Genomic DNA, 102,128 nt, shown 5'->3' on the forward strand with positions numbered 1-102,128 from the left:
CCCCCGACTTGCTGCGGGGCGGGGCGCGCGGGCGACCAGCGCCGCGCGCCGCACCGCGGCGCCCGGCGGGGGCCCGGCCGGGGCGGCGGGGGGACGCACCGCGGCCGCGGCGCCGCCGGCCCGGACCACTGCCGTCTCGAGGGCGTCGGCGCTCCACCCCGCCACCGCGACCGCGACCGCCTCGCGCTCGGCGGGCGCGTCGAGCACGCCCAGCGCGGCGGCGCGGTGCCGCGGCGCGTTCGTGTGCAGCCGGATCCAGCCGTCGCGGGCCCGGTAGTCGCCCGCGACCGCGTCCCACGGCGACGGGACGCTCCAGCCGACCGGTGTCACCGCCTGCCGGAACCAGGCGGTGACCGCCGCCGCGTCGACCTCGGCCGCGGTGCCGGTCAGCGCGGCGACCGAATCGACGAACGCGGCGACCGCGCCGACCGCGAGCGACTCCACGTCCCAGGCCCCGCCGAAGCGCGCGGACCCGTGCGCCCGCGCGGCGGGCGCCTGCCCGAGCAGCCGGGCGGCCTCGACCTGGACCCCGGGCGGCGTCACAGGTCGATCCTCGCTTCGGCGAGCCTCCCGCACCAGGGGCGGTCGGTGCTCGTGCTGCTCTCAGGCGCTGGGAGCAGCACGAGCACCGACCAAGGGGGTCAGGCGGCGCCGTTGAACATGCTGGTGACGCTGCCGTCCTCGAAGACCTCGTGGATCGCCCGCGCGATCACCGGCGCCATCGACAGCACCTCGAGCGAGTCGAACCGCTTGTCGGGCGTGATCGGCAGCGTGTCCGTCACGATGACGCGGTCGATGGCGGGCGAGGTCAGCCGCTCCACGGCCGGGTCGCTGAAGATCGCGTGCGTCGCCGCGACGATCACGCCGGTCGCACCGTTCGCCTTCAGCGCCTCCGCGCCCTTCACGATCGTGCCGCCGGTGTCGATCATGTCGTCCACGAGCAGGCACATCTTGCCCCGCACGTCGCCGACGATCTCGTGCACCGTCACCTGGTTCGGCACCGCGGGGTCGCGGCGCTTGTGGATGATCGCGAGGGGGACGTCCAGCCGGTCGCTCCAGACGTCGGCGACGCGGACGCGCCCCATGTCCGGCGAGACGACCATCAGGTTCGACTTGTCGACCGTGCGCTCGATGTGGTCGACCAGGACCGGCATCGCGAACAGCTGGTCCAGCGGGCCGTCGAAGAAGCCCTGGATCTGCGCGGCGTGCAGGTCGACGGAGATGATCCGCTCCGCGCCCGCGGTCTTGAACAGGTCCGCGATCAGGCGCGCGCTGATCGGGTCGCGCCCGCGGCTCTTCTTGTCCTGCCGGCTGTACGGGTAGTACGGCACGACGGCAGTGATGCGCTTGGCCGAGGCCCGCTTCAGCGTGTCGATCATGATCAGCTGCTCGATCAGCCACTCGTTGACCGGGCCGCCGTACGACTGGATGACGAAGGCGTCGCAGCCGCGCACGCTCTCCTCCATCCGCGTGTAGATCTCACCGGAGGCGAAGGTGCGCGTCTCGACCGGCAGCAGCGCGGTGTCCAGCTCGGCCGCCACCGCCTCGGCGAGCTCGGGGTGGGACCGCCCCGCGATGACGACGAGGCGCTTCTCGCCCTTGGTCCTGATGCCCGTCATGCCCCGGCGTCCTCCTCCTGCGCCCGCGCTGCAGCGCGGGCGGCCTCCGTGTCCGGCCGGTGCTGCTCCACCCAGCCGGCGATGTTCCGCTGCGGCGCCACGTTCACGGCGAGCGACCCGGGCGGCACGTCCTTGCGGACCACCGTCCCCGCACCCGTGTAGACGCCGTCCCCGATCGTCACCGGCGCGACGAAGACGTTGTGCGACCCGGTGCGCACCGCGTCGCCGACGGTCGTGCGGTGCTTGTGCACGCCGTCGTAGTTCGCGGTGATGGTGTTGGCGCCGATGTTGGAGCCCTCCCCCACCGTCGTGTCGCCGATGTAGGAGAGGTGCGGCACCTTCGAGCCGGTGCCGATCTCCGCGTTCTTCGTCTCGACGAACGTGCCGATCTTCCCGTGCGCGTGCAGCACGGTGCCCGGGCGCAGGTACGCGAACGGGCCGACCTCCGCCTCCGCGCCGATCACCGCGAGGGTGCCGTCGACCCGGTTCACGCGGGCGCCCTCGCCGACCTCGCAGTCGACGAGCGTCGTGTCGGGGCCGATCACGGCACCCCGGCCCGCGATCGTCGCGCGGCGCAGCTGCGTGTTCGGGAGCACCTCGACGTCCTCCGCGAGCACGACCTCCGCGTCGATCCAGGTCGTCAGCGGGTCCAGCACCGTCACGCCGGCGAGCTGGTGCCCCCGCACGATGGCGTCGTTCATCCGCCTCGCGACCGCGGCGAGCTGCACGCGGTCGTTCACGCCCGCGACCTCGTCGACGTGCGCCTCGACGGCGCCGACCGACTCGCCCGCGGCACGGGCCGCGGCGACGAGGTCGGTGACGTACCGCTCGCCCTGCGCGTTGCCGCTGCCGAGGGCGCCGAGGCGCTCGGCCAGGCCGGCGCTGCGGAACACGTAGACGCCCGCGTTGATCTCGTCGACCGCCCGCTCCGCCTCGGTGGCGTCGCGGTGCTCGACGATGCGCTCCACCAGCCCGGACGGGTCGCGCAGCACGCGGCCGTACCCGGTCGGGTCGGCGGGGCGGGCGGTGACGAGCGAGACGCCCAGGCCGCCGCCGCGGTGCAGGGAGAGCAGCGGTGCGAGGGTCGCGGCGCCGATGGCGGGCACGTCGCCCGACAGCACGAGCACGTCGCCCTCGAAGCCGTCGAGCGCGGCGACCGCGACCTCGAGCGCGCGCCCCGTCCCGGGCACCTCGTCCTGGTCGACCACGAGGGCCTCGGGCGCGTGCTCCGCGACGGCGGCGGCGACCAGCTCGCGCTCGTGCCGCACGACGACGGCGAGGCGGGCGGGCGCGAGGTCCTGCGCGGCCCGCAGCACGTGGGCGAGCATCGGCAGGCCCGCCAGCTCGTGCAGCACCTTCGGCCGGGTCGAGCGCATGCGGGTGCCCTGGCCTGCGGCGAGGACGACGACCGCGAGCGGGGAGGTGGTCACGCGACTCCTTCACGTCGGACGCGGTCGGCGGCTGGCACAGCCTACGGGGGCGCCGGTGAGGGCTCCGCCCCCAGGATTCGAACCTGGTCCTCACAGCTCCAAAGGCTGTCGTGCTGCCGTTACACCAGGGCGGATCGGCCGCGTCCAGTCTGCCGCAGCGCGCGCGGCCCGCCCCGCGCTCCCCGCCTGCTCCTTCGGCGACGGGTGACGGATCCGCCCCTGCCGGCGTGCAGACATGTCACCGCGGGGCGAATCCGCGGCGGCCCGACGGTCAGCCGATGTCGGAGAGGTCCCCGCTGGCGGCGCGGAGCCGACGGTTCGCGAGCACGGTCACGACCCAGAGCGCGACGCCGATGACGAGCAGCACGGCGGCGATGGAGTACTGCTGCGGGTCGCGGCCGGAGGTCCAGGGCAGCACCAGGTAGACGCAGGCCACCGCGCCGACGATCGGCAGCGCCGTCGGGGTGCGGAAGTGCGCGTGGTCCACGGGCTGCCGCCGCAGCACGAGCACCGCCACGTTGACGACCGCGAACACGCTGAGCAGCAGCAGCGACGTCGTGCCGCCGAGCAGGCCGACGACCGGGTTGTCGGTGCCGAGCGACAGGAAGGTGATCAGCCCCATCGCGAGCGCGGTGGTGAAGACGATCGCGGTCCACGGGGTGCGGCGGCGCGGCAGCACCCGGCCGAGGAGCGGCGGCAGGACGGCCTGCCGGCTCATCCCGTAGATGAGACGGCTCGCCATCAGCATGTTGATCAGCGCGCTGTTCGCCACGGCGAACATCGAGATGAAGGGCAGCAGCGCGGCGATCGGGAAGCCCGGCACCGCGGTCTGGACGACCGTCGTGAGCGGCGTCTCGGACGCGGCCAGCTCGCCGACCGGTACCACCGCGACGGCGACGACCGACACGAGCACGTAGAGCACGGCGGCGAGCGACAGCCCGGTCAGCAGCATCCGCGGGAACGTCCTCGAGGGGTCCTTCGTCTCCTCCGCCATGTTCACGCTGTCCTCGAAGCCGACCATCGCGAAGAAGGCGAGGCTGGTCGCGGTGGACAGCGCGAGCCAGACGGAGCGCCCCTCCTCCGTCTCGAAGAGCACGACGCGGGAGAAGTCCGCCTGGCCGCCGAAGATCGCGAAGGAGCCGAGCAGCAGCACGAGCAGCAGGCCGGACAGCTCGATCAGGGTGAAGACCACGTTCAGCCCGACGCCCTCCGCGACGCCGCGGAGGTTGACGGCGAGGATCAGCAGCATGAACACGAGCGCGACGGCGAGCGCTCCGCCCGCCCCGGCGTCGATGCCGAACGCCGCCTCGAAGTTCGCCGCGAAGGCGACCGAGGCCGCGGACGCGGACGTGATGCCGGAGGACATCACCACGAACATCACGACGAACGTCACGAAGTGGATGCCGAACGCCTTGTGCACGTAGAGCGCGGCACCGGCGGCCTGCGGGTACTTCGTGACCAGCTCGAGGTAGGAGAAGGCGGTCAGCGTCGCCACCGCGAAGGCGATGAGGAAGGGCGCCCATGCGGCACCGCCGACCTCGCCCGCCACCTGGCCGGTCAGCGCGTAGACCCCGGTGCCGAGGATGTCGCCGATGATGAACAGCAGGAGCAGCCTCGGGCCGATCGCCCGCTTCAGCTCCGGCTGGTGCTGCGCCTGCGCGGGTGCGCTCGTCGTCGCGGACATCCCCGGGCCTCCCTCGGTCGTCGTGCCGCTCAGGGTGGCGGTGCCGGGCCGCTCTCGGGAGGTCTCCCAGGCGACTCCTAGCCCGTACCCGGGCTCGCAGCAGCGGTCGGAAACCGGCCCGTGATCCGGCGCCGGACGCAGCCCCGCCGGACCGCATCCGCCACGGAGGGGCGCCGAGACCGGGAGGGACGGCATGGGCGGCGTGGTGGAGGCAGGCTGATGTCTCGCATGCAGGACGGATCGGCGCCGCACGTCCTGCACCTGCCGCATCGGCCTGCATCAGCCGTGCCTCGCCGTCGGATGCGGTGCCCTCACGCCGGATCCGGTGCAGAGATCGCCCAAGCCGGGGCTCCGCATCCGACGCGCGTGCACCGGACCCGACGCCGGACGGCGCCGAGGGCGAGCGGGCCCGCGCCTCCCGGCTCCGGACGACGGAGCCGCGCACGGGCGAGTCCCGACAGCACGGGCGCGAACAGGCGCCCGTCCTGTCGGAACCCGCCCGGGAACGCGCGGGGTCAGGCGGACTCGAGGCGCTCCGCGGTGTCGAGCCACTCGAGCTCGAGGTCGTCGCGCTCGGCCTCGCGCTGCCGGATTCGGGCCGCGATCGACTCGAGGCCCACGTAGTCCGCCTGGTCGTGCGCCGCCAGCGCGTCGTGGTCTGCCCGCACCTCGTCCGTCAGCCGCGCCATGCGGCGGTCGAGCGACGACAGCTGCTTCTCCAGCGCGCGGCGCTCGGCACCCGAGACGCCCGCGGCCGGGGCGTCCTCCACGACCGCGGCCTCGACGTCGCCCATGCGCAGGTACTCGTCGACCCCGCCGGGCAGGTGCCGGAGGCGGCCGCCCACCACCGCGTACTGCTGGTCGGTGACCCGCTCGATGAGGTAGCGGTCGTGGCTGACGACGACGAGCGTGCCCGGCCAGGTGTCGAGCACGTCCTCCATCGCCGTCAGCATGTCGGTGTCGAGGTCGTTCGTCGGCTCGTCGAGGATCAGCAGGTTCGGGCCGTCGAGCAGCACGAGCAGCAGCTGCAGCCGCCGCTTCCACCCGCCGGACAGCTCGCCGACCCGGGTCGAGAGCTGCGAGGACGGGAAGCCGAGCCGCTCGAGCAGCTGCCCGGGCGCGAGCTCCGCATCGCCCACCGCGTACGTGGTCCGGAGGCGCCCGATCACGTCGAGCACCCGGTCGCCGGCGACCTCGTCCAGCTCCGAGAGCTGCTGCGTCAGCCGCCGCACCCGCACCGTCTTCCCCTGCTTCACGCGTCCGGAGGACGGCGGGATCGTGCCGTCGACGAGCCCGAGCAGGGTCGACTTGCCGGCGCCGTTGCGGCCGAGGATCCCGGTCCGCTCCCCCGGCGCGATGCGCCACTCCACGTGCTCCACCACCGGCCGGCCGTCGTAGGACGCGGCTGCGTCGACGAGGTCGACCACGTCCTTGCCGAGCCGCGCGACCGCCATCGAGTGCAGGCGCACGGCGTCCCGCGGCGGCGGCACGTCCTCGATCAGCTCGTTCGCCGCCTCGATCCGGAACTTCGGCTTCGACGTGCGCGCGGGCGCGCCGCGGCGCAGCCACGCGAGCTCCTTGCGCAGCAGGTTCTGCCGGCGGTCCTCCGTCGCCCGGGCCTGGCGGTCCCGCTCGACCCGCTGCAGCACGTACGCGGCGTACCCGCCCTCGAAGGCGTCGACCTCCCGGTCGTGCACCTCCCACATCCGCGTGCAGACCGCGTCGAGGAACCAGCGGTCGTGGCTGACGGTCACGAGCGCGCCCTGGCCGGACGACCACCGCGCGTTCAGGTGCGCCGCGAGCCAGCGGACGCCCTCGATGTCGAGGTGGTTCGTCGGCTCGTCGAGGAACAGCACGTCCGCGTCCCCGATCAGCAGCGCCGCGAGCGCGGTGCGGCGCCGCTGCCCGCCCGAGAGCGCGGCGACGTCCGTCTCGGCGTCGATGCCGTGCAGCAGCCCGCTCAGCACGTCGCGGACGCGGCGGCCGCCCGCCCACTCGTGCTCCGGCCGGTCCCCGACGATCGCGTGCAGCACGGTGCCGTCGGGCAGGGAGTCGCCCTGGTCGAGCACGCCGACGGTGATGCCGCCGCGTCGCGTGACGCGGCCGCCGTCGGGCTCGAGCACGCCGGCGAGGATGCGCATCAGCGTCGACTTGCCCTCGCCGTTGCGGCCGACGACACCGATCCGGTCGCCCGTCTCGAGGCCCAGCGACAGGTCGTCGAGCACGACCTTGGTCGGCACCTCGAAGCGGATGCGCTCGGCGCCGATGAGATGTGCCACGGGGTCCGAGCCTAGGCAGCGCACGGGCCGCCACGGGGTCGAGCAGCCGGGCGCGAGCCTCCCGTGCGGTCCGCAGGTGCAGTTGCGGCGGCACGTGCCGCCGCAACTGCACCTGGCGACCGCACGACGGCGCCGGCCGCATCGGTCGCGCGAGATCCTCAGCCGTCGAGGGAGTCGCCCTGCCAGACTGCGCGGATGCAGGCGCTGCTCGTCACCGGCGGCGCCGGGTTCATCGGAGCCGCCGTCGTGCGCCGCGCGCTGGAGCGCGGGGTCGAGGTGCGGGTGCTCGACTCGCTGCGCGGCGACGTGCACGGGCCCGGCTCGGCCGCACCCGACGGCGTGCGGTTCCTGCGCGGGGACGTGACCGACCCGGACGCGGTCGCCGCGGCGCTCGAGGGCGTCGACGCCGTCTGCCACCAGGCCGCCAAGGTGGGGCTCGGCGTCGACTTCGCCGACGCCCCCGACTACGTGCGCAGCAACGACCTCGGCACCGCCGTGCTGCTGGCCGGGATGGCGGCCGCCGGGGTCCGCCGACTCGTGCTGGCGTCCTCCATGGTCGTCTACGGCGAGGGCGCCTACCGGTCGTCCCGCGGGCCGGTCCCCGTGCCGCCCCGTCGCGAGGAGGACCTGGTGGCGGGCCGGTTCGAGCCCGTCGACCCGGAGACGGGCGAGGACCTGGAGCCCGGGCTCGTCGCCGAGGACGCGCGGATCGACCCGCGGAACGTCTACGCCGCGACGAAGGCGCAGCAGGAGGCCCTCGCCGCCGCCTGGGCGCGCGAGACCGGCGGCCGGGTGGCCGCGCTGCGGTACCACAACGTCTACGGCCCGGGCATGCCGCGGGACACGCCCTACGCGGGCGTCGCGGCGCTCTTCCGCTCGCAGCTGGAGCGCGGCGAGGCGCCGACCGTGCTCGAGGACGGGCGGCAGCGCCGCGACTTCGTGCACGTCGACGACGTCGCGGCGGCGAACCTCGCGGCGCTGGACTGGACGGCGCGGCAGCCGGCCGGCGCGGTGCGCGCCTTCAACGTCGGCAGCGGCGTCGTGCACACGATCGGCGACCTCGCCGCCGCGCTGTCGGCGGCACGCGGCGGCCCGGACCCGGTCGTCACCGGCGGCTTCCGCCTCGGCGACGTGCGGCACATCACGGCCGACTCGTCGCGCCTCCGCGCCGAGCTCGATGTGCCGCCGCCGGTCCCGTTCGAGACCGGGGTGGCCGAGTTCGCGACGGCGCCGCTGCGGTCGGCGCCGTGACCGCGGCGGTCGACGTGGTTCTGCCCTGCCTCGACGAGGCCGCGGCGCTGCCCGGGGTGCTCGCGCGACTGCCCGAGGGGTACCGCGCCATCGTCGTCGACGACGGGTCGCCGGACGGCTCCGCGGAGGTCGCGGTGGCGCACGGGGCGACGGTCGTGCGCAAGCCGCGGCGCGGCTTCGGGGCCGCAGTGCACGCCGGGATCGAGGCCGCCGACGCGCCGCTCGTCGCCGTGCTCGACGCCGACGGCTCGCTCGACCCCGCCGACCTGCCACCGCTCGTCGCGCCGGTGCTCGCGGGCGACGCGGACCTGGTGCTCGGCCGGCGCCGCCCCTCCGCCCGGAGCGCCTGGCCGCTGCACGCCCGGCTCGCGAACCGGGCGCTCTCGCGGGCGATCCGGCGCGCGACGGGCGTCGCGGTGCACGACCTCGGGCCGATGCGCGTCGCGCGCCGCGAGCCGCTGCTCGCGCTCGGGCTGCGCGACCGGCGCAGCGGCTACCCGCTGGAGATGCTGCTCGCGGCCTCCGCCGCCGGCTGGCGGATCCGCGAGCTGGACGTGCCGTACGCCCCGCGCGTCGGGCGCTCGAAGGTCACCGGGACCGTCCGCGGCACGGCGACGGCGATCGCCGACATGCGGCGCATGCTCCAGGAGCACCGCGAGCGCCCATCGCCCGCGGCCACCGCACCGAACGGATCATGATGACCACGTTGATCGTGCTGGCGAAGGAGTGTCTGCCGGGCCGGGTGAAGACCCGCCTGCACCCGCCGTTCAGCCTGGAGGAGGCCGCCCGGCTCGCCGCGGCGAGCCTCGACGACACGCTCGCGATCGCGCAGGCGGTCCGCTGCGACCGCCGCCTGCTCTGGTTCGACGGCCGTCCGCCCGCCGCCGCGGGGTTCGAGCCGCGGCCGCAGCCCGCCGGCGGTCTCGACGAGCGCATCGCCGCAGCGTTCGACGCCTGCCGCGGCCGCACGGTGCTGATCGGCATGGACACCCCGCAGGCCGACCCGGCCGTGCTGCAGGCGGTGCTCGACGACGACAGCGGCGCGCAGGCCTGGTTCGGCCCGGCGACCGACGGCGGGTTCTGGGCGCTCGGCCTGGACCGCCCGGACGGCGCGCTGGTCCGCGGCGTCCCCATGTCGACCGCGCAGACCGGCGCCGCGCAGCGCGCCCGGCTGGTCGAGGCGGGGCTGTCGGTGCGCGACCTGCCGCCGCTCACCGACGTGGACACCGTCGAGTCCGCACGCGAGGTCGCCGCGGCAGCGCCCGGCAGCGCGTTCGCCTCGGCGCTCGCCGCCGTGCGGGACGGAGCGGTCGCGTGACCGTCCTGCCCGGTGCGGAGCCCGCCGAGGCCGCCGACGCCTCCGGATCGTTCGGCGCCGGGGGCGCTGAGCCCTGGGCGCGCTCGCTCCGCGACGGCGGCGCCCTCGCGCTGGTGCCGGAGGGCGGGGTCGCGCAGGATCTCGACGTCTCGCGGTGGAGCGGGGTCGCGGACGACGCGGACCGCTCCGCGATCGAGGGCCTCCGCGGCCCCGTGCTCGACGTCGGCTGCGGCCCGGGGCGGATGATCCGCGCCGCGCTGGACGCGGGCCTCGCCGCGACGGGCATCGACGTCGCCGAGGAGGCGGTCCGGCACTGCCGCGACCTGCTGCTGCCCGTGCTGCACCGGTCCGTCTTCGACCCGCTGCCGCGCGAGGGTGCGTGGGGGTCGGTGCTGCTGATCGACGGCAACGTCGGGATCGGCGGCGACCCCGCGACGCTCCTCGCCCGCTGCGCCGCCCTGCTGGCTCCCGGCGGCGCGGTCGTCGCGGAGGCGCACCCGGACCCCCGGCGCGACGTCGTGTTCACCGGCCGGGTCGTGCGCGACGGACGCAGCAGCGCGCCGTTCCGCTGGGCGGAGGCCGGCGAGCACGCGCTCGTCGACGCCGCGGGGCCGCTGGCGCTCGAGGCCGCCTGGACCGCGGCCGACCGCCGCTTCCTCCGCTTCCGCGCCGTCTGACCGCCGCCGCGACGCCCGGCGGCGGGTCGGGCGGGTCAGTCCGCGCGCGACCTCCTGATCGCTCCCAGCACGATCGCCGCCGCGACCACGACGCCGACGACCGCCCAGGCCGCCGCGAGATGGGCGGCGTAGTCGAAGACGAGCACGGTCGGGTTGCGCGCGCCGAGCTGCTGCGCCCGGATCGCCGGGATCGCGAGCAGGGTGACGCAGAAGCCGACCGCGACCGCGGCCTGCACCGCCGCGAGCGCGCCCCACGGCAGCCGGGCGCTGCCGCGGCGCAGCAGGCGGGCCCCGACGACGAGCAGCGGCGCGAGCAGCCCGTCGTGCAGCACCAGCGCGACGGCCAGCCAGACGCCGATCGCGGGCCACTGCCCGGTCGGCACCCCGGAGACCAGCGCGCCGCCGGCGACGGCGAGGAGGAGCACCCCGAGGCCGATCAGGACGCCCCGCGCCGTCTGCAGACCGCGGCCAGGAGGCGGGGCGGGTCGGAGCTCCGGCGCGGCTCCCTCCGTGTCCGGCTCCGGCGTCACACGCGCCCGGCCGATCGCTCGCGGCAGCGTCGCGAGCGCGACCAGCACCCGGGCCGCGGCGCTCACCGCGCCTCCAGCGCCGCGAGCCACTTGGTCTGCAGCACCCCCGGCCGCGCGGGCGCGATCAGCCGCGCCGGGTAGCCGTGGTCGAGGTGGAGGGTCTCGCCGTTCAGCTCGAGCGCGACGAGGGTGAGCGGGTCGCGCGCGAACTCCGGGCCGAGCAGCACCGTGCTGTAGGCGCCGGCGGCGAAGCTGCGCACGACCACCTCGCGGCCCGCGCTGCCGACGAGCTCGAGCAGGTCCGCGACCCGCACGCCGCGCCAGCTCGCCTGCGTGCTCCATCCCTCGACGCACGCGATGGGCAGCGACGAGGAGTGCTGGGGCAGCGCGAGCAGGTCGGCCCGCGAGAAGACGCGCTCGCCGTCCGCGCCCGCGACGCGGAGGGTCCAGGACGGATCCTGCGCGCTCTCCCGCACCCGCGCCTCGGCCGCGGTCCGGTTCACCGGCAGCCCCTGCGGGCCGTAGCGCAGCCGCCGCGGCGCGAAGGCGTTCAGCGGGGCGAGCGCGGGCGTCGTCTGCCCCGCGGTGGTCGCCACGAGCACCGCCGAGGCCGCGCCGGTCGCACCGAGCACGGCGCGTCGGCTGACCGTCGAGGGCGGCGTGGGCCCCCCGTCGAGCCGGCGCTGGATCGCGCCCGTCAGCCCGCGCGCGGTCGGCCGCGGCCGGCCGAGCTCGCCCTCGCCCTCGCGCGGCACCAGCAGCGCGCCGTCGGCGTCCAGGCTGTCCCGCCTCCGCCACCACCGCACGATCACCGGCAGCTTCACGCCGATGTGGATCGCGAGCGCCCCGATGATCGCCCACGCGAGCGCGAAGTGCGTCTGCCGGAAGCGGAACGTCCACGGGTACCACTGGAACGTGTTCATCAGGCCGATCGCCAGCTCGACGAGCGCGGCGGCGACGAGCAGGGCGATCAAGGCGCGCTCGAGGAAGCCCCGCACGCCCTTGACCGGCGGCCACTGGAACAGCAGCGGCTGCACCGTCCACAGCTTCGCGAGCAGCAGGGGGATCAGGGCGGTGCCGACCGCGTTGTGCATCCCCTGCGTCACGCGGTAGAGCCAGGACGGACGGGTCGGGAACGTCATCCAGGGCAGCGGGTCCTGCAGCAAGTGGCTGTAGAGCCCGGTCCCGAAGCAGACGAGGAAGCCGATCCCGAGCAGGCGTCCGAGCACCACGGCGACCCGCGGGTGCCGGGCCGGTGACGCGGCGGCGCGGCGCACGAGGTCGAAGGCGGTCCTCACCGCTCGATCCTGCCCGCCTCGTGCCGCACATCGGTTCATTCGGAGCGGCCCGGGAGAATGACGGGGTGCGCGCCGCCCTCCCCCGCGTCCTTCCCGTCGCGCTCCTGCTGGTGGCGATCACGGTCCTGACGGTCTGGATCATGGCCGACGTCGGGATCGTCACCCCGCAGCGGCGCCCGTCCTACACGGCGCTCCACGGCGCGTGCTGGATCCTCTTCGGCGCCGCCTGCCTGCTGGTCAAGCGGGTGCCGGACCGGCTCGTCCCGGCGATCGTGACGATCGGCGCGGTGGTGATCGGGCTCGCGGCGCTGACCGGGCAGCCCAACACGAGCACCGACTCCGCCCGGTACAACTGGGACGGCATCGTGCAGAACGCCGGCATCTCGCCGTACCGGTACGTGCCGACCGACACCGCGCTCCAACCGCTCCGACCGCAGTGGCTCTTCCCGGACGGCACCCCGACGGACTCGGGCGGGCTCCGGTGCCCGGGGCTGCGCGCCCGGCCGGCGGAGCAGGTCGGCGCGCCGGGCCTCGTCTGCACGGCGATCAACCGTCCGACGGTGCCGACGATCTACCCGCCGGTCGCGGAGGCGCTCTTCGCCGTCGCCCGGTTCTTCGTGCCGCGCGCCGTCGCCTACTCGCCGACGCAGGTGCTCGGGCTCGTCGCGGTCGTCGCGACCACCCTGCTGCTGCTGCGGACCCTCCGCTCGCTCGACCGCGATCCGCGCTGGGCCGCGGCCTTCGCCTGGTGCCCCTTCGTGACGATGGAGGCGATCGGCAACGCCCACATCGACGGCTCCGCGGCGTTCTTCGCCCTCGCCGGCACCGTGCTGGCCGTGCGCGGGCGGGCGCTCGGCGCCGGCGCGCTCATCGGGCTCGGGATCGCGACGAAGTTCCTGCCCGTCCTCGTCGTCCCGCCGCTGCTGAAGCGGCATCCCGTGCGGCTGGCGGGCGCCGCCGTCGCGGTCGTCGTCGCCGTCTACGTCCCCCACCTGATCGCGGCCGGCGACGCCGTGATCGGCTACCTGCCCGGCTACCTGGACGAGGAGGGGTACGACGGCGGCAGCCGCTCGGCGCTCCTGTCGGCGGTGCTGCCCGACACCGCGGCGACGGTCGGGGCTGCCGTGCTGCTCCTCGCGCTGGCCGTCGTCGTGCTGCTGCGCGCCGACCCGGCGGATCCGTGGGCGGCGCAGGTCCTCGTGATCGGCGGCGCGCTCGTGCTCGCGAGCCCCCGGTACGCGTGGTACGCGCTGCTGCTCGTCCCGTTCATGGCGATGAGCGGGCGCTGGGAGTGGTTCGCGGCCGTGATCCTGTTCTCGATCCCGGTGATCGCGGGGCAGCCGGTGCCGTTCCGCGTCGGCCTCCTGCTCGTCGTGGTCGTCGTGGTGACGGCGGGGGTGCTGCGCCGCCGTCGAAGTCTGAGAACCGACTGACAGCACCGATCCGATCCGGGGAGGCCACCGAACCTCCGTCACGACCTGCACCACAGGCGGGGAGTCACCGAGAACGGACCGTCCACGCACCGGATGTCCACTGAGAGGAAACGCATCATGCGCACCACCCGCAAGAGCCTTGTCGCCTTCGCCGCCAGCGGCCTGCTGATCGCCGGCCTCGCCGGCTGCGCGCAGCAGGGCAACGGCAACCAGACCAACCCGGGCGCCGGTACCGGCGCGACCGCGTCCGAGTCCGCCTCGGCCACGCCGAGCGCCAGCCCGACCCCCGCGCTCGAGACCGCGATCGGCGGCAAGACGACGCAGATCACGCTCGACCCGGGCTTCGTCGAGGCGCTGAACACCCTCAAGCTGAAGCCGGGCGTCGTCGGCGACGCGACGCTGAAGGACGGCGTCCTCACCTTCCCGATCACCGGCGGCAACGTGACCTACTACGACCCGTCGACCGGCGTCCGCCCCTACGTCCAGGGCGAGATCGACCACCAGGGCTCCGGCCTGTCGCTCTCCGCGGGGGGCAAGAAGGTCGAGCTGACGAACTTCGTCATCGACCCGGGCAACGACAGCCACGTGAACGGCGACGTGTCGCTGAACGGCAAGTCGGTCGCGAAGGACGTCAACCTGTTCCGTCTGGACGGCAGCACCCTGAACCCGGTCACCCAGGACGGCGACGCGTACGTGCTCGAGGGCACGACGGTCTACGTGTCGGACGACGCGGCGAAGCTGCTGAACGACACCTACGGCACCGACGCGGTGACCGGCGACCTGAAGGTCGGCATCGCGAAGCTCACGGTCACCGCCGCGAGCTGATCCCCTCCACCGCAGCACGACGAGGGCCCGTCCACCGCAGGTGGACGGGCCCTCGTCGCGTCCGCCCCTCCCGCCCCCGTCGCGCGCTCCCCCGCGCCGCCGCGGAGACCTGCAGCAGGAACGACGCGCTTCCGCAGGAAGAAGCAGGCGATCGGTTCCTGCCGACGCTCCCTGTTCCTGCTCAAGGACTCGCACCGCGCGCGTCCGGGCGGGGGGACCGGGCGGAGCGGAGCGGTCAGCCGACGAGGCGGGCGCCCGCGGCGGGCGCGGTCGCCCGCAGCGCCGTGTAGCGCGCGGCCGAGAGCGCGATCTGCAGCGACAGCGCCCCGTCGAGGTCCGCGGCGAGGAAGGCGACGGTCGGCCCCGAGCCGGAGACCAGCCCGCCGAGCGCGCCGTTGCGGAGGCCGAGCGCCAGCAGGTCCGCGAGCGCCGGCCGCAGGTGCAGCGCCGCGGTCTGCAGGTCGTTGTGCAGCGCCGCCGCCAGCTGCACGGGATCGCCGCCGCGGAGCGCCTGCAGCACCCCGGCGTCCACCTCCGGAGCCGCGTCGGGGACCTCGCCCGCCGCCGCACGCAGCTGGTCGAGCTCCCGGTACACGGCGGGCGTGCTGAGGCCCTCGTCCGCGACGGCCAGGACCCAGTGGAAGGCGCCGGAGGTCAGGACGGGCGCCAGCACCTCGCCGCGCCCCGTGCCGACCGCGGTGCCGCCGAGCAGCGCGAAGGGGACGTCGGCGCCGAGCTCCGCGCCGAGCTCGAGCAGCCGGTCGCGCCCGAGCCCCAGCCCCCACAGCGCGTCGAGCGCCACGAGCGCCGCCGCGGCGTCCGCTGAGCCGCCGCCCATGCCGCCGGCGATCGGCACGCGCTTCACGACGCGCATCCTCGCGCCGCCGGTGGCCCCGGTCGCCTCGCGCAGCAGCTCCGCGGCCCGGATCACGAGGTTGGTGCCGTCGACCGGCAGCGCCGCGGTCGCGGCGGGCCCCTCGAACGCCACGGACAGCCCGCCGTCGGGCTCGGCCGTCAGCTCCTCGGCCAGCGAGACCGCCTGGTACACGGTCGCGACGTCGTGGTAGCCGTCGGGCTTCGGCGACCCGACGCGCATCGACAGGTTCAGCTTGCCCGGCGCTCGCACCATCACACGACGAGCCACCCGGCGAGACTATCCCGACCGGGGCGGCGCCCGCCCGGGCATCGGAATCCTCGCCCTGAGCAGGGACGATGTCCTACGCTCGCGTCGCACCCGACCCGCGCCGAGACCCCTCGTGAGGCACCGCATGCTCGCTCCCGACACCGACCCCGCCGACCTCGCCGGCCTGGAGATCGTCGACCGCGACGGGGAGCGCATCGGCCGCGTGCGGCAGGTCTACCCCGACGGCGGCGCGCTCGGCTGGGCGGGGGTGCGGGGCAACCTCATCGGCACGACCGAGGCGCTGGTCCCCCTCGACGAGGCGGACCTCGAGGACGACGTGATCTCCCTGCCGATCACCCGGTCCCGCTTCCTGTCCGCCCCTCGCCGCACCCCGGACGCGCCGATGGACGACGAGGAGCGGGAGCGGCTGCGCGACTTCTACCGGCGCGAGCCGGAGCCCGAGCCCGAGCCCGAGCCCGAGCCCGAGCCCGAGCCCGAGCCGGAGCCCGCTGCTGCGGCCGCGGCGAGCAGCCCCGAGCGGACGGGCGACGAGCCCCAGCGGCGCCCTCTCGCGGTGCGCCGCACGGAGGCCTCCGCCGAAGCGGCGACCCCGCCGACGGGCACCATCGCCCGCTCCGAGCAGCGGATGTCGGCGTCGACCGAGCCGGTGCCGCGCAGCCGCGTGGTGCTGCGCAAGGTGGTCGTGACCGAGCAGCGCACCATCACCGTCCCGGTGCGCCGGGAGGAGCTGCGGGTCGTCCGCGAGCCGATCGAGGACGCCGAGGCGGTGCCGGGGGTGGTCTTCGAGGACGCGGAGGAGCACGTCGTGCTGCACGAGGAGCGCGTCGTCGTGACGACGGAGGTCGTGCCCGTCGAGCGCATCCGGCTCGTCCGCGAGGTCGTCACCGAGCAGCGCGACGTCGAGGGCGAGGTCTGGCGCGAGGTGATCGAGGCCGCCGAGGAGCCCTGAGGACGCGGGGTCAGCGGCGGCGGTCGAGGACGAGCGGCGCGAGCAGCAGGGCGAGCGCGGCGACCGCGCACGGCACCGCCACCCACAGCAGCGCGAGGTCGCGGGCGAAGGCCAGCACGCCGGCGAGCGCCGCGAGCAACGCGAACAGCATGAACGCGGCCCGCCGCGCCTCGTCACCGGGGGTGGGCGTGCGGCCGCTGCCGTCCGGGGGCGTCCAGCCGATCACGAGCGGCCCAGGGCGACCCAGTCGTCGATCCCGAGCGACTCCCCGCGGCGCGACGGGTCGATGCCGGCGCCCTCGAGCAGCCGCTCCGCCTCGCCGGGGCCGCCGACGGCGGGGGCGAGCGCCTGGCGCAGCGTCTTGCGGCGCTGCGCGAACGCGGCGTCGACCAGCCGGAACACCTTCAGGCGCAGCGCCTCGTCCCCGCGCGGCTCGCCGCGCTCGAAGCGCACGAGCACGCTGTCGACGTTCGGCACGGGCCAGAACACCCCGCGCGGCACGGTGCCGGCCAGCGCGAACCGCCCGTACCAGGCGCCCTTGACGCTCGGCACGCCGTAGACCTTCGAGCCGGGGTCGGCGGCGAGCCGCTCCCCCACCTCCGCCTGCACCATGACGACCCCGGCCGCGAGCGAGGGCAGGTCCGCGAGGAGCCGCAGCAGGATGGGCACCGCGACGTTGTAGGGCAGGTTCGCGACCAGTCGGGCGGGGACGCCGGGCACGTCGACGCGGATCGCGTCGCCGGTCACCACGTCGAGGCGCCCCGCGGCCTCCGGCAGCCGTTCGGCGGCGGTCGCGGCGAGCCCGGCGGCGAGCCGGGGGTCGATCTCGACGGCCGTCACCGCCGCCCCCGCCTCGAGCAGCCCGAGCGTCAACGACCCGAGCCCCGGCCCGACCTCGAGCACGCGCTCCCCCGGCCGGACGCCGGCGACGCGGACGATGCGCCGCACCGTGTTCGCGTCGTGCACGAAGTTCTGGCCGAGCGTCTTCGTCGGCGCGACGCCGAGCGCGGCGGCGAGCCGCCGGACGTCCCCCGCACCGAGCAGTCCCTCTCCGCCGTCCATCGGGGCCGAGGCTAACGGGCGGCCGCCCCGCGGACCGGGGGAAGGCCCCGGTCCGCGCCGTGGCTATGGTGTCGCCGTGCAGGAGGGTCGACGGAAGACCGGCAACCAGGCTTCACTTCGTGAAGCCAACCGGGCACGCATCGTCGCCGCGGTGAAGCAGCACGGCGGCCTCAGCCAGGTCGAGCTCGCCGGCAGCACCGGGCTCTCCCCGGCGACCGTGTCCAACATCGTCAAGGAGCTGGTCGCGTCGGGCGTCCTGCACACCGCGCCGACCACGCAGAGCGGGCGACGGGCGATCCGGGTCACCCTCGCGCACGGCCTCGGCCTCGTGGCGGGCGTGCACGTCACGGAGCGCCACCTGCGCGTGGTGCTGTCGGACCTCAGCGCCACGGTCGTCTCCGAGCACCACATGCCGCTCGGGCGCCACCACCGCCCCGACCAGGGGCTCGACACCGCGTCGATGCTCGTCGCCGACATGCTCGAATCGGTCGACGCGCAGCTCGACGAGCTGGTCGGCGTCGGCCTCGCCGTGGCCGCGCCGGTCGACGCCGCGGCGGGCCGGATCGCGTCGACGGCCGCGCTGCGCGGCTGGTCGGGGGTCGACGCGGCGGAGGGGCTCGGCAGGCGCCTCGCCCGCCCCGTGCACCTGGACAACTCCGCGAACCTGATCGCCCTCGCGGAGTGGCGGCTGGGGGCGGGGCGCGGCAAGGACGACCTGATCGTGATCGAGGCGGGCGACGGCATCGGCGCGGTCGTCGTCGTCGCCGGGCGGCTGCTCCGCGGCCACCGCGGCGTCGCGGGCGAGCTCGGTCACGTCGTGGTCGATCCGCACGGGCCGTCGTGCCGCTGCGGCGCGCGCGGCTGCCTCGAGGCGCTCGCCGCGGCCCCCGCGGTGGTCGACGGCCTGGACGACCCGCGCATCACCAAGCTCACCGACGTGCTCATCCGCGCGGTCGCGGGCGAGCAGGAGTCCATCCGCGCCATCGGCGACGCGGGCCGCGCCTTCGGGCTGGCCGCGGTCACCGCCTGCAACCTGCTCGACCCCGAGCGCATCGTCGTCTCGGGCGAGCTCGCCCGCGCCGGCGAGCTGCTGATCGGGCCGCTGCGGCACGCGCTCGAGGCGGGGCTGCTCGTTGCGCCGCACGGCGCGCCGGACGTGGTGACCGGCCAGCTGGGCGAGGGCGCGGCGGCGCTCGGGGCGGCGCTGCTCGCGATCGAGCGGGCCGAGCTGCCGGTCGGAGGTCACGAACCGGTCACGATCGAGCGGGACGGCCCGTTGCTTGCGTTCACAACTTGACGCCAATCAAGGGCGCTGGCAGAGTCGCGCAGTCGCCGAAGGGGGCGACGTCTCGACCGGAGGACTCTCGATGAAGACAGCCACCAAGCGGGTCGCGATGGCCGGAGCCGCAGTGCTCCTCGCCATCGGGTCCCTCACCGCATGCTCGAACGGCGCCAGCAGCTCTGGCGCCTCCGCCGGCACGTCCGGCGGCGGAGCGTCCTCGGGCACGCAGAGCGGCAAGATCGGCCTGCTGCTGCCCGACAACGTCACCTACCGCTACGCCGCGCAGGACAAGCCCCTGTTCGAGGCGAAGGTCAAGGAGCTGTGCCCCGACTGCACGGTGCTGTACCAGAACGCCGCCGCGAGCGCGTCGACGCAGCAGCAGCAGGCGCAGTCGATGCTGACGCAGGGCGTCAAGGTGCTCGTGCTCGACGCGCAGGACGGCAAGGCCGCGGCGCAGATCGTCACGCTCGCCAAGCAGCGCAACGTGCCCGTCATCTCCTACGACCGCCTGGTCGACAGCCCCGACCTCGCCGCGTACATCTCGTTCAACAACGAGAAGGTGGGCGAGCTGCAGGCGACCAGCCTGGTCGACCGGATGAAGGAGCTGAACGACCCGGCCGGCTCCGGCCTGATCATGGTCAACGGCTCGCCGACGGACAACAACGCGACCTACTTCAAGAAGGGCGCGCACTCCGTCATCGACAAGAGCGACTACAAGGTCCTCGCCGAGTACGACACCCCGGACTGGCTGCCCGCGAAGGCCCAGGCCTGGGCGACGAGCGAGGCCTCCAAGCTCGGCACCGACAAGATCAAGGGCGTCTACGCCGCCAACGACGACACCGCCGCCGGCGTCATCACCGCCCTGCAGACCGCGGGCGTGAAGAAGCTGCCCCCGGTGACCGGTCAGGACGCCACCCTCGCGGGCATCCAGCGCATCCTGCTGGGCACGCAGTACATGACCGTCTACAAGGCGCCGAAGCCCGAGGCCGAGACCGCCGCCGAGTACGCGGTGGACCTGCTGCAGGGCAAGAAGCTCGACCTCACCGACACCGCGACCAGCGCGTCCGGCTACAAGGTGCCGGCGAAGCTCTTCGACCCGGTGGCCGTGACGGTGGACAAGATCCAGTCGACCGTGATCGCCGACGGCACCTACAAGGTGTCGCAGGTCTGCACCTCCGCGGCCCTCAAGGCCGCGTGCAGCAAGAACGGCATCAACTAGTCGAGCAGTCGAGTCGCACCGCGGCGGCTGCCCTCCCGGGGAGGAACCCGGGACGGCAGCCGCCGCGCGTGCGACGCGTCCGATCCGAGGAGGCATCGTGACCATCACCGACGAGAGCACCACCAGGACCGCGGGCAAGGGCGACCCGGTGATGTCGCTCCGCGGCATCAGCAAGCGGTTCGGCGCCGTGCAGGCGCTGACCGACGTCGAGCTGGACGTCTACCCCGGTGAGGTCGTCGCCCTCGTGGGCGACAACGGCGCCGGCAAGTCCACCTTCGTCAAGATCCTCGCCGGCGTGTACACGCCGGACGAGGGCGTCGTCACGTTCGACGGGCGCAACGTCACGATCCCGTCGCCGTCCGCGGCGCGGAACCTCGGCATCTCCTCGGTCTTCCAGGACCTGGCGCTCGCCGACAACCTCGACGTCGTCGCGAACCTGTTCCTCGGCCGCGAGGTCGTGCACGGCGTGATGGACGAGGAGGAGATGGAGCGGCGCTCGTGGGAGCTGCTGCGCCAGCTCTCGGCACGCATCCCCTCGGTGCGCATCCCGATCGCCTCCCTCTCGGGCGGCCAGCGGCAGACGGTCGCGATCGCCCGCAGCCTGATCGGCGAGCCCAAGGTCGTGATCCTCGACGAGCCGACCGCGGCGCTCGGCGTCGCGCAGACGGCCGAGGTGCTGAACCTCGTCGAGCGGCTGCGCGAGCGCGGGCTCGGCGTCATCCTCATCAGCCACAACCTGGCCGACGTGCAGGCCGTCGCCGACCGGGTGGCGGTGCTGCGGCTCGGCCGCAACAACGGCACGTTCCGCATGAAGGACGTGACCTACGAGCAGATCATCGCCGCGATCACCGGGGCGACCGACAACGCGGTGACGCGCCGCGCGAGCGCGCGGACCCCGAAGGAGCCGACGGAATGACGTACGAGCGCACCGCTGCGCCGACCCCGGAGACCGGGCCCGCCTTCGCGGACCTCGAGGACGAGCGCCTGCGCCGCAGCGAGGGCCTGAAGGGCGCCGCCACCGGCTTCATCGACCGCGTCCGGGCGGGCGACCTCGGCTCGCTGCCGGTCGTCGTCGGCCTGATCGTCATCTGGGTGATCTTCGAGATCCTGTCCCAGGGCGTCTTCCTGTCGGCGAACAACCTCGTGTTCCTGCTGGTGCAGATCGCCGCGGTCGGGCCGATCGCGATCGGCATCGTCCTCGTGCTGCTGCTCGGGGAGATCGACCTCTCCGTCGGCTCGGTCAGCGGTCTCGCCGCGGCCGTGCTCGCCGTGATGGCGGTGAACTCGAACGTGCCGATCGGCCTCGCGATCGTGGCGTCGCTCGCCGTCGGCATCCTGATCGGCCTGCTGTACGGCTTCCTCTACAACCGGTTCGGCGTCCCGAGCTTCGTCATCACCCTGGCCGGCCTGCTCGCCTTCCTCGGCGCGCAGGTGATCGTGCTCGGGCCGGACGGCACCATCAACCTGCCGCAGAGCTCGTCGCTGGTGCAGTTCGCCGCGTACAGCTTCCTGCCGCCGTGGCTCGCCTACGCCCTCGCGATCGTCGCGGGCGCGAGCATCCTCGTCGGTGACCTGCTGCGGAACCGGCGCCGCCGGAAGGCGGGCCTGTCCACGATGGCCCTGTCCATCACGCTGGTGAAGTCGATCGCGCTCGCGGTCGTGCTGCTGGCGGTCACGGCGTACCTCGCGACCGACCGCGGCACCAGCCTGATGTTCGTCGTGTTCGTGCTGCTGGTCGTCGCGATGAACTACCTGCTGCAGCGCACGCGCTGGGGCCGGGCGGTCTACGCGATCGGCGGCAACGTGGAGGCGGCCCGGCGCGCGGGCCTCAAGGTGCGCGCCGTGTACTTCTCGGTGTTCATCCTCTGCTCCACCTTCGCGGTCGTGGGCGGCCTGTTCTCGGCGGGCTACGGCGCGACGGCGAGCGCCCAGTCGGGCACCGGCGACGTCAACCTGAACGCGATCGCCGCGGCGGTCATCGGCGGCACGAGCCTGTTCGGCGGCCGCGGCAGCGCCTGGTCGGCGCTGCTCGGCGTGATCGTGATCCAGTCGATCGCGAGCGGCCTGAACCTCATCTCGATCGACACCAACACGCGGTTCATCGTGACCGGTGCGGTGCTGCTGCTCGCGGTGATCGTCGACTCGCTGTCGCGCCGCTCGCGGGTGCGTTCAGGAGCCTGACGCGGCAGTCGTGCGAGAAGGGGGTCGGGCGCACGCCCGGCCCCCTTCCGTCATCTCCGGGACGACCGGTCAGGAGCGCGGCGGGGCGGTGGAGGCGCGCACGACCAGCTCCGGACCGGTGGCGGAGGTCCCCGGCTCGCCGTCCTCGGGGCCGAGCAGCAGCGCGACGCACCGGCGTCCCAGCCCGGCGAAGTCCTGCCGCACCGTGGTGAGCGGCGGCCAGAGGTGCGCCGCCTCGGGCACGTCGTCGTAGCCGACGACGCTGACGTCGCCGGGCACGTCGACGCCGAGGTCGCGGGCCGCGTGCATCAGCCCGAGGGCGGTGTGGTCGTTGGCGCAGAAGTAGGCGGTGACGTCGCCCCACTGCAGCAGCTGCAGCCCGGCGCGGTAGCCGAAGTCGGCGGACCAGTCGCCGAGGACGGGCACCGTCACCGGCAGGTCGTGGGCCGACAGCTCGTGCAGGAAGCCCTGCATCCGCGCGTCCGCCTCGAGCCAGTCGCGGGGGCCGGCGAGGTGGCGGATCGAGGTGTGCCCCAGCTCGATGAGGTGCCGGGTCGCGGCGCGCGCGCCCGCGATCTCGTCGGCGCTCGGCGCGGTGCCGTCGGTGACGTCGGGCCGCAGCGTGACCACGGGCACGGCGGGGCCCGCCTCCGCGATGACCTCGAACACCCGCTGCTGCTGCGCCACGATGACGAGCCCCTCGATGTCCTGCGCCAGCAGGGTGCCGAGCGCCTCCCGCACCGCCCGGTCGTCGGCGGCGCCGGTCGACGCGGTCGTCACGTAGAGGCCGCGGCGGCGCGCCGCCGCCTCGATCGCCTCGATGCTGCGGGCGGGCCCGTAGTGGCCCCGAGCGGAGGTGAGGACCCCGATGGTGCGCGAGCGGCTGCTGCTGAGCGCCCGCGCGGCCGCGTTGGGCCGGTAGTGCAGGTCGGCCATCGCGGCCATCACGCGGCTGCGGGTCTCGTCCCGGATGGAGGGGTGATCGTTCAGGACGCGGGAGACCGTCTGGTGCGAGACCCCCGCGGCGCGCGCGACGTCACGGATCGACGGGGCGCGGCCCGGCCTCGACTCCGTCGACATCGTGCCTCCTCCCGCTGACGGTACGCGCGACGACGACGCCGTCCGCCGAGTGGCCTCGGGCGGACGGCGTCGTCATCGGTGGTTCAGCGGCCGCCGCGCCGCTTGTTGTAGAAGTCGAACGCCACGGCGCCGAGCAGGACCAGGCCCTTGATCAGCTGCTGGTACTCGATGCCGATGCCGAGGATCGACATGCCGTTGTTCAGCACGCCGATGATCAGACCGCCGACGATCGCGCCCGGGATCGTGCCGATGCCGCCGGTGACCGCCGCGCCGCCGATGAAGACCGCGGAGATCGCGTCCAGCTCGAAGCCGTTGCCCGCGCTCGGCGAGGCGAGGTTCAGGCCGGCGGTGAACACCATGCCGGCGAGCGCGGCGAGCACGCCCATGTTCACGAAGATCAGGAACGTGACGCGCTTCGTCTTGACGCCGGAGAGCGTCGCCGCCGCCAGGTTGCCGCCGATCGCGTAGATGTGGCGGCCGAAGACGGTCCTCGACATGACCGCGGTGTAGATCACGACGAGCAGGCCCAGGATGATCAGCACGACCGGGGTGCCGTTGTAGCTCGCGAGCAGCAGCGTGACGAGCAGCACGAGGCCGGCGGTGAAGACCAGCTTCAGCACGAACCACCAGATCGGCTCCTCCTCGAGGCCGTACTTGGCCCGGGTGAGCCGGCCGCGGACGCCGGCCGCGACGAGCGCCGCGATCGTGAGCAGGCCGAGCACCATGGTGAGCGGCTCGTAGCCCGTGTCGCCGAAGGCGGGGAGGAAGCCGGAGCCGATCGCGCGGAAGCCGACCGGGAAGGGCGAGATCTGCTGGTTGCCGAGCGCGATGAACGCGGCGCCGCGGAAGATCAGCAGCCCGGCCAGGGTGACGATGAAGGCGGGGATGCCGAAGTAGGCGACCCAGAAGCCCTGCCAGGCGCCGATCAGGGCGCCGAGCACGAGGCAGAGCACGATCGCCAGCCCGAAGGGCAGGTCCCAGCGGGTGATCATCACGCCGGCCATCGCGCCCACGAAGGCGACGACGGAGCCGACCGACAGGTCGATGTGCCCGGCGATGATCACCATCACCATCCCGACCGCGAGGATCAGGATGTAGCTGTTCTGGATGATGATGTTCGACACGTTGTCGGGCTGCAGCGTGATGCCGCCCGTCGTGATCTGGAAGAACGCGACGATGACGATCAGCGCGAGGAACAGGCCGATCTGCCGGAACTGGCCGGTGAGGTAGGCGATCGCGCCGCCGACCGGGCTGCTCGGCCGCTCGTGCGGGTCGATCGCCTGGGGCTTCACGCCCTCCGGCGACTTGGTGGTGGTCATGCGTCCGTCGTCTCCCGGAAGGTGGTCATGTACTGCATGAGGTGCTCCGGCGTGGCCTGCTCGCGCGGCACGTCGGCGGTGATGTGGCCCTCGCTGAGGGTGTAGATGCGGTCGCAGATGCCGAGCAGCTCGGGCAGCTCCGAGGAGATGACGATCACGCCCTTCCCCTGGTCCGCGAGCTTGTTGATGATCGTGTAGATCTCGTACTTCGCGCCGACGTCGATGCCGCGGGTCGGCTCGTCGAGGATCAGCACGTCGGGGTCGGCGTACATCCACTTGGACAGCACGACCTTCTGCTGGTTGCCGCCGGAGAGCTTCCCGGTGATCGCGGCGACGGTCGGCGCCTTGATGTTCATGCTCTTGCGGTAGCCGTTCGCGACCTGCGTCTCCTCGAGCGCGTTCACGAAGCCCAGGCCGTTCGCGAGCTTCCCGAGGGCCGAGCCGGAGACGTTCCGCTTGATGTCGTCGATGAGGTTGAGGCCGTAGCGCTTGCGGTCCTCGGTCGCGTAGGCGATGCCCGCGGCGACGGCCTGCGCCACCGAGGTCACCTTGATCTCGCGACCGCGCTTGTACAGCCGGCCCGAGATGTTCGTGCCGTAGCTGTGCCCGAAGACGCTCATCGCGAGCTCGGTGCGGCCGGCGCCCATCAGGCCCGCGATGCCGACGATCTCGCCGGCGTGCACCTTGAGGTTCGCGCCGTCGACGACCCGGCGGCTGCGGTCGATCGGGTGGTGCACGGTCCAGTCCTCGATCCGCAGCAGCTCCTCCCCCACGTGCGACGTGTGGTCGGGATACCGGCTCTCGAGGTCCCGGCCCACCATCCCGCGGATGATGCGGTCCTCCTTGACCTCGCCGGCGTGCATGTCGAGGGTCTCGATCGTGCGGCCGTCGCGGATGATCGTCACCGCGTCGGCGATCGCCTCGATCTCGTTCAGCTTGTGGCTGATGATGATGCAGGTGATGCCCTGCTCGCGCAGCTGCTTGATCAGGCCGATCAGGTGCGCGGAGTCGTCGTCGTTCAGCGCCGCGGTGGGCTCGTCGAGGATCAGCAGCTTCACGCGCTTCGACAGCGCCTTCGCGATCTCGACGAGCTGCTGCTTGCCGACGCCGATGTCCATGACCCGGGTCTGCGGGTTGTCCTTGAGCCCGACCCGCTGCAGCAGCTTGCGCGCCTCGAGGTTCGTCCGGTGCCAGTCGATGATCCCGGCCTTGGCCTGCTCGTTGCCGAGGTAGATGTTCTCGGCGATCGACAGGTACGGGCTGAGCGCGAGCTCCTGGTGGATGATGACGACCCCGGCGTGCTCGGAGTCGTTGATCGACCGGAACTCGACCGGCGAGCCCTCGAAGAGGATCTCGCCGTCGAAGCTGCCGTGCGGGTAGACCCCGGACAGCACCTTCATGAGGGTCGACTTGCCGGCGCCGTTCTCGCCGCAGATGGCGTGCACGGTGCCGCGCTCGACCTTGATGGAGACGTCCGACAGCGCCTTGACGCCGGGGAACGTCTTCGTGATGTCGCGCATCTCGAGGATCGTGGCCAACGAGGACTCCTTCGTCTGGTCCGCGCCGCGCGGCGGGCCGGGAGCGTCCCGACCCGCCGCGCCGCACTGCTGCTACTTGAGGTCGGACTCGCTGATGTAGCCGCTGTCCACGAGCTCCTTCTGGTAGTTGTCCTTCGTGATCACGGTGGACTGGAACAGGTAGGACGGGACGACCTTGACCTTGTTGTTGTACGACTTGGTGTCGTTCACCTCGGGGGTCTTGCCGGTCAGGATGTCGTCCGCCATCGAGGCGGCCTCGACGGCCAGCTTGCGGGTGTCCTTGTAGATCGTCGAGTACTGCGCGTCGGCGATGATCGACTTCACGCTCGGCACCTCGGCGTCCTGGCCCGTGATGATCGGCAGCGGCTTGCTGCCGGACCGCTTCGAGTCGTAGCCCGCGCCGGTGAGGGCGGAGATGATGCCGATCGAGAGGCCGTCGTAGGGCGAGAGCACGGCGTCGACCTTCTTGCCGCCCGAGTAGGACTTGGCGATCAGGTTCTGCATGCGGGCCTTGGCCGTGGCCGGGTCCCAGCGCAGCGTCGCGACCTGGTTGAAGGCGGTCTGGCCGGAGCCGACCACGAGGGTCTTGTCGTCCAGGTACGGCTTCAGGGTGTCCATCGCGCCGTTGAAGAAGAACGTCGCGTTGTTGTCGTCGGGGCTGCCGGCGAAGAGCTCGATGTTGAACGGGCCCTTCTCGTCCGTCTTGTTCCCGCTCTCGTCGACCAGGCCGAGGCCCGTCAGCAGGCTCGTCGCCTGCTGCACGCCGACCTTGTAGTTGTCGAACGTCGTGTAGTAGTCGACGTTCGGCGAGCCGTTGATCAGGCGGTCGTAGGCGATGACCTTGACGCCCTTGTTCGCCGCGGTCTCGAGCTGGTCGGTCAGGGCGGTGCCGTCGACCGAGGCGATGATCAGGACCTTCGCGCCCTTGGTGATCATGTTGCCGACCTGCTGGACCTGCGTCGGGATGGAGTCGTTGGCGTACTCGAGGTCGACCTTGTAGCCGGCCTTCTCGAGGTCCTTCTTCACCTCGTTGCCGTCGGAGATCCAGCGGCTCGAGGTCTTCGTCGGCATGGCGACGCCGACGAGCGCGCCCTTGTTGGCGCCCTCCGCGGCCGCCGAGCCCGTGGCGGGGGCGCCGCCGCCGCGACCGCCGGAGCAGGCCGCGAGGGAGAACGCGAGGCCGAGGGCGACAGCGCCGGTGGCCACCTTCTTGAACTTCACTGTGGTTCCTTTTCTGTCCTGGGCGGACGTCGTCGTATCGCTCGTGTCCGAGGAACGCGCCCCGGTCGGCGTCAGCCGCGCGGGACCATGTGGTGCGTGGAGGGGCCGCCGGGGACGATGTCGCGGGCGGCGCGCAAGGAGACCGGCCCTGTCGCCGATCGACGCCTTCTTCGCCGTCCGTGTGCACCGTCTGATCGGTCACATCCGGAGGAGATGGTGCCCGTCCCGGCTGCCGAGGTCAAGCGGGTCGCACTGCGCGTCGCACATCGTGACGCGTCCGTTATGAGCGCTCACTCGACCGTGACGGCGGTCGGGCGCCCCGGAGCGGCGGTGCGGACGCGGGGCGCGTGCGGGCCGGGCCGGTGCGCGGGTGCGCCGCGTAGGGTCGCCCCGACGGCGCACCGGGCGCCCGGACGGGAGGAGCGGCGCATGAGCGATCCGCTGGCGGAGGAGGGCGACGGCGCCCTCACGGGGATGACGACGAACGGCGCCTTCTCGGGCGACCGGGAGGAGCCCTCGACGGGCGAGGGCGACGACGCCCCGACCTCGGGCATCGAGATCGAGGGCGAGCCGGACCCCGGCCCCGAGGAGATCGAGCCCGGCCAGGGCTGACCCCCTCGGTCCGGGGCGGGGCGCGGGTCAGACGGCCGCGATCGTCCAGCCCGCGGTGTGCGCCGCGCCGGGCTCGAGCACGACGAGGTCCGTGCCGCTGTTGAACGCGTCGGGCGGGCAGGTCATCGGCTCGACCGCGAGGCCGGCCCGGTTCCAGTCCGGCTCCGGTCGGTCCCCCGTGTGCACCTGCACCCAGGGCGCGACGGCCGGGTCCCAGGTCATCCGCACGCCGCGGCCGTCGGCGGCCGTCAGCGTCACGACGCCGTCGAGCCCCGTGAAGGCGTGGTCGACGAAGCGGTCGCCGATCGTCCGCGGCTCGGCGAAGTCGAACGGGCCGCCGGCGACGTCCGCGAGGCCCTGCGGGATCAGCCGCTCGGGGTCGACCTCGAGCACCCGGCCGGCGCGGAGGCCGAGGGTCCAGTCGTCGACGCGCCCCGGCCCGGCGACCAGGTACGGGTGCGCGCTCGTGCCGTACGGCGCGGCGCTCGGCCCCGTGTTCGTCGCGGTGATGCGCGTGGCGAGGCCGTCGTCGTCGAGGACGTACTCGACCTGGATCCGCAGCCGGTGCGGGTAGCCGGCCTGCGCCGGCACCTCCGCCTCGAGCAGCACGCGGTCGTGGTGCCGGTCGACGACGCGGTAGTCGGTCCAGCAGCCGAGGCCGTGCAGGGCGTGACCGCGCTCCGGCTCCGTCAGCGCGAGCTGCTGCTGCTCGCCGTCGAAGGCGTAGCGCCCGTCGACGACGCGGTTCGGCCACGGCACGAGCACGACGCCGCGGTACAGCGGCCGCACCTCGTCCTCCGCGAAGGGGACGACGAGGTCGCGGCCGCCGGACGCGAGCCGCCGCAGGGAGGCGCCGACCGTCGCGACGTCGGCGGCGTAGTCGCCGTGGCGCAGCGCGACCTGCGCGCCGCTGAGGGGCAGCCCGCTCACGCCGAGGCCCCGAGCAGGGCGGCGGTGTGCGGCCCGACGAACTTCCGGTCCGGGTCGACCCGCGCGACGAGCTCGCGGAAGTCGCCGAATCGCGGGTACTGCGCGACGACCTGCTCGGGCGGCACCGTGTGCACCTTGCCCCAGTGGGGCCGCGGCGCGAAGGGCCCCAGCGCCGCCTCGATCCGCGGCGTGAGTGCGACGACCGCCTCCGGCTCGTTCTTGAACGTGAAGTGGATCGCCATCGACTCCCGGCGCGCCGCGGGGCTGAGCCACAGGTCGTCGGCCGCGATGGTCCGCAGCTCGGTGATGAGCAGGTGCGGCGTGATGTCGGAGGCGAGCTCGCGGACGGCCGACAGCGCGGCGGCCGCATCGGCCCGGTCGATGAAGTACTCCGTCTGGATCTCGTCGCCGCTGCTCGGGGTCGAGTCGATCCGGAAGTGGGGCAGGCTCGCCGACCAGGCGCCGGCGACGCCCTGCTGCGTCGTGTTGTCGTCCGGACCCTCGATGATCATGAGCGTGCCCGACGGGTTCCGGGGCGCGCCCGCGAGCTCGTCCGGCACCTGCTCGTCCGCGGTCGCGACCTTCCGCTTCACCCAGACCTGGCCGATCGTGTCGCCGGACCAGTCGGTGAAGACGCTGACGCTGTACCCGGCGCCCGTGACGGCCGGCACGTCGGCGAGCAGCGCGTCCCAGCGCATGCCGGTGTAGACGTCCTGCCGCACGAGGAAGGTCGGCTGGATCGCGAGCTCGACGCGCGCGACGACCCCGAGCAGGCCGAGCGCGACGACGGAGCCCGGGAAGTCGGCGTCGCCGTGCCGCACCCAGCGCAGCGCGCCGTCCGGCCCGACGATCTGCAGCCCGCGCACCGCGGTGGACAGGTTCCCGTTCAGGTCGCCCGAGCCGTGGGTGCCGGTCGCGATCGCCCCGCCGACGGAGATGTGCGGCAGCGAGCCCATGTTGTGCAGCGCCCAGCCCTCGTCCTCGAGGAATGTCGCGACGGCCGCGTACCGCGTGCCCGCGCCCAGGGCCACGACGCCGCGATCGGCGTCGATCGCGAAGCCGGGGTCGATGCCCGTCGCGGTGACGAGCGCCCCGTCGGTGTCCGCGAGGTCGTTGAAGGAGTGCCGGGTGCCGAGCGCCCGGATCCGCCGGTGCGACGCCACGACCTCCTGCAGCTCCTCCACGGTGGCCGGCGAGATCACCTCGCCCGCCCGGTACTCGTAGGTGCCTGACCAGTTGCGCATCTCGGTCCTCCTCGTCCGCCCGCCCCATCCTGCCGTCTCGAGGGGGTGCGGCAGGACGCGGCCGGTCGCGCCGCGACTCAGGAGCGGTAGGCGGCGGGGTCGTCGAGCAGGGGCGCGAAGGCGAGCTCGGCGGCCCCGATCACGAGGATGCCCGAGCCGAGCTCGCCCCGCCGCAGCTCCACGCGGTCGCCGACGCCCGGCAGCGCCGTGCCCGCGACGAGCTGCTCGATCCGGTGCCCGGCCACCGCCGCGAGGGCCGACAGCGAGCCGCCCAGCACGACCCGCGCGGGGTTCAGCACGACGACCGTGTTCGCGATCGCGACGGCCAGCGCGGCCGCCTGCCGCTCGACCTCCGCGGCCACCGCCGGCTCCTCGGCGGCGGCGAGGAGCGCCGCCTCGAGCTCGTCCGGCCCCGCGTCGTCGAGCCCCAGCACGTCGAGGAGCGCCGAGCGGCGCACCAGCGCCTCCAGCGTGCCGGGCACGCCGAGCGTGTCCCGCTCGCCGGCGCCGCCGATGACCGCGTGCCCGAACTCGCCCGCGTGCCCGCTCGATCCGGTGAGCGGACGGCCGCCCGCGACGATGCCCCCGCCGATGCCGCTCGCGCCGCCGTTCAGGTAGACGAGGTCCTCGACGCCGCGGCCCGCGCCGAAGAGCCACTCCGCGCGGACGCCGAGCGCGGCGTCGTTCGCGATCGCGACCGGCACGTCGAGCGCGTGCTCGAGCAGCGCGGCGAGCGGCACGTCCCGCCACCCGAGGTGCGGGGCGAGCCGGACGACGCCGTCGGCCGTGGCGACCACCCCCGGCACCGCCACCCCCGCCCCGAGCGGGTCGCGGTCGGGATGCGCCGCGAGCAGCCGAGCCGCGGAGTCGCCGGCCGCGCGGACCGCGTCGTCGACCCCCGGCGGGCTCGTGAACGGCGTGCGCTCGACCGCGAGGACGCGGCCGCCGAGGCGCACGAGCGCTGTGGTGACGGCGTCGACCTCCGGGTTCACGGCGATCGCGACCGGCCGCTCCCCCGTCCGCACGAGCGGGCTCGGCCGTCCGACCTGGCCGAGCGGCGCCGCCTCGTCCTCCACGACGAGGCCGCGCTCGGCGAGCTCGGCCACCAGGGCGCCGACGGTCGAGCGGTTGAGGCCGCTGGTGCGGGTCAGCTCGCTGCGGGTGGCGGGCGCCGCGTGCACGCGGCGCAGCAGCAGCGCGAGGTTGCGGCGACGCCCCGAGGCGCCCAGCGCGAGCGGGGCGTCGAGGCGGGTCACGGCGTCAGTGTAGGAAAGCCGCTCCCCGCGGCCGCTCCCCCGTCACGCCCGGTGGAAGTAGCTCCGCGCGTCCGGCGGTCGGATGTCGGCGACCGCGTCGTCGAAGATCCGCATCGGGTGCGGGACGTAGGGGTGCTCCGCGATGGCCTCGAGGTCGAGCTCGACGCCGAGCCCCGGGCCCTCCGGGATCATCACGTCGCCCTCGGCCGTCAGCACGAGGTGCTCGTCGGAGATGTCGGCGCGCCACGGCACGTCGACCGCCATGATCTCGAGGTACCGGAAGTCCGCCGCCGCCGCCCCGAGCTGCAGGGTCGCCGCGGTGCTGAGCGGGCCGCTCGGGTTGTGCGGCGCGAACGGCACGGAGTGCGCCGAGGCGAGCGTCGCGATGAACGCGAGCTCCGACAGGCCGCCGGCATGGGTCACGTCGGGCTGCACGTAGTCGACCGCGCCGCGGGCGAGCAGCGGCACGAAGGCGTCGCGGCCGAACAGCCGCTCCCCCGCGGCGATCGCGATCGGCGACCGCGACCGCACCTCGGCGAGCGCGTCGAGGCCGAGCGGCGGCGTCGGCTCCTCGAGGAAGACGATGCCGTGGGGCTCGAGCGCGCGGGCGACGCGGATCGCGGTGGGCACGTCGAACCGGCCGTGCGCGTCGATGAACAGCTCGACGTCGTCGCCGACCGCCTCGCGGACGGCCGCGACCGGCTCGAGCATGCGGGCGAGGTCCCGCGGCGCGAGCGTCTGGTCCGCCGCCTCGAACGGGTCCCACTTGAGGCCCCGGAAGCCCTGGTCGACGGTGCGGAGGGCGGCGGCCGCGAAGTCCTCGGGCGTCCTCGCCCCCGAGAACCAGCCGTTCGCATAGGCGCGCACCCGGTCCCTGCCCCGGCCGCCGAGCAGGCGGTGCACGGGCACGCCGAGGGCCCGGGCGGACACGTCCCACATCGCGGTCTCGAGCGCGGAGAGCGCCGTCATCGTCACGGGCCCGCCGCGCCAGTAGGCGTCCCGGCCCAGCTCGTAGACCGTGCGCGTGATCCGCGTCGGGTCGAGCCCGACGACCTTCTCGGCGAGCAGGCGCAGGGCGCCGAGGACCGCGTGCTCCTGGCCCTCGAGGGTCGCCTCGGCGACGCCGGTCACGCCCTCGTCGGTGCGGAGCACGACGAGCACGAGGTTCGTCCGGTAGAAGTCGACGACGATCGTCTCGAGGGCGCTGATCCGCACGGGGGTCCTTCCTCAGCGGGCCGGCCGGACGGCCGGTCCCGCCCTCATCCTCACCCCTCGCCGGACGGCCGGGGTGGAACGGGGGTCTTGTCGAGCCCCGAAAGTTTCGACAGGATGCCCGAACGATCCGACGGCGGATCGGGGCCGAGGGGCGGAGCACACCGGATGAGCGACGACGACGGGGGGCGCGGCTCCAGGACGACCCTCGCGATGGTCGCGGGCGAGGCGGGGGTCTCGCTCTCCACGATCTCGAAGGTGCTGAACGGGCACGCGGACGTCGCGGCCGGCACCCGGCAGCGCGTCGAGCTGCTGCTCGACGCCCACGACTACCGGCGCCGCGGCACGGTCGCCAAGGGCTCGACCCTGCTCGAGCTCGTGTTCTCGGACCTCGCCAACCCGTGGGGCGCCGAGATCCTCACCGGAGTGCAGGGCGTCGCCCACCCGGAGGGGATGAGCGTCGTGCTGTCGCCGAGCGGCGAGCACCACGCGCCGACCCCGGACTGGCTCTCGGGCGTGCTGCGGCGGCGCCCGGCGGGCGTGCTGCTCGTGTCGACCGACCCGTCCGGGCAGATGCGGGAGCGCCTGACGTCGCGGAGCATCCCCTACGCGGTCATCGACCCCGCCGGCGAGCTGCCGCCCGGCGTGGCCTCCGTCGGCTCGACGAACTGGGCGGGCGGCTTCGCCGCCACACGGCACCTGATCGAGCTGGGCCACACCCGGATCGCCGCGATCAGCGGCCATGCGCACATGCTCTGCTCGTGGGCGCGCCTCGACGGCTTCCGCTCCGCGATGGGCTCCGCGGGCCTCCGGGTGCGCGACGACGAGGTGCACATGGGCGACTTCCTCGTCAGCGGCGGACGCGTCGCGGCAGCGAGGCTGCTCGGCACCGACGACCGGCCGACCGCGATCTTCGCGGGCAACGACCTGCAGGCGCTCGGCGTGATCGAGGTCGCGGCGGAGCTCGGGCTGCGCGTCCCCGAGGACCTCTCGGTCGTCGGCTACGACGACACGAACGTCGCGGTCTGGGCCAGGCCGCGCCTCACGACGGTGCACCAGCCGATCCGCCTGATGGCGGCCGAGGCGGCGCGCATCGTGCTCCGCCTGGCCGCGGGCGAGTCGACCGAGCGCCCCCGCCTCGAGCTCGCCACCCACCTCGTCGTCCGGGACAGCACGGCACCGCCGCACGGCGCGCACGACGGGGCCGTGATGCGATCGAGATGAAGACGCGCGGAAGTTTTCGTTGACATCGTGGCGACCCGCAACAAAACTGACCCCCGCCGACGGCGCATCCGTGCTCCGGCGGCGCTACCAAGCACAGCAAGTTCAACGAGGAACGACGACGCCATCACTGGGCACGAGCCCGGCGTCGGAGAGGACATCGACGATGACGACTCTTCCTTCCGGTTCCGGCTTCACCCGCCGGACCCTGCTCGGCGCCGGCGTCAGCGCCGCCGCGGTCGGCCTGCTGGCCGCCTGCAGCGGAGGCTCCGGCGGCAACAGCGGCAGCGGTGGCGGCGACGCCTCCAAGCCGCTGAAGTTCTGGAACATGCCGTGGGGCGCCCCGGCGTTCCTCACCGAGGACAAGCGGATCACCGCGGCCTACCAGCCGAAGGACGGCTTCGGGAAGGCCCAGTACCAGCAGATCCAGTGGGCCAACTTCATCCAGTCGTTCTCGACCGCGGTCGCGGCGAACAACGGCCCCGCCGTCAGCTCCGGCGGCGGCACCCAGGCGTTCCTCTTCGCGAGCCAGGACAAGATCGCGTACGCGGACAACCTGCTCGACTCGTGGAAGAGCAACGGGATCTACGACGACTTCCTGCCGGGCGTCGTCGACACCCTGAAGACGGACAAGGGCTACGCGGCCGTCCCCTACAACCTCGACATGCGCCTCGTCTGGTACAACCAGGCGCTGCTCGACCAGGCCGGCGCCGACGTGCCGACCGACTGGGACTCCTACGAGGAGATGTGCCGCAAGCTGAAGAAGATCGGCGTCTACGGCTACGGCACCCGCTCGGGCGCCGGCGCCTTCACCGGCTTCCACCAGATGGTCGCGCACATGATCAACAACGGCGGCGGTCTCTTCAACTCCGACCAGGAGCCGGACGTCGTCACCGAGCCGAACATCCAGGCGATCGAGTGGGTGCTCGGGATGGTGAAGAACGGGTACTCCGACCCGCGCGCCGCCACCTACACGAGCGACAACTTCTACTCGCAGGTCAGCGCGAAGAAGTTCGGCGGCGCGTGGGACGGCGCCGGCCTCAAGCCGAACGTGGACGCGGCCGTCGCCAAGGACATGATCGTGGGCGACCCGCTGACGGGCCCGAGCGGCGACAAGGGCGCGCTCTACTTCCCGAACAACATCATGATGTACAAGAACACCCCGAGCCAGGAGGCCTCGGAGGCGTTCCTCACGTACTACTACAAGAACATGGCGCCGCTCTGGACCAAGAACACCGGCATCGGCCTGCCCGTGCTCAAGTCCATCGCGAACGCCGCGTACAAGGACGACCCCGACGCGACGAAGATCCTGAACGTCTGGCAGCCGATCTCGAAGACGTGGGGCGCCCCCGGGCAGAACACCGTCTTCCTGAACGTCACGAAGGTCGACGGCACGCAGCCGACGATCAACTTCGCGCAGTCGGTGCTGGGCGGCAACGTCACGGCGAAGGGTGCGCTCGAGACCCTGCAGAAGGCGCTCGAGTCCGCCTGATCCGTTGAACCGTCCCAACTCGATCCGGGTGGCGGGGGCCGCGCACGCGGCCCCCGCCATCCGGCGTGTCCGTTGAAGGAGAGTCCTCGATGACGACCGACACCCTTCCCGAGCGACTCGAACGGGCCAGACGGGGCGTGGCCCCCGGCGGCCGCGGCACCGCTCCCCGCCAGAAGCGCTCGGGCTCCCCGCTCGCCCGAGCGGGGCTGACGCTGACGCTCTTCGCGCTGCCGTCACTGATCCTGCTCGTCCTGCTCAACATCTTCCCGGTCGTCTACTCGTTCCTGCAGTCGCTGCAGCAGGGCACGCCGTCGACGCTGCCGTGGGAGACGCCGTTCGTCGGCTTCCAGAACTACATCGACGTCCTCACGTCGACGCAGTTCCGCGACTCGGCGATCTTCACCCTGATCTTCACAGTGACCGGCGTCTTCGGCTCATGGATCATCGGGCTCGGGCTGGCGCTGCTGCTGCGCACGAAGATCCCCGGCGGCGCCGTCTTCAAGGTGCTGCTGCTGCTGCCCTGGATCGTGCCGGTCGTGGTCTCGTCCACGAGCTGGAACTGGCTGGTCGCGACGCCGCAGTCGCCCATCCCGGTCATCCTCGGCAACTTCGGGCTCGGGGATGTGAACTTCCTCGGCGACCCGGTGCTGGCGCAGGTCGTGGTCTGCACCTTCAAGGTCTGGATCAGCTTCCCCTTCATGATGATGATGATGTCCAGCGCCCTCGCGAGCGTCGACGTCAACGTCTACGAGGCGGCGAAGATGGACGGGGCGACCCCGTGGCAGGCCTTCACCGGCGTCACGCTGCCGATCATCTCGAGGACCACCTACATCTCGTGGGTGCTCATGACGATCTTCTGCGTCAACGACTTCCCGACGATCTTCCTGCTCACGCAGGGCGGTCCCGTGGGCGCGACCTCGTCCCTGATCGTCCGCGCGTACCAGTACGCGTTCCAGAACCTGCAGACCGGGCCCGCGACCGCCATCGCGTTCATGATGACCGCCGTCCTCGTGATCGTCTCGACGGTGCTCTACCGGCAGATCCAGAAGGCGAACATCGAATGACTCAGGCAATCGCAACCGGCGGCGCCACCCGGGCGACGCTCGGCCAGGTCAGACGCCGCAGCATGAAGGAGCGGGACGCGAAGGGCCAGTGGTGGCGCTTCGCCCTGATCCTGGTGGTGACCGCGATCGTGATCATCCCGATCGTCGCGGTCGCGTGGCTGTCGATCCAGCCCGGGCAGGGCAGCACCCAGACCGGGCTGACGCTGGAGAACTTCCAGCGGATCTTCACCGGCAGCGACGTGCTGCTCTGGCTCGGCAACAGCCTGATCGTCGCGCTGGTGACCGTCGTCGTGGCGGTCGCGATCGCGGCGCCCGCCGGCTACGTGCTGTCGCGCCTCAGGAACCGGCTCGTGTCGGGGTACTCCCTGATCCTGTTCGTCGTGCAGGCGCTGCCGGTGGTGACCGCGGTCATCCCGCTGTTCATCACCTTCTCGGTGCTGGGCCTGATCAACACGCTGCAGGGCGTCGCGATCATCTACATCGGCTCGAGCATGTCGGTGGCGATCTGGATGATGGCGGCCTACTTCGACTCCATCCCGATCTCCCTCGAGGAGGCCGCGTGGATGGACGGCGCGAGCGTCTTCGGCGGGTTCCGCCGGATCGTGCTGCGCAACTCGCTGCCGGGCATCCTGTCGACCGCGATCTTCACGTTCCTGCTCGCCTGGAACGACTACCTGATCGCACTGCTGTTCCTGCAGGACTCCTCGAAGTACACCCTGCCGATCGGTGTGAACACCTTCTTCCAGCAGTTCTCGACGGACTGGGGCTCGGTCATGGCCGTCGCCATGGTCATGATGCTGCCGCCGGTGATCGTGTTCGCCTTCCTGAACCGGTACTTCAGCGTCGGCGGCATCGGCGGTTCGCTGGCCGGCCGCTGACCGCCCGCGGGTCCGCACCTCGTGCGGACCCGCTCCAGGCCGACACGTCGCGGGATCGGCTCGATCCCGCGACGTGTCGGCCTGTTTCCCTTGATCGGCCCTCGTCAGGAGCACCCGTGCACGTCCCGAGCTCGATCCGCGCGGCGGTGGACCGCGTCGTCCCCGCCGACGACCGCCCCGGCGGCTGGGACGGCGGAGTCGCCGCCTACCTCGCCGACTCCCCCGACCTCGGCTGGGCCGAACCCGCGCTGGCCCGGCTCGCCGAGCGGCTGGACGCCCTCGCGGGCGAGCGGCCCTTCGCCGACCTCGAGCCGGGCCGGCAGGACGAGCTGCTGCGCGGCCTCGAGCACGACGACGACTTCGCGGCGCTGCGCCGCGTCGTCTTCGAGGGCTACTACGCCGCCCGGCAGGACGCGACCCCCGCCGGCCTCGAGCTCGCGGGCTTCCGCGCGGTGCCGGAGGGCGTCACGCCGGTGGAGCCCGACCTCGTGCCGGACGTCGGCTCGCGCGGGGTCCGGCGCTCCTACGACGCGATCGTCATCGGCAGCGGCCCGGGCGGCGGCGTCGCCGCCCAGCTGCTGACGGAGGCGGGCCGCAGCGTCCTCGTCGTCGAGCGCGCCGCCCGGGTGCCGAGCGCGGCGCTGCGCGGCGACCACCTGCGCGGCAAGCGCAACGCCGTCTACCGCCCCACCGCCGGCCCGGGCGCCGGCCACCCGCGCGTCGCGATCCTCCCCGAGGGCGACCGGGTGCTGGACGGCACCGACGACGCCTGGCTGTACGGCCTGAACGCCGACGCGATGGGCGGCGGCACCCGGCTCTGGCAGGGCATGGCCTGGCGGTTCATGCCCGACGACTTCCGCATGCGCTCCGTGTACGGCAACCCGGACGGGGCGAGCCTCGCCGACTGGCCGGTCTCGTACGAGGACATGGAGCCCTACTACTCCCGCGCGGAGCAGGAGCTCGGCGTCGCCGGCGAGGAGGGGGCGCTGACCGCCCGGACGCCGCGCTCTGCCGGCTATCCGATGCCGCCCTTCGGCACGGAGCCCGCGCGCGAGCTGCTGGCGGGTGCCGCGGACCGCCTCGGCTGGGGCTGGGGCCCGATCCCGCTCGCGCTGAACAGCGTGCCGCACGACGGCCGGCCGGCCTGCGTCCGCTGCCCGCAGTGCGTGGGCCACGCCTGCCCCGTGAATGCGAAGAACGGCAGCCACAACACGTTCCTCCCCCGCGCGGCCGCGACCGGGAACCTCGACGTGCTCTACGACGCCGAGGTGGTCGAGGTGCGGGACGGCGCCGACCGGGCCGCGGTCACCGTGATGGCCGACGCCTCCGGGCAGCCGGTCGAGCTCGAGGTCGACGCGGAGGTGGTCGTCGTGGCGGCGGGCGCCGTGGAGACCGCGCGCCTGCTGCTCGCGAGCGGCATCGGCAACGACCACATGGGCCGGCACCTGCACGACCACCGCTTCGTGTCGATGCTCGGGAACGCCGACCACGTGGTGAAGCCCTACGTCGGCCCCGGCCACTCGGTCGCGACGCTCGACCACGTCCACGCGGGCACGATCCCGTGGGGCGGAGGCGTGCTCGTCGACCTGCTGAGCCTGTTCCCGCTGACCTGGGCCGCGAACCCGATGCCGGGCGTGCCGCGCTGGGGCGCCGGGCACAAGGCGTGGATGGCGGGCCCGCGCGCGAACGCCTTCGGCGTCTTCGGCATGGGCCAGGAGATCCCGATGCCGACCTCGCGCGTCACCCTCGCCGATGTCCGCGACCGCTGGGGCCGCCCCGGCGCGGGCCTGCGCAAGCTCGTGCACGCCACCTCGGTCGAGGTGGAGGACGGCATGGCGGCCCGGGGCGAGGAGTGGCTGCTCGAGGCCGGGGTCCGCGACGTGTTCCGGCAGCGGGGCACGGCCACCGCGTCCGCGGCGGGCGAGCACTCGTGCGGCACCGCGAGGATGGGGACGGACCCCGCCGAGAGCGCGACCGACCCGTTCGGCCGCCCGTGGGGGTCGCGCCGCGTCGTCGTGTGCGACTCGTCGCTGCACCCGACCAACGGCAGCGTCAACCCGACGCTGACCATCGTGGCGAACGCGTTCCGCGTCGCCGAGCACCTGGTGGCGACCTGGCCGGCCGCCGCCGCAGGAAGGACCGCATGAGCACCCGCAACGCCCTGATCGTCCGCGGCGGCTGGGACGGGCACATGCCCGTCGAGACGACCGACTCGTTCGTCGGCTTCCTCGAGGACAACGGCTTCGCCGTGACCATCGAGGAGTCGAACGAGGTCTACGCCGACGCGGAGCGCATGGCGGACGTCGACCTCATCGTGCAGGTCGTCACGATGTCCGAGATCTCCAAGGAGGCGCTCGCGGGCCTGATCGCCGCCGTCCGGGCGGGTACGGGCATGGTCGGCTGGCACGGCGGCATCGCGGACTCGTACCGCAACAGCGCCGACTACCTGCAGCTGATCGGCGGCCAGTTCGCGCACCACGCGAACATCGCTCCGCCCGAGCAGCTGAGCGGCGAGCAGTCCGACAACTACCAGGAGTACTCGACCGAGATCACCGAGCTCGGCCGCAGCCACCCCGTCACCGCGGGCGTCGACGACTTCACCCTCACGTCGGAGCAGTACTGGGTGCTGTCCGACGAGTACAACGAGGTGCTGGCGACCACGACGCAGAAGAAGCGCGACTGGGACGCCTGGGACCGCCCCGTCACCTTCCCCGCGGTCTGGACCCGCCACTGGGGCGACGGGCACATCGTCGTGTCGACCGCTGGGCACCGGCTCGAGATCGTGCAGGACCCGTCGGTCCGCAGGATCATCGAGCAGGGCATGCTCTGGGCCGCCCGACCGGCCCAGGACTGAACGACCGCGAGAAAGAGGAGGAGATCGCGATGACGCGACCCGTCACCCTGTTCACCGGCCAGTGGGCCGATCTGCCGTTCGAGGAGGTGGCGCGGATGGCGGGCGAGTGGGGCTACGACGGCCTCGAGATCGCCAGTTGGGGCGACCACCTCGACGTCGTGCGCGCGAGCTCGGATCCCGAGTACGTCGCCGACCGGAAGGCGATCCTCGAGAAGAACGGCCTGCAGACCTGGACCATCTCGAACCACCTGCTCGGGCAGGCGGTCTGCGACTCCCCCATCGACGAGCGGCACCGCGACATCCTGTCCGACCGCGTGTGGGGCGACGGCGACCCCGAGGGCGTGCGGCAGCGCGCGGCCGCCGAGATGATCACGACCGCGAAGGCGGCCAAGGCGATGGGCGTGAAGACGGTCACCGGCTTCACCGGCTCGTCGATCTGGCACGCGGTGGCGATGTTCCCGCCGGCCTCCGACGCGTTCGTGCAGAAGGGGTTCGACGACTTCGTGACGCGCTGGACGCCGATCCTCGATGCGTTCCAGGAGCAGGGCGTGCGGTTCGCGCTCGAGATCCACCCGACCGAGATCGCCTACGACTACTGGACGGCGAAGCGGGCGATGGAGGCGATCGACCACCCGGCGTTCGGCTTCAACTTCGACCCCAGCCACTTCGTCTGGCAGCAGCTGGACCCGTCGATGTTCCTGCAGGACTTCGCGGACAAGATCTTCCACGTCCACTGCAAGGAGTCGGTGACGCACCTCGACGGCCGCAACGGCCGTCTCGGCAGCCACCTGCCCTGGGCCGACCCGCGCCGCGGCTGGGACTTCGTGTCCGTCGGCCACGGCGAGGTGCCGTGGGAGCGCATCTTCCGCACGCTGAACGCGATCGGCTACGACGGCCCGACCTCGGTCGAGTGGGAGGACGCCGGCATGGAGCGCACCGTCGGTGCGCCCGAGGCGCTCGAGATCGTCCGGAAGCTGAACACCATCCAGCCGCCCGCCGCCGCCTTCGACGCGGCCTTCTCCACGAAGGCGTGACCGTGACCGAGACGCTGAACGTCGCCGTCGCCGGCTACGCCTTCATGGGCCGCATCCACACGGCCGGGTGGGCGCAGGCCGCGAAGTTCTTCGGCACCCCCGCCCGCGTCACCCACGTGATCGGGCGCAACGAGGCGAACACGCGGGCCTTCGCGGACGCGTTCGGCATCCCGAACGTGCTCACCGACTGGCGCGACGCGGTCGCCGACCCGGACGTCCACGTCGTGGACGTGTGCACGCCGGGCGACAGCCACGTCGACATCGCGATCGGCGCCCTCGAGGCCGGCAAGCACGTGCTCTGCGAGAAGCCGCTCGCGAACTCGGTCGAAGGCGCGGAGCGCATGGTCGAGGCCGCGGAGGCCGCGAAGCAGCGCGGCGTCCGCTCGATGGTCGGCTTCTCCTACCGCCGCACGCCGGCGCTCGCGTACGCGAAGCGGCTCGTGGACGAGGGACGGATCGGCGACATCCGCCATATCCGCGCCGTCTACCTGCAGGACTGGATCGCGGACCCGGACTTCCCGCTCGTGTGGCGGCTCGACAAGGACGCGGCGGGCTCCGGCGCGCTCGGCGACATCGGCGCGCACATCATCGACCTCGCGACCTTCCTGACCGGCCAGCGCCTCACCGGGCTGACCGGCATCACGGAGACGTTCGTGAAGACCCGGCCGAAGCTCGCGGAGCAGACCGGCGGCCTCACCGCGAAGGGCTCCGAGGAGCGCGGCGAGGTCACGGTCGACGACGCTGCCGTGTGGGTCGGCCGCACCGACGGCGGCGCGCTCGCGACGTTCGAGGCGACCCGGTTCGCGTCCGGCCGGAAGAACGGCATGCGGATCGAGCTGAACGGCTCGAAGGGCTCGCTCGCGTTCGACTTCGAGCGCATGAACGAGCTGGAGTTCCTCGACTTCACCGAGCCGGCGGTGGAGAGCGGCTTCCGCCGCATCCTCGTCACCGAGCCGGAGCATCCCTACACCGGCGCCTGGTGGCCCCCCGGACACGGCCTCGGCTACGAGCACACGTTCACGCACGAGGTGAAGGACTTCACGGACGCGATCGTGGAGGGCCGCGACCCGGAGCCGTCGTTCGCCGACGGCCTCGCGGTGCAGCGGATCCTCACGGCGATCGAGTCGTCGAAGGGCGACTGGGTCTCCCTCTAGGTCCCGCGGATCCGACCCCGCTGGTCGAGGTGGTCTCGAGGCTCGCTGCGCTCGCACCTCGACCAGCGGCGGCCGCTCGCCCGGTCGAGGTGGTCTCGAGGCTCGCTTCGCTCGCACCTCGACCAGCGGAGGCCGCTCCCCGCCCGTCAGGCGGTGGCCGTTCCCCGTCGGTCGAGGTGCGGAGCGCAGCGGAGCCTCGAGACCACCCCCGCGAACCGGGGAGGTCTCGAGGCTCCGTTGCGGCGGCTACCAGGTGTCGGGGGTCGCGCCCTCCGGGACCGCCTCGGGGCGGTCCACCGTCGTCGTGAGCGTGATGACCGCGTGCTCGCTGGAGCTGCGCGGGATCGCGTCCATGATCTCGAGCACGTGCTGCGCGAGCGCTCCGGAGGCGCGGTGCGGCCGACCGGTCGCGATCGCGTGCCCCATGTCGGCGAGGCCGTAGCCGCGGCCCGCGCCCTCGTAGCCCGCGTTCGGCTCGACGGTCCGCCACTCCTGGTCGGACGTCGTCCAGACCTCGACCGGGTCGGCGAACCGGTTCGGGTCGGGCACCGCGATGCTGCCCTCGGTGCCGTGCACCTCGAACAGCGGCATCCGGGTCGCCCAGGTGTCGAACGACATCGAGATGCGGGAGACCGCGCCGGAGGCGTGCTCGAGGATCCCGCTGACCCCGGTGTCGACCGCGACCGGCACGGCCTCGCCGGCGCGCGGGCCGGTGCCGACGGTGCGCTCGCGCGGCGAGCGGATGCTGACGCCGGAGACGCGGACGACCGGGCCGAGCATCGTGACGAGCGCCGTCAGGTAGTACGGCCCCATGTCGAGCAGCGGGCCGCCGCCCGCCTGGTAGTAGAAGAACGGGTTCGGGTGCCAGCGCTCGTGCCCCGGGGCGCTCCAGTGGGCGTCCGCGGTGAGCACCTGACCGATCGCGCCGTCGTCGACGAGCCGCCGGGCGGTCTGGATGCCGGTGCCGAGGACGGTGTCGGGCGCGCTGCCGACGCGGAGCCCGCGCTGCTCCGCGAGCTCGAGCATCGGCGCCGCCTCGTCCGGGCTGAGCGCGAGCGGCTTCTCCGCGTAGACGTGCTTGCCCGACTCGAGGATCCGGGTCCCGACCTCGACGTGCACCGCCGGGATCGTGAGGTTCAGCACCGCGTCGACGTCGTCGGAGGCGAGCAGCTCGTCGACCGTCCGCGCCTCGACCCCCTGCTCCTCGGCCACCTGGGCGGCCCTCGCCATGTCGAGGTCCGCGACCGCGACGAGGCGCAGCCCCGGCAGCGAGGGGAAGGCGTCGAAGTACTGGGCGCTGATCACGCCCACGCCAATCACGCCGATGCGCAGCGGCTCCGTCATGCGAGCGTCCTCTCGGTGGGGTTCCAGTCCGCCGGCAGCGGCGCGGGCGCCGCGACGCGGCTCGACACCTCGACCGCGCGGTGGCTCTCGGACGCTTCCGCCGCGGCGAGCATCACGTCGAGCACGTGCGCGGCGAGCGCCCCGGAGGCGCGCTCCGGCACCCCGTCGCGGATGGCCCGGGCGAGCTCGAGCACGCCGAGTCCGCGCGACTGGGTCGCGCCCTCGGCGGGGATGCGCTCCGGGTCCGGCTTGTTCTGACCCGTGATCCCCTTCCACGACTCGAGCGTCCAGAGCTCGCTGTCGCCCTCGAACATGTTCGGGTCGGGCAGCACGATCGCGCCGGTCGTGCCGGTGATCTCGAAGAAGCCGGCTCGCGGCAGCGCGGACTGGAAGGAGAAGGTGGCCTGCGCCGACCCGCCGCCCTCGAACTCGAGCAGCAGCGCCGAGTGCGTCGGCACGGTCACCTCGAACGTCGTGCCGGCGCGCGGGCCCGACTCGACGACCCGCTCGGGGCGGGCGATGGAGCCGATGGCGGAGACGCGCACGACCGAGCCGAAGACGGTGACGAGCGTCGACAGGTAGTACGGCCCGAGGTCGAGCAGGGGGCCGCCGCCCGCCTGGAACAGGAACTCCGGCGCCGGGTGCCAGCGGTCCGGGCCCGGGTTCAGCACCATCGTCGTGGCGGTCGTCGGCTGGCCGATCCGGCCGTCCGCGATCGCGCGGAAGGCCGTCTGCAGGCCGGCGCCGAGCAGCGTGTCCGGAGCGACGGCGACGCGGAGCCCGGCCTCCTCGGCCGCGTCGAGCACGCGGCGCGCGTCCTCCGCGTTCGTGGCGATCGGCTTCTCGCTCCACACGTGCTTGCCCGCGGCGAGGATCGCGAGGTCCACCTCCGCGTGCACGGACGGCAGCGTGAGGTTCACGACGATGTCGATGCCGTCGTCCGCGAGCAGCTCCTCGACCGAGCCGGAGGCGGGCACGCCGAACTCGTCGGCCCGCGCCTTCGCGCGCTCGAGGTCGATGTCGGCGACGAAGCGCACCTCGAGGTCCGGGAACGTCGTCAGGTTGCCGAGGTACTGGGCGCTGATCACACCGGCGCCGATGACGCCCACGCCGACGCGGCCGGTCGACGCCGCCATCAGTCGGCGCTCCCGGCCTGCTCGGCGCGCTCGTCCGTGGCGAGCACGTAGGCCATGGACTCGGCCAGGCCCTCGAAGACGTCGCCCCGGTACGCGTCGAACTCGAGCACGCGGACCGCGCCCGGCGCGGCGTTCAGCACCGCGGGGATGTCCATCGACCCCTGCCCCGCGGGCAGCTGCGCCTCGGTCTCGCGGGTCCGCGGCCCGTCCTTCACGTGGATGAAGCGGACCCGCTCGCCGAGGTGGGCGAGCACGTCGACGGCGGACGCGCCGCCGACCTCGACCCAGTACGTGTCGACCTCGAGGATCACGGCCGGGTCGAGCTGCGCGGCGAACGCCTCGAGCGCCGGCACGGGGCCCACCGCGTTCTCGAGCTCCCACCAGTGGTTGTGGTAGCCGAAGGTCAGCCCGGCCTCCGCGGCGAGCGCCGCGGTCTCGTTCACCTGCTGCGCGAGCTCGGAGACGCCCGAGGCGCTCGTCCAGCGCTGCGGGTCGGTGGAGGGGTCGATCAGGAAGTCGACGCCGATCTCCTTCGCGGCGTCGAACGCCCGGCGCGGGTCGTCCATCTTCAGCACCGGCGCGTGCGCCGACGGCGCGACGAGACCGGCGGCGTCGAGCGCGGCGCGGTAGTCGGTCGCCCGTTCGACGAAGCCGTAGGGCTCGACGCCCTCGAGGCCGATCTCCCGGATCCGCGCGAGCGAGCCGGGGAGGTCCTCGGCGATCGCGTCTCGGATCGAGTACAGCTGGACGGACAGCGGGCCACGGGGCACGGGGCGCTCCTTCGCGCGAGGGGGACGGGGCTCCCCGCCGCGCGGTGGAGCAGTCCGTCCATCCTGCCACGGCCTATGTTGCGCGCCGCAACAGACCCGGGGGCGGCGCCGTGGTCGCCCGCTCCACGAGCCGGGTGCCGAGCACCTGGTGGCGCTCCTGCGGATCGCGGCCGTCGAGCAGGTCGAGCAGCATCGCGGCGGCCGCCGCACCCATGCGCTGCATCGACTGCTGCACGGTCGTCAGCGGCGGGTCGCTCCTGGCCGCCTCGGGCACGTCGTCGAACCCGATCACCGACAGCGAGTCGGGCACGTCCACGCCCCGCAGCCGCGCGACCTGCAGCGTCGCGAGCGCGGAGAGGTCGTTGGCCGCGAAGATCGCCGTCGGCGGCTCCGGCAGATCGAGCAGGGCGCCCGCGGCCTCGCGGCTCGCCCGCTGCTCGTAGGCGCCGACCCGCACGAGCGCGGGGTCGAACGGGATGCCCGCGTCGTCCAGCGCCCGGCGGTAGCCCGTCTCGCGCAGCGCCGCCGACCGCAGGTCCGCGCGACCGCTGACGAGGCCGATCCGGCGGTGCCCCAGCTCGATCAGCCGGCGCACGGCCATGCGGGCCCCGCCGAAGCTGTCCGCCTCCACCACCGGCAGCCCGGCCGGCCCCTTGCTCGGGTCGATGGCGACGACCGGCACCGTCACCCGCAGGTCGGTCGTCGAGGGGGCCACGACGATCGCGCCGTCCACCAGCGTGCCGCTCAGCCTCGCGAGCGATCTGCGCTCCCAGCCGTCGTGGTCCTCGTTGTACGAGCCGCTGTAGGCGAGCAGGTCGTACTGCGTCGCCTGCATCCCGACGTAGACCCCCTTCAGCACCTCGGTCGCCCAGGGCTCGAAGGCCGCGACGAAGACGCCGATCACCCCCGTGCGGCCGCCGCGGAGGCTGCTCGCGCCGAGGCTCGAGCCGTACCCCAGCTCCTCCGCCGCCTTGAGCACCCGCGCGGCCGTCTCGGGCGCGACGCCGTAGCGGCCGTTGACCGCCTTCGACACCGTCGCGACCGACACGCCGGCGGCCGCCGCGACGTCGGCGATGGTCCGGCGCTTGATCACCCGAGCCAGGCTACCGGGGAGTTTCAACCGTTTTCGAAAACGTTTGACACTCCTCTTTCGACTTCTGATCCTTGTGCGGTCCCGGCCGGGACGACCAGCGGCGGTCACCGTCGCCGCGCGACCCGGTCACCACTCGATGAAGAGAACAGGTGCACCAGTGAGACCACAGCGGATCCTCGCGGCCTCGGCCGTCCTGATCGCCGGCGCGGCGGCGCTGACCGGCTGCAGCGGCGGCTCCGGCGGAGGCGGCGGCGGCGGCAACGGCGACGGCCCCGTGAAGATGACCCTCTGGCAGAACGCCACCACCGGCCCCGGCCTCAAGTTCTGGAAGGACGCGGCGGCGGGCTTCCACAAGGCCAACCCGAACGTCACCATCGACGTGCAGACCGTCCAGAACGAGGACTTCGACGGCAAGCTGCAGACGGCGATGAACTCCGGCAGCGCCCCCGACATCTTCCTGCAGCGCGGCGGCGGCAAGATGCAGGCGATGGTCGACGCCGGCCAGGTGAAGGACATCACCGACGGCGTCGGCCCGGCGAAGCAGGGCATCCCGGACGCCTCCTTCGGCGCGGAGTCGATCGGCGGCAAGATCTACGCGATGCCGCTCTCGGTGCTGCCGAGCGGCATCTGGTACTCGCAGGACCTCTTCAAGAAGGCCGGCATCGACGGCACCCCGTCGACGATGGACGAGCTGGACGCGGACGTCCAGAAGCTGAAGGACGCGGGTGTCGACCCGATCGCCCTCGGCGCGAAGGACGCCTGGCCGGCTGCCCACTGGTACTACAACTTCGCGCTGCGCGAGTGCTCGCCAGCGGTGATGGAGGAGGCCGCGAAGACGAAGACCTTCACCGACCCGTGCTGGCTGAAGGCCGGGCAGGACCTCGCGCGGTTCAACGCGACGAAGCCGTTCAACCAGGGCTTCCTCACCACCGCGGCCCAGCAGGGCGCGGGCAGCTCCGCCGGTCTGCTGGCCAACAAGAAGGCGGCCATGGAGCTGATGGGCGCGTGGGATCCGGGCGTGATCGCCTCCCTCACGCCGGACGAGAAGCCGCTGCCGGACCTCGGCTGGTTCCCGTTCCCCGAGATCAGCGGGGGCAACGGCAAGCCGGGCTCGATCATGGGCGGGGTCGACGGGTACTCGTGCTCGCAGAACTCCCCCGCCCAGTGCGTCGACTTCCTGAACTACCTCGCCACCGAGGACCAGCAGGTCGCGTACTACAAGGCCTTCAACGCGCCGCCCGTCAACACCGAGGCGCAGAAGTCGGTCACCGAGCCGTACCTGAAGGACGTGCTCGCGGCCTACAACAAGGCGCCGTTCGTCTCGCAGTGGCTCGACACCGTCTACGGCCAGAACGTCGGCAACGCGCTGAACGTGTCGGTGGTGAACCTGCTGGCCGGCAAGGGCAGCCCGCAGGGCATCGTCCAGACGACCAACGACGCCGCCAAGAAGGGTTAGGCGGCACCCCATGACGGTCGACGAGCGACTCGCCACCGGCCAGCGCTCGTCGGCACCGCGATCGACCGCCGGGGGCGGCGCAGCAGCGCCGTCCCCGGCGGGCCGCCGCCCGCGCCGCAGCGACTGGCGCGGACGGTTCGAGATCGCCGTGCTGACGGTGCCCGCCCTGGCGGTCTTCCTGACCTTCGTCGTGTTCCCGGTGGTGGCCGCGGCGTACTACGGCTTCTTCCGCTGGGCCGGCTACGGCGTGCCGACCCAGTTCGTCGGGCTGCAGAACTACATCACCATCCTCACGGACTCGACGTTCATCGACGCCGTCCGGCACAACGGCGCGATCGTCGTGCTGTCGCTGGTGCTGCAGGGTCCGATCGCGATCCTGCTGGCGCTGCTGCTGAACCGGCGCCTGCGGTTCCAGGGCGCGATCCGGGTGCTGATCTTCGTCCCGTACGTGATCTCGGAGGTCGTCGTCGGCACCGGCTGGAGCCTTATCCTGCAGACGACCGGCGCGCTGAACAGCGCGCTCGAGCAGCTCGGCCTCGGCTTCCTGCGGGCCGACTGGATCGCGAACCCGTCGATCGCGCTCTGGTCGCTCATGGCGATCATCACCTGGAAGTACATCGGCTTCGCCGTGATCCTCTTCCTCGCGGGCCTCCAGGGCATCCCGGAGGAGCTGAACGAGGCCGCGGCGATCGACGGCGCGTCCTTCTGGCAGATCCAGCGGCGCATCACGCTGCCGCTGCTCGGGCCGACGATCCGCATCTGGGCGTTCCTGTCGATCATCGGCGCGCTGCAGCTGTTCGACCTCGTCTACATCATCTGGGGCCAGTACGTCGCCTCGACCGCGGGCACCTCGACCATGGCGACCTACCTCGTCGTGAACGGCCGCAACGCCGGCAGCTACGGCTACGGCAACGCGGTCGCGGTGGTCCTGTTCCTCATCTCGCTGGTCGTCGCCCTCGCCTACCAGCGCTTCGTCCTGCGCCGCGACACCGCGGGCGCGCTGACCGGAAGGGGTCGCTGATGGCGATCACCGCTCTGCCCTCGGACGCCGTCCTCGGGCCGCGTCGCAGGAAGGGCCGGCACGGCGAGCCCGGCGCCGGGTCCAACGCGGTCGTCTACGTGGTCGCGGTCGTCGTGATCGCGCTGATGCTCGCCCCGGTGGCCTACATCGTCCTCGGCGGCTTCCGCACGAACTCGCAGATCACCACGAACCCGGCCGGCTTCCCCGGCCCGTGGGAGATCGGCAACTACCTCGACGTGCTCGGCGGGGGCCTGTTCTGGCGGCTGGTGCTGAACTCGGTGATCGTCGGCGGCTTCACGACCCTCGGCGTCGTCGTGCTCGGCCTGATGGTCAGCTTCGTGCTCGCGCGCTACGAGTTCCACCTCCGCGGCGCGATGTACGCGCTCTTCGCCGCCGGACTCATGTTCCCCGTGACCGTGGCGATCACGCCGCTCTACATCGTCGTGAAGAACCTCGGGCTCGCGAACTCCCTGGCCGGCGTGATCCTGCCGCAGATCGCCTTCGGCCTGCCGACCACCGTGATCATCCTCGTGCCGTTCCTCCGGGCCATCCCGGTCGAGCTGCAGGAGGCTGCGGAGATCGACGGCGCGAGCCGCCTCGGCTTCTTCTGGCGGATGGTGATCCCGCTCGCCGTGCCCGGCGTCGTCACGGTCGGCATCCTCGCCTTCATCGGCAGCTGGAACGCCTACCTGCTGCCGCTGTTCATCCTGAACAACCCGGACACGTTCACCCTGCCGCTCGGCGTGCAGCAGTTCTCGTCGCAGTACTCCGTCGACACGGCGCGGGTGCTCGCGTTCACCTCCCTGTCCATGCTGCCCGCACTGATCTTCTTCAGCGTGTTCCAGAGAAGGATCGTCGGGGGCCTCACCGGGGCCGTGAAGGGATGACCATGACCACGGACTCCATCGACGCGGAGGCGTACTCGGCCCGCGTGCTCGACCTGCTCGCGCGCATGACGCGGGAGGAGAAGCTGGCGCAGCTCGTCGGGTTCTGGGTCGACCAGGGCGGCGAGGTCGTCGCGCCCATGCAGGGCGAGATGGCCTCCTCGGGCGCCTACGAGGAGGCGACGCGGCACGGCCTCGGCCAGCTGACGCGCGTCTACGGCACCCGGCCGGTCGACCCGCTCGAGCGCGCCCGCTGGCTGCGCGACGAGCAGCGGCGGCTGATCGCGGAGACGCGGCTGGGCATCCCCGCGCTCGTGCACGAGGAGTGCCTGACCGGGCTCGCCGCCTGGCAGGCCGCCACCTTCCCGACGCCGCTGGCGTGGGGGGCCTCGTTCGACCCCGCGCTCGTCGAGGAGATGGCGGCGCTGATCGGCGGGTCCATGCGCGACCTCGGCGTGCACCAGGGCCTCGCGCCGGTGCTCGACGTGATCCGCGACCCGCGCTGGGGCCGCGTCGACGAGTGCATCGCCGAGGACCCGTACGTCGTCGGGACGATCGGCAGCGCCTACGTGCGCGGCCTGCAGTCCACCGGCGTCGACGCGACGCTGAAGCACTTCGTCGGCTACTCCGCCTCGCAGGCGGGGCGGAACCACGCCCCCGTGCACGCCGGGCCGCGCGAGCTGCAGGACGTGTTCCTGCCGCCGTTCGAGATGGCGCTGCGCGACGGCGGCGCCCGCAGCGTCATGAACTCCTACACGGAGATCGACGGCGAGCCGGTCGCGGGCACCCCGCGGTGGCTCACCGAGCAGCTGCGCGACGTCTGGGGCTTCGACGGCGTGGTGGTCAGCGACTACTTCGCCGTCGCGTTCCTCGCGATCATGCACCGCGTCGCCGCCGACCGCGGCGAGGCGGCGGCGCTCGCGCTGGCCGCCGGCGTCGACGTCGAGCTGCCGACTGGTGACGCCTTCCTCGCCCCGCTCGCCGAGCGGCTCGAGGCGGGGCTCGCCGACGAGGCGCTGGTCGACCGGGCCGTCCTCCGGGTGCTCGCGCAGAAGGAGGCGCACGGGCTGCTCGACGCGGACTTCGCGGCGGAGCCCGAGGCGGTGGACCTCGACTCCCCCGCCCACCGGGACGTCGCGCTGCGGCTCGCCGAGGAGTCGGTGGTGCTGCTGGCGAACCGCGACGGCCTGCTGCCGCTCCGCTCGCCCGCCCGCGTCGCGGTCCTCGGCCCGAACGCCGCCCGCGCCGAGGCGCTGATGGGCTGCTACTCGTTCGCCAACCACGTGCTCGCCCACCACCCGGACGTGCCGCTCGGCTTCGAGATCCCGGACGTGCTCGCCTCGCTGACCGCGGAGCTCGACGGCGCGGAGACCGTGTTCGCGGCCGGCTGCGCGGTCGAGGGCGACGACCGCTCGGGCTTCGACGAGGCGGTCGCCGCGGCGTCCGGCGCCGAGGTCGCGATCGTCGTGGCGGGCGACCAGGCGGGGCTCTTCGGCCGGGGCACGGTCGGCGAGGGCAACGACGCGGAGTCGCTGGACCTGCCGGGCGTGCAGCGCGAGCTGGTCGAGGCGGTCGTCGCGACCGGCACCCCGACCGTGCTCGTGCTGCTGACCGGCCGCCCGTACGCGATCGGCTGGGCGCTCGAGGGCGCTGCGGCGCCCGCCGCGGTGCTGCAGGCGTTCTTCCCGGGCGAGGAGGGCGGCACCGCGATCGCCCGCATCCTCTCCGGCGCGACGGCGCCGTCCGGCCGCCTGCCCGTGTCGATCCCCCGCGCGGCCGGCGCGCAGCCGTACTCCTACCTGCACCCGGTGCTGGGCGGTCCGTCGGAGGTGACGAGCGTCGACCCGACGCCGCCGCTCGCCTTCGGAGCCGGCCTCACCTACACGCGCTTCGAGCGCTCGGGGCTCGAGGCGGACGGCGACGTGCGCGCCGGCGGCGCCTTCACGGCGTCGGTCCGGGTGCGCAACGCCGGCGACCGGGCGGGCACCGACGTGGTGCAGCTGTACGCCCGCGACGTCGTGGCCTCGGTCACCCGGCCGGTCGCGCAGCTGCTCGCCTACGAGCGCGTGCACCTCGAGCCCGGTGAGGAGGTCGTGGTGCGCTTCCGCGTGCCGACGGCACGCCTCGCGTTCAGCGACCGCCGCCTCGTGCGCGTCGTGGAGCCGGGCGCGATCGACCTGTGGGTGGGCGGCTCCGTCGCCGAGCAGGAGACGACCGCCTCGATCGAGATCACGGGCGCCGTGCACGAGGTCGGCGCCGAGGACGAGCGCCTCGCGACGGCGGAGGTCGAGCGGGCGGTCCCCGTCGACTGATCCGGCGACCCTGCGCGGCACGCCGCAGCCGCCCTTCCGGCTGCGGCGTGCCGCGCGGGTCCCCGGTACCCTTGGGGGAAGTTGCGTCACGGCGCAGGAAAACTTTCGCAAGGAGGCGTGGGATGGAGACGATCCGAGCCGCCGTGCTGCGGGCCGTGGGCGAGCCGCTGGCCGTCGAGGAGCTGCAGCTCGACCCACCCGGTCCCGGTGAGATCCGGGTCCGCATCGAGGCCGCCGGCGTCTGCCACAGCGACCTCCACTACCTCTCCGGCGACCTGCCGGCCCGGCTGCCGATCGTCGTCGGCCACGAGGGCGCGGGCATCGTGGAGGAGCTGGGCGACGGCGTCGACCGGTTCGCCGTCGGCGACCGGGTCGCGCTGCTCTGGCGTCCCCGCTGCGGCGAGTGCGACGCCTGCGTCCGCGGGAACCCCGCCCTCTGCCGGGTCGGCCGCGTCTTCGCCGAGACGAACGGCCTCTTCGACGGCACCACGCGCCTGCACGACGGCGAGGAGCGGGTGCACCACCTGATGGGCGTGTCCTGCTTCGCCGAGCAGGTCGTGGTGTCGGCCTCGAGCGCCGTGCCGGTGCCGGACGGCGTGCCGGCCGAGGTCGCGGCGATCTCCGCCTGCGCCGTCATCACCGGCGTCGGCGCGGTGATGAACGCGGTCGACTCCGCCGCGGGCCGCCCGCTCGGGGTGCTCGGCGCCGGCGGCGTCGGCCTCGCCGCCGTGATGGGGGCCCGGCTCGTCGGCGCGGAGCCGATCGTGGTGGCCGACCTCGACCCCGTGAAGCTCGACCTCGCCCGCCGCTTCGGCGCCACGCACGTCATCGACGCGGGCCGCGAGGACGTGGTCGAGCGGGTGCGGGCGATCACCGGCGACGGCGTGCCCTGGATGATCGACGCCGTCGGCGCGCCCGCCACGATGGCGCAGTCCTTCGCCTGCCTGGCCCCCGAGGGCACGCTGGTGGCGATCGGGCTGGCCCGCGCCGGCGCGACCTTCTCGATCCCCGTCAACGAGCTCGTGCAGCGCCAGCGCCGCGTGGTCGGCGCCCTCTACGGCGCGAGCAGCCCGCGCATCGACCTGCCGCGCATCTTCGCGCTGTACCTCGCGGGCCGGCTGCCGCTCGACGACCTGATCGGCGCCCGCCGTCCCCTCGACCGCGTGAACGACGCGGTCGAGGCGCTCCGTGCGGGCGGGTCGGGCCGCGGCATCCTGACCCCCTGAGCACATGAACCCCAGCACCCACCGGCGACGACGACGGGAGAGGCGATGACGCAGCTGCGGAGTCAGCAGTGGTACGGCGGCGAGGGCCGCGACGGGTACCTCCACCGGGCCTGGATGCGGCGCGGCGTGGCGGACGACGGCTTCACGAAGCCGCAGATCGCGATCGCGAACACCGCGAGCGACCTGACGCCGTGCAACATGCACCTCGACGAGGTGTCGCTCGCCGTGAAGGCGGGGGTCGCCGAGGCGGGCGGCATCGGGCTCGACCTGCCGGTCGTCTCGCTCGGCGAGACGCTGGTGCGCCCGACGGCGATGCTCTGGCGCAACATGGCCGCGATGGCGATGGAGGAGATGTTCCGCGCCAACCCGATCGACGGCCTCGTGCTGCTCGGGGGCTGCGACAAGACGATCCCCGCGCTGCTGATGGCGGCCGCCTCCGTCGGCATCCCCGCGGTCGTCGTGCCGGGCGGCCCGATGATGAACGGGATGTTCCGCGGCAAGCGGATGGGCTGCGGCACCGGCGTCTGGCAGCTGTCCGAGGAGGTGCGCGCGGGCACCTTGTCGCAGGAGGCCTTCCTCGCCTCCGACCGCTCGATGATCCGCAGCAAGGGCCACTGCAACACCATGGGCACCGCCTCGACGATGGCGGTGATGGCGGAGGCGCTCGGCATGACGATCCCCGGGACCGCCGGCACGCCCGCGCCGGACTCGCGCCTGCTCGAGGCGGCGACCGCGACCGGTGCGCTCGCCGTCGACCTGGTGCGCGAGGGCCGCACGATCGGCGACGTGCTGACGAAGGAGGCGTTCGAGAACGCGATCGTCGCGATCGCGGCGTGCGGCGGCTCGACGAACTCCGTCATCCACCTGATGGCGATCGCGGGCCGGCTCGGCATCGAGCTGACGCTCGAGGACTTCGACCGCATCGGCGCGACGGTGCCGCTGCTCGTGAACCTGCAGCCGGCGGGCGCCTTCCTCATGGAGGACCTGTACAACGCCGGCGGGCTGCTCGCGGTGCTCGCCCAGGTGCGCGACCTGCTGCACCCCGAGCCGATCACCGTGACTGGGCGTCCGCTGGTCGACTACCTGGACGACCAGCCGATCTGGGACCCGCAGGTGATCGCCACCCGCGAGGCGCCGCTGATCCCCGCCGCGGGCGAGGGCACTGCGGGCGCCGGGATCGCGGTGCTGCGCGGCAACCTCGCCCCGAACGGCGCGATCATCAAGCCGGCCGCCGCCACCGGCGAGCTGCTCGTGCACCGCGGACGGGCCGTCGTCTTCGACTCGATCGAGGACTTCCACGCCCGCGTCGACGACCCCGACCTCGACGTCACGCCGGACTCGGTGCTGATCCTGCGCGGCTGCGGGCCGATGGGCTACCCGGGCATGCCCGAGGTGTCGAACCTGCCGCTGCCGCAGAAGATCCTCGCCACCGGCGTGCGGGACATGGTCCGCATCTGCGACGGCCGCATGTCCGGCACCGCGTACGGCACGGTCGTGCTGCACGTCTCCCCCGAGGCCGCCGCGGGCGGCCCGCTCGGGCTCGTGCAGGACGGCGACGAGATCGTGCTCGACGTGCCGAACCGCTCCCTCGTGCTCGACGTGCCGGAGGCGGAGCTCGCGGCGCGGACGCCGTCGGCGGCGCTCGTCGCCGGCTTCGCGAAGCCGACCCGCGGCTGGGAGCGGCTGTACATCGACCACGTGCAGGGTGCTGACACGGGCGCCGACCTCGACTTCCTGGTCGGCGCGAGCGGAGCGGAGGTCGCACGTGAGTCCCACTGACGTCCCCGAGGGCGCGATCCGGCGCGTCGGGCTGCCGGACGGGAGCACCCGCTGGACGGTGCGCCGCGACGGCGCCGACCACCTGCTGGAGGACGGCCTCGCCGACCTCCTCGCGCTGCCGCGGGCCGAGGCGCGCGCCCGGCTCGAGGCCGCCGACCACCCGCTCGAGCCCGGCTCCCGCGTGCTCGCGCCGGTCGACCGGCAGGAGGTCTGGGCCTCCGGCGTCACCTACGCCCGCAGCCGGGACGAGCGGATGGCCGAGTCGACGGAGGCGTCGGTCTACGACCGCGTGTACGCGGCGGAGCGCCCCGAGCTGTTCTTCAAGGCGCCGGCCTGGCGCGTCGTGGCACCCGGCGACGCGATCGGGGTCCGCGCCGACTCGGGCTGGGACGTGCCGGAGCCCGAGCTCGCGCTCGTCTTCGACGCGGCCGGCGAGCTGTTCGGCTACGTGGCCGGGAACGACGTCTCGAGCCGGTCGATCGAGGGCGAGAACCCGCTGTACCTGCCGCAGGCGAAGGTCTACGAGGCCGCATGCGCCCTCGGCCCGGCGATCGTCCCCGCGTGGGCCGTCGACGGCCCCTTCCCGATCCGCCTCGAGATCGAGCGGGACGGCGCGGCCGTCTTCCGCGGGGACACGACCACCGCGGACCTGACGCGCTCGGCGGAGGACCTGGGCGCCTGGCTGTTCGCCGCGATGCCGTTCCCCGACGGGGTCGTGCTGCTGACCGGCACCGGCATCGTGCCGGACGAGTCGTTCTCGCTGACCGCGGGCGACGTCGTCCGGGTCGCGATCGAGGGCGTCGGCGTGCTCGAGAACCCCGTGCGCGCCGTGGGGAGGGACCTCCGGGGCGGGACCGGGAGGATGGAGCGATGACGGACACCGCACCGGCCGAGCTCGACGCCCTCCTCGATGCGGCGGTCGCCGCAGCCGCCGTGCTGCGCGACCGCCCGCTGACGGAGCGCGCCGCGTGGCTGCGCGCCGCCGCCGAGGCGCTCGACGCGGACGCGGAGGCGCTGCTGCCGCTGGCGGAGGAGGAGTCGCACCTCCCCCGCCCCCGCCTGACCGGCGAGCTGGCCCGGACGACGTTCCAGCTGCGGCTCTTCGCCGACGAGGTCGAGACCGGCGCCTTCCTCGATGCGGTGATCGACCACGCCGACCCCGACTGGGGCATGGGCCCGCGGCCGGACCTGCGTCGCATGCTCGTTCCGCTCGGCCCCGTGGCCGTGTGGGCGGCGAGCAACTTCCCGTTCGCGTTCTCGGTCGCGGGCGGCGACACGGCGTCCGCGCTCGCCGCAGGCTGCCCCGTCCTGCTCGTCGCGCATCCCGGCCACCCGCGGCTGTCGGAGCGCACCGCCCGCGTGCTCCGCGATGCGCTGACCGCCGCCGGCGCCCCGGACGGCGTGTTCGCCCTCGTCGAGGGCCAGGACGCCGGGCGCACGCTGATCCAGGACCCGCGGGTCACCGCGGGGGCGTTCACGGGTTCGCTGCGCGGCGGCCGCGCCCTCTTCGACCTCGCCGCCGGCCGGGAGGCGCCGATCCCCTTCTACGGCGAGCTCGGCAGCACGAACCCCGCCGTCGTGACCCGCGGCGCCGCGGGAGCGCGCGCGGCGGAGATCGCGGAGGGCTTCGCGGGCTCGATGAGCCTCGGCGTCGGCCAGTTCTGCACGAAGCCGGGCGTGCTGCTCGTTCCCGCGGGCTCCGAGGTGCCCGCGCTCGTCGCCGAGCGACTCGGCGCGATGGCGGGCGCACCGATGCTGAACGGACGCATCCGGGACGGATACGGGCAGGCGCTCGAGGCGCTCGCCGCCCACGAGGTGGTGGAGGTGCTCGCGGGCTCCGTCGACCCCGACGCGGACCCCGCCCCGACGCTGCTGCGCACGAGCGCCGCGGAGGTCGTGGCCGACCCGCGCCCGCTGACGGCCGAGGTGTTCGGCCCCGCCGCACTCGTCGTGGAGTACGCGGACGACGCCGAGCTGCTCGACGCCGTCCGCGCCTTCGAGGGGCAGCTGACCGCGACGGTGCACGGCGAGCCCGACGAGCAGGTCGTGCCCGCGCTGCTCGACACGCTGTCGGAGCGCGCCGGCCGCGTGCTCTGGGGCGGCTGGCCGACCGGGGTGACCGTGTCGTACGCGCAGCAGCACGGCGGCCCCTACCCGGCGACGACCGCGGTCGGCACGACGAGCGTCGGCACCGCGGCGATGGAGCGCTTCCTCCGCCCCGTCGCCTACCAGGGCCTCCCGGACGCCCTGCTGCCGCCGCCGCTGCGCGACGGCAACCCGTGGGCCGTCCCCCAGCGCATCGACGGCACCCGCCCCTGACCTCCCCGACCTCGCTCGTATCGCGATTCGAGCCGCCTCGCAGCGATGCAGGCGGCTCGAATCGCGCTACGAACAGGGGTCAGACGGCGGAGCGGTGCGGGTGGGCGCCGGTGACGCCCGGCTCGACCGCGAAGATCGAGCCCGCCTCGGGCTCGACCTCGCCCTCGGGCAGGCCGTCGCGCGAGGTCGTGATGTAGAGGGTGCGGAGGTCGGGGCCGCCGAACGTGCACGACGTCACGTTGCGGCAGGGCAGCTCGACGACCTCGGTCAGCGTGCCGTCCGGGTCGTAGCGGCGCACCGCGCCGCCGCCCCAGAACGCGACCCAGAGCCCGTCCTCCTCGTCGATCGCCATCCCGTCTGACTGCCCCTCGCCGTCGGCGAACGAGACCACGGTCGACCGGTCGCCGAAGGCCCCGGTCGCCCCGTCGAACGGGTAGCGCGAGATGCGGCCGGTCGGGGTGTCGCTGTAGAAGGCGGTAGCGCCGTCCGCCGACCACTGGAGCCCGTTCGAGATCGTCACCCCGGTCAGCGCGGCGGCCATGCCGCCCTCGGCGTCGAACCGCCAGAGGGTGCCCGCACCGGTCGTCACGTCGTAGGCCATCGTGCCGATGTAGAGCCGGCCCTGCGGGTCGCAGCCTCCCTCGTTCATCCGGATCGCGGGGTCGTCGAGGGCGTGGCGCTCGTCGCCGACCGGGCGCAGCTCGTCGTCGAGCCGCTGCAGCCCGTGCTCGCGGGCGAGCACCAGCCCGCCGTCGAGCCGGCGCCGCAGGACGGCCGCGACCCCGCCGTACTCGTGCCGCACCGGCTCGCCGTCGGCGCCGAGCTCGACGACCGCGCCGGCGAGCATGTCGACGGAGAGGAGCCGCTCGCGCTCCTCGTCCCAGAACGGACCCTCCCCGTGGAAGGCCACCACGTCCGTCACCCTGGTCAACGCGGTCACATCCACCCTCCGTCCACGACCCACTGCTGCGCGGTGCAGGATCGCGAGTCGTCGGCAGCCAACCACAGCAGCATGCGAGCCACGTCGTCGGGCATCAGGTGCTGCGGGAGGCACTGGTTGCGCGCGATCGACTCCTCCGCCTCGGGCGTCACCCAGTCGGCGAGCTGCCGCTCCGTCATGATCCAGCCGGGGATGATGCAGTTCACCCGGATCGCCCACGGCCCGTACTCGCGGGCGAGGGTGCGGGTGAGCCCCTCGACCCCCGCCTTCGCGGTGATGTAGCCGGGCAGGTCCATCAGGTCGATGTGCGCGCTGATCGAGCCGAGGTTCACGATGGAGCCGCCGCCCGCGTCGCGCATGCCGGGTGCGACCGCCTGGGCGGCGAAGAAGTGGTGGCGCACGTTCACCGCCATCCGGTCGTCCCAGAGCGCCTCGTCCATCTCGGCGACCTTGTCGCGGTGGTCGTTCGCCGCGTTGTTCACGAGCACGCGGATGACGCCCAGCTCGCCGGCGACCCGGCCGATCGCGGCCCGCAGCGCGGGCACGTCGCGGACGTCGCACTCGAGGAAGCGGACCTCGGCGCCGCCCGCCGCCAGGCGCTGCTCGAGGGCCCGGCCGCGCTCGACGTCGAGGTCGACGAAGCCGACCCGCGCTCCCTGCCCGGCGAGCTGCTCGACGAACTCGGCGCCGAGGCCGGACGCGCCGCCGCTGACGAAGGCGGTGCGCCCGGCGAGGCTCGGGTAGGTCGCCCAGCCCCCCTCGGCGCTCATGCGGGCAGGACGGAGCCGGCCGGCGCGAGCGCGTCGAGCTCGGCCCAGAGGCCGTCCGGGATCGGGACCTGCGCCAGCCGCACGGTCGCCTCGATCCGCTCCGGCGACGACATCCCGACCACGGTCGAGTGGATCGACGGGGAGCGCATCGAGAACTGCAGCGCGGCGGCCGCGAGCGGCACCCCGGCCTCGTCGCACGCCCGGGCCATCGCGCGGGCCGCATCGGCGAACACGTCCCCGCGCTCGCCGTAGGCGTACTTCGACTGCACGTCCGGGCCCTTCACCAGCATCCCGCCGCCGTACGGCGCGGCGTTCAGCACGCCGATCCCGGCGGCGGCCGCGCGCTCGAACAGCGGCCCGGCGGAGCGGTCGAGCAGCGTGTACCGGTTGTGGTTCAGCACGACGTCGAACGCGCCGGTGTCGAGGTAGCGCTGCATGAGGTCGACCGGGCCGCCCGCGACGCCGAGCGCGTCGACGAGGCCCTCCTCGCGCAGCCGCACGAGCGCCTCCACCGGCCCGCCCGGTGCGACGCCGTCCTCGAAGGCGATCCGCTCGGGGTCGTGCAGGTGCAGCAGCGGCACCCGGTCGACGCCGAGCCGCTCGAGGCTCTCCTCGAACGAGCGCCGCACCCGGTCCCCCGAGAAGTCCTCGGAGCCGGGCGCCGGGTCGGCCTTCGTCGCGAGCACGACGCCGTCGGGCACCCCGCCGGCGCGGCGCACGGCGATCCCGATCCGCTGCTCCGCCTCACCGTGCTCGCCGTACCCGTTGGAGGTGTCGACGAACGTGAGCGGGCCGGCGAATGCGGCCTCGACGGTCGCGACCGCGCGCTCCTCGGGCACCTCGTACCCGTAGAGGAACGCCATCGACGCGAGCGGGCTGGTGCCGACGCAGATCGACGGGACCGCGATGCCCGTGCGGCCGAGCGGGCGCGGGTCGAGCCCGGGCGTCACGCCTGCACCGCCGCGGGCGCGTGCGCCTCGAACACCTCGCGGCTCGCGTGGTACGCCGTCACGAGGCGCTCGAGCACGGCGTCGGTCGTCGGGTCCGCCGCGGTCTGCTCGGGGTGCGCCTCCCGCCAGGCCAGCAGCCGGCGGATCGCCCGGTGGAAGGTGAGGCGCTGTCCGAAGGCCGGTACGAAGCGCTTGATCTTGCTGTTGTCGAACACCGCGCTGTGGGACAGGTCGCCGACGAGCAGCTCGGACCAGAACCAGTCCGGCGCCACCACCGGGTACAGCTCGCTCGGCACGTGGACGAGCTTCGCGGGGACCCCGAGCGCGTCGGCGATCGCGGTGTGGACCTGGTCCCAGGTCCACACGTCGTCGCCCGTGATGTGGAAGGTCTCCCCGATCGCGCGCGGGTTGCCGAGCAGCCCGACGAGCCCGACCGCGAAGTCCTCCGCGTGCGTGAGCGTCCAGAGCGAGGTGCCGTCGCCGTGCACGGGCACCTCGGCGCCCCGGGCGATCCGGTCGATCACGGTCCAGTCCCCCGCGAGCGGCGGGTTCGCGTCGTCGTAGGTGTGCGACGGGCGCACGATCGTCATCGGGAAGCCGTGCTCCGCGAACGCCTCGTGCATCACGTCCTCCGCCCGTAGCTTCGCCCGCGCGTAGGAAAGGAAGCGGTTGTGCGTCGGCGTCGACTCGGTGATCGGCGTCTGCAGCACCGGCTTGCCGTACACGGACGCCGAGGAGATGTACACGTACTGGCGGGTCAGCGGCCCGAGCACGCGCACGGCGCGCTCCGCGTCCTCCCGGTCGTAGGAGAGGAAGTTCACGATCGCGTCGAACGAGCGGCCCTCGAGCGCCGCGGTGAGCGACGCCTCGTCCGTCACGTCGCCGGTGATCGACTCGACGCCGTCCGGGAGCGTGCGCCCCTTGGCGTTGTTGCCGCGGTTCAGCACCGCCACCCGCATGCCGCTCTCCACGGAGAGCCGCACGCACGAGGCGCTGATGGTGCCCGTGCCTCCGATGTAGAGGACGGACAGCGCCGCCTCGTCCCGCTCCAGCATGGTCCTGCCTTCCTGCCGGGCACCCGCCCGGCGTCTGCTCGCGGCCCCGACGCCCGAGGCCGCCTGCTCGTGGGGCCTCAGCCCTCGATCGGGTACGACACGTAGGCGAAGCGCCGCGAGTCCGGAGCCCAGCTGTTCACGTTGATCGTGCCCTGGCCGCCCGGGATCCGGATGCGCTCGCGGGGGGCGCTCCAGTCGTCCACGTCGACCACGACGAGGGCGACGTCCCTGTCGGCGGGGTGGCCGAGCGTGCCGGCCGGGAACTCGATGTAGACGGCCGTGCGACCGTCCGGCGACAGGTGCGGGAACCAGTCGACGGTCCCGCTCGTGACGAGCCGCTCGACCTCGCCGCCGCCGTCGGGCACGCGCGCCAGCTGGGCGTGGCCGGGCTCGCTCGCCCACCGCTCGGTGTTGAAGTAGAGCCAGGCGCCGTCCGGCGACCACTCCGGGCCGTCGATGTGCCCCTCGCCCGTGTCGACGATCTCGGAGTCCCCGCCGTCGGCGCCGATCACCGCGAGGCGGCCCGGCTCGTCGAACGAGGCCATGCGCACGTAGGCGAGGCGCCGCCCGTCCGGCGAGACGCCGTGCAGGAAGTGCCAGACGCCCTCGTCCCGGGTGACGCGGTGCGCATGGCCGCCGCCGATCGGCGCGCGGTGGATGTGGCCGTCCATCGCGGAGAGGAACAGGTGCTGCCCGTCCGGGTCGAGCACGTGATCGTTGTTGATCTCGGGCAGGTCCTCGTGCGCGATGCGCTCGGGCTCCGCGCCCGCCTCCGGCGCGAGCGACAGCAGCACCCCGTCGCCGTTCAGCAGCAGGCGCGAGCCGTCCGCCGACCAGTTCGGCGCCTCGAGCAGCACGTCCGCGCTCTCGTGCACCACGACGTCCTCGCCGGTGACCGCGTCGTGGACGTGCACCCGGGCGCGCTGCCCCGGCTTCAGCGTGCGGAAGTGGGCCACCTCAGCCCTCGGCCGCGACGTGCTCGGCGGTGGCGAGCGGGTACCAGGCGGCGCCGTGCACCTCGAGGAAGTCGAGCATCACGTCGTCGCGCTTCACCCCGACCTTCTCGAGCTCGTCGACGATGCCCGCCATGCCGGCCTGCTTCTGCTCGTCGGTGTAGCCGACCTGCGCCAGCAGCTCGATGAAGATGATGTCGTCGCGCTGGACGCCCGGGAAGGTCCGGTTGAAGACGAGCTCGCCCGGCTGGTGCAGGCGGAAGCTCTGGAACAGGTCCCACTCGGGCATCTCGAGGCCCTTCACCATGCCGGCGAGGATCGCGCGGCTGTACTCCTCGAGGTGCGGGCGGTGGTGCTCGTGCAGATCGATCCGGGCGTGCGGCATGGCGGTCCTTCCGTCAGGGGTGGTTCGGGGTCGATGCGGCTACTTCAGCGCGCCGGCCGCGAGGCCGCGCTCGAAGAACCGCTGCAGGAAGATGTAGGCGATCACGACGGGCAGCCCGGTGAGGACGGCCGCGGCGAGCACCTTGGTCTGGTCGTTGTTGTACTGGCCGACGAAGAACGACGGCACCAGCGTGATCGTCTGCTGGTCGGGGGTCTGCAGGAACAGCAGGGCGAGCAGGAACTCGTTCCACGAGTTGATGAAGACGAGCACCAGCACCGCCGCCATGATCGGCCGGGTCAGCGGCAGCAGCACGCTCCAGAAGACACGGATCACCCGTGCCCCGTCGACGCGGGCCGCCTCGATCAGCTCGCTCGGCACCCCGTCGACGAAGTTCCGGGCGAGCAGGGTCGTGAACGGGATCTGCAGGGCGGCGACCGGGATGATCACGGCCCAGAGCGTGTTGTAGGCGCCGATGCGCGTGATGGTCGCGAACAGCGGCGCGATCAGCACCACCCCGGGCAGGGTGAGGCAGATCAGCAGCAGCCAGAACCACACCTCCTTGAACCGGATGTGCAGCTTGGAGAAGCCGAACGCCGCCGTCATGGTGCAGGCCATCACGATGACGATGACCGCCGCCGAGATCAGCGCGCTGTTGATGAAGAACTTCGGCAGCACCGGCAGCGACAGCACGGTCGCGTAGTTGCCCCAGCCGAGCCCCTCCAGCGAGCCCGCCACCATCGCGTAGAGCGGGAAGACGAACGGCACCACGAGCACCGTGAGCAGGATCTGCAGCCCGATGCGGGTCCGCAGGCGTCGCGTCTCGAACATCAGGCGCTCCCCTCCTTCCGGCGCGAGCCGACCTGGATCAGCACCGCGGTGCCGACGGCGAGGACGAGCAGGACGATCGAGAACGCGGCGCCGAGCCCGACGTCCGAGAACCCGACGCTGATCCGGTAGATCCGCGTGCCGAGGAACTCGGTGGCGTAGGTCGGCCCGCCGCCCGTGATGAGGAACGGGATGTCGAAGGTCTTCAGCGAGCCGATGGCGGACAGGATCGCGATCGCGACGGTCGTGCCGCGCACGGACGGCCAGACGATCGAGGTGACCACCCGCAGGTCGCCCGCCCCGTCGATGCGCGCCGCCTCCACCATCTCCGGCGAGATCTGCCCGATCGCGGCGAAGTAGAGGATGAAGACGATGCCCGTCGACTGCCAGATCTGCACCGACATGATGATGATCAGCGCGATCGTGCCGTTCGCGAACCAGGGCTGCGTGAAGGCGCCGAGCCCGACGCCGTCGAGCAGCTGGTTCAGGGTGCCGCCCGGGGCGTAGATCTGCCGGAAGACCGGCGCCGTGGTCGCCGGGGCGAGCACGACCGGGATGAAGATCAGCACCTTGTAGAGCGTCTTCGCGTACAGCCGCGAGTGCAGCAGGCAGGCGAGCACGATGCCGAGCGCCACCTGCACGGTGAAGGTGACGACGTAGAAGGCCGCGGTGTTGCCGAGGGCCCGCCAGAAGATCGGGTCCTGGAACATCTGCACGTAGTTCGCGAGGCCGATCTGGCGCTGCAGCGGGGACGCGCCGTCCCAGTCGAGCGTCGAGAGGTAGCCCGTGTAGCCGATGCAGTAGTAGAGGACGCCCACCGAGACGACGAGCGCCGGCAGGATCCAGGGCAGGCCGGGGGTGCGGTAGAGACCGCGCCGGCGGCGCGACGACCTCTCGGTCGCCACGCCGGCCGGGTTGTTGGTCGGAGCCGTCGTCGTCATGAGCGACGGCTCCGCGCGGCGGACCTCGTCCGGGTCACCGGGTCAGCCCTGCGAGTCGGCGACGGACTGCAGGTCGTTCGCGACGTCCTGCGGCGACCGGTTGCCGTTCACCATCGCCTGGCTGGCGTCGATCACCGCCTGGCTCAGCTCCGCGGTCAGGGTCGTGCCGTAGCGCGGGTCGAGCTTCTCGTCGAGCGCGCTGGCGAGCTGCTCGAGCTCGGGCCGCTGCACCTCGGGGTCGACCAGGTCGATCGAGTCGAAGTCCGGCGAGACGCCCTTCAGCGTCGCGACCGCGTCGAGGTTCGACACGACCGCCTCCTGACCCTTCTGGGTGTGTCCCATCCACAGGGCGAAGGTCGTCGCCGCGTTGCGGTTCGGGCTCTTCGCGTTCACGGAGTGGCCCGCGTCCACGTCGGAGAAGATCGTCGACGGGTTGCCCTTGCCGGCGACGTCCGGGAACGGGATCGGCACCTGCACGAGCTGGTCGCCGCCGGTCTCGCCGGCGCCCTCGAGCGCGGCCGCGAGGTTCTTCTTCACCGCGTACTGCGCGTACCAGGTGCCCATCTGGACCATCGGCACGTCGCCGGAGAGGAAGGCGTTGTTCACGTCGGGGTACTGCATGTACCCGACGGAGCCCTTGTCGAGGATGCCGTCGGCCTGCATCTTGCGCAGGATGCCGAACGCCTCGACGAAGCCGGGGTCGTTCCACTTCGCCTCACCGGCGAGGGCGCGTGCCCAGAGGTGCGGCTCGACGCTGTCGACGATGGAGTGCATCGTGTCGACGATGAAGCCCGCGCTGCCCGCCATGCCCTCGCGGAAGCAGCCGAGGCCGTTGTCGCGGAAGGTCTTGCAGACCGACACCCAGTCGTCGTAGGTCTTCGGCGGCTGCACCTTGTACTTGTCGAAGGTGTCCTTGTTGATCCACATGATCCCGGCGCCGACCCGCGCCCACTGCCCGGCGACCAGGCGGTCGTCGATCGTGAAGGCCTTCGTGCCGCCGTCGAACACCTTGGACTTCCAGTCGTCGCCGAGCAGCTTCTCGATGGCCGGCGTGAGGTCGGTCGCGTACGGCGCGAACGTCTGCGCGGAGAAGGAGCCGGTGGCGTTCACCGAGAACACGTCCGGGCCGTCGTTCGACGCGAGCGCCGGGCGCAGGATCGCCGCGTAGTTGTCGATCGGCACCTTGCGGTAGTTGACCTTGATGTCCGGGTAGTCGTTGTTGAAGGCCGCGATCTCGGCCTCGGCGACGTTGTTGTCGGGAGTCCAGCTCCACCAGGTGATCTCGCCGCTCGTGGCCGAGCCGCCGTCGCCGCTGCCGCCGTCGCCGCTGCAGCCGGTGAGGCCCGCAGCGATCAGCGCGGCGCCTGCGGCGGCGGCCGCGAGCGACCTGCGCTTCGAGTGTGAGGAGAACCGCATCGTCATCCATCCGTTCGGGGGTGTGGACGAGGCGTCTGGCGCCACGTCCCTGTGGCTGTGCGGGGCGAGCCTAGGTTCGCGGCGACCGACATAGCAACACTTGCGAACGAAAGATTTCGTCCGTGACCGAGTCGTGATGTGCGACAGGTCGCGAAAGCGGGGGGGTGCCTCCGAGCATGCCGAGGATGCGCGGCCGGCGGAAGGCCTCGACCTCGACCGTGCACGCGATGCACCGCTGCCCGAGCCGACGGAGCGGTGCGGCGCGGTCAGGCGGAGCGGTGCGGCGTGAGGTGGCGGTGGAGCACGACCGAGGCCGCGCCGAGTGCGGCGGTGCCCGATCCGGCGGAGGCGAGCCGCACCGAGATCGGGTGCAGCTCGCGCATGAACGCCGTCCGCTCGACGCGGCGGCGGACCGCGCCGAGGAACGCCTCCTCGGTGCCGGCGAAGCCGGAGCCGGCGAGGACGACGAGGTCGAGGTCGAGGGTGTTCACGAGCGCGCCGACCGCGGCCGCGAAGGTCTCCGTGGCGCGTCCGAGGATCGCCGCCGCGCGCGGCTCCCCCTCCTCGGCCAGCGCCGTGAAGCGGCGGTAGACCTCCGGGTTCGGGGTGGCGGCGTCCACGTCGAGCCGCTCGCAGAGGCCCTCGTCCGCGCGCACGGCGCGCACGATCGCGCGGGGGCTCGCGACGGTCTCGAGGCAGCCGCGCGACCCGCACCAGCAGTCGACGCCGTCCGGCTCGACCGTCACGTGCCCGATCTCGCCGGCGTTGCCGGACGCCCCGTGGTAGATCGCGCCGTCGATGACGATGCCGGCGCCGATGCCGCTCGACATGTAGACCGCGACGAAGTCGCGCGCGGGCTCCTTGCTGGACCAGAACTCGCCGAGCGCCGCGCAGTTCGCGTCGTTCTCCCGCAGGACCGGCAGCCCGAGCATCCGCTGCAGCTCGGAGGCGACCGGGTACGGCTCCCAGGCGTCGAAGAAGGAGGTGTCGACCACCCCGCCCATCGGCGACCCGCGTCGGCCCGCGACCGCGACGCAGGCGCCCACGACCGACTCCCGGTCGACGCCCTCGCGCTCCAGCAGCGTCTCGACGGCTGCGGCCAGGCGCTCGAGGGCGACGGCGGGGTCGTCGAAGCCGGTGCCCGGCGCCTCGACCCGGGCGAGCTCGCCGCCGTCGGCGCCGCAGAGCACGACGACGCTGCGGTTGAAGTCGAGGGTCATCCCGATGGCGCGGATGCCGCCGCCGTTCAGCCGCAGCAGCTCGGCGCGCTTGCCGCCCGTCGACTGGGCGTAGCCGGCCTGCACGACGAGACCGGTCGCCAGCAGCTCCTTCACGATCTTCGAGATCGTCGCCTCGGTGAGCGCCGACCGGCGTGCGAGGTCGACCCGGCTGATCTCCCCGCTCGCGCGGATGAGGTCGAGCACGGCGCTGCGGGTGTCGGACGACGACCGGCCGCGCATGGTCCGGCGCGGCGCGGCGGTGGCGTCGTGGGGCGGGTCCGAGAGCTGGGTCATGAGGGGCGTCCGCCCCGTCGGGACGTCGGACGGCGGGGGTCACGATACCGCCGGGCCCGAGCGGCGGCGCAATGGTCGGCGGCTCCGCCGGGCGCGGCACGGGTTGCACCGGGCCGTCCGGGACGGCTTCACTGCTCGTCCCGGGCGGACGCCGCCCGCCACCGCGGCACCGCCCGCGAGAGCTCGAGGAGGAGCCATGACGCACCTGCGGGGACGCGAGGACGGCCGGACCGCGATCAGCGCGGCGATGACCGCCGACGCCGTCCGGACGAAGCGCATCGACACCCCGGCGCCCTGCCGGTACGCGGTCGTCGGCTCCGGCTGGCGCGCGCTCGCCTACCTCCGCCTCGCCCACCTGCTGCCGGACCTGTTCGAGGTCACGGGCGCGGTGACGCGGCGGGAGGAGCCCGGCCGGCAGGTCGAGACGGACTTCGGGGTGCGCTCCTTCCGCAGCGTCGAGGACGCGCTGGCGGCCGACCGGCCCGACTTCGTGGTGCTGTCGGTGCCGTGGCCGGTCACGCCGGAGCTCACCCGCGCCCTGGTCGAGCGCGGGGTGCCCGTGCTGGCGGAGACGCCGCCCGCGCCCGACGTCGACGGCATGCGGTCGCTCTGGGCCGACGTCGGCGCCGCGGACCTCGTGCAGGTGGCCGAGCAGTACCCGCTGATGCCCCTGCACGCCGCGCGGCTGGGCCTCGTGCGGGACGGCCTGATCGGCGTGCCCGGCAGCGCGCAGGTCAGCTCGACGCACCTGTACCACGCGGTCGCGCTGATGCGGGCGGCCCTCGGCGCCCCGATCGGCCCGGTGACCGTCGATGCGCGCGCCTTCCACGCCCCGCTCGTCGACCCGATCACCCCGGCCGGGTGGACGTTCGACGCCGAGCCGAAGCGGGCCCGGACCGTGCTGGCGACGATCGACTTCGGCGACGACCGCTCCGGGCTCTACGACTTCACCGACAACCAGTGGTGGAACCCGGTGCGCCCGGACCGGTTCACCGTGCGCGGCTCGACCGGCGAGGTCCACGACGAGACGGTCGTGCGCATGGCGGACGCGACGACCCCGGTCGTCTCCCGCATCGAGCGGGCCGTGACCGGCGTCGGGATGAACTACGAGGGGGCGGACCTGACCGCCCTCGTGCTGGACGGGAGGCCCGTCTTCCGCAACCCCTACGAGGGCGCCCGGCTGAACGACGACGAGGTCGGCACCGCCGCGCTGCTCTCCGCGACCGGCGCCTGGGCGCGGGGCGAGGGCCCGGCGCCGTACCCGCTCGCCGAGGGGATGCACGACCACCGCGTCGGCATCGCGATCGAGGAGTCCGCGGAACGGGGCACGGCGGTCGAGGTCGGCGACGAGGCGTGGGGCGGGCGCTGAGCAGGCGCTGAGGAGGAGGAAAACTTTCTCAACCTGCTTTTGCGATGTGCGGCGCCCCGCGCCTACGCTCGAGCAGCCGCACGGATGGACGCGGCGGACGGACCGTCCGCCGCCCGCACCTCGGAAGCAGGATCGATGACGACCGAGCCCGACTCCCCCGTGCGCCCCGGCGGGTCCGGCTGGCTGCGCCCGCTCGGCTCGACCGGCCTCACCGTATCCGCGATCGCTGCCGGCGGCGGGCCGATCGGCGGGATGCCGGAGCTGTTCGGGTACGACACCCCGGAGGACCGGGCGCTCGAGGTCGTCGCCGCGATCGCCGCGTCGAGCATCCGCATGATCGACACGGCGAACGGCTACTCGGGCGGCCGCAGCGAGGAACGGATCGGCGCCGCGCTCGAGGCGCTGCCCGGCCACGACCTGCTGGTGGCGACGAAGGTCGACGCGAAGGACGGCGACTACTCGGGCGACCGCGTCCGCGCGTCGGTCGACGAGAGCCGCTCGCGGCTGCGGATGGACGTCCTCCCGCTCGTTCACCTGCACGACCCCGAGTTCCACCCGGACGCCGGGTTCGAGCGGCCCGGCGGGGCGATCGAGGCGCTGGTCGCGCTGCGCGAGCAGGGCGTGATCGGCCACCTCGGCCTCGCCGGCGGCCACCGCCCGACCATGGAGCGGCTGCTCGCCACCGGCGAGTTCGAGGTGCTGCTGACCCACTCCCGCTCGACGCTGCTCGACCGCACCGCCGACCCGCTGATCGACGACGCCCGCTCCCGCGGCCTCGGCGTCGTGAACGCCGCGGTGCTGGGCGGCGGGCTGCTCGCCTCGCGCTCCGCGAAGCCCCTCTACGGCTTCCGCCCGGCCCGCCCCGAGGTGCTCGAGGCCGCCGCGGCGCTGCACGACCTCGCCGACGAGCACGGGATCGCCCTGGCCGACGCCGCCGTGCAGGCCTCGGTGCGCGACGAGCGCGTCGACGCGACCGTCGTCGGGTTCTCGAGGCCCGAGCGCGTCCCCCGCCTGCTCGCCTCCCTCGCCGCGCCGATCCCCGCCGTCTTCTGGGAGCGCGCGGACGAGCTGATGCCCGATCCGAGCGCCTGGCTCGACGCCGCCTGACCGACCGACCACCGGACCGACCTGAGGAGCACGATGCCGACGACCGCCATCCCGAGACCCCGCCCCCTCGAGCCCGCGCCGACGCTGCGCTGGGGCGTGATCGGCCCCGGCGGGATCTCGGAGCGCTTCGCGGCCGCGCTCGGCCGGCACGGCTCGCAGCGGATCGTCGCCGTCGGCTCCCGCTCGCTCGAGCGCGCGCAGGCCTTCGCCGAGCGCCACGGCGTCGGCACCGCCGTCGGGTCGGCGGAGGAGCTGGTCGGGCTCGACGAGGTCGACGCGGTCTACGTCGCGACGCCGCACCCCACGCACCGCGAGCTGGCCGAGCTCGCCCTGCGCGCCGGCAAGCACGTGCTCGTGGAGAAGCCGATCGCCATGGACCGCGCCGAGGCGGAGGCGATGACGTCGCTCGGCCGCGAGCTCGGGCTGCTCGTCATGGAGGCGATGTGGACGCGCTACCTGCCGCAGGCGGACGTGCTCGCGCAGCTGCTCGACGACGGGGCCGTCGGGGAGGTGACGCACGTCTCGGCCGACTTCGGCTTCGTCATCGGCTTCGACCCGAGGAGCCGGCTGTTCGACCCGGCGCTCGGCGGCGGCGCGCTGCTCGACGCCGGGGTGTACCCGGTGTCCTTCATCACCTCGGTGCTGGGGCTGCCCGACTCGGTGCAGACGGCGGGCACGCTCGCCGAGACCGGGGTCGACGACCACGCGCAGCTCACCCTCGCCTACGACGGCGGCGCGCTCGCCGCGGCGACCACCTCGCTGCGGTCGGCCCTGCCGACCCGGGCGGTGGTGAGCGGCACGGCGGGCCGGATCACGCTCGAGCCGGCGTACATCCGGCCGAGCGCGCTCACGCTGTCCACGAAGGGCATGTGGGGGCCGGACGACGACGCGACGACCTGGACCGACGACGCGCTCGACGAGCCGTACGACGCGATGCACTACCAGGCGGACGCGTTCGCGCGGTACGTAGCCGACGGCCTGCTCGAGTCGCCCGTGCACGACCACGCCCGCACCGTCGGCGTGATCGGCGTGCTCGAGGACGCCCGGAAGGCGCTGGGCGCGCGATGAGCGACGAGGAGATCCCGGACTTCGACCGGTTCGGCATCGACGAGGCGTGGCGCATCGGCGCCGCGCTCGTGGAGCGGTGCCGGGCGGAGCGGCTACCGGTCGTGATCAGCATCACCCTCGGCGCGCAGCGGGTGTTCCACGTCGCGCTGCCTGGCGCCACCGCCGACAACGACGTGTGGGCGGACCGGAAGGCGCGGGTCGTCCGCCGGTTCGACCGGTCGTCGCAGGCGGTCGCGGAGCACTACGGCGTCGACGACGACCCGGGCTTCTACGAGCGGTTCGCGCTCGACCGGCGCGAGTACGCAGTCGGCGAGGGCGCGGTCCCGATCCGGGTGCACGGCGCCCAGGTCGGCGTGCTCGCGATCTCGGGCCTCGAGACCGGCGGCGACCACGACCTCGCCGTCGAGGGGCTCCGCGCGGGCGCCTGATCGCGCTCCCCGCTGCCTGGGCAGCGCTCAGCGACACGGGCGGCGTTGCGCAACGCCGCCCGTGCTGCTGCGGCGTGCCCAGGCGCGGTCAGTCGCGGGGCGGGGCCGTCGAGCCGCGGACGACGAGCGACGTCGCGAGGTCGATGTGCGAGACGGCGAAGCCCGGCTCGTCGCGCAGGCGGACGAGCAGCCGCGTCGCCTGCTCGGCCATCTCGGCCAGCGGCACGCGGATGGTGGTGAGCGCCGGCGCGACCCACGAGGCGGCCTTCAGATCGTCGTAGCCGACGACGGAGAGGTCCTCGGGGATGCGGATGCCGAGGGAGCGCGCGGCCTCGTAGACGCCGAGCGCCTGCAGGTCGTTCGACGCGAAGATCGCCGTGGGCGGCTCGGGCAGCTGCAGCAGCGCGGTGCCCTGCTCCAGGCCGTCGCGGTGGTGGAACTCGCCGCGGCGCAGGTAGTCGGCGGGCAGCTCGACGCCCGCGCCCTCGAGGGCGGCCCGGAACCCGGACAGGCGCGCGACCGAGGCGATCATGTCGTCGGGCCCGGTGATGATGCCGATGCGGCGGTGGCCGAGGCCGAGCAGGTGCCGGGTGGCGTGCAGGGCGCCGGTCCAGTCGGCCGAGCCGACCGAGTGCTCCGTCGGCCTGGCGTGCCCGCCCTGGTCGATCGTGACGACGGGGATCTGCCGCGACTGCAGGACCCCGCGGGGCGCCTCCGGCAGCTGCACGCCGATCAGCAGCACGCCGACCGGGCGGCGCCCCAGCACCGCGTCGAGCCACCGCGGGTCCGCCTGCGTGCGGTCGAGCGTGCCGGAGACGACGACGCCGAGGCCGTGCTCCCGCGCGATCCGCTCGACGCCGGCGATCAGCTCCACGGCCCAGGTGCTGTCGATCTCGAAGACGAGGACGTCGATCAGCGACATGGTCGCCTGCGTGGCCGTGCGCCGGTTGTAGCCCTGCTCCTGCAGCAGGCGCTCGATGTGCGCGCGCCGCTCGTCCGAGACGCCGGGGCGCCCGTTCAGCACCTTCGAGACCGTGGAGATCGACACCTCGGCGGCCTCGGCCACCTCGGCGAGCGTCGCCCGCACCGCGCCGGATCGCACCTCGTCGCCGCCACCGCCGCCCGCCATGCGGCCGAGCGTACCGAGCGGACGGCCGCGGCGATCAGGCGCCCAGGCGCACCGCCGCCGTGGACTCCCCCGTCGGCACCGCGAAGCCCGCCTCGTCGCCGCCCTGCGCGACGCGGTAGTCGCCCGCGAAGCCCTCGACCTCGACCACGCCGTCCCCGTCCGCGCGCATCGTCGTCGGCGCGAGCCACCACTCGCCGCGGATCAGCCCGCGCAGCGCCTCGTACCCCGGCTTCTTCGAGCCGTCGGCGCGCAGCAGGCCGCACGGCGCGCCGAGCCACGACCCCGCATCGGTGAGGCCCCAGTAGTTCACGACCTGCACCGACGGGTGCTCGACGAGCGACCGGTAGTGGCGCACGAGCTCCTCGGCCTGCCGCGCCTCCCCCTCCTCCGTCGTCGGCCACTCGGGGATGCGGTAGTCGTTCAGGTCCTCGATGTGCGACGGCATGAGGTGGCCCGAGACGAGCGTCGTCTCGGTCATGTGCAGCGGCAGCCCGAAGCGCGCGAAGCGGTCGAGGATCCCGGTGACCGCCTCCTCCCCCCGATAGCCCTTGTGCATGTGGGTCTGGAGGCCGATGGCGTCGACCCGGATCCCCGCCTCGAGCACCTCCTCGATCAGCCGCTCGTACGCCGGCGACAGGTCGAAGTCGTTGATGAGCAGCGTCGCCGACGGGTTGCCGGCGCGCGCCTCCTCGAAGGCGAGCCGGACCGTCGCCAGCCGGCCGTTCTGCGCCGCGAGGTCAGTGATCCGGTTCGCGCCGTTGTCGAACACCGGCATGATCACCGCTTCGTTGATCGCGTCCCACACGTCGATCAGGCCCGCGAAGTCCGCGGTCAGCCCGCGGGAGCGGGCGCGCTGCAGCGACTCGACCTCGTCGAGGGGCAGCTCGGCCTGCCAGGCCGGCGTGACGGTGTGCCACATCAGCGGGTGGCCCTTCACCGTCACCCCGCGGTCGGCGAACCACTGCGCGGTGCGCCGCAGGCGCTCGGCGTCCGGCGCACCGCGGCGCGGCTCGTAGCGGCCCCAGTAGAACGGGAGCGTCGTCTGCCCGAACAGCCCGAGGTAGGCCTCCTCGAGCACCGGCAGCGGGATGCCCTCGGCCGTGCCGAACGCCTCGACCTCGTCCGCGCCCTCCGGCGCGGGCCCGCCGACGAGCGGCAGGAAGTCGAACCCGATGTTGCCGAAGCCGAAGGCGTGCCGCACCTGCGCCACCTCGACCTCCGCGCCGGGCAGCGGCCGGCCGGCCGCGTCCTGCACCGTCAGCCGGACACGTCCGCGCCGGTGCTCCGTCCTCGCGTCGCTCATGCTCGGGTCCCTTCGCTGCCGAGGTGGCGGGCGAGGAAGGCCAGCGCCGCGGCGGTGTCCTCCGGCCCACCGCCCTCGTGGCCGTTGTACGGGTGCAGCAGGAGGTCCTTCGCGCTCGACGGGCTCGCGTTGAACGCCGCGAACGGGCCCGACGGCGGGACGACCGCGTCCATCAGCGCCGCGGTGACGAGCAGCGGCGCCGTGATCCGCGAGGCGAAGTGCACGCCGTCGATGTGGGACAGCACGTGCAGGACGGACGCGATCTCGCCCCGGTGCACCGCGAGGTACTCCACGATCTCGTGGAACGGCTTCGCGTCGGTGATCGTGATGGCGCGCGGGATGTCGCAGAGGAACGGCACCCGGGCGACGACCGCGCGGACGTCGTCGGCGAGCGCCCCCGCGGCGAGCGCTGCAGCGCCGCCCTGGCTGCCGCCGTGCACCGCGATCCGCTCGCCGTCGACGAGGTCGAGGGACCGGGCGGCGTCGACCGCCATCACCGCGTCCGTGAAGAAGCGGCCGTAGTAGTAGGTCTCGATCGAGCCGATCCCTCGGGTCATCACGCCGGGCGCCTGCGGGCCGGTGCCGAAGTCGTCCGGCGTCGCGCCCTCGCTCCAGCCGGAGCCCTGGCCGCGCGTGTCCATGAGCAGGTGCGCGTAGCCGGCCGCCGAGTAGGCCAGCTCGTCGAGCGCCGAGCCGCGGCCCCCGCCGTACCCGACGTAGTGCACGACCGCGGGCAGCGGCCCCTCCGCGTGCGCGGGCGCCCGCAGCCAGGCCCGGATCGGCTGCCCGTTCCAGCCGGAGAACTCGACGTCCCAGGTGCGGATCGCGGTGAGCCCCGTGTCGACCTCGGTGAGCCGCGGGGCGACGGCGCGCTCGCGGGCCACGGCGATGGAGCCGCGCCAGAAGGCGTCGAACCCCTCGGGCTCCGGGACCGTGCTGCGGTAGCCCCGCAGCTGCTCCTCGGGCAGATCGGTGAACACGGTGCTCCTCCCGCCGGCGGCCTTGCCGGGTCCCACTGTAGGGCTTATGTTGTCTCTCGCAACATTCTCCTTTCGATGAAGAGACGGAACCCATGGCCGAGCAGCCCACCCGTGACGACAAGTTCTCCTTCGGCCTCTGGACGGTCGGCTACAACGGCACCGACCCGTTCGGCGGCCCGACCCGCGAGCCCCTCGACGTCGTGCACGTCGTGGAGAAGCTCTCCGAGCTCGGCGCCTACGGCCTGACCTTCCACGACGACGACCTCTTCGCCTTCGGCTCGACGGACGCCGAGCGGCAGAACCAGATCGACCGCCTCAAGCAGGCGCTGGCGGACACCGGCCTGATCGTGCCGATGGTCACGACCAACCTGTTCAGCGCGCCGGTCTTCAAGGACGGCGGCTTCACCTCCAACGACCGCGCCGTGCGCCGCTTCGCGCTGCGGAAGGTGCTGCGCAACATCGACCTCGCCGCCGAGCTCGGCGCGAGCACCTTCGTCATGTGGGGCGGCCGCGAGGGCGCCGAGTACGACACCTCGAAGGACGTCCGCCAGGCGCTCGAGCGCTACCGCGAGGCCGTCAACCTGCTCGGCGACTACGTCACCGACAAGGGCTACGACATCCGCTTCGCCATCGAGCCGAAGCCGAACGAGCCCCGCGGCGACATCCTGCTGCCGACCGTCGGCCACGCCCTCGCCTTCATCGACTCCCTCGAGCGTCCCGAGCTCGTCGGCCTGAACCCCGAGGTCGGCCACGAGACGATGGCGGGCCTCAACTTCACCGCCGGCATCGAGCAGGCGATGTACCACGGCAAGCTGTTCCACATCGACCTGAACGGGCAGCGCTCGATCAAGTACGACCAGGACCTGGTGTTCGGTCACGGCGACCTGCACACGGCCTTCTCGCTGGTCGACCTGCTCGAGCACGGCGGCCTCGCCGGCGGCCCGGGCTACGACGGCCCGCGCCACTTCGACTACAAGCCGAGCCGCACCGAGGACGAGACCGGCGTGTGGGACTCCGCCGCCGCGAACATGCGCATGTACCTGCTGCTCAAGGAGCGCGCGCAGTCCTTCCGGGCCGACCCGGAGGTCAAGGAGGCGCTCGAGGCCGCCAAGGTGCTCGAGATCGCGAAGACCACCCTGAACGAGGGCGAGTCCTACGACGACCTGCTGAAGGACACGAGCGCGTACGAGGACTTCGACGCCGACGCGTACCTGAACGGCCACGGCTTCGGGTTCGTGCGCCTGCAGCAGCTGGCGGTCGAGCACCTGCTCGGCGCCCGGTCCTGACCTCCACGACCGGAGCATCGGACCGATGACCCTGGTCGCCGGCGTCGACTCGTCGACGCAGAGCTGCAAGGTGGTCGTCCGCGATCTCGAGACGGGTGCGGCGGTGCGCTCCGGGCGCGCCGCCCACCCGGACGGGACCGAGGTCGATCCCGCCGCGTGGTGGGACGCGCTGCTGTCGGCGATCGCCGACGCCGGCGGGCTCGACGACGTCGAGGCGGTGTCGATCGCCGGGCAGCAGCACGGGATGGTCGCGCTGGACGCCGAGGGCCGCGTGATCCGCGACGCCCTGCTCTGGAACGACACCCGCAGCGCGCAGGCCGCCCTCGACCTGATCGAGGAGGCCGGTGCCGAGGCGCTCGCCCAGGGCACCGGCAGCGTGCCGGTCGCCTCCTTCACCTCCACGAAGCTGCGCTGGCTGCGCGACGCCGAGCCGGACAACGCGCAGCGGGTCGCCGCGGTGGCCCTCCCGCACGACTGGCTGACCTGGCGCCTGCTCGGATACGGGCCGGAGGCGGACTCCCCCTCGGGCCCCGTGCTCGAGGCGCTGACCACCGACCGCTCGGACGCGAGCGGCACCGGCTACTACGACGCGGTGCGCGACCGGTACGACCGCGGGATGATCGAGCTGGCGCTCGGTCACGACGTGGTGCTGCCGCGGGTGCTCGGCCCGGGCGACCGCGCGGGCCGCACGGTCGCCGGGCTCCCGGGCGTGCCCGAGGGACTGGTCGTCGGTGCGGGCGCGGGCGACAACGCCGGTGCCGCGCTCGGCCTCGGCGCGTCCGCGGGTGACGTGGTCGTGTCGATCGGCACGTCCGGCACGGTCTTCGCGGTCAGCGAGACGCCGACGCACGACGCCTCCGGCACGGTCGCGGGTTTCGCGAGCGCGTCCGGCGAGTACCTGCCGCTGATCGCGACGCTGAACGCGGCGCGGATCCTCGACCGGATCGCGGCGCTGCTCGGCGTGGACCACGACGGCCTGGGCGCGCTGGCGCTCGACGCCGAGCCGGGTGCGGACGGCCTGGTGCTCGTGCCGTACTTCGCGGGCGAGCGCACGCCGAACCTGCCCGACGCGACCGCCTCGCTGATCGGCATGACCCTCGCCTCGACGACGCGGGAGAACCTCGCGCGCGCCGCCGTCGAGGGGCTGCTCTGCTCGCTGGCCGACGGCCTCGCGGCCGTGCAGGCGCAGGGCGTGGTGGCCGAGCGGCTGCTGCTGATCGGCGGCGCGGCGCTGAACCCGGCGGTGCAGGCGGTCGCGGCGCAGGTGTTCGCGGAGCCGGTCGTCGTCCCCGCGCCGCAGGAGTACGTCGCGGCGGGCGCCGCCGCGCAGGCGGCCTGGGCGCTGAGCGGTCGCCGACCCGAGTGGCCGGTGCCGGACGTCGCGTCGCCCGCGCCGGACCACCGTCCGCAGATCCTCGAGCAGTACCGCGCAGCCGCGACCCGCGCCCGCTGACGCGGACGTCGTTCCACCGCCTTCCCGCCGGTCGAGGTGCGAGCGCCTTCCCGCCGGTCGAGGTGCGAGCGCCTTCCCGCCGGTCGAGGTGCGAGCGCAGCGAGCCTCGAGACCACCCACGCCCACGGGCCGGGGTGATCTCGAGGCTCCGCCGCGCTCCGTCCCTCGACCGACGGCGGTCGACCGCTCCCGCCCGCTGACCGCGCGTCAGCCGGTGGAGCCCACGAGGTGGGCGAAGACGACCGTGTTCGCGGCGTACTCGTGGGTGGTCGGGTCCCAGTCGCCGCCGCAGGTGATGAGGCGCAGCTCCGAGTCCGGCGTGTTGCCGTAGACCTCGAGCTGCGGGAAGTGCGCCTTGGGCTCGTTCTTGACGCGGTCGACGACGAAGTCCGCCGTGATGCCGTCCTTCCGCTCGACCTGGATCTTCGCGCCCGGCCGGATCTGGGCCAGCCGGTAGAAGACGGTCGGTCCGGCACGGAAGGTCGCGACGTGGCCGACGAAGACGGCCGGGCCGATCTGCCCGGGCGTCGGCGAGCCGCGGTACCACCCGGCGGGGTCGTGCTTGTCGTAGCCGGGCACCTGGATCGTGCCGTCGGGGTTCAGGCCGAGCGAGCTCACGTCGGTGTCGATGCCGACGCTCGGCACCTTGAGCCGGGTCGGGACCGACCGCGGCAGGTGCAGCGGTGTCGGGGTGGGGGTCGGCGTGGGCGTGGGGGCCGCGGTCGAGATGGAGGGCGTCGGCGTCGGCGTCGGCGTCGGTGTCGGCGCTGCGGCGGCGGCGACCGGCGCGGCGAGCGCGGCGCCACCGGGAGGGGCGGGCTCCGGCCCGAAGAGGCCGACGCCGATGACGGCGGCCCCTCCGAGCCCGAGCAGCACCGCCGCACCCGTCAGGATGCGACCGGTGCGACGGTGCTGTTCTCGCATCGGCTCAGCCGCGCGCGACCCGGCGACGGGCCACCAGGGTCACGCCGGCCGCGGCGATCAGGCCGCCGCCGAGCGCGAGCGCGCCGGTCTGCAGCGGCGCGGGGCCGCCGCCGGTCTCGGCGCCGCCGGCCGGCATCGCCATCTGCGACGACACGAGCGCGCCGCACAGGGCGGGCGCCGTCGCCGCGAGCGGCAGGGACTTGTCGAGCGGGCTCTTCTCCCCCTGCGCCTGCTTGCTCAGCGTGGCCGGGTTCAGCCCGTGCACCACGACGACGCCGGTGTTGTCCTCGAGCGCCTGCTTGGTGGTCGAGTTGATCGTGAACGTGCGCTCGTACGTGCCGCTGCCGCCCGAGATGGCGGGCACCTTCACGTTCAGGGCCTGGTCCGCGCCGGTGCCGCCGCTGGAGGTCAGCGTCGTGCCGATCTTGCCGTAGTACTCGGCCGCCTCAGGCGTGGAGACGACGCCGTCGCCGTTCTGGTCGGCCGAGGCCGGCGGGCAGGTGTGCTGACCGCCGATGTGGATGTGCGCGACGTGCGGGAAGGCGCCGCCGTTGAACGACTTCGCGAGGCCGCTCGCGGTCAGGTGCACGGTCGCCTGGTCGCCGTTCAGGCTCACGGTGACGGAGCCGGACGCCCCGCTGCCGTTCAGCGCGTCGAGGTGCGCTTGGTAGGAGTCGCCACCACCGGCGGCGAAGGCGGGGGACGCGCCGAGGGCGACGATGCCGAGTGCCAGCGCGGGTGCCGCCAGCAAGGCCTTCTTGTGCTTCATGGGTCTCATCTCCATGGGTCGGCGCCCCTCGGTCACGGGGCGCGTACCGACCCCTTCGGCTCCGAGACCGATCCCGACTGGCCCCGATCCCGACCTCCCAGCCCGCGCTGAGAGCGAAGGACTGATTGCGCAAGAGCAATGCTTGTGACTGCGCAAACAGTCCCCAAAGCGCGATCCGCATCCCGCGCGCGCGACCGCCGTGCGAGCGGACCCCGAGGCGCGCTCGCACGGCGATCGGCTACTCGACCGCGAACTCTGCGTGGGCCTCCGCCGTCGCGTCGGCGCCGACCCAGACGTCGAAGCCGGATGCCTCGAGCACCCAGCCCTGCTCCGCGGCGCTCCAGTAGCGGCGCTCGTCCGGGCCGATCTCGAAGCGCACCGGGGCGCTGCCGCCCGCCGGGACCTCGAGCCGCTGGAACCCCTTCAGCAGCTTGAGCGGTCGCGCCGCGGCGCCGTGGCGCTGGTGCAGGTACAGCTGGGCCACCTCGACCCCGTCGCGGTCACCGGTGTTGGTGATCGTCGCCGTGACGGTGACGACGTCCTCCCTGCCGACGCTCGCGGAGGAGACCGCGACGTCCGAGTAGGCGAAGGACGTGTACGTGAGCCCGTGACCGAACGGGAGCAGCGGGGTGCTCTCCTCGTCCCAGTACCGCTTCCCCTGGTTCTGCGGCTCGAACGAGCGGGTGTGCGAGTAGATCATCGGCACCTGCCCGACGTGCCGCGGCCACGAGAACGGCAGGCGGCCGGTGGGCGCGGCGGCGCCGAGCAGCAGGTCCGCGACGGCCTCGCCGCCGCGCGTGCCCGGGTACCAGATCTGCACGATGGCGGGCACGTGCTCGACCGCCCAGCGCAGGTCGAGCGGCCGGCCGCTCGTCACGAGCAGCACCACGGGCGTGCCGGTCGCCGCGACCGCCTGCAGCAGCTCCAGCTGGCGTCCCGGCAGCTCGAGCGTGGAGCGGGAGGCGTTCTCGCCGACCTGGTTCTGCCACTCCCCCACGACCATCACCGCGACGTCGGCCGCCGCCGCCGCGTCGACGGCGCGCTGGAACTCGGCGTCCGCGTCCCAGCCCTCCGGGTCCGCGGGCACGTTGTTCGGGAACATGTCGAAGATGGAGGGGAAGGCGCGCGGCACCGTGCCGTAGCCCGGCGCGAACGAGACGTCCGAGGCCGCCTTCCGCAGGCCGTCGAGCACCGTGACCGTCTCGTCGAGGTCGTAGGCGAAGATCCAGGGCCCGAGGGTGTCGCGCTTCGAGTCGGCGAGCGCGCCGATGACCGCGATCGAGCGGTCCGGGGCGAGCGGCAGCAGCGCGTCGTCGTTCTTCAGGAGCACGGCGGATCGCCGGGCCGCGTCGCGGGCCGTCTCCCGGTGCTGCGGGTCCGTGAGCACCTGCTGCGCGCGCTCCTCGTCCACGTAGGGCTCGCCGTCGAGCAGGCCCATCGCGGCCTTCGCGGTGAGCACGCGGCGCACGGCGTCGTCGAGCGCCGCCTCCGACACCCGGCCCGCCCGCACGGCGTCGGCGAGGCGCGCGTAGGCGGGCCCCGTGATCGCCATCTCCATGTCGAGTCCGGCCGCAAGTGCCCGCGCCGCCGCGTCCTCCTCGTCCGCCGCGAAGTGGTGGGTCGCGAGGCTCAGCACCGCGTTCGCGTCGCTGACCGTGAAGCCGTCGAAGCCCCAGGCACCGCGCAGCACGTGCTCGAGCAGCCAGCGGTTGCCCGTCGCGGGCACGCCGTTCAGCGGCATGTACGCGGTCATGATGTTGCCGGCGCCCGCCTCGACGGCCGCGCGGAACGGCTCCAGGTAGACGTTCCAGAGCTGCTGGTCGGACAGGTCGACCTCGTCGTAGTCGCGGCCGCCGAGGCTGGCGCCGTAGCCGGCGAAGTGCTTGGGGCCGGCGATGATCCGGTCCTGCTGGCCGATCGCCTCGCCCTGGAAGCCGCGCACCTGGGCGGCGGCCACGGCGGCGCCGAGATAGGGGTCCTCCCCCGCGCCCTCGACGATCCGGCCCCAGCGCGGGTCGCGGGCGATGTCGACGTTCGGCGCGAAGGCCCAGTGGATGCCGACCGCGCGCGCCTCCCGCGCCGCCACCGCCTGCCCGGCCTCGATCGCGGCCGGGTCCCAGGTCGCCGCCATGGCGATCGGGACGGGCAGCACGGTGCGGAGGCCGTGGATCACGTCGAAGCCGAACAGCGCCGGGATGCCGAGGCGGTTCCCCTCCACCGCGAGGCGCTGCAGCCGGTTGATCTCGCCCGGGTCGGTCTGGAACAGCAGGGACCCGACGCCGCTCGCACCGAGCGCCGCCTCGACCTCCGCCGGCTGGTCGGCCGCGGCGTTCGACGCGGGCGACTCCTGGTCGCTGCGGTTGAAGTAGAAGTACTGGGTCAGCTGACCCGCCTTCTCCTCGAGGGTCAGCTGCGCGAGCAGGTCCTCGACGCGCTCGATGGGGGTGCGGTCCGCCACGGGTTCTCCTTCGATCCGGTGCGCACCAGCCTAGGGAGCCCGCGCCGCTCGCCGCCGGGAGCGCCGTCTGGCCGGAGGCCGCAGCGGCAGACAGAGCCGGGAGCCCCTCCGGTGTACCGCTCAGCCCTCCAACCGCGATGCCGACGAGCCGGCTCGCGCCTCCAATGCCGCTGCAACGCCCTCGAACTCCGCCAGGGTCGCTGTCAGGTCCTCCAGGATCGCCCGCGCAATGCCCTCGGGAGCGCGAAGGTTTCCTCAGTTGTCCAACGACTCGTCGCGCAGCACGCCGGCGAAGGGCGCGCCCCTGGTCCGGGGCACATCTGGCGCGCCGAACGCAGGATTTTCCTCGGATCTGTATAGCGTCCGGCTGTGCGCCCGCCCAGACGTCGTCGTGCCTTCGCTCTCCTTACTGGACTGACTGTCGCGGGCGGAAGTCTCCTGGCCTCCTCGACTGCGGCACAGGCCGAGACACGTAGCGGGGAGGTAACGGTCACGCTCCCCTCGTCGATAGTGATCGACGGCAGTCCGGTGCACGTGAAGGTGTCGAGTGCAACACTGACGGACTACTTCGACAAGGTGTACGTCACGCTTTACAACGGCGACGATCTGCAGGATTCAGAGAAGGTCTCGCCCAACCAGCAGTTCACTATGAGCACCCTGCTCATGAAGCCGGGCCTGATCGTCGGTCGCGCCGGTCTTGCCACCACCTACTGCAGCATTTACTCCAACGACCGCTGCAGCCTGGACAGCGACTTCAACTGGTACCAGTTCGTGTACGGCCTCTCCTATCCCGACTCCGCGCCCGCGACCGCTAAGTACGGGTCGAAACTCTCGCTCTCTGCTGTGAACGACGGCACACGAACCACCTGGACCGCGACTGCGCAGCAGTACGGCGGGTACGGCTGGCAGCCCTGGAAGGCCGCCGCGGTCACCATCGGGCAAGCGCGCGTCCTGACGAACGACAAGGGTGTGGCGACCTGGGTCGAGGCAACGTCTCAACTGCACTCCCTCACCGCCACAGCTGAGGAGAACTCCGAGGTGTGGGGCAGCACGAGTGCAGCGGCGCGACCGTCCGCCCCACCTGCCGCATCCGCACCCCGTCCGCCTGCCTCCAGCACACCCCCGACGAGATCGACGAAACCCCCTGTGCGGGTCTCATCCTCCGCCGCTACCGCGGGCAAGGCCCTCGCGAAGAAGGTGAAGAAGGTGCGAAAGGTCATCAAGCTCACGAAGCGCAACGACGCAAATCACCTGCTTGGGAAGAAGCACGGTTACCTGTCCGCCGCGGTCCTGGTCGATCGACGTCTGCGCTGCAAAGGCGAACCGGGCGTCGACTGCGGCGCGACCGTTGAGAAGTTCGCCAGCGCCGCGAAGGCGAAGCAGCGGAAGCGATACATTCAGAGCGTCCTCCACCGCCTTCCTATCCTCGGGAAGGAACGTGACGTAGTCGAGGGCCGGTTCTTGCTGCGCGTGAGCGGCAAACTTCCCGCGAAGCGGGCGACGGCCTACGAAAAGGCATTTCGCGCCCTGCTCTGACCCGTTGAGCGCGCCTCGAGCAGAGCAAGTCACTGAAGTCGATCTTGTTCGACGCCGACTTTGTCACTATTCATCGGCAGCGGCCGCCTCGTCGCGCACTCGCCCCTTATGACGGTCGTCGCGGACGCGCTGCTGGAGTTCGAGGAGCGCGCAGCCCTATTGACGGTAGAGCCGACTCTGACCCGGGTCGCCGCCTCAGCCGGAATCGACCCGCAGGTCACGGAGGCGACGCGGGTGTACGACGATGGCGGCCCCTGGTCCTGAACACGCGAAGCGCCGAGTCGGTCATCTTCCCTGTCGGCGGAACGCCGCGAGTACCGACCCGGGACCTCAGGGGGCGAACCAGCCGGTCGGCCTGTGCTCCGCGGTCAGGTCCTCGCGCGGCAGGCGGGGCGCCGCCCAGCGGATGCCGTTCGCGAGCACCTGCAGGATCTCGGCCTGGTGGTACACCGGGTACTCCTGGTCGCCGGGCGAGAAGTAGAAGATCCGCCCGAGCCCGCGCGTGTAGGTGACGCCGGAGCGGAACACCTCGCCGCCCGTGAAGGACGACACGAAGACGAGCTCGTCGGGCACGGGGATGTCGAACGGCTCCCCGTACATCTCCTGCCGCGGGATCACGATCGGGTTCGGGATCCCCGCCGCGATCGGGTGCGTCCGCTCGATCGTCCAGACCAGCTCGCGCTCACCCTCGCTGCGCCAGAGCAGCGACGCGGTCGAGCCGGTGATGCGCGTGAAGATCTTCGAGTAGTGGCCGCTGTGCATCACCAGCAGCCCCATCCCGGCGAGCACCCGGCGGTGCACGCGCTCGACGACCTCGTCCGACACCTGGTCGTGGGCGATGTGCCCCCACCAGAGCAGCACGTCGGTCTCGTCGAGGACCTGCTCGGTGAGCCCGTGCTCGTCGTCCTGCAGGACGGCGGTGCGGATCACGTCGCCGTCGTCCGCGAAGTGCGGGGCGAGCCCCTTCGCGATCTGCCCGTGGATGCCCTCCGGGTACAGCTCGCGGACGACGTCGTCGCCGCGGGTCTCGTGGACGTTCTCGTTCCAGACGGTGATCCTCATGCGACCTCGACCTCCTGCTGCTGCTGCGCGGACGCGTAGACGGCGTCGAGCACCCGGCTGCGGTGCAGCGCGGAGTCGCCGTAGCTGTCGGCCCACGCACCGGACCGGATGGTGGCGAGGAACTCCTCGATCACCTTCAGGTGGTGGCCGGAGGGCACGTGCACCGTCGGCACCGTCGTGGCGGGGACGCCGTCGATGTCCGAGTAGATGCGGATCGTGTCGTCGGTCGCGTAGTCGCGGACGAACAGCCGTACGCCGCCGGCCGCGCCGAGCAGCTCGACGGCGATGTCCTCCTCGTCCGCGGAGTGGCTGGCCCACGACGTCTCGAGGTGGATGGAGCCGCCGGTGTCGAGGCGCAGCAGCGCGCTCGCGAAGTCCTCCACCTCGAAGGTGCGGGTGCCGCCCGTCGCGCCAGCCGCACGACCGCCGCGGCCCGCGCGCCCGAGCTCGCCGTACGTCACGGCGGAGACCCGCGTCACCTTCGGCTCGTCCATGAGGAAGAGCGCGATGTCGAGCATGTGCGGGCCGAGGTCGATCATCGGGCCGCCGCCCGCCATCGCCTGGTTGGTGAACCAGGAGCCGAGCCCCGGGATGCCCTGGCGTCGTCGCCAGCTCGTGCGGGCGTGGTAGATCCGGCCGATGTCGTGCTCGTCGAGGTAGCGGCGGATGAACTGCACGTCCGCGCGGCGCCGGTGGTTGAAGGCGACCTCGAGCACCCGGTCCGCCTTCCGCGCCGCGTCGACCATCGACTGGGCGAGGTCGCCGGTCGGCGCGAGCGGCTTCTCGCAGAACACGTGCTTGCCGCTCGACAGCGCCGCGATCGCGATGGGCGCGTGCAGGTGGTTCGGCACGCCGACGGAGACGACGTCGAGGTCGTCCCGGGCGACGAGGTCCTCCCAGTCGTGGTACCGGCCCTCGACCCCGCGGGTCTCGGCGAGATGCGTCAGGCGCTCGTCCTCCTGGCCGGCGAGGGCGACGACCTCGACGCCGGGCAGGGACGAGAAGGCGTCGAGGGCGGTCGTCCCGGCGAAGCCGAGGCCGACGACGCCGACGCGGAGCGGCGTGGAGGCGGTCGTGTCAGACATCGCGCCCAGCCTGCCGGGTCGCGACTGCAAACGTTCTCAGCACGCGCCCAGCCGGCGGCTACCGGCTGAGTCGGCGGTAGCGGCGGGTGCAGAGGATCCCGAACAGCAGCGCGATCCCGATGGTCCACGCCGCCGACGCCGCGACGAGGCCGCCGGTGCTGCCGCTCGCGAGCAGCTGCTCGCGCTGCGCCGCCGTGACCGTGTCGCCGAAGATCAACGAACGGGCGGCGTTGATCACGGTGCTGACCGGCTGGTAGGTCGCGAAGCCCTGCAGCCACTCCGGCATCGTCATCACGGGCACGAAGGCGGACGACGCGAAGGTCAGCGGGAACACGATCGGGAACGTGGCGGCGTTGACCGCCTCCGGGCTGCGGACCGACAGCCCGATCAGCGCGTAGCCGAGGCTGACGGCGAGCGCGAAGAGCAGCAGCAGCACGACGCTGAGCAGCAGGCCGCCGAACGACGCGGGCCGGAAGCCGACGATGAAGCCGGTGATCAGCAGGATGACGAGCCCGATCGCGTTGTTCAGCGTGTCCGCGAGCACCCGTCCGGTGAACACGGCGCTGCGGGCCATCGGGAGCGACCGGAGCCGGTCGACGAAGCCCTTCTGCAGGTCGTTCGCGAGCGCGAACCCGGTCGTGCCCGCGCTGAACAGCACCGTCTGCACGGCGATGCCCGGGATCAGGTAGTTCACGTAGTTGACGCCCTGCAGCCCGCCGATCGCGCCGCCGAAGACGAAGCGGAACAGCAGCGTGAACATGATCGGCGACACCACGTTGAAGACGATCTGCTCGGGCTGGCGGACCAGACGCTTGATGTTCCGGCCCGCGATGGCGAGCGCGTCGCGGACCGCCCAGCCGAACCCGTCGCCGGAGCCGGTCGCCTGCTGCACGGTCATCGGGCGGCCTCCTCGGGCTGCGTCTCCTCCGCGGCGTGCCCCGTCAGGGAGAGGAACACGTCGTCGAGGCTCGGCTCGCGCAGCTGCAGGCCGCGGGCCGTGATCCCGGCCGCGTCGAGCCGTCGGACGACGTCCGCGAGCACCGCGGTGCCGGCGCCGGCCGGCACGCGGACGAGGTCGCCCTCCGCGGTCGCCGCGCCGTCCCCCGCCCCGTCGAGCACGCGCACGAGCTCGGCCGCCTGGGCCGCGTCGGCCGCGCGGACCTCGACGAGCGTGGCACCGAGCCGGTCCTTCAGCTCGGCCGCCGTGCCCTCCGCGATGACGCGCCCGTGGTCGACCACCGAGATGCGGTCGGCGAGCCGGTCCGCCTCCTCGAGGTACTGGGTCGTGAGCAGCACCGTCGTCCCTTCGCGCACGAGCCCCTCGATGACGCCCCACAGGTCGACGCGGCTGCGGGGGTCGAGCCCCGTCGTCGGCTCGTCGAGGAAGAGCACGGGAGGCCGGGCGACCAGCGCCGCGGCGAGGTCGAGGCGGCGCCGCATCCCGCCGGAGTAGGTCTTCGCCGGCCGCTTCGCCGCGTCGGCGAGCCCGAAGCGGTCGAGCAGCTCGCGGGCGCGGGCGCGGGCGTCGGCCGTCGGGAGGTGGTTCAGCCGCCCGACGAGCACGAGGTTCTCGAAGCCGGTCAGCATCTCGTCGACCGCCGCGTACTGCCCGGCGAGCCCGATCGCGCGGCGAGCGGCGGCGGGGTCCCGGACCACGTCGACGCCCGCGACGACCGCGCGGCCGCTGTCGGGGCGCAGCAGGGTCGTCAGCACGTTGACGGTCGTCGTCTTGCCCGCGCCGTTCGGGCCGAGCAGCCCGAGCACCGTGCCGGGCTCGACCGAGAGCGAGACGCCGTCGAGCGCGCGCACGTCGCGCCCGAAGACCTTCACGAGGTCCTCGGCGACCACCACCGGTCCGCTCACGCGCGCTCCTCCCGCTGCTGGGTCCACTGTCCCGCGTCCTGAGCGCCGCCTGCAAGTGCGGCGCGAACCGCTCGAGTCCTCGCACGGACCACGGCGGACGCGCACCCCTGGTGCCGGTGCGGCGCCTACCGTGCCCCGGTGCGCGTCTCTCGGCCCCTTCTCATCACGACCGCGGCGGCGGCCCTGCTCGCCCTCACCGGCTGCAGCGCGGGCGCTCCCGCCGCACCGAGGTCCGCGTCGCCCTCCCCCGGCGCGTCTTACGACGCGACCGCCTCGTCGACCTGGCCCGGCTACCACGCCGACGACGCCCGCAGCGGAGCCGTCGGAGGCAGCGTCCGCCACGTCGCCGCGGCCTGGCAGCGGGACCTCGGCGCGGCGGTCTACGGCCAGCCGGTGGTCGCGGACGGGCTCGTCGTCGTGGGCACGGAGGCCGACCGGGTCGTGGCGCTCGACGAGCGCACCGGCGCCGTGCGCTGGAGCGCGTCCGTCGGGCGGCCGGTCACCGACGTGCAGCGGGTCGCGGGCTGCGGGAACGTCGACCCGCTCGGCATCACGAGCACGCCCGTGATCGACCCGGCCGCGCATCGCGTCTACGTCGTCGGCGAGGTGCTGTCGGGCGGCGGCGTGCAGCACCGGCTCGCCGGCTTCGACCTGCGGACCGGGCACCGCGTGCTCGACACGCGGGTCGACCCGCCGCTGCCCGCAGGCGAGCACCCGGCGCAGCTGCTGCAGCGCGCGGGGCTCGCGCTCGCGAACGGGCGGGTCTACGTCCCCTACGGCGGCAACTCGGGCGACTGCGGCAGCTACCACGGCTGGGTCGTCGGGGCGCGGACCGACGGGTCCTCGAGCCTCGAGTCGTTCGAGGTCGCGAGCGACGGCGAGGGCGGCGCGATCTGGATGTCCGGCGGCGCGCCCGCGGTCACGGCCGCGGGCGACCTGCTCGTGAGCACCGGCAACGCGAACCCCGACCCGCCGCAGGGCGGCCCGGACCCGAAGCGGTACACCGAGAGCGCGGTGCTGCTCTCCCCCGACCTGGAGCCGATCGCCTCGTTCAAGGACCGGACGGCCGGCGGCGACGAGGACCTGTCGACCGGAAACCCGGTGCTCGTGCCCGGCTCGCTCGTGCTGACGGTCGGCAAGACCGACACCGCCTACCTGCTGCGGGCGAGCGACCTGCACGAGGTCGCGGCGATCCACGGCGTCTGCGGCAGCGACCCGGACGGCGGCCCGGCGGTCGACGCGGTGACGGGGCGGGTCTTCATCCCCTGCCGCGACGGCGGGATCCAGGAGGTCGACGTGGCCGGGCGCCGGCTCGGCCCGAAGCTGGACGGTGCGAACAGCGCACCGATCCTCGTGGGCGGCACGCTCTGGGCCGCCGACTACGGCGCCGGGACCCTCACCGGCTACGACGCGACGACCGGCCGCACCCTGCAGACGGTGCGGCCGGGTGCCCTGCCGCACTTCGCGAGTCCGAGCAGCGCCGACGACCTCCTGCTCCTCGGCACGACGACGGGGGTGCGGGCCTTCCGCGCCTCGTCCTGACCGGCGGCGCCGGTCAGGCGGCGAGCGGGTCCCGCCCGAGGTGCAGCAGCCGCCAGACGGCGGCGGGCGCCACGAGCGGTGCGAGCGCGGGCTGGAGGTCGGCGCCGAGCCGGTGCCACTCGGACTCGACCGCGTCGAGGATGGCCAGCCGCGGCACCTCGGGCAGCCGCCTCGCGACGGCCTCGACGAGGTCGAGCTGCTGGGCCCAGGCGTGATCCGCGGGCACGGGGACGGGCGGCTCCATCGGGCGGACCTCCAGCGGCGTCGGTGGACGGGACCAGCATGCGTCGGGCGGGTGTGAGCGCGCACCCCACCCGCCGCCGCATGCACCATGTGCGTCGCGGACACGGCGGTGCGTGCTCGGCGGGTTCCGCCGAGCCCTCGGACGACCCGCGTCACGGGTCCGCCCGAGGGCTCGGCGGTGGAGGCTCAGGCCTCGCGCTGCTTCGGGCTCGAGTCCTCCGTGCGGGCCGGGTCGCTGATCACCGCGTCGCCGAGCACGCCGTCGATGCGCTCCATCAGTTCCGCCGGGATCGAGACGCCGGACGCCTTCGCGTTCTCGGTCACCTGCTCCGGGCGGGATGCGCCGATGATCGCGGTCGCCACGTTGTCGTTCTGCAGCGTCCACGCGACCGCCAGCTGCGCGAGCGACAGGTCCAGCTCGTCCGCGATCGGCTTCAGCTCCTGCACGCGCTCCAGCACGTCGTCCTGCATCCACCGCTGGATGAAGTTCTTCCCGCCGTTCTCGTCGGTCGCGCGGCTGCCCTCCGGCGGCTGCTCGCCCGGGCGGTACTTGCCGGTCAGCACGCCCTGGGCGATCGGCGACCAGACGACCTGCGAGATGCCGAGCTCCTCCGACGCCGGGACGACCTCGCCCTCGATGACCCGCCAGAGCATCGAGTACTGCGGCTGGTTCGAGATCAGCTGGAACCCCAGCTCCTTCGCGAGCGCGGCGCCGTCGCGCAGCTGCTGCGCGGTCCACTCCGAGACGCCGACGTAGAGGACCTTGCCCGTGCGGACCAGGTCCGCGAACGCCTGCATCGTCTCCTCGAGCGGCGTGAAGTGGTCGAAGCGGTGCGCCTGGTACAGGTCGACGTAGTCGGTGCCGAGCCGCTCGAGCGAGCCGTCGATCGACTCCATGATGTGCTTCCGGGACAGACCGACGTCGTTGTGCCCCTTGGGGCCGGTCGGCCCGAACACCTTCGTGAAGATCTCGAGCGACTGCCGGCGCTGGCCCTTCAGCGCCTCGCCCAGCACGGTCTCCGCCTTCGTGTTCGCGTACACGTCCGCCGTGTCGAACGTCGTGATGCCGACGTCGAGCGCGGCGTGGACGCTCGCGATCGCCCGCTCGTTCTCGATCTGGCTGCCCGCGGTCACCCAGTTGCCGTAGGTGATCTCCGAGATCTTGAAGCCGCTCTTGCCCAGGTACCGGTACTCCACCGTCACGCCCTCCCGCCCGGCGCCCGCCGGATCGGGACCACGCTAGGTCGCGCGCCTGGATGAGCGGTCACTCCGCGGCGCTGCGGGCCGGCGGCCCGAGACCCGACACCGCGATCAGCGCGCCGACGAGGGTGAGCGCCGGGACGAGCGGCTCGAGGGCGGGGAGGATCCGGCTCGCTCCGACGGCCAGGAGCACCCCGACCGGCAGCGCGAGCACCACGAGCAGGCGCAGGAGGCGGTCCGTGCGATCGCCGTCCGCCAGCCCGCGCATCAGGTCGGTGAGGGTGCCCGTCAGGTAGGTCGTCTGCACGCGGGTGCGGCCGAGCAGGCGCGCGGTCAGCACGGTCTGCAGCGCCGTCACCGCCGTGGCGAGCGCCACGTCCGCGAGACGGACGCCCACGGGCACCGGCGGTCGCTGCACCGCCCAGCCGGCCACCACGACCAGCTGGATCACGATCGCGGCGGCGAAGACCCGCCCGTCCCGCCCGTCGCGCGTCACGCGGAAACCCGCAAGGGTCGCGACCGCCCAGGTGGCGAGCGCGAGCAGCGCGCCGACCGCGGCCGGCCCGTAGCCCTGGCGGGACAGCAGCGTCGTGAAGACGAGGTTGCCGTTCATGTTCGCGACGAAGATGCCGCCGAGCGAGCTGAAGGCGAAGGCGTCGGCCGCGCCGGTCCCGAGCGCGAGCAGCACCAGCGCGATCGCGGCCCGCCGCCCCGTCCCGACGACCCCTCCCCGCTGCTGCGCCATGCGCCAAGGGTCCCCTTCGCGGCTGCCCGGCAGCCGTGGATGCGCGCGGCGCATGATGCGACGGCGGGTGCACGCCCGGACGAGGAGGATCGATGGTCGACAGGTTCAAGGACAGGGTGGCGTTCGTGACGGGCGCGGGCTCCGGCATCGGCGCGGCGATCGCGCGCGGGCTGGCGGCGGAGGGCGCCGTGGTGGTCGGCGCCGACCTCGACGGCGACCGCCTGCACAACGTCTCCCGCCGCGTCGAGGTCTCCGGGGGCCGCTTCGTCGAGGTCGTGCTCGACGTCACCGACCCGGCCGCCATCGAGGCCGCCATCGCCGAGACGGTCGAGCGGCGCGGCGGCCTGCACCTCGCCGTGAACAACGCCGGCATCGGCGGCCCGCACGGGCTCGCGCAGGACGTCGCGGTCGAGGACTGGCGGCGCGTGATCGAGGTCGACCTGAACGCGGTCTTCTACGGGCTGAAGCACGAGACCGCGGCGATGTCCGCGTCGGGCGGCGGCTCGATCGTGAACGTGTCGAGCATGCTCGGGCTCACGGGCGACGGCGACGCGCTGCCGTTCACCGCCGCGAAGCACGGCGTCACGGGGCTGACGAAGGCGGCCGCCGCGGCGTACGCGCCGCACGGGATCCGCGTGAACTCCGTGCACCCGGGCTGGACGGACACCGCGCTGCCGACCCACACCACGAGCGAGGAGCGGGTGCAGCTGCGGCAGCGCAACCCGATGGGCCGGCTCGGCACCCCGGAGGAGTCGGCCGCGGTCGTCCTCTTCCTGCTCTCGGACGACGCGGCCTTCGTCACGGGCGCGCAGTACGCGGTGGACGGCGGCTACACCGCGGTCTGACCCCCGCCGCGCCCGCGCGCGGGCCCGTTGCGGACATCCGGGTGCGCCGTGGCGCGCCCGGATGTCCGCAAGGGACCCGTCAGAGGGCTGTGACCGCCGCGCGCTCGAGGGCGAGCCCCGCCTCGTAGCGGTCCAGGTACGCCGCGAAGCCGCGGACGTCCGCCTCCTCGGGTCGGGTGGTGCGGAAGTCGGCGCCCGCGAACACCCGGTCGGCGAGGAACGTGCGCAGATCGGTCTCCGCGCCGGAGGCCGCGTACGCGGCGAGCACCGCCATGCCCCAGGCGCCGCCCTCCGCCGCGGTCTCCCCCGTGACGACGGGGACGTCGAGCGCGCCGGCGAGGAAGCGCTCGGCGAGCCCCTGCGTGCGGAACAGCCCCCCGTGCGCGAGCAGGCGGTCGACCCGCACGCCCTCGCCCGCGAGCACCCGCATGCCGAGCGCGAGCGTGCCGAAGACGCCGTGCACCTGCGCCCGCATCAGGTTCGCGAGCGTGAGGCGGCTGTCGGGCGTGCGGACGACGAGCGGGCGCCCCTCGTCGAGCCCCGCGACGGGCTCGCCGGAGAGCAGGTTGTAGGCGAGCACGCCGCCGGCGTCCGCCTCCCCCGCGGCCGCCTCGCGGAACAGCACCTCGAAGACGCGGTCGGCGTCGAGCGGCGTGCCCGCGGCCTCGGCGAAGCGGCGGAACATCGCGGCCCAGGCGCCCAGCTCGCTGGCGCCGTTGTTGCAGTGGACCATCGCGACCGGATCACCGGCGGGCGTCGTGACGAGGTCGATCTCGTGGTGCACCGAACTCAGCGGTCCCTCGAGCACCACCATCGCGAAGACGCTGGTGCCGACGCTGACGTTGCCCTCGCGCGGCCCGACGGAGTCGGTCGCGACCATGCCCGTGCCCGCGTCGCCCTCGGGCGGCGCCGCGACCGCGCCGGCGGTCAGCACCCCGGAGGGGTCGAGCAGCTCGGCGCCGTCCTCCGTCAGGGTCCCGGCCGCGCGGCCGGCGGGCAGGACCGCGGGCAGCAGCTCGGCCAGCGGCGGCACGCGACCGTCCGCGAGCGCGTCGAAGCGGGCGAGCAGGTCCTCGTCGTAGGCGCCGTCGCGGATCGGGAACATGCCGGAGGCGTCGCCGACGCCCAGCACGTCCTCCCCCGTCAGCAGCCGGTGCACGTGCCCGGCGAGCGTCGTGATCGACGCGACCCGGCCGACGTGCTCCTCGCCGTCGAGCACCGCCTGGTACAGGTGCGCGACCGACCAGCGCATCGGGATGTTCACCCCGAACGCCTCCGTCAGCTCGGCGGCGGCGCGCCCCGTGCTCGTGTTGCGCCAGGTGCGGAACGGCACGAGCAGCTCGCCGTCCGCGTCGAAGGCGAGGTAGCCGTGCATCATCGCCGAGACGCCGACGCCGGCGAGGGACTCGAGCGTCACGCCGTGGCGGTGCTCCACGTCCTCCGCGAGGTCCGCGTAGGCGTGCTGCAGCCCGGCGGTCACGTCGTCGAGCGAGTACGTCCACAGCCGGTCGACGAAGCGGTTCTCCCAGTCGGCGGCGCCGGTGGCGAGCACGGTGCGGGCGTCCTCGGCGATCAGGCACGCCTTGATCCGGGTCGAGCCCAGCTCGATGCCGAGCACGGCCCGGCCCGACGAGATCACGTCTGCGGCGTCCATGCCGCCTCCTTCTGCGTATCGGCTCACGCCGCGGACGGGTCGCGCAGCCGCTGCAGCGCCGAGGGCGCGACCAGCGGGCGCAGGTGCGGCTCGCTCGCGGCCCGCAGCCGCTCCCACTCGAGCTCCACGGCCTCGAGGATGGTGATCCTCGGCACGTCGGGCAACCGCCGCGCCACCCGCTCGACCAGGCCGAGCAGGTCGTCGTGGGCGCTCACAGCCCGCGCGCGAGGCGGTGGTAGGCGGCGTTCCAGCGCACCTCGCGCTCGAACCCGCGGACGGTCGTGTCCTCGTCGATCACGAGCAGCTCGGTCTCGGTCATCGTCGCGAAGGCCTCCCACACGTCCACGCCGACCGCCGTCGTCATGACTGTGTGGTGCGCGGCACCGGCGGTCAGCCAGCAGGTGGCGGAGGTGGTGAAGTCCGGCTGCGGCTTCCACACCGCGCGGCCGACGGGCAGCTTCGGCAGCGCCTCCGGCGGCGTCACGACGTCGACGACGTTCGCGACGAGGCGGAAGCGGTCGCGCACGTCGCTCATCGCGACGACGACGGCGGGGCCGGCGTCCGCGTTGAAGACGAGCCGCACCGGGTCGTCCTTGCCGCCGATGCCGAGCGGGTGCACCTCGAGGCTCGGCCTCGCCGTCGTCAGCGAGGGGCTGACCTCGAGCATGTGCGCGCCGAGGATCAGCTGCTGACCGGGCTGCAGGTCGTAGGTGTAGTCCTCCATGAGGCTCGCGCCGCCGGGCAGGCCCGCGCCCATCACGTTCGCGATGCGCACGAGCGCCGCGGTCTTCCAGTCGCCCTCGGCGCCGAAGCCGTAGCCCTCGGCCATCAGCCGCTGCACGGCGAGGCCCGGCAGCTGCTTCAGCGCGCCGAGGTCCTCGAAGTTCGTGGTGAAGGCGCCGAAGCCGCCCTCCTCGAGGAAGGAGCGGAGGCCCAGCTCGATCGCGGCGCCGTCGCGCAGGGACTGCCGGCGCTCGCCGCCCTCCTGCAGCTCGGGGACCACGTCGTACAGCCGGTCGTACTCGGCGACGAGCGCGTCGACGTCCCCGTCCGGGACTCCCGCGACGCGGTCCGCGAGCTCGTTGACGCCCCAGGTGTTGACCTGCATGCCGAAGCGGATCTCCGCCTCGGTCTTGTCGCCCTCCGTGACGGCGACGAAGCGCATGTTGTCGCCGAAGCGGGCGAGCCTCAGCGTGCGGGCCGCCGTGCGACCGGCGGCGGCGCGCTGCCAGACCTCGACCTTCGCGCGGACGGCCGGGTCGGAGACGTGGCCGACCACGGTGGTGCGCGGCACGCCCATCCGCGACTCGATGTACCCGAACTCGCGGTCGCCGTGCGCGGCCTGGTTCAGGTTCATGAAGTCGAAGTCGATCTCGCTCCACGGCAGCGCGACGTTCGCCTGCGTGTGCAGGTGCAGCAGCGGCCTCTGCAGGGCGGTGAGCCCGCCGATCCACATCTTCGCGGGGCTGAAGGTGTGCATCCAGGCGATGACGCCGATGACCGAGTCGTCGCTGTTCGCCTCGAGCATCGCCCGGCGGATCGCGTCGGCGTCGGTCAGGACCGGCTGCCAGTCGATGCGCACGGGCACGCCCGCGGCGAGCTCGTCGGCGATCCCGCGCGACTGGTCGGCGACCTGGGCGAGCGTCTCGGGGCCGTACAGGTGCTGGCTGCCGGTGAGGAACAGGACGCGGTAGGAGTCGAGGGTGGTGTCGAGCGCGGGCATGGTTCCTACTCCGGGGTCTTCTCGAACCGGGCGTCGGTCGACTGCCCGTAGACGTTCTGGTAGCGGTCGAACAGGGCGTCGATCGACTCCTGCGGGATCGGGACGAGGTCGCCCAGCTCGCGCGCGACGTGCACGCTGCGCGCGACGTCCTCCACCATCACGGCGGCCTTCACCGCGTCCTTCGCGTCCTTGCCGATGGTGAAGGGACCGTGGTTCGCCATGAGGACGGCGCGGCTGCGGTGGCCCGACAGCGTCTGCACGATGCCGCGGCCGATCGAGTCGTCGCCGATGATCGCGAAGGGTCCCACGGGGATCGGGCCGCCGAACTCGTCCGCCATCGCGGTGAGCACGCACGGGATCTCCTCGTTCCGCGCCGCCCAGGCGCAGGCGTAAGTGGAGTGCGTGTGCACGACGCCGCCGACCCGGGGCATGTGGCGGTAGACGTACGCGTGCGCCGCGGTGTCGGACGACGGGCTGCGCTCGCTGCCGGCGGTGCCCTCGATCACGGCGCCGTCGAGGTCGCAGAGGATCATGTTCTCGGGGGCGAGGTCGTCGTACGAGACGCCGGAGGGCTTGATCACGAACAGGTCCGCGCCGGGCACGCGCCCGGAGACGTTGCCACCGGTCCACACGATCAGCCCGTAGCGGACCAGCTCGGCGTGCAGCGCGGCGACGTCGTCCCTTGTGCGGGCGATCGCGTCCTCGATCTCGGGGCTGAACTCGGCCACAGGCGTCCTCGTCGACTCGGGAGAAGTGAGCGCTCACACGATAGCGGTCAGCGCGGCGGTGCGGTGGAGTCGCGGACGACGAGTCGCGGAGCGGCGAGCGCGGGCGGCGTCTCGCCGCCCGCGACCAGCCGCTCCACCTCGCCGAGCAGGGCGCGCCCCAGCGCCGCGAAGTCCTGTCCCACGGTGGTCAGCGCGGGGGTGAAGAACGCGGCCTCGGGGATGTCGTCGAAGCCGACGACGCTCACGTCCTCGGGCACCCGCAGGCCGCTGCGGTGGAGGGCGTGCAGCAGCCCGAGCGCCATCTGGTCGTTCGCGCAGAATACGGCGGTCGCGCCGGCGTCGCGCAGCGCCTCGGCGGCTGCGGCGCCGCTCGCGGCGCTCCAGTCGCCCCGCACCAGCGGTCCGGGCTCCACGCCCGCCTCGGCGAGCGCGGCCCGCCAGCCGTCCTCGCGGTCCGCGGCGTCCGCCCAGTGCGCCGGGCCGGCGAGCAGCGCGACCCGCCGGTGGCCGAGATCCGTGAGGTGTCGCGTCGCGGCGACGGCGCCGGCGCGCTGATCCAGCGCGACGCCCGCGAAGCCGTCGTCCCCGCCGCCCGCCATGACGAAGGGCACGTCCCGGTCCGGCACCTGCAGGGTCGCCGCCCGCACCTCCGGCGTCGGCGCGACGACGACGACCGCCTGCACGTCGCGGGAGCGCAGCGCCGCGACCGCCTCCGGCAGGTCGGCGCCGTCCGGGTCCTCCAGGGCCTCGATGCTGACGTCCCAGCCGGCCCCGCGGGCGGCGGCGTTGAAGCCCTGCGCGGTGCTGGAGGGCCCGTAGTACGGCTGACCGACCGTGATCATGCCGAGGGTGCGGGTGCGCCGGCTCGCGAGCGCGCGCGCGGCGGCGCTCGGCCGGTAGCGCAGCTCGCGCACCGCCTGCTCCACGCGCTCCCGCAGCGGCGCGCCGACGGTCGGGTCGCCCTTCAGCACCCGGGAGACCGTCTGGTGGCTCACCTGCGCGGCGCGCGCCACGTCGAAGATCGTCGCCACGGGCGCGAGCCTAGGGCGCGGGGCCTCGTCGGACCCGGTCAGTGGGGCGGCTGCAGCCGTTCCCGCATCGCGTCGATGTCGATGCTCGGCTGCGGGTAGGCCGGCGCCAGCTCGACGAGCGTCTCCCGCAGCAGCTCCGCCACCGCCCAGTTCCGGTACTTCTTGTGGTCCGCGGGCACGACGTACCAGGGGGCGGCGGCCGTGCTGCACCGCTCGAGCACGGCGCTGTAGGCGACGCGGTACTCGTCCCAGAGCGCGCGCTCGTCGACGTCGCCCGGGTTGAACTTCCAGTGCTTGTCGGGGCGGCGGAGGCGGCGCAGCAGGCGCTCGCGCTGAACGTCGTACGAGACGTTCAGGAAGACCTTCACGATCGTCGTGCCGTCGTCGACCAGCTCCTGCTCGAACGCGTTGATCGCGTCGTAGCGCGGCTCCCACTCGGACTGCGGCACGAGGTCGTGCACCCGCACCACCAGCACGTCCTCGTAGTGGCTGCGGTCGAAGACGCCGATCATGCCGGGCTCGGGCAGCCGCTTGCGGATGCGCCAGAGGAAGTCGTGGGCGAGCTCCTCCTCCGTCGGCTTCTTGAAGGCGGAGTACTGCACGCCGATCGGCCCGAGCTCGCCGACGGCGTGCTTCACGACGCCGCCCTTGCCGGCGGTGTCCATGCCCTGCAGGACCAGCAGCACGCGGCGGCGGCCGCCCTGGGTCGACTCGGCCCACAGGCGCTCCTGCAGGTCCTGCAGCCGGTCGTCGTGCGCGTGGCGGTCGCCCGGCTCGAGGGGCTTCGCACCCGGGTCGAAGCCGGAGAGGCTGACGGGGCCGGGCGGCACCGCGAGCGCCTGCCGCAGGGAGGGCGTGTCCTCGCTCATGGGCGAGACCCTAGGCCGCGGCCCTCGGAGCGCGCCCGCGCCGCCACCGGCCGGGCGGTCACTCCTCGACCGCCGCGCCGAGCGAGCGGAGGTGCTGCCGGAAGGTGGTGCCGCGCTCGGCCCGGTCGCGCAGGTAGCGGGCGAACTCGGTCTGCTCCCGCAGGGTGCGCCCCTCGCGCATCCGCGCCGCCTGCGCGGCCTCGGTGTCGCGGACGACCGCGGCGAGCGCGGCGAGCTTCGCCGCCTCCGCGGCCGGGGCGACGAGCACGCCGTCGTCGTCCGCGATCACCACGTCGCGATCGTCGGTGCGCCAGGGGCCGACGCGCGCGTCGCGGTGGCTCCCGGCGGCCCGCGCCCGCTCGGGCCCGTTCGGCAGCGCGCCCAGGCTGAACACGGGCAGGCCGATCCGCCGCAGCGCCGCGGAGTCGCGATGGCAGCCCCAGATCACGATCCCGGCGATCCCCGCGGCCTGCGCCTCCAGCGCGACGAGGTCCCCGACGCACGCCTCGTCCCGGCGGCCGCCGTCGTCGACGACCAGGACGTCGCCCGGCTCGGCCCGCTCGAACGCCTCCAGGAACACGTCGACGCTGCCGCTGTGCCGGGCCGGCAGCACGTGCCCCGCGATCCGCACGCCGGGGGCGACGGGTGCGAGCGCGGCGGTGCGCAGCGGCAGCCCGAGCCGCACGCAGGCGTCCGCCACGTGCGCAGCGGCGAGGTCGGGGAAGGGGTCTGCGGCCATGGTCGATCCTGACGCACAGCGAGCGGTCGCGACGATGGAGCCATGAGCGACACGATGACGACGCGCACGCTGGGCCGGACCGGGCGGGAGGTCTCCGCCGTCGGCCTCGGCACCTGGCAGCTCGGCGGCGGCTGGGGCGAGGTCTCCGACGAGGACGCGAGGTCGGTCCTCGACGCCTCCGCCGAGGCCGGCGTGACGCTCTTCGACACGGCCGACGTGTACGGCGACGGCCTCAGCGAGCGGCGGATCGGCGCCTGGCTGGACGCGAACCCCGGCAGCGGGGTGACCGTCGCGACGAAGATGGGCCGGCGCGTCGACCAGGTGCCGTCGAACTACGTCCTGCCCCACTTCCGCGAGTGGACCGACCGCTCGCGGAAGAACCTGGGCCAGGAGACGCTCGACCTCGTGCAGCTGCACTGCCCGCCGACCGCGGTGTTCGAGGACGACGCGGTGTTCGACGCGCTCGACACCCTCGTCGACGAGGGCGCGATCGCGGCCTACGGCGTCTCGGTCGAGGAGGCGCAGCAGGCCCTGACCGCGATCGCCCGGCCGCGGGTGGCGTCGGTGCAGATCATCCTGAACGCCTTCCGGCTGAAGCCGCTCGACCGGGTGCTGCCGGCGGCGCAGGAGGCCGGGGTCGGCATCCTCGCGCGCGTGCCGCTCGCCTCCGGGCTGCTGTCCGGCAAGTACGACGAGTCGACCGAGTTCGGCGCCGACGACCACCGCAGCTTCAACCGGCACGGCGAGGCCTTCGACCAGGGCGAGACGTTCTCCGGGGTCGACTACTCGGAGGGCGTGCGGGCGGCGCAGGAGTTCTCCCGGCTCGTCGCCGAGCACGGCCCCGACGGCGCGAGCCCCGCGCAGGCCGCGATCGCCTGGGCGGCGCAGCTGCCCGGCGTGACGAGCGTGATCCCGGGCGCGCGGAACACGAGGCAGGCGGAGTCGAACGCGGCGGCCGGCCGGCTCCCCGAGTTGTCGGACGCCTTCACGGACGGCGTGCGCGGCATCTACGACGAGCACTTCCGCGCGGCGATCCACGACCGCTGGTGATTCCGTTTCGAAGGTGATCCGGCGCAGCCGGATCACCTTCGAAACGGAACTTCGAGTGCTGCAGGTCCGATGGTGGTCCTCGATCCACCTCACGGCCTGCTCCGAGCACCGCTGCCTACCGTCCGGAACGCGCCTCGACGACGAGCGCCGATCCCCCTTCGACCGACGCACCGCCGCCTCCGGGCGCCCGGCCGGCGACCGTCCGGCCGGCTTCCACGCGGGAGGAGGAGCGGCATGGCCGACAACAGAGCAGTGGCGTACAAAGGACCGGGCGAGGTCGAGGTCATCGACATCCCCTACCCCGACTTCCAGCTGCACGACGGCCCCGGGGTCAACCCGGCGAACGTCGGCCGCAAGGTGAACCACGGCGCGATCCTGAGGACCGTGTCGACGAACATCTGCGGATCCGACCAGCACATGGTCCGGGGCCGCACGACGGCGCCGCACGACCTGGTGCTCGGGCACGAGATCACCGGCGAGGTCGTCGAGGTCGGCCGCGACGTCGAGTTCATCCAGGTGGGCGACATCGTCTCCGTGCCGTTCAACATCGCCTGCGGGCGGTGCCGCAACTGCAAGGAGGGCAAGACCGGCATCTGCCTGAACGTGAACCCCGATCGCCCGGGCAGCGCCTACGGCTACGTCGACATGGGCGGCTGGGTCGGCGGGCAGGCGGAGTACGTGCTCGTGCCGTACGCGGACTGGAACCTGCTGAAGTTCCCCGACCGCGACCAGGCGCTCGAGAAGATCCTCGACCTGACGATGCTGTCCGACATCTTCCCGACCGGGTTCCACGGGGCCTACACGGCGAAGGTCGGCCCGGGATCGACGGTCTACATCGCGGGCGCGGGGCCGGTCGGGCTCGCCGCCGCGGTCGGCTCGCAGCTGCTCGGCGCGGCGGTCGTGATCGTCGGCGACATGAACGCGGAGCGGCTGCAGCAGGCGAGGTCCTTCGGCTGCGAGACCGTCGACCTGACGAAGGGCGACCCGCAGGACCAGATCGAGCAGATCCTGGGCGTCCCGGAGGTGGACAGCGCGGTCGATGCGGTCGGGTTCGAGGCGCGCGGCCACGGCAAGGACGCGGGCGAGGCGCCCGCGACCGTGCTGAACAGCCTGATGGGCCTCACGGCCGCCGGCGGGGCGATGGGCATCCCGGGCCTCTACGTCACCGGCGACCCGGGCGGCGTCGACGAGGCCGCCAAGGAGGGCTCGCTCTCGCTGCGCCTCGGCCTCGGCTGGGCGAAGTCGCTGTCCTTCACGACGGGCCAGTGCCCGGTGATGAAGTACAACCGGCAGCTGATGATGGCGATCCTCTACGACAAGGTGCAGATCGCGAAGGCCGTGAACGCGACGCCGATCCCCCTCGAGGACGCGCCCCGCGGGTACCAGGAGTTCGACGCGGGCGCCGCGAAGAAGTACGTCCTGAACCCGAACGGCTACATCAAGGCCGCCTGACCCTTCATCTTGTAGGCGTTCTTCGGCGCGCGGCCGAAGAATGCCTACAAGATGGAACTCGGGGCGGTGGTGCTGGCGGGCGGTCGCGGCTCGCGGATGGGCGGCGCCGACAAGGCGTCGCTCGTCGCGGACGGCGCGACCCTGCTGGAACGCGCGCTCGAGGCCCTGGCCGACGTCGACGTGGTCGTCGTAGGGCCGCCGCGACCGGGCGTGCGCACGGTGCGCGAGGCCCCCTCCTTCGCCGGTCCCGCCGCCGCCGCGGTGACGGGTCTCGCCGCCCTGCCGGACGCGGAGGACGTGCTGCTGCTGGCGATCGACGTCCCGGGCCTGCCGGCAGCGGTGCCCCTCCTGCGCGCCGCGGAGGGCGGACCGGACGGCGTGGTCGCCGTCGACGAGGGCGGCCGCGACCAGTGGCTGCTCGGGCGGTACCGCGCCGGCGCCCTCCGGGAGGCGGCCGCGGCGCTCGGCGACCCGACCGGCGCGCCGCTGCGCGCGCTCCTCGGGCGGCTGCGACTCGGGCGGCTGGCGCTGCCGTCCGCCCTCACGGCGGACGTGGATACGCTCGACGACGCCGAGGCCGCGGGCGTCGCGCCGCCGGTACGACGTGAGGAGCACGGGTGAGCGACGACGTGGGCGCGAGGCTCGACGCCTGGTGGACGACGCTGACCGAGGCGCTCGGCGTCACCGACGTCCCCGAGGTGCGCGAGGCGATCCTCGGGCTCGCGGGCGAGGCGGCGCACGGCGTGGTCCGGCCCGCGGCGCCGCTGACCACCTTCCTCGCGGGCTACGCGGCCGGGCGCGCGGGCGGTTCCGCCGGTGACGTCGCCGCGGCGATCGAGCTGCCGCGCGAGGCGATCCGGGCGTGACGGAGCCGGGCTGGGACGCCGCCCGCGCGATCGCCCGCGAGCAGCACCCGCTCCCCGTCGTCGAGGTCCCCCTCGCCGCGGCCGTCGGCGCGGTCCTCGCCGAAGACGCGACGGCCGTGGCGCCCGTGCCGCACTACGACTCCGCCGCGATGGACGGCTGGGCGGTCGCCGGCCCGCCGCCGTGGCGCGTCGGCGCGACGCCCGCCGCCCGCGGCGCGGTCGAGGTCGTGGCCGGCGGGCTC

At 73.5% G+C, this 102,128-nt stretch carries 92 protein-coding genes, 1 tRNA gene and 2 pseudogenes; 42 read left to right on the forward strand and 53 right to left on the reverse strand.

Annotated features, from left to right (window positions below; genetic code table 11):
- From ACFSBI_RS08375 to ACFSBI_RS08400, 6 genes and pseudogenes are all read right to left on the reverse strand, one after another.
- Positions 1-543: pseudogene (locus ACFSBI_RS08375) on the reverse strand (hypothetical protein); the annotation flags it as partial.
- 98 nt (positions 544-641) lie between these two features.
- Entirely contained in the window at positions 642-1,619 is a 978-nt protein-coding gene (locus tag ACFSBI_RS08380; RefSeq protein WP_377933916.1) for a ribose-phosphate diphosphokinase, read from the reverse strand.
- Positions 1,616-3,049, reverse strand: coding sequence for a bifunctional UDP-N-acetylglucosamine diphosphorylase/glucosamine-1-phosphate N-acetyltransferase GlmU (gene glmU / locus ACFSBI_RS08385; protein ID WP_377933918.1), 1,434 nt, complete (start codon positions 3,047-3,049; stop codon positions 1,616-1,618). Before glmU ends, ACFSBI_RS08380 begins: the two co-directional genes overlap by 4 nt.
- 62 nt (positions 3,050-3,111) lie before the next feature.
- A tRNA-Gln gene (locus ACFSBI_RS08390) sits at positions 3,112-3,183 on the reverse strand.
- Positions 3,184-3,320: 137 nt separating this feature from the next.
- Positions 3,321-4,733 (reverse strand): APC family permease, encoded by a 1,413-nt coding sequence (locus ACFSBI_RS08395; RefSeq protein WP_377933920.1) that lies wholly within the window; start codon positions 4,731-4,733, stop codon positions 3,321-3,323.
- 515 nt (positions 4,734-5,248) lie between these two features.
- A complete protein-coding gene (locus ACFSBI_RS08400; protein WP_377933922.1) occupies positions 5,249-7,012 on the reverse strand; it encodes an ABC-F family ATP-binding cassette domain-containing protein in 1,764 nt (587 codons plus the stop codon).
- A gap of 195 nt (positions 7,013-7,207) precedes the next feature.
- On the opposite strand from ACFSBI_RS08400, the gene ACFSBI_RS08405 reads away from it, so the two are divergent.
- From ACFSBI_RS08405 to ACFSBI_RS08420, 4 genes are read left to right on the forward strand one after another with little or no spacing between them, the layout of a single operon-like run.
- Positions 7,208-8,263 carry an NAD-dependent epimerase/dehydratase family protein gene (locus ACFSBI_RS08405; protein WP_377933924.1) on the forward strand — a complete coding sequence of 352 codons (1,056 nt, stop codon included), beginning with the start codon at positions 7,208-7,210 and terminating at the stop codon, positions 8,261-8,263.
- Positions 8,260-8,961, forward strand: a complete 702-nt coding sequence (locus tag ACFSBI_RS08410; protein ID WP_377933926.1) for a glycosyltransferase family 2 protein — start codon at positions 8,260-8,262, stop codon at positions 8,959-8,961. Before ACFSBI_RS08405 ends, ACFSBI_RS08410 begins: the two co-directional genes overlap by 4 nt.
- Complete coding sequence (locus tag ACFSBI_RS08415) at positions 8,961-9,581, forward strand: TIGR04282 family arsenosugar biosynthesis glycosyltransferase (RefSeq protein ID WP_377933928.1); 621 nt, start codon at positions 8,961-8,963, stop codon at positions 9,579-9,581. The genes ACFSBI_RS08410 and ACFSBI_RS08415 overlap by 1 nt, the downstream gene beginning before the upstream one ends.
- Positions 9,578-10,258: a methyltransferase domain-containing protein gene (locus ACFSBI_RS08420; protein WP_377933930.1), complete on the forward strand. Its 681-nt coding sequence runs from the start codon at positions 9,578-9,580 to the stop codon at positions 10,256-10,258. The genes ACFSBI_RS08415 and ACFSBI_RS08420 overlap by 4 nt, the downstream gene beginning before the upstream one ends.
- 35 nt (positions 10,259-10,293) lie before the next feature.
- On the opposite strand, the gene ACFSBI_RS08425 is transcribed toward ACFSBI_RS08420, so the two are convergent.
- Entirely contained in the window at positions 10,294-10,854 is a 561-nt protein-coding gene (locus tag ACFSBI_RS08425) for a hypothetical protein (protein WP_377933932.1), read from the reverse strand.
- The gene (locus tag ACFSBI_RS08430) at positions 10,851-12,086 is read right to left on the reverse strand and encodes a molybdopterin-dependent oxidoreductase (RefSeq protein WP_377933934.1); all 1,236 of its coding nucleotides are present in this window, start codon (positions 12,084-12,086) and stop codon (positions 10,851-10,853) included. The genes ACFSBI_RS08425 and ACFSBI_RS08430 overlap by 4 nt, the downstream gene beginning before the upstream one ends.
- A 65-nt stretch (positions 12,087-12,151) precedes the next feature.
- Here ACFSBI_RS08430 and ACFSBI_RS08435 point away from each other — a divergent pair, with 65 nt between their 5' ends.
- Both ACFSBI_RS08435 and ACFSBI_RS08440 read left to right on the forward strand, forming a co-directional pair.
- Positions 12,152-13,519: a glycosyltransferase 87 family protein gene (locus ACFSBI_RS08435; protein WP_377933936.1), complete on the forward strand. Its 1,368-nt coding sequence runs from the start codon at positions 12,152-12,154 to the stop codon at positions 13,517-13,519.
- 117 nt (positions 13,520-13,636) lie between these two features.
- Positions 13,637-14,344 (forward strand): hypothetical protein, encoded by a 708-nt coding sequence (locus tag ACFSBI_RS08440; protein ID WP_377933938.1) that lies wholly within the window; start codon positions 13,637-13,639, stop codon positions 14,342-14,344.
- A 235-nt stretch (positions 14,345-14,579) separates the two neighbouring features.
- Here ACFSBI_RS08440 and ACFSBI_RS08445 read toward each other — a convergent pair whose 3' ends face one another.
- Positions 14,580-15,488, reverse strand: coding sequence for a 4-(cytidine 5'-diphospho)-2-C-methyl-D-erythritol kinase (locus ACFSBI_RS08445; protein WP_377933940.1), 909 nt, complete (start codon positions 15,486-15,488; stop codon positions 14,580-14,582).
- A 124-nt stretch (positions 15,489-15,612) separates the two neighbouring features.
- On the opposite strand from ACFSBI_RS08445, the gene ACFSBI_RS08450 reads away from it, so the two are divergent.
- Complete coding sequence (locus ACFSBI_RS08450) at positions 15,613-16,437, forward strand: DUF2382 domain-containing protein (RefSeq protein ID WP_377933942.1); 825 nt, start codon at positions 15,613-15,615, stop codon at positions 16,435-16,437.
- 10 nt (positions 16,438-16,447) lie between these two features.
- On the opposite strand, the gene ACFSBI_RS08455 is transcribed toward ACFSBI_RS08450, so the two are convergent.
- Positions 16,448-16,663, reverse strand: coding sequence for a hypothetical protein (locus tag ACFSBI_RS08455; RefSeq protein WP_377933944.1), 216 nt, complete (start codon positions 16,661-16,663; stop codon positions 16,448-16,450).
- Positions 16,660-17,499: a 16S rRNA (adenine(1518)-N(6)/adenine(1519)-N(6))-dimethyltransferase RsmA gene (gene rsmA, locus ACFSBI_RS08460; protein ID WP_377933946.1), complete on the reverse strand. Its 840-nt coding sequence runs from the start codon at positions 17,497-17,499 to the stop codon at positions 16,660-16,662. Before rsmA ends, ACFSBI_RS08455 begins: the two co-directional genes overlap by 4 nt.
- A gap of 76 nt (positions 17,500-17,575) precedes the next feature.
- Between rsmA and ACFSBI_RS08465 the strand changes: the two genes are divergently transcribed.
- From ACFSBI_RS08465 to ACFSBI_RS08480, 4 genes are all read left to right on the forward strand, one after another.
- Positions 17,576-18,796 carry an ROK family transcriptional regulator gene (locus ACFSBI_RS08465; RefSeq protein ID WP_377933948.1) on the forward strand — a complete coding sequence of 407 codons (1,221 nt, stop codon included), beginning with the start codon at positions 17,576-17,578 and terminating at the stop codon, positions 18,794-18,796.
- Between the two features lie 70 nt (positions 18,797-18,866).
- Positions 18,867-20,000 carry a substrate-binding domain-containing protein gene (locus ACFSBI_RS08470; protein WP_377933950.1) on the forward strand — a complete coding sequence of 378 codons (1,134 nt, stop codon included), beginning with the start codon at positions 18,867-18,869 and terminating at the stop codon, positions 19,998-20,000.
- 151 nt (positions 20,001-20,151) lie between these two features.
- The gene (locus ACFSBI_RS08475; protein WP_377934088.1) at positions 20,152-20,916 is read left to right on the forward strand and encodes an ATP-binding cassette domain-containing protein; all 765 of its coding nucleotides are present in this window, start codon (positions 20,152-20,154) and stop codon (positions 20,914-20,916) included.
- Complete coding sequence (locus tag ACFSBI_RS08480) at positions 20,913-22,181, forward strand: sugar ABC transporter permease (protein WP_377933951.1); 1,269 nt, start codon at positions 20,913-20,915, stop codon at positions 22,179-22,181. The genes ACFSBI_RS08475 and ACFSBI_RS08480 overlap by 4 nt, the downstream gene beginning before the upstream one ends.
- A 69-nt stretch (positions 22,182-22,250) precedes the next feature.
- Here ACFSBI_RS08480 and ACFSBI_RS08485 read toward each other — a convergent pair whose 3' ends face one another.
- The 4 genes from ACFSBI_RS08485 to chvE all read right to left on the reverse strand — a co-directional run bounded on the left by ACFSBI_RS08485 (position 22,251) and on the right by chvE (position 27,339).
- Positions 22,251-23,261, reverse strand: coding sequence for a LacI family DNA-binding transcriptional regulator (locus tag ACFSBI_RS08485; protein WP_377933953.1), 1,011 nt, complete (start codon positions 23,259-23,261; stop codon positions 22,251-22,253).
- Positions 23,262-23,344: 83 nt separating this feature from the next.
- Positions 23,345-24,580, reverse strand: a complete 1,236-nt coding sequence (gene mmsB / locus ACFSBI_RS08490; RefSeq protein WP_377933955.1) for a multiple monosaccharide ABC transporter permease — start codon at positions 24,578-24,580, stop codon at positions 23,345-23,347.
- Positions 24,577-26,100 (reverse strand): multiple monosaccharide ABC transporter ATP-binding protein, encoded by a 1,524-nt coding sequence (mmsA, locus tag ACFSBI_RS08495; RefSeq protein WP_377934090.1) that lies wholly within the window; start codon positions 26,098-26,100, stop codon positions 24,577-24,579. Before mmsA ends, mmsB begins: the two co-directional genes overlap by 4 nt.
- 90 nt (positions 26,101-26,190) lie before the next feature.
- Positions 26,191-27,339: a multiple monosaccharide ABC transporter substrate-binding protein gene (gene chvE / locus ACFSBI_RS08500; protein WP_377933957.1), complete on the reverse strand. Its 1,149-nt coding sequence runs from the start codon at positions 27,337-27,339 to the stop codon at positions 26,191-26,193.
- Between the two features lie 429 nt (positions 27,340-27,768).
- On the opposite strand from chvE, the gene ACFSBI_RS08505 reads away from it, so the two are divergent.
- Positions 27,769-27,951, forward strand: coding sequence for a hypothetical protein (locus ACFSBI_RS08505; RefSeq protein WP_377933959.1), 183 nt, complete (start codon positions 27,769-27,771; stop codon positions 27,949-27,951).
- Positions 27,952-27,978: 27 nt separating this feature from the next.
- Here the strand turns inward: ACFSBI_RS08505 and ACFSBI_RS08510 are convergent, their stop codons facing one another.
- From ACFSBI_RS08510 to ACFSBI_RS08525, 4 genes are all read right to left on the reverse strand, one after another.
- The gene (locus ACFSBI_RS08510; RefSeq protein WP_377933961.1) at positions 27,979-28,881 is read right to left on the reverse strand and encodes an aldose 1-epimerase family protein; all 903 of its coding nucleotides are present in this window, start codon (positions 28,879-28,881) and stop codon (positions 27,979-27,981) included.
- A complete protein-coding gene (locus ACFSBI_RS08515) occupies positions 28,878-30,125 on the reverse strand; it encodes an FAD-binding protein (protein ID WP_377933963.1) in 1,248 nt (415 codons plus the stop codon). The genes ACFSBI_RS08510 and ACFSBI_RS08515 overlap by 4 nt, the downstream gene beginning before the upstream one ends.
- Before the next feature lie 77 nt (positions 30,126-30,202).
- Positions 30,203-31,381: an ROK family protein gene (locus ACFSBI_RS08520; protein ID WP_377933965.1), complete on the reverse strand. Its 1,179-nt coding sequence runs from the start codon at positions 31,379-31,381 to the stop codon at positions 30,203-30,205.
- Between the two features lie 42 nt (positions 31,382-31,423).
- Complete coding sequence (locus tag ACFSBI_RS08525; protein WP_377933967.1) at positions 31,424-32,596, reverse strand: mandelate racemase/muconate lactonizing enzyme family protein; 1,173 nt, start codon at positions 32,594-32,596, stop codon at positions 31,424-31,426.
- A 165-nt stretch (positions 32,597-32,761) separates the two neighbouring features.
- Here ACFSBI_RS08525 and ACFSBI_RS08530 point away from each other — a divergent pair, with 165 nt between their 5' ends.
- The 8 genes from ACFSBI_RS08530 to ACFSBI_RS08565 all read left to right on the forward strand — a co-directional run bounded on the left by ACFSBI_RS08530 (position 32,762) and on the right by ACFSBI_RS08565 (position 42,290).
- Positions 32,762-33,817, forward strand: coding sequence for a LacI family DNA-binding transcriptional regulator (locus ACFSBI_RS08530; RefSeq protein ID WP_377933969.1), 1,056 nt, complete (start codon positions 32,762-32,764; stop codon positions 33,815-33,817).
- 163 nt (positions 33,818-33,980) lie between these two features.
- Positions 33,981-35,306 carry an ABC transporter substrate-binding protein gene (locus tag ACFSBI_RS08535; RefSeq protein ID WP_377933971.1) on the forward strand — a complete coding sequence of 442 codons (1,326 nt, stop codon included), beginning with the start codon at positions 33,981-33,983 and terminating at the stop codon, positions 35,304-35,306.
- Positions 35,307-35,395: 89 nt separating this feature from the next.
- Entirely contained in the window at positions 35,396-36,370 is a 975-nt protein-coding gene (locus ACFSBI_RS08540) for a carbohydrate ABC transporter permease (protein ID WP_377933973.1), read from the forward strand.
- Complete coding sequence (locus tag ACFSBI_RS08545; RefSeq protein WP_377933975.1) at positions 36,367-37,248, forward strand: carbohydrate ABC transporter permease; 882 nt, start codon at positions 36,367-36,369, stop codon at positions 37,246-37,248. The genes ACFSBI_RS08540 and ACFSBI_RS08545 overlap by 4 nt, the downstream gene beginning before the upstream one ends.
- A 116-nt stretch (positions 37,249-37,364) precedes the next feature.
- Positions 37,365-39,395, forward strand: a complete 2,031-nt coding sequence (locus ACFSBI_RS08550; protein WP_377933977.1) for a GMC family oxidoreductase N-terminal domain-containing protein — start codon at positions 37,365-37,367, stop codon at positions 39,393-39,395.
- A complete protein-coding gene (locus ACFSBI_RS08555) occupies positions 39,392-40,102 on the forward strand; it encodes a ThuA domain-containing protein (protein ID WP_377933978.1) in 711 nt (236 codons plus the stop codon). Before ACFSBI_RS08550 ends, ACFSBI_RS08555 begins: the two co-directional genes overlap by 4 nt.
- 29 nt (positions 40,103-40,131) lie before the next feature.
- The gene (locus ACFSBI_RS08560) at positions 40,132-41,136 is read left to right on the forward strand and encodes a sugar phosphate isomerase/epimerase family protein (RefSeq protein ID WP_377933980.1); all 1,005 of its coding nucleotides are present in this window, start codon (positions 40,132-40,134) and stop codon (positions 41,134-41,136) included.
- Positions 41,133-42,290 (forward strand): Gfo/Idh/MocA family protein, encoded by a 1,158-nt coding sequence (locus tag ACFSBI_RS08565; protein ID WP_377933982.1) that lies wholly within the window; start codon positions 41,133-41,135, stop codon positions 42,288-42,290. Before ACFSBI_RS08560 ends, ACFSBI_RS08565 begins: the two co-directional genes overlap by 4 nt.
- Positions 42,291-42,536: 246 nt before the next feature.
- Here the strand turns inward: ACFSBI_RS08565 and ACFSBI_RS08570 are convergent, their stop codons facing one another.
- The 4 genes from ACFSBI_RS08570 to ACFSBI_RS08585 all read right to left on the reverse strand — a co-directional run bounded on the left by ACFSBI_RS08570 (position 42,537) and on the right by ACFSBI_RS08585 (position 46,633).
- Positions 42,537-43,634: a Gfo/Idh/MocA family protein gene (locus ACFSBI_RS08570; RefSeq protein ID WP_377933984.1), complete on the reverse strand. Its 1,098-nt coding sequence runs from the start codon at positions 43,632-43,634 to the stop codon at positions 42,537-42,539.
- Positions 43,631-44,770 (reverse strand): Gfo/Idh/MocA family protein, encoded by a 1,140-nt coding sequence (locus tag ACFSBI_RS08575; RefSeq protein WP_377933986.1) that lies wholly within the window; start codon positions 44,768-44,770, stop codon positions 43,631-43,633. The genes ACFSBI_RS08570 and ACFSBI_RS08575 overlap by 4 nt, the downstream gene beginning before the upstream one ends.
- The gene (locus ACFSBI_RS08580) at positions 44,770-45,540 is read right to left on the reverse strand and encodes a sugar phosphate isomerase/epimerase family protein (RefSeq protein WP_377933988.1); all 771 of its coding nucleotides are present in this window, start codon (positions 45,538-45,540) and stop codon (positions 44,770-44,772) included. The genes ACFSBI_RS08575 and ACFSBI_RS08580 overlap by 1 nt, the downstream gene beginning before the upstream one ends.
- Positions 45,541-45,613: 73 nt before the next feature.
- The gene (locus tag ACFSBI_RS08585) at positions 45,614-46,633 is read right to left on the reverse strand and encodes a LacI family DNA-binding transcriptional regulator (RefSeq protein WP_377933990.1); all 1,020 of its coding nucleotides are present in this window, start codon (positions 46,631-46,633) and stop codon (positions 45,614-45,616) included.
- Between the two features lie 157 nt (positions 46,634-46,790).
- On the opposite strand from ACFSBI_RS08585, the gene ACFSBI_RS08590 reads away from it, so the two are divergent.
- The 8 genes from ACFSBI_RS08590 to ACFSBI_RS08625 all read left to right on the forward strand — a co-directional run bounded on the left by ACFSBI_RS08590 (position 46,791) and on the right by ACFSBI_RS08625 (position 57,630).
- On the forward strand, positions 46,791-48,089 hold the full coding sequence (locus ACFSBI_RS08590; protein WP_377933992.1) for an extracellular solute-binding protein: 1,299 nt from the start codon (positions 46,791-46,793) through the stop codon (positions 48,087-48,089).
- Between the two features lie 10 nt (positions 48,090-48,099).
- On the forward strand, positions 48,100-49,110 hold the full coding sequence (locus tag ACFSBI_RS08595) for a carbohydrate ABC transporter permease (protein WP_377933994.1): 1,011 nt from the start codon (positions 48,100-48,102) through the stop codon (positions 49,108-49,110).
- Positions 49,110-49,997, forward strand: coding sequence for a carbohydrate ABC transporter permease (locus ACFSBI_RS08600; RefSeq protein ID WP_377933995.1), 888 nt, complete (start codon positions 49,110-49,112; stop codon positions 49,995-49,997). The genes ACFSBI_RS08595 and ACFSBI_RS08600 overlap by 1 nt, the downstream gene beginning before the upstream one ends.
- Before the next feature lie 2 nt (positions 49,998-49,999).
- Positions 50,000-52,306 (forward strand): beta-xylosidase/alpha-l-arabinosidase, encoded by a 2,307-nt coding sequence (locus ACFSBI_RS08605; protein ID WP_377933997.1) that lies wholly within the window; start codon positions 50,000-50,002, stop codon positions 52,304-52,306.
- A 122-nt stretch (positions 52,307-52,428) separates the two neighbouring features.
- Positions 52,429-53,532, forward strand: coding sequence for a zinc-binding dehydrogenase (locus ACFSBI_RS08610; protein ID WP_377933999.1), 1,104 nt, complete (start codon positions 52,429-52,431; stop codon positions 53,530-53,532).
- A gap of 45 nt (positions 53,533-53,577) precedes the next feature.
- Complete coding sequence (locus ACFSBI_RS08615) at positions 53,578-55,311, forward strand: dihydroxy-acid dehydratase (RefSeq protein WP_377934001.1); 1,734 nt, start codon at positions 53,578-53,580, stop codon at positions 55,309-55,311.
- Positions 55,298-56,185 carry a fumarylacetoacetate hydrolase family protein gene (locus tag ACFSBI_RS08620; RefSeq protein ID WP_377934003.1) on the forward strand — a complete coding sequence of 296 codons (888 nt, stop codon included), beginning with the start codon at positions 55,298-55,300 and terminating at the stop codon, positions 56,183-56,185. Before ACFSBI_RS08615 ends, ACFSBI_RS08620 begins: the two co-directional genes overlap by 14 nt.
- On the forward strand, positions 56,182-57,630 hold the full coding sequence (locus tag ACFSBI_RS08625) for an aldehyde dehydrogenase (NADP(+)) (RefSeq protein WP_377934004.1): 1,449 nt from the start codon (positions 56,182-56,184) through the stop codon (positions 57,628-57,630). The genes ACFSBI_RS08620 and ACFSBI_RS08625 overlap by 4 nt, the downstream gene beginning before the upstream one ends.
- A 79-nt stretch (positions 57,631-57,709) precedes the next feature.
- On the opposite strand, the gene ACFSBI_RS08630 is transcribed toward ACFSBI_RS08625, so the two are convergent.
- From ACFSBI_RS08630 to ACFSBI_RS08675, 10 genes are all read right to left on the reverse strand, one after another.
- A complete protein-coding gene (locus tag ACFSBI_RS08630; RefSeq protein WP_377934006.1) occupies positions 57,710-58,570 on the reverse strand; it encodes an SMP-30/gluconolactonase/LRE family protein in 861 nt (286 codons plus the stop codon).
- Positions 58,567-59,340, reverse strand: a complete 774-nt coding sequence (locus ACFSBI_RS08635; protein WP_377934008.1) for an SDR family NAD(P)-dependent oxidoreductase — start codon at positions 59,338-59,340, stop codon at positions 58,567-58,569. Before ACFSBI_RS08635 ends, ACFSBI_RS08630 begins: the two co-directional genes overlap by 4 nt.
- Positions 59,337-60,290: an aldo/keto reductase gene (locus ACFSBI_RS08640; protein ID WP_377934010.1), complete on the reverse strand. Its 954-nt coding sequence runs from the start codon at positions 60,288-60,290 to the stop codon at positions 59,337-59,339. Before ACFSBI_RS08640 ends, ACFSBI_RS08635 begins: the two co-directional genes overlap by 4 nt.
- Positions 60,287-61,345: an NAD-dependent epimerase/dehydratase family protein gene (locus tag ACFSBI_RS08645; protein ID WP_377934012.1), complete on the reverse strand. Its 1,059-nt coding sequence runs from the start codon at positions 61,343-61,345 to the stop codon at positions 60,287-60,289. The genes ACFSBI_RS08640 and ACFSBI_RS08645 overlap by 4 nt, the downstream gene beginning before the upstream one ends.
- Before the next feature lie 77 nt (positions 61,346-61,422).
- The gene (locus ACFSBI_RS08650) at positions 61,423-62,301 is read right to left on the reverse strand and encodes a TolB family protein (protein WP_377934014.1); all 879 of its coding nucleotides are present in this window, start codon (positions 62,299-62,301) and stop codon (positions 61,423-61,425) included.
- A gap of 1 nt (position 62,302) precedes the next feature.
- Positions 62,303-62,683 (reverse strand): tautomerase family protein, encoded by a 381-nt coding sequence (locus ACFSBI_RS08655; protein ID WP_377934016.1) that lies wholly within the window; start codon positions 62,681-62,683, stop codon positions 62,303-62,305.
- A 39-nt stretch (positions 62,684-62,722) separates the two neighbouring features.
- Positions 62,723-63,511 carry a carbohydrate ABC transporter permease gene (locus ACFSBI_RS08660; protein ID WP_377934018.1) on the reverse strand — a complete coding sequence of 263 codons (789 nt, stop codon included), beginning with the start codon at positions 63,509-63,511 and terminating at the stop codon, positions 62,723-62,725.
- Positions 63,511-64,449: a carbohydrate ABC transporter permease gene (locus ACFSBI_RS08665; RefSeq protein ID WP_377934020.1), complete on the reverse strand. Its 939-nt coding sequence runs from the start codon at positions 64,447-64,449 to the stop codon at positions 63,511-63,513. Before ACFSBI_RS08665 ends, ACFSBI_RS08660 begins: the two co-directional genes overlap by 1 nt.
- Before the next feature lie 42 nt (positions 64,450-64,491).
- Positions 64,492-65,865, reverse strand: a complete 1,374-nt coding sequence (locus ACFSBI_RS08670) for an ABC transporter substrate-binding protein (RefSeq protein ID WP_377934022.1) — start codon at positions 65,863-65,865, stop codon at positions 64,492-64,494.
- A gap of 266 nt (positions 65,866-66,131) precedes the next feature.
- The gene (locus tag ACFSBI_RS08675; protein ID WP_377934024.1) at positions 66,132-67,379 is read right to left on the reverse strand and encodes an ROK family transcriptional regulator; all 1,248 of its coding nucleotides are present in this window, start codon (positions 67,377-67,379) and stop codon (positions 66,132-66,134) included.
- Between the two features lie 196 nt (positions 67,380-67,575).
- On the opposite strand from ACFSBI_RS08675, the gene ACFSBI_RS08680 reads away from it, so the two are divergent.
- The 4 genes from ACFSBI_RS08680 (at position 67,576) to ACFSBI_RS08695 (ending at position 71,351) form a co-directional block, all read left to right on the forward strand.
- Entirely contained in the window at positions 67,576-68,748 is a 1,173-nt protein-coding gene (locus ACFSBI_RS08680) for a Gfo/Idh/MocA family protein (protein WP_377934026.1), read from the forward strand.
- Positions 68,749-68,883: 135 nt separating this feature from the next.
- Complete coding sequence (locus ACFSBI_RS08685; protein WP_377934028.1) at positions 68,884-69,855, forward strand: aldo/keto reductase; 972 nt, start codon at positions 68,884-68,886, stop codon at positions 69,853-69,855.
- 33 nt (positions 69,856-69,888) lie between these two features.
- On the forward strand, positions 69,889-70,923 hold the full coding sequence (locus ACFSBI_RS08690) for a Gfo/Idh/MocA family protein (protein ID WP_377934030.1): 1,035 nt from the start codon (positions 69,889-69,891) through the stop codon (positions 70,921-70,923).
- Positions 70,920-71,351 (forward strand): heme-binding protein, encoded by a 432-nt coding sequence (locus ACFSBI_RS08695; RefSeq protein WP_377934032.1) that lies wholly within the window; start codon positions 70,920-70,922, stop codon positions 71,349-71,351. The genes ACFSBI_RS08690 and ACFSBI_RS08695 overlap by 4 nt, the downstream gene beginning before the upstream one ends.
- Positions 71,352-71,439: 88 nt before the next feature.
- On the opposite strand, the gene ACFSBI_RS08700 is transcribed toward ACFSBI_RS08695, so the two are convergent.
- The 3 genes from ACFSBI_RS08700 to ACFSBI_RS08710 are packed head-to-tail and all read right to left on the reverse strand — an operon-like array spanning position 71,440 to position 74,763.
- Positions 71,440-72,480, reverse strand: a complete 1,041-nt coding sequence (locus tag ACFSBI_RS08700) for a LacI family DNA-binding transcriptional regulator (protein ID WP_377934034.1) — start codon at positions 72,478-72,480, stop codon at positions 71,440-71,442.
- Positions 72,481-72,514: 34 nt separating this feature from the next.
- Positions 72,515-73,783, reverse strand: a complete 1,269-nt coding sequence (locus ACFSBI_RS08705; protein WP_377934036.1) for an endo-1,4-beta-xylanase — start codon at positions 73,781-73,783, stop codon at positions 72,515-72,517.
- On the reverse strand, positions 73,780-74,763 hold the full coding sequence (locus ACFSBI_RS08710) for an acetylxylan esterase (protein WP_377934038.1): 984 nt from the start codon (positions 74,761-74,763) through the stop codon (positions 73,780-73,782). Before ACFSBI_RS08710 ends, ACFSBI_RS08705 begins: the two co-directional genes overlap by 4 nt.
- A gap of 92 nt (positions 74,764-74,855) precedes the next feature.
- Between ACFSBI_RS08710 and xylA the strand changes: the two genes are divergently transcribed.
- The gene (xylA, locus tag ACFSBI_RS08715; protein WP_377934040.1) at positions 74,856-76,049 is read left to right on the forward strand and encodes a xylose isomerase; all 1,194 of its coding nucleotides are present in this window, start codon (positions 74,856-74,858) and stop codon (positions 76,047-76,049) included.
- A gap of 25 nt (positions 76,050-76,074) precedes the next feature.
- Entirely contained in the window at positions 76,075-77,502 is a 1,428-nt protein-coding gene (gene xylB, locus ACFSBI_RS08720) for a xylulokinase (protein ID WP_377934042.1), read from the forward strand.
- Between the two features lie 207 nt (positions 77,503-77,709).
- On the opposite strand, the gene ACFSBI_RS08725 is transcribed toward xylB, so the two are convergent.
- The 3 genes from ACFSBI_RS08725 to ACFSBI_RS08735 all read right to left on the reverse strand — a co-directional run bounded on the left by ACFSBI_RS08725 (position 77,710) and on the right by ACFSBI_RS08735 (position 81,653).
- Positions 77,710-78,426: a class F sortase gene (locus ACFSBI_RS08725; RefSeq protein WP_377934044.1), complete on the reverse strand. Its 717-nt coding sequence runs from the start codon at positions 78,424-78,426 to the stop codon at positions 77,710-77,712.
- Between the two features lie 4 nt (positions 78,427-78,430).
- Positions 78,431-79,195: a hypothetical protein gene (locus ACFSBI_RS08730; protein WP_377934046.1), complete on the reverse strand. Its 765-nt coding sequence runs from the start codon at positions 79,193-79,195 to the stop codon at positions 78,431-78,433.
- A gap of 238 nt (positions 79,196-79,433) precedes the next feature.
- Positions 79,434-81,653 carry a glycoside hydrolase family 3 N-terminal domain-containing protein gene (locus tag ACFSBI_RS08735; protein WP_377934047.1) on the reverse strand — a complete coding sequence of 740 codons (2,220 nt, stop codon included), beginning with the start codon at positions 81,651-81,653 and terminating at the stop codon, positions 79,434-79,436.
- A gap of 510 nt (positions 81,654-82,163) precedes the next feature.
- On the opposite strand from ACFSBI_RS08735, the gene ACFSBI_RS08740 reads away from it, so the two are divergent.
- On the forward strand, positions 82,164-83,189 hold the full coding sequence (locus ACFSBI_RS08740; RefSeq protein ID WP_377934049.1) for a hypothetical protein: 1,026 nt from the start codon (positions 82,164-82,166) through the stop codon (positions 83,187-83,189).
- Between the two features lie 330 nt (positions 83,190-83,519).
- On the opposite strand, the gene ACFSBI_RS08745 is transcribed toward ACFSBI_RS08740, so the two are convergent.
- From ACFSBI_RS08745 to ACFSBI_RS08760, 4 genes are read right to left on the reverse strand one after another with little or no spacing between them, the layout of a single operon-like run.
- Positions 83,520-84,251, reverse strand: coding sequence for a ThuA domain-containing protein (locus ACFSBI_RS08745; protein WP_377934051.1), 732 nt, complete (start codon positions 84,249-84,251; stop codon positions 83,520-83,522).
- Positions 84,248-85,336, reverse strand: coding sequence for a Gfo/Idh/MocA family protein (locus ACFSBI_RS08750; RefSeq protein WP_377934053.1), 1,089 nt, complete (start codon positions 85,334-85,336; stop codon positions 84,248-84,250). Before ACFSBI_RS08750 ends, ACFSBI_RS08745 begins: the two co-directional genes overlap by 4 nt.
- A gap of 58 nt (positions 85,337-85,394) precedes the next feature.
- On the reverse strand, positions 85,395-86,234 hold the full coding sequence (locus ACFSBI_RS08755; protein ID WP_377934055.1) for an ABC transporter permease: 840 nt from the start codon (positions 86,232-86,234) through the stop codon (positions 85,395-85,397).
- Positions 86,231-87,199 (reverse strand): ATP-binding cassette domain-containing protein, encoded by a 969-nt coding sequence (locus ACFSBI_RS08760; protein ID WP_377934057.1) that lies wholly within the window; start codon positions 87,197-87,199, stop codon positions 86,231-86,233. The genes ACFSBI_RS08755 and ACFSBI_RS08760 overlap by 4 nt, the downstream gene beginning before the upstream one ends.
- 138 nt (positions 87,200-87,337) lie before the next feature.
- Between ACFSBI_RS08760 and ACFSBI_RS08765 the strand changes: the two genes are divergently transcribed.
- Positions 87,338-88,741, forward strand: coding sequence for an outer membrane protein assembly factor BamB family protein (locus ACFSBI_RS08765; RefSeq protein ID WP_377934059.1), 1,404 nt, complete (start codon positions 87,338-87,340; stop codon positions 88,739-88,741).
- 13 nt (positions 88,742-88,754) lie between these two features.
- Here ACFSBI_RS08765 and ACFSBI_RS08770 read toward each other — a convergent pair whose 3' ends face one another.
- The 3 genes from ACFSBI_RS08770 to ACFSBI_RS08780 all read right to left on the reverse strand — a co-directional run bounded on the left by ACFSBI_RS08770 (position 88,755) and on the right by ACFSBI_RS08780 (position 90,929).
- The gene (locus tag ACFSBI_RS08770) at positions 88,755-88,985 is read right to left on the reverse strand and encodes a hypothetical protein (RefSeq protein WP_377934061.1); all 231 of its coding nucleotides are present in this window, start codon (positions 88,983-88,985) and stop codon (positions 88,755-88,757) included.
- A 185-nt stretch (positions 88,986-89,170) separates the two neighbouring features.
- Positions 89,171-90,181 (reverse strand): aldo/keto reductase family protein, encoded by a 1,011-nt coding sequence (locus ACFSBI_RS08775; protein ID WP_377934062.1) that lies wholly within the window; start codon positions 90,179-90,181, stop codon positions 89,171-89,173.
- 67 nt (positions 90,182-90,248) lie between these two features.
- Positions 90,249-90,929, reverse strand: a complete 681-nt coding sequence (locus ACFSBI_RS08780) for a YoaK family protein (protein ID WP_377934064.1) — start codon at positions 90,927-90,929, stop codon at positions 90,249-90,251.
- Positions 90,930-91,021: 92 nt separating this feature from the next.
- On the opposite strand from ACFSBI_RS08780, the gene ACFSBI_RS08785 reads away from it, so the two are divergent.
- Positions 91,022-91,774: an SDR family NAD(P)-dependent oxidoreductase gene (locus tag ACFSBI_RS08785; protein ID WP_377934066.1), complete on the forward strand. Its 753-nt coding sequence runs from the start codon at positions 91,022-91,024 to the stop codon at positions 91,772-91,774.
- 79 nt (positions 91,775-91,853) lie between these two features.
- On the opposite strand, the gene ACFSBI_RS08790 is transcribed toward ACFSBI_RS08785, so the two are convergent.
- Genes ACFSBI_RS08790 through ACFSBI_RS08820 form a run of 7 tightly spaced genes read right to left on the reverse strand, consistent with a single transcriptional unit; the run spans position 91,854 to position 98,518 of the window.
- Positions 91,854-93,428, reverse strand: a complete 1,575-nt coding sequence (locus ACFSBI_RS08790; RefSeq protein ID WP_377934068.1) for a xylulokinase — start codon at positions 93,426-93,428, stop codon at positions 91,854-91,856.
- A gap of 23 nt (positions 93,429-93,451) precedes the next feature.
- A complete protein-coding gene (locus ACFSBI_RS08795) occupies positions 93,452-93,643 on the reverse strand; it encodes a hypothetical protein (protein ID WP_377934070.1) in 192 nt (63 codons plus the stop codon).
- Entirely contained in the window at positions 93,640-95,151 is a 1,512-nt protein-coding gene (araA, locus tag ACFSBI_RS08800; protein WP_377934072.1) for an L-arabinose isomerase, read from the reverse strand. The genes ACFSBI_RS08795 and araA overlap by 4 nt, the downstream gene beginning before the upstream one ends.
- A 5-nt stretch (positions 95,152-95,156) precedes the next feature.
- A complete protein-coding gene (locus ACFSBI_RS08805) occupies positions 95,157-95,879 on the reverse strand; it encodes an L-ribulose-5-phosphate 4-epimerase (protein ID WP_377934074.1) in 723 nt (240 codons plus the stop codon).
- Positions 95,880-95,926: 47 nt separating this feature from the next.
- Positions 95,927-96,910 carry a LacI family DNA-binding transcriptional regulator gene (locus ACFSBI_RS08810; RefSeq protein ID WP_377934076.1) on the reverse strand — a complete coding sequence of 328 codons (984 nt, stop codon included), beginning with the start codon at positions 96,908-96,910 and terminating at the stop codon, positions 95,927-95,929.
- Between the two features lie 38 nt (positions 96,911-96,948).
- Positions 96,949-97,779 (reverse strand): PPK2 family polyphosphate kinase, encoded by an 831-nt coding sequence (locus ACFSBI_RS08815; protein WP_377934078.1) that lies wholly within the window; start codon positions 97,777-97,779, stop codon positions 96,949-96,951.
- 58 nt (positions 97,780-97,837) lie between these two features.
- Complete coding sequence (locus tag ACFSBI_RS08820) at positions 97,838-98,518, reverse strand: RraA family protein (RefSeq protein WP_377934080.1); 681 nt, start codon at positions 98,516-98,518, stop codon at positions 97,838-97,840.
- A 54-nt stretch (positions 98,519-98,572) separates the two neighbouring features.
- Here ACFSBI_RS08820 and ACFSBI_RS08825 point away from each other — a divergent pair, with 54 nt between their 5' ends.
- From ACFSBI_RS08825 to ACFSBI_RS08845, 5 genes and pseudogenes are all read left to right on the forward strand, one after another.
- Complete coding sequence (locus ACFSBI_RS08825; protein WP_377934092.1) at positions 98,573-99,568, forward strand: aldo/keto reductase; 996 nt, start codon at positions 98,573-98,575, stop codon at positions 99,566-99,568.
- Positions 99,569-99,802: 234 nt separating this feature from the next.
- Positions 99,803-101,020: a formaldehyde dehydrogenase, glutathione-independent gene (fdhA, locus tag ACFSBI_RS08830; protein WP_377934082.1), complete on the forward strand. Its 1,218-nt coding sequence runs from the start codon at positions 99,803-99,805 to the stop codon at positions 101,018-101,020.
- Between the two features lie 51 nt (positions 101,021-101,071).
- Positions 101,072-101,641, forward strand: a complete 570-nt coding sequence (mobA, locus tag ACFSBI_RS08835) for a molybdenum cofactor guanylyltransferase (RefSeq protein WP_377934084.1) — start codon at positions 101,072-101,074, stop codon at positions 101,639-101,641.
- Positions 101,638-101,886, forward strand: coding sequence for a DUF6457 domain-containing protein (locus tag ACFSBI_RS08840; RefSeq protein ID WP_377934086.1), 249 nt, complete (start codon positions 101,638-101,640; stop codon positions 101,884-101,886). The genes mobA and ACFSBI_RS08840 overlap by 4 nt, the downstream gene beginning before the upstream one ends.
- Positions 101,883-102,128, forward strand: a pseudogene (locus tag ACFSBI_RS08845) (molybdopterin molybdenumtransferase MoeA); the annotation flags it as partial. The gene ACFSBI_RS08840 and the pseudogene ACFSBI_RS08845, both read left to right, overlap by 4 nt.

The organism is Amnibacterium endophyticum (genome assembly GCF_042680685.1).
Lineage (GTDB): Bacteria > Actinomycetota > Actinomycetes > Actinomycetales > Microbacteriaceae > Amnibacterium > Amnibacterium endophyticum.

Excerpts from the sequence above, each read along its gene's own strand:
- ACFSBI_RS08380 (WP_377933916.1), bottom strand. The coding sequence starts at position 1,619 with ATGACGGGCATCAGGACCAAGGGCGAGAAGCGCCTCGTCGTCATCGCG.
- ACFSBI_RS08395 (WP_377933920.1), bottom strand. The coding sequence starts at position 4,733 with ATGTCCGCGACGACGAGCGCACCCGCGCAGGCGCAGCACCAGCCGGAG.
- ACFSBI_RS08405 (WP_377933924.1), top strand. The coding sequence starts at position 7,208 with ATGCAGGCGCTGCTCGTCACCGGCGGCGCCGGGTTCATCGGAGCCGCC.
- ACFSBI_RS08415 (WP_377933928.1), top strand. The coding sequence starts at position 8,961 with ATGACCACGTTGATCGTGCTGGCGAAGGAGTGTCTGCCGGGCCGGGTG.
- ACFSBI_RS08440 (WP_377933938.1), top strand. The coding sequence starts at position 13,637 with ATGCGCACCACCCGCAAGAGCCTTGTCGCCTTCGCCGCCAGCGGCCTG.
- ACFSBI_RS08450 (WP_377933942.1), top strand. The coding sequence starts at position 15,613 with ATGCTCGCTCCCGACACCGACCCCGCCGACCTCGCCGGCCTGGAGATC.
- rsmA (WP_377933946.1), bottom strand. The coding sequence starts at position 17,499 with ATGGACGGCGGAGAGGGACTGCTCGGTGCGGGGGACGTCCGGCGGCTC.
- ACFSBI_RS08470 (WP_377933950.1), top strand. The coding sequence starts at position 18,867 with ATGAAGACAGCCACCAAGCGGGTCGCGATGGCCGGAGCCGCAGTGCTC.
- ACFSBI_RS08475 (WP_377934088.1), top strand. The coding sequence starts at position 20,152 with ATGTCGCTCCGCGGCATCAGCAAGCGGTTCGGCGCCGTGCAGGCGCTG.
- ACFSBI_RS08480 (WP_377933951.1), top strand. The coding sequence starts at position 20,913 with ATGACGTACGAGCGCACCGCTGCGCCGACCCCGGAGACCGGGCCCGCC.
- ACFSBI_RS08485 (WP_377933953.1), bottom strand. The coding sequence starts at position 23,261 with ATGTCGACGGAGTCGAGGCCGGGCCGCGCCCCGTCGATCCGTGACGTC.
- mmsB (WP_377933955.1), bottom strand. The coding sequence starts at position 24,580 with ATGACCACCACCAAGTCGCCGGAGGGCGTGAAGCCCCAGGCGATCGAC.
- mmsA (WP_377934090.1), bottom strand. The coding sequence starts at position 26,100 with ATGCGCGACATCACGAAGACGTTCCCCGGCGTCAAGGCGCTGTCGGAC.
- ACFSBI_RS08505 (WP_377933959.1), top strand. The coding sequence starts at position 27,769 with ATGAGCGATCCGCTGGCGGAGGAGGGCGACGGCGCCCTCACGGGGATG.
- ACFSBI_RS08515 (WP_377933963.1), bottom strand. The coding sequence starts at position 30,125 with ATGCGCAACTGGTCAGGCACCTACGAGTACCGGGCGGGCGAGGTGATC.
- ACFSBI_RS08530 (WP_377933969.1), top strand. The coding sequence starts at position 32,762 with ATGAGCGACGACGACGGGGGGCGCGGCTCCAGGACGACCCTCGCGATG.
- ACFSBI_RS08535 (WP_377933971.1), top strand. The coding sequence starts at position 33,981 with ATGACGACTCTTCCTTCCGGTTCCGGCTTCACCCGCCGGACCCTGCTC.
- ACFSBI_RS08540 (WP_377933973.1), top strand. The coding sequence starts at position 35,396 with ATGACGACCGACACCCTTCCCGAGCGACTCGAACGGGCCAGACGGGGC.
- ACFSBI_RS08545 (WP_377933975.1), top strand. The coding sequence starts at position 36,367 with ATGACTCAGGCAATCGCAACCGGCGGCGCCACCCGGGCGACGCTCGGC.
- ACFSBI_RS08555 (WP_377933978.1), top strand. The coding sequence starts at position 39,392 with ATGAGCACCCGCAACGCCCTGATCGTCCGCGGCGGCTGGGACGGGCAC.
- ACFSBI_RS08560 (WP_377933980.1), top strand. The coding sequence starts at position 40,132 with ATGACGCGACCCGTCACCCTGTTCACCGGCCAGTGGGCCGATCTGCCG.
- ACFSBI_RS08570 (WP_377933984.1), bottom strand. The coding sequence starts at position 43,634 with ATGACGGAGCCGCTGCGCATCGGCGTGATTGGCGTGGGCGTGATCAGC.
- ACFSBI_RS08575 (WP_377933986.1), bottom strand. The coding sequence starts at position 44,770 with ATGGCGGCGTCGACCGGCCGCGTCGGCGTGGGCGTCATCGGCGCCGGT.
- ACFSBI_RS08595 (WP_377933994.1), top strand. The coding sequence starts at position 48,100 with ATGACGGTCGACGAGCGACTCGCCACCGGCCAGCGCTCGTCGGCACCG.
- ACFSBI_RS08600 (WP_377933995.1), top strand. The coding sequence starts at position 49,110 with ATGGCGATCACCGCTCTGCCCTCGGACGCCGTCCTCGGGCCGCGTCGC.
- ACFSBI_RS08605 (WP_377933997.1), top strand. The coding sequence starts at position 50,000 with ATGACCACGGACTCCATCGACGCGGAGGCGTACTCGGCCCGCGTGCTC.
- ACFSBI_RS08610 (WP_377933999.1), top strand. The coding sequence starts at position 52,429 with ATGGAGACGATCCGAGCCGCCGTGCTGCGGGCCGTGGGCGAGCCGCTG.
- ACFSBI_RS08615 (WP_377934001.1), top strand. The coding sequence starts at position 53,578 with ATGACGCAGCTGCGGAGTCAGCAGTGGTACGGCGGCGAGGGCCGCGAC.
- ACFSBI_RS08625 (WP_377934004.1), top strand. The coding sequence starts at position 56,182 with ATGACGGACACCGCACCGGCCGAGCTCGACGCCCTCCTCGATGCGGCG.
- ACFSBI_RS08635 (WP_377934008.1), bottom strand. The coding sequence starts at position 59,340 with ATGAGCGCCGAGGGGGGCTGGGCGACCTACCCGAGCCTCGCCGGGCGC.
- ACFSBI_RS08645 (WP_377934012.1), bottom strand. The coding sequence starts at position 61,345 with ATGCTGGAGCGGGACGAGGCGGCGCTGTCCGTCCTCTACATCGGAGGC.
- ACFSBI_RS08655 (WP_377934016.1), bottom strand. The coding sequence starts at position 62,683 with ATGCCGCACGCCCGGATCGATCTGCACGAGCACCACCGCCCGCACCTC.
- ACFSBI_RS08660 (WP_377934018.1), bottom strand. The coding sequence starts at position 63,511 with ATGTTCGAGACGCGACGCCTGCGGACCCGCATCGGGCTGCAGATCCTG.
- ACFSBI_RS08665 (WP_377934020.1), bottom strand. The coding sequence starts at position 64,449 with ATGACGACGACGGCTCCGACCAACAACCCGGCCGGCGTGGCGACCGAG.
- ACFSBI_RS08670 (WP_377934022.1), bottom strand. The coding sequence starts at position 65,865 with ATGCGGTTCTCCTCACACTCGAAGCGCAGGTCGCTCGCGGCCGCCGCC.
- ACFSBI_RS08675 (WP_377934024.1), bottom strand. The coding sequence starts at position 67,379 with ATGACCCAGCTCTCGGACCCGCCCCACGACGCCACCGCCGCGCCGCGC.
- ACFSBI_RS08680 (WP_377934026.1), top strand. The coding sequence starts at position 67,576 with ATGACGCACCTGCGGGGACGCGAGGACGGCCGGACCGCGATCAGCGCG.
- ACFSBI_RS08685 (WP_377934028.1), top strand. The coding sequence starts at position 68,884 with ATGACGACCGAGCCCGACTCCCCCGTGCGCCCCGGCGGGTCCGGCTGG.
- ACFSBI_RS08690 (WP_377934030.1), top strand. The coding sequence starts at position 69,889 with ATGCCGACGACCGCCATCCCGAGACCCCGCCCCCTCGAGCCCGCGCCG.
- ACFSBI_RS08695 (WP_377934032.1), top strand. The coding sequence starts at position 70,920 with ATGAGCGACGAGGAGATCCCGGACTTCGACCGGTTCGGCATCGACGAG.
- ACFSBI_RS08700 (WP_377934034.1), bottom strand. The coding sequence starts at position 72,480 with ATGGCGGGCGGCGGTGGCGGCGACGAGGTGCGATCCGGCGCGGTGCGG.
- ACFSBI_RS08705 (WP_377934036.1), bottom strand. The coding sequence starts at position 73,783 with ATGAGCGACGCGAGGACGGAGCACCGGCGCGGACGTGTCCGGCTGACG.
- xylA (WP_377934040.1), top strand. The coding sequence starts at position 74,856 with ATGGCCGAGCAGCCCACCCGTGACGACAAGTTCTCCTTCGGCCTCTGG.
- xylB (WP_377934042.1), top strand. The coding sequence starts at position 76,075 with ATGACCCTGGTCGCCGGCGTCGACTCGTCGACGCAGAGCTGCAAGGTG.
- ACFSBI_RS08725 (WP_377934044.1), bottom strand. The coding sequence starts at position 78,426 with ATGCGAGAACAGCACCGTCGCACCGGTCGCATCCTGACGGGTGCGGCG.
- ACFSBI_RS08730 (WP_377934046.1), bottom strand. The coding sequence starts at position 79,195 with ATGAAGCACAAGAAGGCCTTGCTGGCGGCACCCGCGCTGGCACTCGGC.
- ACFSBI_RS08745 (WP_377934051.1), bottom strand. The coding sequence starts at position 84,251 with ATGAGGATCACCGTCTGGAACGAGAACGTCCACGAGACCCGCGGCGAC.
- ACFSBI_RS08750 (WP_377934053.1), bottom strand. The coding sequence starts at position 85,336 with ATGTCTGACACGACCGCCTCCACGCCGCTCCGCGTCGGCGTCGTCGGC.
- ACFSBI_RS08755 (WP_377934055.1), bottom strand. The coding sequence starts at position 86,234 with ATGACCGTGCAGCAGGCGACCGGCTCCGGCGACGGGTTCGGCTGGGCG.
- ACFSBI_RS08770 (WP_377934061.1), bottom strand. The coding sequence starts at position 88,985 with ATGGAGCCGCCCGTCCCCGTGCCCGCGGATCACGCCTGGGCCCAGCAG.
- ACFSBI_RS08780 (WP_377934064.1), bottom strand. The coding sequence starts at position 90,929 with ATGGCGCAGCAGCGGGGAGGGGTCGTCGGGACGGGGCGGCGGGCCGCG.
- ACFSBI_RS08785 (WP_377934066.1), top strand. The coding sequence starts at position 91,022 with ATGGTCGACAGGTTCAAGGACAGGGTGGCGTTCGTGACGGGCGCGGGC.
- ACFSBI_RS08790 (WP_377934068.1), bottom strand. The coding sequence starts at position 93,428 with ATGGACGCCGCAGACGTGATCTCGTCGGGCCGGGCCGTGCTCGGCATC.
- araA (WP_377934072.1), bottom strand. The coding sequence starts at position 95,151 with ATGCCCGCGCTCGACACCACCCTCGACTCCTACCGCGTCCTGTTCCTC.
- ACFSBI_RS08815 (WP_377934078.1), bottom strand. The coding sequence starts at position 97,779 with ATGAGCGAGGACACGCCCTCCCTGCGGCAGGCGCTCGCGGTGCCGCCC.
- ACFSBI_RS08820 (WP_377934080.1), bottom strand. The coding sequence starts at position 98,518 with ATGGCCGCAGACCCCTTCCCCGACCTCGCCGCTGCGCACGTGGCGGAC.
- ACFSBI_RS08825 (WP_377934092.1), top strand. The coding sequence starts at position 98,573 with ATGACGACGCGCACGCTGGGCCGGACCGGGCGGGAGGTCTCCGCCGTC.
- fdhA (WP_377934082.1), top strand. The coding sequence starts at position 99,803 with ATGGCCGACAACAGAGCAGTGGCGTACAAAGGACCGGGCGAGGTCGAG.
- mobA (WP_377934084.1), top strand. The coding sequence starts at position 101,072 with ATGGAACTCGGGGCGGTGGTGCTGGCGGGCGGTCGCGGCTCGCGGATG.